Source organism: Halarchaeum nitratireducens (assembly GCF_017874695.1).
In the GTDB taxonomy this organism is placed as follows: Archaea; Halobacteriota; Halobacteria; order Halobacteriales; family Halobacteriaceae; genus Halarchaeum; species Halarchaeum nitratireducens.
Map to the genome: position 1 here is coordinate 1 of NZ_JAGIKY010000010.1, position 115,343 is coordinate 115,343.

The following is a 115,343-nucleotide window of genomic DNA, read 5'->3' on the forward strand; positions in this document are numbered from 1 at the left end:
ATCGGTAAGGATCCAAATCAGGACTGGTCGGTGAGAAGAACCACGAAGTGATGTTAATTCGATCTGAAACTGGGCTATCCTCCGAAACTGTGAACTTCCACCGTCTGGATTTAGATATAGCGACATACGATTTATTCTTGCGGCGTATTATTTTGGGCGTTTCTGTCCGGTTACCGTTTTCTCGTGTGGAAAACAGTAGAGGACAACCTATAAGTAAATCGAACGAAACGCTCTATCCACCGAAACCACCAGACTTAGAATCGCTACTGCACGGAGCACGTCCGCTCCTGCTGGCGATTTCACTCGCGCTCACACTCGAGTCTCTCACTGACCGCGACGACTACACGAACACTATGACCAAGACGACCGACACTCCACGCTACAGCACGATGGACCTCGAGGACGCCGAGGCCTTCTACCAGCACGAGATTACGCCGCAGATGCGTGCCGAGGGACTCGCTCCTGAGCACGAAACCCCCACCTATTCGTGGCTCGAATCGCACTTTCCGGGGTTCATCAAACATCTCTCGCGGCGATTCGACCTCTCACCGGGTGACTTCTACGAGAAGATCGACGTTCCGGTTGAGTCCAAGCCGGAGGAGCGACCGTTTGACTTCGTCGACGACGACGAGACGCGTGCAGCCCTCGAGGACTATCTCGTCGAGCTGCGCGATCGGCAGGGACGGGCGGAGTCGACGGTCGCCACACGCCGCTCTGCGCTCCGTCTGTACGTCCGGACGTACAAGGACGTCAATGGCACCGATGATCTGCTTGGACCGCTTCACGACGACGCTTCGCGGGCCGACGAGATGGATCGCGTCGCGGATACGTTCGACGTCCTGCGTCGCCGCGAGGATACGCTGACAACGCACGCGTCGCGACGGAAGTACGTCCAAGAAGTTCGGCAGTTTTACACCCATCAAGTCACGTTCAAGGGTGCACGTCACAACCCAACCGATCAGCTGGAACGTCGCTTTGGGTGGGATTCGACGCCTGAGTGGGACAATCAGGCTCTTGAGGCTGATCAGATACGAGCACTCTATCAGTCAGCCACCGATCCGGTCGACTGCCTCATCGTGATCGGGGTCTGCGGGTGGGGGCTTCGACCGAGCGAGGTTGCGTCGCTACGCGTTGACCAGCTGGTACTCGATCCACCAGAAGACGACACGGAGGCCGGACCGTACATCGAATTCGGGAGTGAGCGGAAGAACGGACCCGGGACGGTCGCACTCCTCACGGGTGTTGAAGATGCAACCGCACGGATCGACACTGTCGTTGAGGAGGCCGGCGACGACTGGATGGGCGCTGTGTTCCCGTCTTCGTCGGCGGAGAGCGGGCACCTGTCGACGTCGACGGTTCGACGTCGATTCAAGAACCTCGCAGAACGCGCTGGAGTGACTGTCGATGGGGAGGTCCCGACGCCGAAGATGGGGCGACGATATTGGTACACGGCATACGGAGAGGCGGTACGTCGTGTGGCCGAGCGGTTTGCAGATGTCGCTGAGGAGCAGGGGTCGAAGTCAGCGGAGGTCGTGTTGGATAACTATCTCTCAGAAGCGGAGAAGCGCCGACATCGCCGCGAGGAGATGCGAGAGGATCTTGAGGGCTTATTCACAAAAGAAACCGCTGTCCAGTGAGTAGGGTTCGGATACGCTAAGACCTGAAACAGAGGAATACGAGCTCCTTCTCTCGATTTTTGTGAATAGATCCGACGGGAGCAGTCAGTCAATCTCAAGCTCTTCTTTCAGCTGAGGGCTCTGGAGTCCGGCCCGAAAGACGGCGTTGAAGAAGTCCTTGTTCTTCGAGAGATCTTCACCGTGTGCGGCGAAATACTCGGTATCGAGTTCCTTGTACTTCACACGCATCTCCTGATAGACGCTCTCGTAGAGGTAGACGTTCACGTTGTGAAGGTCGCGAACAACAAGGCCCTTCGCGTCTGCGTCGAGTGCCATCTGCCGGACGGTCTCTCCGTCGGCTTCAACAGCGGTGTCGTCGATCTCATCTGCTGTGTCTGGTATATCTGAGGTATCTGCCATATCTTCAGCATCTTCGACATCGGACGTGGTGGATGAGGATTCGTCGTCAGAGGTATCTTCTATATCTGAAGTATCTGATGTATCTGGGACGTCTGCGTCTTCCGCAGTATTGGACGTAATGGATGCCGATTCTTCGTCGGCTGTATCTGAGGTATCTTCTGTGTCTTTCGTCTTTGTACCGCCGCCTCGAACTTCGTCCATACTCCAAACGTCGCTTTTCCGCTCCTCGAGTTCGTCGTCGCCGTCATTGCTGCTCATGCTTCCACCTCCGTAGTATGACGTTCGAGCATTTTCGCGATCTCGGTGTAGGCTTCGCGTGCGTCCTCGGTCTTCGCGTCGTCCTCGTGAAGGAAGATAGAGACACCGTTGTTCCAAGCACGCCGGATAGCGACGCGCTCAGGCACCTGGAAGACGTCGTATGGAGCGTCATTGAAGAACTCGATCATCTGCTTGGTATCGTTGTTCTGGACGCTCTCGACAGCGTTGATGACAATCCCAAGGATGTCGATGGTATCGATCTGGCCCGGGAAACTGTTTGAGAGATAGGCGATCTCTTCGTTCATCTTCTCGATCGCACGGATGGAACGTCGGGTTGGTTCAACGGGGATGAGGACTTGTTCGGCAGTGAGGAGGGCATTATCAAGGATTTGACTGAGATCAGGCGGGCAGTCAATGAGGATGAAGTCATAGTCGTGGTCAAGCTCGTCGACGGCAATTTTGAGTCGCATTTCGCTGTTTGCGACCTGAGTGACGAGCATATCTTTGAGACCGTCCATTGCTTTATTGGACGGAATGACGTCGAATTCGTCGTGATGCTCGATAATTTCATTGATCTCCTCGGTGCGTGTTGGTTCGACCATCACTTGGTGGAGAGATGGGATCTTCTGATCGTAGAGGTCACGGAAGCCCGTGCCTTCGGTGAGGGTTCCCTGCGGATCGGCATCGATGAGGAGGACATCGTGGCCTTGGTTCGCGAGCGCACCACCGAGGTTGATGGTGGTAGTGGTCTTTCCGACCCCACCTGCTTGATTTGAGATGGCGATTATCTGCGTCATATGTCCTATGTGTCTGAGGCGTCTGATATAATTGTTTGTCAGACGCACCTGCTGTATCTGACGTATCTGAGAAGATTGATCGAGGGATGAGACAGGTTGAGAAGTTCTTGGGAGGAACCTATCTGGTGTATCTGAGATATCTGACGCATTTAACACTATTCCCGTAAACACGGCATCTCACTACGGTATCTGAGATAACTGATAGCTGGTCCGTAAGTAGTGAAACTGAGATGACTGATGTATCAGACGTATCTGAGAATGAGATAGATAGCTCAATGGTGGTCGACTTCCCTTGCTGATATATCTGCCATATCTGAGATTGCTGAGGTTCCCAACGTGACGGCTCTGTGGTGACTGCGATATCTGATGTATCTGAGGAGGGAAGAATGGAGTGTGTGAATAGTAGTCGAGTTGGCAATTCCAATTGATTGGGAAATTCCACCGATGGAACAAATAGGAGAATCCCGAGTTAGCATACTCGTATGACTGAACGAGGAGAGTTGCTACAGCAGGGAATACCGTGTATGCAATAGCTCCACAAATAGGGTATAACGGCGTCTTCAGCTCGAAAGCAGCGTTCAAGTCGATATCCTCAAAGAAGTCAATACAACTAACTAAAACAAAGAGTATACACAACTATGTCGAACAGCCGAATTGAGGTCGCTCTCCAAACAGTAGGCAGTGACCGGTTTGAGCGGTTGATGCACGATTTATTGGAGCGGGAAGGATACACAGTGGATCCAACGGGGACAAGCGGTCCCGATGGCGGTCGCGACGCCTTCCTCGTGGATGGTGACCGAGACGGGATCCTTCATTGCTCCGTGCAGAAAGACAATTGGGTCGGGAAAGCCCACGACGACATCGAAACAGCTGTTGAGAACTTCGATCGTGACTTTGACTTCTACATTTTCGCCACAACACAAGACCCCAGTACGACCAAACGGGATCGGGTTGAAGAGGAGCTCCACGAGGAATGGGGAATTCCTACGACGGTTTGGGACTTCTCGAAAATCCGGAACAGCTTGGTGGGCGATCGTGAAAACAACGATCTGATCCGGGAACACCTCCGTGTCGACCCCAATCGACCGTTCGTAGACATTGAGTCAGAAGTAGATGATCTCTATGAGGATTTGCTGGATCGTGTGAAGCGCCGACAAGCTCCCGATGGGACAATTGTCGAGGACCCTGCCTTGGTTGTCGTCCATGTCATTCCTCAGGAAGCCGTTGACGACCATCACGACCGGTATGCAGGCGACCTCCCCCACCCACCTCAGTTCGAAAAACGTGATGCATACGCTGTAACACGACCGAAGGTGAAGATCACCGAAAATAATCGACGCTTCCATGATGGCACCGAGAGGGAGAGATACACTGCTATCCATCGGGACGGGTGGACTGAAGGTATCTTCACAGCTCTGTATCCCAGCGACAACCCCCAACTCCGGACGTCTATTGATCGACTCATAGCGAACTTCGTCCACACTGCTCTCGGGACGTTTGACGAAGCAGACATCTACCCGCCCTACTATGTGTACGTCAGCATACTGGGTGCCGAGGGGTACACACTTTCCCGACCAAGTGGATCAAACCGACCACCCAGCAATGTGCGACCTTTCACCAAGGACGAGATACGGTTGAATCGCGTCCAAATCGACAATCCAGATGTCGATGTCCCGGATGTGATGCGGAAGACGTTCGATCAGCTCTGGCGACATGGTGGCTGGGACCACTCAGTCAATTATCAAGCCTCCGAGACAGATGATGGTGAAACTGTCTACGAGTGGAATCCATACCGATAACAGTATCCACAGTAACAGAGCGAGTCGAGCATAATTGCTCTCCTGTAATTGGTTTCTCGATCAGTCACGGCATGGTCCCCCATCGGAATTACGCCACGATGAAACCTATTGAGGACAGCCGCTGATCCCTAGGAGTAGGACCTTGAACAGATCGATAAGCTAGCTGAAGACTCGCCTTCGTCCATCAGGATGGTTGTTATTGATGATAGAGACGCCAGAGCCAGCCGGGTGTTGAGGCAGTGATTTCGTCGATAACTGATGTCCACGGGTGGTTGCCGTGGAACGCCCGGGCATAGGGAGCCGAGATGTCCGCTGCCTCACTCACAAGGAGCAATGAGCCGAAAAGGGCGTATTCGGGGAGGAATGCAACATCACTCCACAAGTACCGCGGGCGAAGATATCCGAGAGGCCGCCACAAACGGTGAGATCGAAGCGCAGCCAGCTCCTCGTCGGTAACACCGAGTTCACGAACGGCCGTCGGTGTGATCCCGCCTCGACGCGTTCCGTGGGCAAGGACGCCCTCTAAGAGTGTCTTCGTATGCTGTCTCTCCGCGAGATGAGTCAAGAAGTCGTACTGTAGCTCAGTGGCGAAATGTGCTTGCGTACGGACTGACACTGCCTGCTCGAAACCTTCCTGCAGGTACGGGTGGTTCCACGTTGGTGAGTCGAACTGGTGCTGATACGCGTGGCACAACTCCGACGCTAAATACGTGTACGCCGTCGTCTCGGGGAGCTGCCCTGGGCTCACGCCGATTCTGCCCGTCCGGGCGGAATATCGTCCGCCGATGAACACGAGCGTCAATGAGGCCGGCAGATCGCTCGTGAGGAGTGCGAGACGCTCCCTACGCGAACAGTCGTACACAAGATGTTCACGCCACATCTCGCGGTACGGTGTGGAATCGACATCGAGAAGGTCGTCGTAAAATCGCGTGAGTTCATCGAAGCGTTCGTGAAGGTCAGCCTCGCTTGCGAGGGGGCCATCGGAACTCTGTAGGAGTGGATCGGTCAGGGGTGGTGCGTCCGGGTACTCCGCCCGGTACGCATCAACAGCGTCTGAACAGATTGACCGTAGCTGTTCGAAGAACGCCTCGTCGTGCATCTGAATGGATATAATGGTGGAGGGGAGTAACCTTCGTTCGATAGGTTGGATTGACTGTTTAAGCGTATCTATGCAGGAGCGGACTCTGCGGGTTCGACGTACTGGTACTCCCACTCGCGTCGAGCCTCAATTTCACGGCGGCCACGACGGGTGAGCGTATAGACGTTCGTTCGCCGGTCTTTTTCACCTTTCTCGACGAGTCCCTTCTCAACAAGCGTGTCGAGGTTCGGGTAGAGTCGGCCGTGATGGATCTCTTTCTCGTAGTAGTCTTCGAGTTCCTCCTTGATGGCGAGGCCGTGGGGCTCATCAAGGCCAGCAATCACGTACAGGAGGTCCCGTTGGAATCCGGTCAGGTCGTGCATCGTCCCGCTCCCTGATACGAAGTGCTATCCCATACGTCTGTTGTCCTGCAGATGGCGGTAAAACCTCTGCAAGCGCCGAATCAGATACCTGTATGTTTATACAGAGGACGGGAGAAATACCGCTGCGTATGACAGACCTGATCGTCAAATCGGCCGTGAAAGAAGCGCTCAACGACCACAACGTCTCGGCGGATTTCTACGAAGCACTGGACGACGAAGTAACTGAAGTACTCGAAGATGCAGCCCGGCGTGCCGAGGAAAACGATCGGAAAACTGTCCAGCCCCGCGACCTCTAGCTCGGTCGGAAAGTACTACCCCCATTGCTCGAATTCACCCACCTGTTTTTAAGACACTCGTGACTGGTAGATATCTCTATGAGTATGACAACGGAGTCAATTCAAGTCGAGAACGTCGTTGCCTCATCCGATATCGGTCAAGAACTCGACCTCGAAACGCTCTCTGGGGACTTAGGAGCGACCGACTACGATCCTGATAACTTCCCGGGGCTCGTCTATCGGATGCACAATCCCAAAGCTGCAGCACTCATCTTCCGCTCGGGGAAAGTGGTCTGTACGGGAGCGAACAGCGTTGATGACGTGACGACTGCGCTTAAGCACGTCTTCGACGAACTCCGCGAGTTGGGCGTCGATGTCGCAGCATCGCCAGAGATTGAAATCCAGAATATTGTCTCGAGTGGGGATCTCGACCACACACTCAATTTGAATGCGATCGCGATCGGTCTGGGCCTCGAAAGCGTCGAATACGAACCTGAACAGTTCCCGGGGCTTGTCTACCGACTCGATGACCCGGATGTAGTCGCACTCCTCTTTGGAAGTGGGAAACTCGTCATCACTGGTGGAACACAACTCGATGACGCTGAAAAAGCTCTGGTAAACATCGAAGATCGGCTTAACGATCTTGGGTTACTGGACTGAGCTGTTTAGTAATGGGCGGGGAGGACACCATCTGAGTGACGGAGGCAGATCTGTTGAACACTTTCTATTGGAGGGATTTTGACGAATGTGTTGCACCCAAGGTCCCTCTGTATAGCTTTCTCATTTCGTCGGTAATCACATACATAAGGACTGTGAGAACCTTGCATGGACAGTCAGGATATGGATGAGGATACTTCATTTGTTTCGGAGCTAACTGAAAAGGAGGTGGTTGAACTACACAAGTTACTACCCGGTTTTAAACAAGAAGTGGTGACGCGTCTGGAGATGTTAGAATCGGTCGAAAACTTGGACCCTCTAAACCAATTCCGAGTAATTGGGTGGCTTGTAGACTTCGGAGGCGATCTTGATGATAATCTCGCTATTACAAAAGGGATTGAGCTTGGTGAGTCGATAGATAAATCTAAACTAAGTTCTCAGAACCGTGGTATGTTACATTATCGGTTGGGAACGGCGTACTCCAACCGTGCGTCCATTACTACTCACGACGGTAACCAGTGGAGCTGGGCGATCCCTGATATTGAGGAGGCGATGAAACAGTACCGACGTGCAATCCAAGAGGAAGACTTTGAAATTCTTCCAGAAATGGAGCAGTGGCGAGCACTTACTAATCTTGGGAACCTCTACTCAACTGTCGGACGGTTTGTTGAGGCGTTCGACTATTGGAATGAGGCACTCATCCGACAACCATACTGGTTTCCTGCGCGGGGTCAACGCGGTATCGGGTTCTTGTATTATGCAAATCACGACTACGACGCCGGTCACAAAACAATCCTACTCAAGAAAGCATATGACGAGTTGGAATTTGCAGGATTGGACCAATATATCGGTATTTCACCAGAATCGACGACTCAACGCTTTCTCCAAATCAAGGATCGGGTCGCCGCTCAATTTGAATCTCCACCACCCTCCGATGAAATTCTTGATTTCGAGGGGTCTGACCTAGGTAATACAGAAGAGGAGAAACAATACCGGCGTTGGTGTCTCAATCATCGTCTCTTTTTGAACACGCTGAACGATGTTACTGATGACCCGGTTGCAGCCAGAGATATACTCAATTTGGGACAGATTCGGAGTGAACGAACCGAGCGAATCGTATCGTGCTTAGGTCTATGGAATCAATTAGTCGAAGAATATGTCACGGCACGGTACTTGCTCTATGAGGGTCTAAGTCCTAGTTCAGAACACTTCGCGGACAACGGCGTCCAACATATGAACACTCTTGATTATCCGATTCACTCTATCTACGGTGAGAAGCTAAAAATCGCACTTAGAACTGCGTACTCCATTTTTGATAAGATCGGCCAGTTCATCAACTACTACTTTGAGTGCGGTAGGGACCTTACTGAATTAGATTTCACTGACATTTGGTACACAGAACGGCATGGAGACGAACTCAGAGAGCAATTCCAAAATAAGCCAAATCTTCCACTTCGGGGACTCTACTGGCTAAGTAAGGACTTCGGCGAGTGGGATCTGCATATTGAAGGATCGATCGACAAAAGCGGTCGAAAACTTGCGGATATTCGAGATGCCCTTGAACATCGATACGTGAAATTGACAATGGTCCCGACACGAGAGGACAATGAGACCGAACGGTTTAACGACGAACTTGCGACGACTATTGTTCGGGATGATCTTGAAGACCAAGCGTTGGCGATGCTACGGAAGGCCCGTGCCGGTCTGATCTACTTGGCTTTGGCCGTCAATATGGAAGAAGAACTGAAGGCAGGATCTGACGAGTTGGCTATGCCTCTCCAATTCGGTCCGCTACAACCAGGTCCCCAGTAGCTTCGAGTCTATGTTTTCGACGAGCAATAAAGGTATGATGATAAATCGCATTAGGCGTCAACAGTGGACTGAGAAGTGTCACCACGACCCGTTGCGTCCTCGATGTTCTCCTTGGTGGCTTCCACGTCTGTATCGTCGGGTTCTGCAACAAGAACGGTGCGATCTGGGGTCGGGTCAGCACCCATCTGGAGGTGGTCGAAGCGAAGGGACTCCTTCTCGCAGAGCCAGCAGTCACACTTCTCGAAGGGAATATCTTCTTTGCTCGTCGGGTAGCCTTCGTCGATAATTGTGGCGGCGATGTGCTTGCCTTTCTCGAGAAGGTCCTGGACGCGCCCCGGATCGGGACCGAAGGCATCAATGCCGGCGCTCCCCGGTGGCCACGTCCGAATTTCGAGATCGGACTTCGCGAGGTACACGATCTGACCCTGAGACGCACCAAGCGCCTTCATATAGAGATAGATCTGATCTAGATGGCGCTCGATGGGTGGATTGAACCGATACCAGTTTGCTCGCGACTTGTAATCGTAGACAGTGTTGGTGCCGGGCTCGTATAGGTCGGCGTGGCCGATGATCGTGAGCCCGTCCATCTCCATCTCGATTGCGACTTCGCACTGGGTTTCGACGTCAAGGTCCGGGGTGACCTCGTTTTCCATGAACTCGTGGATGGTGGTTCCCGTGTGGAAGGTGCCAAGCGCGTCGGTATGGTCGAGAAGACCGAGTTTTGAGTTGTAGCATTGGCGGGAGCACTTCGCGAGCTGACTCGGGTGGAAGGTGTAGGGGTCGAGCTCGGTGTGGCTATGCTTGTCGTTGAGCTGGATGAGTGTGGACTGGATTGCGGACTCGAAGTCGATCATAATGAATCTCCTCTTCGAACGGCGTCGCAGCGATGGATGCGAGGCCCGTTCGTCGGTATGCGGGCGAAAAACAAGACTGATTCAATATTTTGAACTAGGATTCAAAACAGTAATGGTGCTGGAGATCCGAATACGTGTATGAGCGACTCTGGAACCACGGATCACACGGCAAAGGTCGCCCGGATTCGGGAGGTTGCGATGACAGTTCGTGAACCAAAAAATGCGGGAGAGATAGCTGAGGCTGCTGGTGTTGCCCGAAACACGGCTGAAAAGTATCTCACGCAACTGGTCGAAGCGGATAAACTCGCGACGATCCAGCGGGGTCGCGAGACCCGCTACTATCCAGATCCAGTCACCCAGTATTTCGATCAGATCCGTGACCTCGTCAACGACCATCGAAAAGACGAACTCACGGCTGAACTAGATGCAATCCGGGACGATATCGACGAGTGGAAAGAGGAGTACGATGTGGAGTCCGCTGACGAACTTCGGGCGACCGTCGGTGATGATATTCCGGCATCCGAACGCCGGCAGCGGCGCCACGACGCGGAGGATTGGGACTACTATGAGCACCAGGCGATGCTCATCAAGCAAGCAATTCAGCTCTATGATACGATCGAGGCGACCCGTGAGAGTCGTATCGCCTCCGCCAACTGACTCGGTGACAGTAAATGGGAAATCCGCCGATTTCTGGAGACACACATCTCCACCGATACGAGGTCCACAAACGAGTCGCAAATCGACTTCAACGGGAAGCTGGCGTGACGACCGTAGAAGCCAAACCGAGTCCGATGCGGCCAGTCCGTCTCGCGGCGACCCTCGATCGCGCGGTCTTTTTTGACCAGAACACGGACGCTGGCGACGCGACACTTGAATTCGAGTGGCGCCCCCATTCGAAGCGCGATGAGTTCCGCATTCAGTATAATGAACCGGGGACCCCGTGGTCATGTGGCTGGCATCAGGACAAAACCCACGAGAAGCTCGGCCCAAGTCATTTCCAAGTTGACCACGAAGCGTGGCCAGCACCACACCGTGAGTCTGCATCCTTCACAGACTCGAATCCGATGGCAATCCTCGAAACTTGCCTCACTGAGCTTCGTGACCGTGTCCCGAGTCTCCCGGACAGCGTTCGCCCGAGTCCGTAGGTCGCTACGCGATGGGTTCGGCGACGACAGTGTCGTGCTTGAGGTAGGGGATTTTGCGTTGGCCGTCGGTATCGAACTCGACGATATCGGCCTCAAAGAGAAGATTGAGGTCGCGACTGACGCCGGAGACGTCGCGATCGAGCTCATCGGCGAGGGTGCGGACGGACTTGATGTCGCCTTCACGGATGCGGGAGATGAGTTGCTGGCGCTTCTCCGTGAGGACCTTCTTGGCGGTCTCTCGGTCGGTGACGAGGACGTCCTCGAAACCGCTGGTAGCGAGGGCACGGGCCAGTCGGGATCGTAGTTCAGCGTCCCCGTCCGCGTTGGTGTGGTGGTCGGGGGCCGTCGTCTTGTGTTGTAGTCAGCCCGCAACAAAAACGGGTGTTTCGACGTACTGGATCAGTATCGCATGTCGCGCGGTCGCCGCCCGCGAAGGCGGCGCGGTGTCTTCCCCGGAGGCTTCGGGGGTGGCGTGTTTCGATCAACGTGGCTATCCCAGTGTTCAACCGCGTACCGACCGTCGTGTATCTCGTAGATGTAGCCCTCGTATTCCCGGTAGGTAGGCGAGTAGAGCGTCTCTTTTCGCGTGAACCGGAACTTCGCGTCGGCGTTCGGCTTGTCCTCTGGACCCTCGGTGATTCGCTTGACTTGGTAGGCATAGCTGTAGCCGTCTCGTTCGTGCTTGCGACACCACCCGTCGATGAACGCTTCGAGGGCATCCTCTGGGCTGTCGCCGATGAATCTGTCTCGTGGCATCAGTCTGTGTGTGGCTAGGCGGTGATCTGGTGGTCGTCGACGGGCGTCCAGGTGTCCTCGCTGGGCCCGCGGCGTTCGTGAACGACCTCGAAACCGTCGCCGGGTTCGATAGGACGAATAACGACCCGATGCTCGATATCGTTCCGGTAGCTCGCCATCGCGATCCCTCGGTCATAACGCGTTTTTACCCACGTACAGAGCGTAGTCGTGCTTCGGTGGACGAGTGGGTGAACTTCCTTGAGATCCGCGGTCTGCCAGTCGTCGCCTGCGCCAACGCGCTGCTCGTGGACGATGTCGACCTGGGGGCGGTCAGGCCATTCCCGGATGACGACGCGATGGGACTGATCGTTCGAGTCGATGGCGACGTTGGTCGCAGTGTCGACCATCGTTGACCAGTGGCAGAGGATCTTCGTTGAGGGCTGTGTGGACATAGTTCGATCGCACCGTTCGACTCGGTGTGGACGAGGAGAAACGCGAAGGGTAGTACTACCCCTGACAGAATCTTTGGACACTCACAAGGGGGGCACTCGATCAAAGGTCGTCGTAGTCGGCGTCGAGGACGGCTACGATTGCGCTCTGGAGAATATGCCAGAAGTAACCGCTGAGGATGGCTTCACGCCAATCTTCACTACCGTAGGGTGCCTCGCTGGCTTGTTCGGTTTCGTAGGCGTCCTCGAGGCTGTACATTTCGGTGAGTTGGTCGGCGAGTGCTATCTGTTCGACGAAGGAGAGCTCACGCCAGAGGTCGGCTCGGTTGGACTCGATCGTATTGTGGATCGCGTCATGGAGACTGAGACTCTCGTTCTGGAGCCGTTCTTGGGCTTCGGCGGCGAGTGACCTGATGAGGCGATCAGGGTCGACGCTGAGCCAAGAACCGCTGGCGGCCGCTGCGGGGCCGGTCTCAGTCAAAGAGAGGAAGGGCTGCGGTTCGGTTGGTTCGTCGGTGTCGTCGCCCGCGAGTGTGTCGACGATATCGGTGATTCCCCAGAGGTTGTAGACACCCGCAATGTCGATTTCGCGGTGGGAATAGACCTCGTTGTGCTTCTGGACGAGGATAAGGCACTGAACGTGGAAGTCAACGAAAGTAGGGCGGCCGGTTTCGCCGGCGCCGCGGTCAAGGAAGATGAGGCCAGTCTCGGGGTTGAAGAGGAAGAGAGCGACATTTCGGGGTGGGCCTCCGCCGACACTCTGGTAGTCGACGATGCGGCCGTCCGGCAGATTGTAGTCACGAGCGGGGTACCGGGTCGCGACTTCCGCGACGATCCCGTGCGTGAAGGTGCGAATGGGTGGGGCGGAGTCGATTTCCTCGTATTGAGGGGAGTGGAGGACGTGCTCGATGTCGAGATGGTCGGGGAGGTCATCGGGGTCAATGCTCGTAGCAGCGAGCGCAGCTGCAGTGGCTTCGGTGTCAGTAGCGAGATACCGACTCGGTGCGAGCTCGTAGGGCTCCTTGAGGCGGACAACATCGCCCCGCTCGAGGAGGGGGAACGGGATATCGTCGGGGATCGTGGGCGTTTGATTCGGTTTTACCATGCGTCTGCGCTTGTGGCGCGAAAGAAACAACCAACGAGGCAGCCGTACGAACCGCAAATAGAGGAGGCCATACTCCCACAACCGATAAGATCAAGAATAATTTTCGAGGACGAGGAACACGAACTGCTGAGCGAAGCCGGTTACGAGAACAGCTAAGCCAAGTCTTCTAATCCTGGTTGTATATTTCTCAATTTGACGGTTTATTTCTTTATCAGTCAGGTTTTTCGGATAGAAGAAGGCGGCAGTGTCGGGCACACCGGGTCCAGTCGTCCAGCCCTTGTATCCCGTAAGTTCTGTTTCCGGTAGTTCTTCAAATAGCGCTATATCCAGTGAACTCCCTACTTCAATTCGGTTTATATCATCTGCGTCCCAACCATCCTTGACAAAATATAGCCCATGTGTGTGATCACTAAGACCGTCCTGTATAAGTGGTGTAATTACCTCCAGTAGTTCAGGAAATCCGATTTCAGTCTCTTTCTGAGTGGGTGCGCTTCCTGAACGACATAGAGTAGAAAAACCACCTCTGCCCGTCCTGTCTACGGTTTCCTTTGCGTAATTCAGTCGACCACTGAATGTTTGGTGCCAAATGGCAGGAATATCAGGAACTGCAAGAATAGTAGCACCGAATATATCGATCAACAACCCCAGTAAAACACCCCAAAATGGAGGATAGTAAAACAAAACTAGGGAGTCAATTCCGATTAGGAATATAATAGATGGAAATAAAACCCATCTCGTTCTTGGAGTCTTGATTGACCGTTTTATAATCATCAGACTCAACTGGTGGTTTAAGCTTGAAAATTCAATCGATAGGTATGTAGACCGCTCTATGGCATTCTCAGATTAGAACAAGAGTGTTAAGCAAGGGGACAGCATTATCTGGATGAGGCGGATGAGTTATGCCACCGGACAGCACGCGGGAGCGGATAGAGTACGACGTCATAACACTGTTTGCGACTGCTGAGGTAGACTCAGAGCAGCGACCGGGAATTGCCGAGGCGTTACGCGAATCCCGCACACAACTATCGAGCCAGACCGGCTATCTGATGCGCTTCGGAGACGCTTCGCATCGTGAGCTGACTGTCTTCGATGTGGTTTCGCTCCCGATCAAGAGCTATCCGGTATCTGAGTCCGCGTATGCCTCCCTCCCGGATCGCGTTCGCGAGCAGCTCCAAGACGTCGGTGCCGTGCAGATCGTCGCCGATTATGATTCAGAGGCAAGCATCTTCCGCGATGTCGTGTGGCCGGGTGCGGAGTCACCAGGAGACACCGCGGACCCAGTCGAGACGATAGACGACTCGCCAGACAATGGTTCGACCGAACAGTCGGTAGGTGCGGGCGATGGAGTGGGTACGGACGCGATGGTCGAAGAGCACGGCTCGGATGATTCGGCGCAGACGTATCGCCCGATCACACGTCGCGAGTTCGAGACGTTTCTTGAGGGTGTCAGCGTCGATTTTGAGCGGAAGACGTACGGCTGGACAGATGAATGGGTGTACGAGTCGATTCTGGATGACGGGGAGAAGTGCCTGCGAGTATACTCGTCGATCGACCGCGAAGACAACGCAAGTCGTGAAGCTGGTTCAGACGCGATAAAGTCGGTCCTCCTGCTGAATGTGGCCGACGCCGGCAAGGAGCCGACGTGGCGGCCGCTACGGAAGCCAAAGCGGACGTATCGGATACAGACGTGGCCACAGAATCTTCGTGAGAAACTCGAGAACGCGGTGGCAACGCAGGACGAACTAAAGGTCTGCTCGGATTGTGGTCGGCCGATGGTACTCCAATCCCCGAAAGGGAAGAACCGCCAGTTCTGGGGGTGCTCAGGGTACTATGAGAAGACGGCAGGTAGTGACCGGGCGTGTGATAATACCGCACCCGTTCAGTAGGTCGAATCATTTGAAATTTTAATTCGAATCCTTGCTGTCAGGGATGCAGATTCGGAATTCTTCAGGGTTGGTATGATAGACAATGGATCCAGATGGAGCATTGTAGACCCGAAAAATTGCATAGAGATCTGCCCGGGACATTGAGGTGTTTACTACGAGGACGGCAAATGCGCTAAACACGAGGAGCGGTATTGGCGCGAAAAATAATGGTAGGAAGATGAGATTGAGCAAAAGAAGTGGTGCGCTCAAAGCCAGCATGGATTCTTTTCTAGATATAACTTGGTCAAACGCCCCTGCATAGAACGCATTGAGACGGTCAGCTTTCCCCCAATCAATCTCGTACCCGAGCAGGGTATACACGATACCATGGATCGATTCATGCCCGAGAATAGTCATCCCTCCTACCACAAGGAAAGTCAGCAAGAAGCGAACCAAATTATCGCGTAGAAACTCAATTCCGTGGAGCGCACCCACCACTACGAAGAGAGTAACAACCCCGAAGCCCGCCAAGAATTTAGCCTGCTTCTCAAGGACCGTAGGATAGCTGACCAAAATGCATTCAGTGTATTCTTCAGATAGCTCAATCATACTCAGCATATGCGTTTAATCTCTAATGGCTTAGGCTCTCTTGAATTCCCATCAGCGGCGTCGTAAAGGCGCCCCGTGCCGAGACCAGTAGAGGACGGTGTCCTCACTCGTTGGTCGGTCAACACCGAAGACGCTGGTAGCCAGAAAATCAGCGACACTTGGCGGGGTGGGGAAGAAGGCGGTGTCGGTGCTCATAGTTAGAGTCCGTCAAACATCACGACGAACTGGTCGAGGCGCCGGTCGAGGTCGTTGGTGTCGTGGACGTAGAGGTGGCGGTCGTAGAACTGCTCGACATCCTTCGCTCGCTCCGGAGCTTGTCCGTGGGGAGTGTCGAGAGCGAGCGTGAGTCCGCAAACAGGCGCGTACGTCTGCTGGAGCTCCTGCTGGTAGTCGTCTGCGGAGCCGGGTTTACCATCAGTGATGATGATGACGAGGGGGGAGTCGCGGCGCTGGTCAAGGAGGCGGCGGGCGAGTCCGAGAGCATCAGTGAGGGGTGTCCCGCCAGCCGTCTCGCCGCTCATCAGACTCGCTTGGACGTGATCGGTTTCGACGCTGAATGGTTTGATGAGGCGGGCGTCCCCGTGGACGAAGTCCATAATGGCGACGTTGATGCCGAGGTCCTCACAGGCGAGGGCGAACCGTGCAACAGCGTCTTCGGCAGTGTCGATGAGATTGCTCATCGAGCTGGAGCGGTCGAGGACGAGGACGAGGTCGTACTGTTTCTCGTCGCCCTGCTGGCGGACGCTGAAGGCGTCGACGTCGCCGCGGGCGAGGGCGCCAGCGCGGCGCCGGTCGAAGCTCCCGCTGGTGACACCGCTGCGGGTCTGGTCGCGGCGACTCTCTCGGAGCGCCATCCGGAGGGTGCCACCGACGGCGTCTGCACCCGCGGTCGCGGCTTGCCACCTCGCGGGAGGTGCCTGCTCACCGATCTGTGGGAGGATCGAGAGCGAGTCGAGACTCCCCTTTTCTGCGCCGGCGCCGCCACGTCGCCGTGCGGTCGTTGTGTCGGGGCTTTCGTCGGTGTCGCCGTCGTTCGCGAGATCTTCGAGGGCGGCTACGGTTTCTTCGAGGTCGCGTTCGAGCGCGTCCTGATCGGGAGTGGCGCGGTCAGCTTCCTCGTGAGCGGCGTCGTGGTCCGTGCTGAGCGCGTCGGCTCGTTCGTCGAGGGAATCATCGTACGCTGGCTCGGCGAGCGGCGCTGCGGCTTCCTCGACCAGCTTGCCGGTGTTGTCCATCTCGCCGTCTTGCACAGTGCCGTCATCGGTGGGGTCGTCGAGCGTGTCTGAGTCGATGTCCGCTTCATCCTCACTTGCCGTGCCGTTGCTTTCGTTGTCCGTGGCGTCTGTGTCGCCGCCGTCCGTGCCGCCAGCCGCGTCTCCGGCCACTCCATCGTCTCCGAATGGAACGCCGTCAGCGCGGTCGTCGGGCGCTCCTGCGCCATCTGTGTCTCCACCGGTAGTGTCGGACGTATCTGAGCCATCTGGGGTCGCCTCCTCGTCGGTACTCGCGGCCTCACCGCTGTCGCGTTCGGTGTGGTCACCGCCGAGGAATTCCGAAAGCGACGCCTGCCCGTTCGACGGGGCACTCGACGCATCGGATGCTCCGCTACTGTCTGCGGCGCCCTCGGTGGCCTCTCTGTCTCCCTGCTCCTCGATGCCGCTGTCTTCGGCCGCCGGCTCTCCGACCTCGTCGGACGTGGACTCAAGTTCGTCGCCGCTGGATGCTCCAACACCACTGTCACGTTCTCCGTCCACGGAGTCTGCACCGCCAGCACCCGTCCCCGACTCGTCCGACGGATCGTCGCTCTCGCCCTCGTCCGGGGAAGTGTCCATCGACTCGGCCTGGGGGTTAGGCTCGGCATCGGACTCCACATCGGACGCGGACTCAGACGCGGCATCGCCGTCGACATCAGTAGACTCGACGTCGTCGGGAGCGAGCTCGTCAGCGGTGTCTGCCGTCCCGATGTCCGGGTAGGCGAGGACGTCTGCGGAGTGCCCGTTCTGAGTCTGTTCGAGAGAGACGTTCTCTGGGTCGAAGTCCGCCGGCGGCTCCGCGGAAGCGTCGTCACCCGATGCCTCCGAGGAGTCGCGGTTAGCGGGCGACTCACCCTGCTCGCCGTTAGGAGTATCTCCGGACGTCTTCGGACTGTCGTCGGTTGGCGACTCCGAGACGTCACTCGGATCAGCGTCTGCGGCGCCGTCCCCACTGGGTGCATCCTCCGGCGACTCATCGGGTGCCTCTGCGTCCGTGTCGGGGTCAACGGACGGTTCGCTCGACTCGCCCTGCTCGCACTCGTCGGGCGTCGACGAGTCGGACTGAGAGGGCGACGGGGGCGTGTTCGGACTACTGCCACCCGTTGCGGCGGTGTCTTCGTCTTCTTGACCCTGCTGGTGGTTGTCCTCGTCTATCTGGTCGAGGAGCGGCTTGATAGTCTGTTCCCAGCAGTCGAGCACGGCATCTCCACGCTTCACGGAGTCGGGTTCACTGAGGACGGTCGCGAGGAGGTCATCGAGCGCGTCCTGTGTCTGCGCGAAGGCCGCCGCGTCATCCTGGGACTGGAAGGTGATCCGGAGGTCGTCCGGGTCAAGGAGGACGTCACTCTTCCCAGAGTCATAGATGCCGTAGTCGTAGAGGTAGGACTGGATCGCGTCCCGGTAGGTGAAGGTGATAGTAGCAGTGTCGGGGAGATCGCTCGCCATCTGAGTGAGACTCCGGTTGACGAGCTCGAGGCGGTCGGCGGCGAGCTGACTTTGTGCCGCTCGGAGTTGGTGTTCGATCGCGGCGTCCTCGGCGTAGTTGATGAGGCCGTGGACGAACTCCTGATACTCTTCGTCGACGCGCTCGTTGAGATGGTCGGCGACGACCGAGATGTTCGTGTAACGGATGTGGCCGAGTTCGTGTAGTGAGAGACCGAACTGCTGGGCGCGGTCGGCCGTGAGCTGGTCGTCGAGCGGGAGGTTATCGAGATTCGCCGGATTCGTGGAGATGAGGACGAGGTAGTCGCCGTCGACGGCATCGACGAGCTGCTGGGCGGCCTGCTGGTCGAAGTCGGTCGCATCGGCGTCGATTAGGCGATCGGCGTCTGTCGGGAGAACGCACGCAGTCTGGACGTGTGATGTGAGGACGACTTCGATGTTTTCGCCGGTGTGAGCCTGGATGTACTCGGTCAACCGTCGGGTTCGCTGTTGGGAGCGGCGGGCTTGCGCTGGACGGTCGGGGAGAACGGACCGTGCGGTGTCGGCGCCGCTCGACGCGGCTGTGAGTGATGGCATAACTGGAATCACCTCTGATGAAGACGGTTGGACGCGGCTACGTGCCGTCGCGCGAGAGAAACCCCTTGCTGGCGACGGCAGGCCGGGGAGTCAGGTGTCTTCGAGTTTGTCGTAGGTATCGTCGGGGTTCTGGTGGGGTTCGGCGCTCGCCTTCACGACGTGCTTGAGGGCACCGCGAACGCTCGCCCCCATATCGTACCAGTCGATGGCATCTTCGAGCTTCCGGGTGGAGAGCGTCGGCCACGTTTCGTTGTCACGGGTGGCGTTCGCGAACTCGACCATCCGACGGAGGCTGTCTCGGTCGATGCGCTGGCGACTTGTGTTGTACTTCTGATCGAGAAAGTCGATCTCGTCCTGGGGGTCCATATAGTCGAAGAAGATAGTTTGGAAGCGGTCACGAGTCGCGGCGTTCATCGGTTCGCTCCCTCGGTATTCGCGCGTTGGTGGGTTCATCGTGACGACAATCCGAGCGGCCGGGTGCGGGATGATCTCCTCGCCGGATTCCTTGACAGTGAGGACGTTCTGATTGAGAACCTTCTGGAGTGCCATCATCACACCCGCCGGCGCGGCGTTCACCTCGTTGATGACGATCGTGTAGCCGTGCTTCATCGCTTTCGTGAGAATGCCGTCGCGGAAGACGACGATGCGGTCCTCGTTGACCGTAGAGATACCGAGGAGGTCCTGGGCGAGCATCGAGGCGTCGGCGTCGACGCTGACGAGGACGCGATTTGTCTTGTAGTGGAGGTATTTGAGGAGGTAGTTCTTCCCGGCGCCGTGAGGGCCGACCAGTCGGAGGCCGCGGTTGCCGCGGGCGAGCTTCATCGCAGTCGCTTCAAGCGTGTCGAGCTGGACATCCTCCATCGTCGTCGTCTTCGGTACGATTACCTCATCGGCCCGCGTAGGCATATCGCGCTTCCGGACGATGTGTGGGTGGTCGTTGTCCTCGAGAATGGGGAGTCCGTAGAAGGTTGCCTCTTCGACCGGCATCGAGGAGTCGACAACTGCGAGCGGGTCGCCGACTTCCTGATCGACGTCAGTGATGGAGTAGACGGTCGCCGAACCGGAGGTGTCATCGCCGAGGCGTTCACGGTACCGAGTGAGGGCGTCTTCGGCGATCTTTGTCTCGACCTGGACGTGCTGACCGGCCTGTTGAACGATGAGCTGGGCTTTGCTCCCTGTGAGGGTTGGGATATCTGTGAGGTTCTCAGGGTCTGCACGGTGGAGTTCGCCGAACGTGGTGTACCCCGCGTCGATGAGGTTCTGCTCGACGCTGTCGCCGACGCCGTCCAGGATGGTGAAATCAATACTGTCGGCAGAGGCAGTGAGAGCGTCGACGTGTGCGGCGAGTTCAGTCGGGCAGTCGCCTTCTGGGGTAACGCTCGTGATGCGCTGACCGCCGTCGCTGTCGCGGTCGAGCGTGTAGATTCCGTTGCTAGCCCCGTCCTCGACGAGCCGGGTGACGGTGTCGCCATCGAGGTCGAGATAATCGCTGGCGCGGAGGTGAAGTGTCTCGATTGGGAGATCTCCGCCGGTTTCTTTGATGAGGCCGGCAGCGAGGTGGCTGAGGAACCGTTGCTGGTCGTCGGTACTCATGGACTGTGGGGCTACTTGTGACATAACTGGTCAATCGCGTTCACGGAGCGAAGTGCGGGAAAAATGTTCGACTGTGAGACCGTAACAGGATGGTGGTCGCAGTTGGCGCGCTGGTTAGTCGAAGTGGGAGATAGGATCTCGTGGGGGATAATCTCTGTAGTAGGCGACGCGGTCAGTCTTGAGAGGTGATGGAGGGTGACGGGAACGCATCTCTCAGACTACTGGTTCAGGGATTCTTGGATGGTGTTCTGGACGCGCTGGGCGTCAGTATCTGAGAGGTCGCGCTCAGAGGCGACTTCGACGCCGGGAATAGCGAATGCCTCACCGAGAGCATCACTGAGCGTCTGCTGGTCAGGCGCGATGCTCGGCTCGTCGTCATCGGCCTGCAGGTCGTGCTCGCGGGCGGCAAGCTGGATGGATTTGCCGGGTGAAAAGAGAATGTCGCGGGCAACCTCATTGTAAGCCTGGAAGGTGTCGGAGGCCCGGGCGCCCTCGAATTCACCGAGGGCGACAAGGAGCGACAACTGGAGATTCCAGAGTGTGGGATAGGAGTCAGGCATCGCGATGCGCGCAGCTCGAGTACTCGCGCTCTCGGCGTACGTGCTGGGGATACCGAGGTAGAAGTAGAAGTCGTCGACGTCGAAGGGGAGTTCCTCGAAGTCGATCGCAACCGAGCGGGCGCGAACGAGGACATCGTCGACGGTGGTCGTTCGCTCGTCGAGATCGTCGTAGATGTTTCCCCACCACTCCATAATGGGGACGCGGTCGTGAGCGCGTTCGTGCGCAGCGTTCGTGACATCGCCGACGTGTCGCCGCGAGTACCGCTGGCCGACACCGTACATAACCGTCCCCGATCCCGGGAAGAAGAGGAGGGGCTTCGCCCACATCGTCTGGGAGCCACGGAAGTCGTATCCGGTCTGGATACCACCGTAGACCGTCACAGTCGCTGTCTCGTCGTCCTCGTCGCTACCATCGCTCATCGTGGGATCGACATCGGCGAGCGCATCGTGTTCGCGAATAGCGGCCTTCGTCGAGCCATCCGACTGGCTCATATCGAGTTCGCGACGGAAGCCTGGGAGGATAACGGTGAGTTTCGCGACGCCACCCCAGTCCCGCATATCTGCCCAGCCAAACGCCTCGTCTGCGCCGTGTTTCTGGAGCGCCCCCATCAGTGGGAGGTAGGCCTCCTCGGGGTTGACGATCGAGTACGTGGAGGTCGCGATCTGCCAGCGGAACTTGACGGGGTAGCCGAGTGCTGCGAGGGCGAGGCGACGGCGGTCGATAATGTCCTGGTGATCGGTGACGTCAAGGAGACGGTCACTTGGCGCGTTCGCGGCGAGCTCCTCGATGGACTGGCCGGTCGCAGCTTCGAGGAGGTCAGCGTTGAGGCCGTCGACATCACGAATCTCTTCGGGGTCGACCGTCTCGTCCGCTGGATCAACGAATTCGTTGACCGCGTGGAGTTCTCCGCTGCTGGCCTGCGGGAGCGCCTTGATGACGACCTTCAGGGAGCGGGACTCGTTTGCGTCCGTGTTGAGAAAGCGGCGACCAGTGGGCTCGATACCGGCCGGATAGTCGGCTGTTGTCGCGTCCGCGGGGGTGAGCCCGAGGAAGGGTAGTGTCTGCTCCTTCGCGATGAGTGATCGGACGTCGATGCTCTCGTCGACTGCGAAGTCACGGTCGCTCCGTGGCGTCTCGCGGTGCTCTGAGCTGGGGTGAGTTTCAGCTGACATCATGGATGACCTCCTGGATTAGGGTCTGCGTGGGGTGGTGGCTGCCCGCCTGTGTGTGGACGGGCGTTTGCACCGCCCTCTGCCACCCGATCGGGGGGAAGAAAACTGCCTACGTCGTGCGGTGCTGTGCAGGGGGCGGGGCGGTGGGGGTTCGGTCGGTCGTGGAGCGCCTACGTCCGTTCGGGGTGGTGCTCGACGACCTCGTCGCGCTCCAGAGACCGACGAAGCACGGTGCCGTCTTCGAGGACGGCCGCGTTCGGGTTGGTGACGTCCATAATTCGGTTCTCGAGTGACTTCCGGTTCGCGAGGTTCGTCTTCCGGACACTTCCCTTTGAAGCGTCCCAGCCTCGGAAGTGCGGGTGGTCGGCTGCCAGCTCGCGGACCGCGGCTTCGCTCTCGCCTTCGATAAAGCACGCAAGCCGCGTCGCGCCTGCGCCGACGTCGGGAAATCGGACTCTATAGTACATTTTTGAATACGCCTCACCTCTCGTGGGGGAAAGAAAACCGGAGGGAAGCGTCGAGATTAGTCAGTAGGCGGTTCGGTGTTTTGTAGTCAAGATGGCAAGCCAGTCACCCGATGCTTCGATGCTCGCCGCAGCTCGTACAGCGTTGGTCAACCGAACCTGCTTGCCTCGACGAGGATGAGATTTCACCCCCGCAGTAGGGGCACTCAGCGTCGTCATCGGGCGTGCTGGGAAGGTCGTCACGACTGACGTTGTCGGCGATGGCCTGCCGGTAGAGAGTGAAGGCTTCAGCGAGGTTCCCTGCTCTCCACTCGTCCGTTGGGACGGCGAGGCCTTCGCCGAGAGAACCGTGCCAGAGGTAGATGCGACCATCAAAGCCGTAGAGATCGATGGTGAAGACACGCCATTCGGAAGTTTTCGCGAGCAGAGTGATGTAGTCCTCGTGGAGTGCATCGGCGTGGATGTCCGGGTCAAGCTGGGGATGGTTTTCGGCGAACGCCGCGACCTCGTTTTCGTCGAGTGGGAGCGGGTGCTCTGTCAGTACTGTGAAGGCCCGTGGTCTGGTGTTGGTCATACTGAGTTATCTCGTGGGTCACCTGTAATGGCCGGAGAGAAATCCGACGGAATGATGGAAAATTCTTGTCGTCGGGTTCGCTCTCGGAGCCACACACGGGGCCCGCCGAGTCACGAACGGACGTCACGGATTCGAGCGGCAAGTTCTCGACGAAGAGTGACGAGTTCGTCTCTGTGCTGGTTTCGCTCGATGGTTTTCTCTCTGAGTTCGCGGTGGAGGTCCCGCAGCGACCGGCCGGATGTCGGGGATGGGGAGGGGGCAGGTTGGTCGGACACCTCCTCGTGGTCGGAGTCGGCTTCGTACTCGGGGATGTCCGCGCCACGAGCGCGGAGTTCGTCGACGGCCTCCCAGAAATCCTTCCCGGATGGATACTCGCCGGCGGTCGTGATGATGTCTTCCTCGAGAGCGACGACCTGGAGGGCGTCGAGAACAATGAGTCCGTCCCGATAGATCCAGCCGTCATCCATCTCGGCGAGGCGGGTCCCGGAGTCCGAATTCGTCCAACAGGGGTTCCGTGATTTCGTGCCGTCACTACGAGTTTCCGTAATTGGCGAGGCAAGGCGGATTTCGGACGGTCGCGTCGTCTCGACCGCCCGGTAGACATCTTCGATATTGGTCGTGAATGTTGGCGGTGACCGTTGAGATGGAGACGGCGAGGGGGCCTCAGACAACGCTTCCGTGGGCGGCTCTGAGGCCTCAGATGAGGTATCTGCCTGTGGCTGCGGGGCCGTGAACGCATCGACAACGTCGTCGATGAATGCCTGCGCTGGCTGCGTTTCGGTAGGCGTCCCGACGAGATGTTGGCCGGACATCGCGACGAAACGGGCGGAGTCGTAGACTTCGATAGAGGGGTTCGGAAAGGTGTCATAGGTGGGAAGATCGTCGGTAACAGTCGTGACGTCATCGGGGAGCTGACCACGGCAGAGGATGTGAACGCCGGTTCCAGAGGGGGAGACATCGGCGTACGAATCTGCAGTATGCAAATGTTCGTGGACGACGGGGTGGATAGCGCCAGTTCCCGGATCACGAGCATCGTCGTAGTCGACGACGACGAGGTTTTCGTCGGGGTACTTGTCACGGTTGCGGATGACGTACGCAAGCGCGAAGCCGGCGGAGAGTTTCTCGACCCAGTCTTGGGCGGTGTCGAAGTCCGTCCAAACCGCCGGGTTCTGAGCATTGACGTACCGCTTGGGCCAGTCCGGATAGGCGTAGGGCGCTCGTGGGATCTTTCTGGCGTTGTCGGTTGGCCTCCAGGTCAACCACTGGTCGTGGTCACGACAGTCTGCTGGATAAGTGGCCGTCTCAAACGCGGGGGTTGGGGGACTCGTGAATGGCATAGTGGGATATGACGAGGGGAGGTGACGATGTTATCTGCGCGTTCTATTCCGGTCGCGCGGGAGAAATTAGTAGAGGAATCGAAGAGGGTCTACAGGGGTAACAATTCAGAGATCGCCGTCGGACACCCTAACGCGGTGGCTTAGAGGAGAAAATCAATACGTCGACAGTCGTGTGGATTAGCCTACGGGTGTATATTTTGAAATGATCAAATCTCTTGATTGTTCGGAGTCGATGTGGTCGGCTTGAAATTAGATTCAGAAGCATCCATATTCAGGGAGAACTGAACTTATTTGACCAGTATGCGATGAGGGGAACGCCGAGGAGGGTTGGCCATAACCACGCGATAATCCCCAGTTCGGACGTGAGGTTGACAGCTGAAACGGCACTAACCGTAGCAATAAACGCGCCAATCATCCGTTGGAGGTGGTTGATCATCCATTCTCCGGAGTTCTCACCATAGAAGGAACGAATATCCAGTGTTCCGAACGCAATTCCGATTCCACCGAAGACGATCATTACGACCCCGAAAGAATTCCCATCAAGAAACCAGTTGATGCCCCACAGACCAAGTCCCACACACGCAAGAACGACGCTCCCAGCAGCTCCCCAGTCGACCATATGGGCAGTGCTGGTCGGCCGTTTCCGAGAGAGTGCACGGTATCCCGAGAACGCAAGGTATCCACTAAAGATCGCGACGAGCGTGAGGATGATGCGGAACGCCACAGGGTCGATAGCTACTAGAACGAAGACTGTCGCAACGACAACGCCCATCGATACGAGAAAGACCTTCCCGACTTGTCGATGTCTCCATCCTCCCTTTTTGGTCACGAGTGCACCGAGGCCAGCGAACAGAGCGACTGTGCCTGCAGCAATGTGCAACCACAGTAACCACACCTCAACTGTCGGCATAGCTGAAATTCAGAAACTGCCTTCATAAAGATTGGTGCGTAATGCAATGTTCCTTGGTTGAGCTTACCAGTCGTCAAAATGTGGTCGCTCACGTTCGAGAGGTCAGGCTTCGACCATCGGGAAACACGTATCCTGGATGTCGTGGTAGCGGTTGCGAATCGTGACCACACTCACGTTCGCGGCCTCCGCAAGTTCGGATTGCGTACACGAGTTACTAGAAGGCGAATCTGAGTGGTGCGTGGCGACGTAGAGGGCAGCGGCGGCGATCCCGACGGGATGCTTCCCGGAATGGATGCCTGCCTCCATAACGTCCTTGAGGAGTTCTGTCGTAAACCGCTTGGTCTCCTGGCTGAGATCGAGTTCCGAACAGAGACGGGAGAGATAGTCCCGTGGATCGGGTGGCGGGACTTCGAGTTCGAGTTCACGGACGAGATACCGGTAGGTGCGCTTGATGCGGATTTTATCGTCGATTCGACTGACCTGCGTGAGGGCTTCGAGATCCTGTGGGAGACCGGCCTGCCGGATAGCGGCGTAGACGGCTGCAGTCGCGACGCCTTCGTAACTCCGACCGGGGAGGAGGTCCTGATTACTGGCCCGGCGGCAGATGACGGCGGCGATGTCGTAGTCATCGTCGGGGAGATCGAGAGCGGCGGCCATACGCTGAATTTCTGAAAGCATCGCCTTGAGGCCGCGTTCCTTCGAGTTCCCGGTCCGGGACCGTTGTTGCCACGTGCGAAGTCGGGTCAGCTGCGCTCGCCGTTGTGAGGAGATGGTGTTCCCGTGGGCATCCTTGTTGCGCCAGTCGATCTCGGTGCTGAGGCCAAAGTCGTGCTGGGTTGGCGTGAGTGGGCTCCCTGTGTGGGACTTCTGTTCGCGTTCGTCCGCAGAGAAGGCCTGCCAGTCGGGGCCGCGGTCGATAGCATTCTCCGTGACGACGAGTCCACAGTCAGCACACCGGGTTTCTCCATGAACGTGGTCGACGTGAAGATCTCCGTCGCACTCGGGACACGTAGCGGTCCTAGCGGCGACGGCGGCGTCAGTGGTCTCGGATGGTCCAGTCGTACGCTCCGAGTCGGGTATCTTGCGAGTCCGAATCCGGTTGCTATCGGGAGTAGATGAATCGTTCTCGGTCATAGTGAGGGACGGAGAGGGATCGGTGATGACTCCCGCCACCTCACGTCGGGGGCGAAAAACAGGAACCGAGAGGTAAGACGGTGGATATGGCTTTAGGATAGGGTGTACACCCCTGGTACCGAGTGAAAATCACCAGGTGCTCAGCGGGAAGTTGAGGACGAGGAGTCCGAGCGAAGGAAGGACTTGAGACGAGCGAGACGTCCACCTGAGTCGTCGGCTGTGGAGTGCTCGAGATTGCCATCGTCGTCAGCGTGGGTGTCGGCGACATATTCAACGATCGCGACGAGCGTTTGTTCATCCAGGATGTCGACGAGCGTGTCAGTGTCGAGGGCACGAACTTGGACTTCGGCGTCGTTCTTGAGGGCGTCTTCGAGTTGGGAGTTACGGACGTGGATACGCCGAAGTTTCTTTGTTCGCTCATCGAGTTCGGCTTCGAGTTCGTCTATCCGCTCCTGTCGAGCTTCGAGTTCGGCTTCAAGGCGGTCGATTTCTGCCTTGTAGAGTGATTCTGCGCCCTCGCCGCGTCGGGGAGAATCGCGGCCACGCGTCCGACCGCTGCTGTGGGATGACCCCGGGTCGGACGGTGATGAACTGCCCGTCGCCTGGGCGTCGGCGTCGCGGTCAGGGGTGTAGTCGGGGGCAGAGTCGGGAGCAGGCGACCAGTCGCTTGCCGATGGGGCGGCCTCCGACTTGTCCTCCTCGTACTCGGGGATGTGCGCGCCGCGAGCACGAAGCTCGTCGACGGCCTCCCAGAAGTCCTCCCCAGAGGGATAATCTCGTTCGTCGGTAATGATGCCTTCCTCGAGGGCGACGACTTGGAGAGCGTCGAGGCCGATGAGACCATCGCGGTACACCCAGCCTTCATCGAGCTGAGCGAGGCGCGTGCCAGACGAAGAGTTCGCCCAAGATGGATCCAGTGACTGCGTACCGTCAGCGCGCTCCTCAGTGACAGTCGAGCGGAGGCTGATGTCTCTCGGTCGGACGTGCTGGATGGCGTCGAAGACATCCTGAATGTCGCTCGTGGTCTCGACGTCTTCGATGTCCTCGCGAGTGGTATCCGGTTCAAAGGCGACTTCATCGGGGGTCGCTGCGGAGACAGTCGCATAGTCCTCGACGAGCCCATCAAGGAAGGTCCGGCAGTCGCGCGTCTCGGTGGGTGTACCGGCGATGTGTCTGCCGGTCATCGTGATGAAACGCGCGGATTCATAGACCTCGATCGACGCCTCGGGAAAGGCCTGGTGTTCGGAGAGGTCGTCAGAGATGGTCTTGACGCGCTCGGGGAGCTGACCGCGGCAGAGGATGTGAACGCCGGTTCCAGACGGAGAGACATCGGCGTAGGATTCGGCGTCAGCAAGATGATCGTGGACGAGGGGGTGGATTTCACCCGTGTCGGGATCGCGGACGTCGTCGTAGTCGATGACGACGAGGTCGGTCTCGAAGTCGTTGCGGTCGGGAATGACGTACGCAGGTTGGTGATGGGGAAGTTTATCTGCCCATTCTGCTGCGGTCTCGAAGTCCGTCCAGATGATTGGGTCCTGCGCGGAGACGTACCGATCTGGCTGATTCGAGTTGTGATAGGGTGCGCGGGGGATCTTGCGGCCGTCGTCGGCTTCCTTCCAGGTCAGCCATCGTGAGACCTTCATACGGTCCTCGGGATAGACGCCTGACTCGGTCGGTGGGGCGGGGAGATCGCTCGCCATGAGCAGTCAACTCGCCAGAACATATACAGTTCTCTGACTTTAGTCCATGGGTGGGTGTCGCGAAGAGGACGATGTAACGGTCAGGCTGCCTGCGTATCATCGAGGAGGAGTTCCGCAAGGAGGCGCGCGCCGACCTTGTCGAGCGTCTGGTTGCTCAAGGCGTCGTGAGGGTGGTGGATACAGGCCGGGCATCCCTCATCACATTCGCAGTCGGCAACGCGAGTCTGTGCGAATTCGAGGGCATCCTCGAGGTGCTGGAAGATGCTACGAGCGAGGCCGACACCACCAGGATGGTCGTCGTAGAGGACAATCGTAGGGTGACCGGTTGTGTCGAGACGCGAGATTGCGAGCCCGCGCATATCGCTGCGGTCGCAGAGGACGGTTGCTGGAAGGACGCCCAGCAGTGCGTTCGTGAGGGCGTAGAGGCTCCCCTCGAAGGACGGCGATGGCGCGTCAGGGTCATCGGCGTTGGGATGCTCCTCGGTGAAGGCATCCCGAATGGCGGGCGGGATGGTGATGACGAGACCATCCGAGGAGAGTTCGGTTTCCGGAAGGTCGGTCTCGATGGGAACAGGTCCATTCAAGCTCCCGGACTGGTGGGTGTAGTAGCTGACGACGGTTTCGCTGACGGTCAACTCGGTGAGCTGGACGGCGGGGGGTGCTGTGTCGGCGCTTGCGTCACCGCCGTCAGTCGCAACCTCAGGGTCGGCTGTGCCGGGAAGGCCGCGTGACTCGTCGGCGTCTTGGAGCGTGAGCGTGCGGTCTGTGACCGCGCTAGTCGTGTAGGTCGCGTTTGTAGGCTCGACCCACGCGATTGGCGAGGCAGAACCGGATGCTCCCGGCGGGGTTTCCGGGTTGAGATCGATGTCGATGACGCGGTATCGCTGGCCTTGATGGAAGTAGATCGCGCCGGGGTGGGCATCACGAAGACCGGAGGCGAGTGGAAGTTCACCGAGAACGTCGAGCTCGTTACTCGCGGGGATATCCGGGGGGGACTGGTCGTCCGGTGTCACAACGATACGGAGCGAGCGCGAGTTGATCGACCGGAGGGAAACGTGCTGGCTCGGCGGCGGTCCCCCGTCGGGAACGTACGTCCACGTGATATCTGTCGATGTGAGCGAGCGGTCGAGGACGCCGGCATCGGTGAGTGCTGAGACGTACTTCGGGAGGTCATCGCCAAACCAAGTGTTGTCGTCGGTGGAGAGGGGGGCTTCGGCGGCGGCTGCCGGAAGGTGTTCGGTAAGGACACGTGGGTTCTGGGGGTTGCATTCGACGGATTCGACGCTGCCGTCAAGGAGATCGTCCGGATGGTCGAGTGCGTATTGGTCGAGCGGATCAGCGCCGCCGACGAGGCCGACAATGCTCGGGTCGGTCCCCCGGCCGGCACGGCCGGCTTGCTGGAAGAGTTCCATCCGTGTTCCCGGATAGCCGTCGACGAGGACGGCGTCGAGGTTCCCGATGTTGATCCCGACCTCGAGGGCGTTCGTGCTCCAGACGACGCGGATGTCGCCGGAATGCAGCCCGGCTTCAAGTTCTTCTCGCCGCTCGTCCGAGAGTGCGGCCTGATACGCGGCCACGTCGTCGGCGAGGCTGGGATAACCGTCACGCTGGAGGCGGCGAGCGGTGACCTGAGCGTACTGTTCGGCCGCTTGTCGACTTCGCGTGAAGACGATGGTCTGGAGACCGCGTTCGACGAGCGCCGCTGCGAGACGTGCGGTCGTCCGGTGTGTCGATCGAGCTTGCCCCTGCTGGCCGCGGGGTGGTTGCCAGAAGAGCCAGTGCGTTGAGCCGCCGGCACTTGTGTCCTGGTCGACGACGTGAACGTCGGCCGGGTCGACGCCAGTCAGCTGGACAGTGTGCTGTCGGGGGTTGTCGATGGTGGCTGAGCAGGCGACGATTGTCGGGTCAGCGTCGAAGGTTTTCGCAAGCCGGCGGAGTCGTCGAAGGACGACGCCGACGTGACTACCAAAGACGCCACGGTACTGATGCTGTTCGTCGATGACGATCAGGTCCAAGTTGGAGAGGAACCAGCCCCAGAGTTTGTGGGCGAACGGGAGGATGGAGTAGTTGATCATATCAGGCGTCGTCGCGAGAACGTGCGGTTGCCGCTCGCGGACGCGACGTTTCTGGTGTCGAGAGAGTCCGCCCGTGTAGCGCCCTGCGTCAAGACTGGAGTCGACGTTCTGGAAGAAGTCGTAGAGATCGTCGGCTTGGTTGTTGATGAGAGCGCGCGTCGGTGCGATATAGAGAGTACGGGCGTCGTCGACGAGGGCGCGCTCGGCGGCGAGAATCGAATACGGGAGTGATTTCCCCGACCCGGTCGGGGTCGCGAGGGTGACGTGTTTGCGGAGTCGAGCGTGCCGAATCGCTTCCGCCTGATGGTCGTAGACTTGATCGATGCCCTTCTTGCGGATCGCCTCGGAAAGCTCCGGGCGCAGAGGGACATCCGTAGTCTGCGCTGACCGTCCAGTCATCACGCGGTGGTTCACGAGGGTTCCACCGACGGTGGCCTCGTTCTCGGCAAGCCAGTCGACAGTATTGTGGATCGAGGGGCGTTCGCCGGCTGATCCATCGAAGGCGCGTGTCCCTGTTTTGAGCTCTACGTGCTGGGAGACTGCCGCGTCGGTGCTCGGCTTGGAGCGACTCTTCGAGCCGGCACGCGATACGTTCGACTCTGACGGTGGTGACTCCTTCGTCATAACGTCCTTCACCTCCAGTGGAGGGAGAGAAATGCCGTGCGGGGATGCCGGAGATCAGTGATGGTTCTTCGGATGACGATGCCTCGACGAGCGGAGCGAGATGTTCTCAAGGCCGACTACGGAGTAGCCTCAACGAGTGCACTTGTCTCGTCGTCCGTCGGCGTCGAGCGACGTGCGCGCACCGCCGTCGGGGGAAGGAGTTCGAACGCGATATGGCGGAACTGCACGAGTCCGCACGACTCGTTCGGGCAGACGATAACGTTGGCGTCGGCGTCAATCGCGCTGCCGGGGACGGCGGGAGCGTCCTCAGGGAGGATGCTGTCTTCACCAAGGTCGCGCTCGTCGTCGTAGAGGGCGAGATCGGTGTAGTAGTAGATCCCCTTGTGCTCGCAACGGGGGCAGCTGTACGCGAGGATCTGACCAGCGGGGGCAGCAGCAGAGGGTTTCACGGGCAATCAATCGAAAGTGCGTTGCCCGGACGTTTAACCTCAGGGGTGCAGCCGGGGCCGGGCGGTAGGAGAGTGGGGATCAGGGATCGGCTTCCCAGTACTGGATGGCGAGGCGGCCGTTGCCGAGATCGTCGACATCGTAGGCAATGTCGTCGGGGATGTTGAGGTCGACGATGGCTTCACCCTCGACGAGCTGGGAATCATCGAGGCCAGTCTGTTCGGCGCTCGTTTCGAGTTCAGGATCGAGTGGTGGAGTCGAATCGGACGTCATGGATTCTGGAGACATCAGTCACTTTGAATCCGAGGGGCGAGCATCTGGGTGACAGTGGCGGCGCCGTCGGCGTACTCGTAGTTGAATTTCGCGGGGAAGTCCTCGCCGAGGAGGATTTCGACTTCGGCGTCCTTCGGGATCGCCTTGTTGAGATCCTTGAGGTAGTCCAGCGAGAAGAGCGAGTCGGCAGCGCCGATCTCGAGGTCGATGAGGTCGTCGCGACTGAGTTCGAGGTCGACATCGTCGGTATCGCCTTCGGCGTGGACGCGGAAGGCCTCGTCGTTGGGATCGACGATGAGTTCGACGTGGTCTGAGACCATATCGGCGGCCCGAACAGCACGGTCGATGTCGCGACCTTCGAGGACGACGCGTGCTGGGAGGTCGAGGTCGGGGATGTCGGGCTCTTGGCGGATCGTGTCGGGGTCGAGGAGTGCGAGCGTGTACTCGAGACCGCCGAACTCGATGATGAGCTTGCGGGTCTCCGGGTCGAGCGACATCTGGATGAGGTCGTCGTTGTCAGCCATACCGACGACGTCGGCGAGCTTGGTGAGGTCGACGCCGAGGACGCCACCATCGGCCTGATAAGACTCGAAGGCGGTTTCGGTGATGTTCGTCTCGTCCATCGCGACGTTCGCGGGATCGACAGCGGCGAGGCGAAGGCCGAGATCGTTCAGGTGGACGCGAGACTCGTCGACGAGAACGCTAAGCGTGGTGATCGTCTGGTCGAGGCGGTCAGCCTCGATGATCGCCGAGAACGCCTGGGGTGGGCGGGAGTCGGACGGCGACTCCTCATCGCTGCCGTCACTATCGGTCTCTGCGTCATCTGCTTTCTCGACTTCCGTCCCGTCAGCGTCGGGGGCTTCGGCCTCCGTGTCAGAGGCGTCAACCTCAGTATCGGCCTCGACGCCGATGTCGGGCTCTTCATTTGGGTCGGTGTCGGTACCGTTGGGTGATTCGGGTGTGGATTCTGCCATAGGTGTGATGGATTGTGATCGTTGGGATCGTCGTGATTGTCGGTAGACGCGAGTAGACTGTTCTCGAGGCTGGTGTGGGACGTCTCACTCGAGCTTACATCTCTCGTGGAGTGCGAAAAACGGCCGTACTGGACGGACCTGTGAGTCCTTGGTGGAGGCATCGTAGTCTTGACGGTCAGTCCAAGTGGAGGGTCGTCCAGAGATCGAACGCGGCGTCCTTGTAGAGGACAGTCTCGCAGTCCGCGCACTGATACTCGACGGCGCCGAGCCGGTCACCTCCGCCGAGCCGCGTGACTTTGCCGCCACGATGCCGCGCAATTTCCGTCCCGATGAAGGAGGACACGATCAGTCTCGATCCACAGTGCGGGCACGGCTGCCCCGGCTTCCAGTCCGGACGGCGACTCGTATGCACGTGATGAGCAATGCCATTCGAGCTCGGCGAAGTGACGGCGTACGGTTTGTACTCCGCGAGGGGGTCGTACTCCTCATCGGCGAGCACGGAGTTATCCGAGTGCTGGTTCGGAGACTGTCCGTCACGATTGTCGGTCATAGGAAATCCCTCACTCTCGGCAGGGGAGAACAAACTACTGCCTGTCCGATACGCGAGCGGACGGCTCTAGATGATTAGAGGTACTCGACGGAGATTGAGTAGTCCACGGTCGATTCTTTTTCGTCGACAAATGCGAGGGACTGCGCTTCGTCGATGAGCCAGTTGTTCGCGGCGTCGACAGCCGCTTCTACATCGTGACCGAGCTCGGGGTGGGTCGGGAGCGTTTGCGAAAAAATCTTGCCGGGGAGAAACCCCCCGAAGCGTGGATATGGAAGTGCGTGAGACGAGTCGAACGACGGAGGGAGAGACAGCGTCAGCGGGGAGTGCGCCGCCCTACTCGTCGTCCTCTCCTTCGTTGATCTCGCCAGCCTCGAGGTCGTCGAGAGCGTTGCTGACCATCGCCTCGTAGGCATCGATGTCAGGGTCGTAGAGGTCGACCGCCATCGCATCGTAGTTGCGCTCGTCGTCGTTCTCGGTGGGGTCGTCGGGGTCGAACGCCTCGAGCCGTGCCTTCGTCTGCTCGGCGGTTTCCGCGACCCACGCGTCCCGAGCCTCACCGTCGACAATGTTGATCGACTCGGGACGGATGGAGACGTTGACGTCACCGTCGTCGGTCTCGTAGGTGCGCGCCTTGCCGACCACTGCGACGTACGCCGGGGCTTCCGCGTTCCGTAGGACGCTGGCAGCCTCGGGCTGGTACTGCCCAGCGTAGGCGAAGAACGTCCCGGTCGGGCCCACAATGCGGGCCTGCCAGTACTCGGAGTCGTTGCCGACGTCCGTCGTCTCGGTCAGCGTTCCGACCACGAAGACGCGATTGGCTTTCTCACCCGACGGCAGCAGCGAGTACACGGGCGCACGGTCTTCGTCGGATTCGGTGAAAGTGCTCGTTGCGTTGTTGAATTCTTCTGCGAAGACGCGCTTGGCGACCTCGCGATCACCGTTCGCTGCACTGCCGGGCGAGACAGCGTCTTCGGAAAGCGTGTTCCCCTCCTCGCAGTCGTTGACCACGAGGTAGTTGCCGATGACCGGCCCGGAGACCGTGTAGGAGTGTCCGAGGATCTCCTCTTCGACGGCGTCGGCGACGACGCTCGTGTCGAGAGCGTCCATCGCCATCTGCTTGGCCTCCTCGATGGTGATGCCGGTGAGATCCTCGGTGGCTTCCTGATTGAAGAGGACGTCGTAGGCCGTCTGGCCGTCGTCGATGACCGCCTTCACTCGGAGATCGAACTCACCGTCGACCTCGCCGTGTTCGGAGCAGCGCCCGTTCTGGAGAACGCGCGTGCAGTCCTCGCCTGGACATCGCTTGACGAGGCCGCTTCCGGGTTGGACAGCCACGACTGCGCCAGCGGCCTCGATATCGGTCGAGCCGACTTCGAGGTCGGCGGCGTCCTCGTCGTCGACGGGAACGATGTCGGACGCGGAGTTGACCTGGACGCTGAGTCGGTCCTGGTACTCGTCGGAGACGACGTTTTCGAATCGGTACACGCCATCTTCCTCGATGGTCGGTGCGTCGGCGGACTCCCACACGGTCACCTTGATGGTGCCGGTCTCGTCACCGATGAGGCCGACTTGAGCGATGGAGTCGACGTCATTGTCCCAGAGCTGGACGACCTTCGCCGTGACCGAGAGCCATTCGTTCGGACCCTCAACGGTCGCGATATCGCGCTCGTCGGCCGGACCGCTAGAACCGCTCTGGCCGTCCAGATCGTCGTACTCGAGTCCGTACGCGTCGAGGAAGTAGTTCCGCGTGGTGCGGACGGCCTCGTCCTTCGGGACGCGGTATTCGTCGACGAGCATCGAGAATCGCTCGGCGATCTCTGCTTCGTCTACGTCGACATCGTCCGGGAATTGGTCAGCGAGCTCTGCCGCTTCGTCGGGAATGGAATTAGCTACTGCCATCATTGGTCACTCCGATTCGCGTTCGGGAATCGGCTGGTGGGACGTCTCGAGTCAGGTCGACGCCCTGCGCGCCTTCCTGCTCACGCCCCTGCACCCCAATCCGGGGGAAATAAACCGCCGTTGCGACGGGAACGCGGGTGGTGGGTGTCGCCACGAGCGCCGGGATTCGGCTCATTACCTGCATAGTCGTGAGTCCCCCTTCACCCCCCGCGGGGGGATAAACCGCGTGCGGTGCGTTCGGTCGTTGGTCAGAGACGATGCTCGGCCAGCCTCCGGCGAGCGGTGCGGATCGTCGAGGCGAGACGGGCGACGATCCGTGTCCTCCAAATGCGTCTGTAGGTAGGGGCGGCGGTGCCGTCATCTGTCTCCCGCGAATCGGCGTCGAGGATATCTGAGTCGTCGGGGCCAGGGTCGGCGCGGTCGGATGTGGACGACCACGAGTGGTCGTCAAGACTGGGGATCGCAGCCGCGACCTCAGCATCGGTTGCACCCGTTGGAACGCCCGTTGCCGAGTCGAGGCCAGAGTCGGGATCAGCCGGGTCCGCGGGGTCGTACTTCCGGCGGACGACAGCAGAGGCGTCCTCGAGAGGGACACTCCAGTTGGCGAGGAATTCGAGATCCTCGACGACCGCGTCACGGGTCGGCGGCGTCTCAGTCGTCCGAGCGAGATGGGTGACGAGGTACTCCGCCACTCCCTCGCGGGACGCAGTGAGGTACTGCCGAGTGGCCGTCTGTGCACGATCGACAGAGAGACCGTAGTCCGCGACGAGTCGCTGCATATGCTGGTCGATGATGTCCTCGGACGCGACGTCAGCCGGAAGGTCGTTCATCAGCTCGTTGACCGCCCGTTCGATGCGAAGCGTCCGTTCGGTCATCGATCTTCACCTGCCTTCCCAGGCCACCAGTCGTCCTCCTCGATCGTCGGTGGCTCGTAGAGTCCCGGTTCGCGGGGTGACTGACGAAAGTCCGACAGCTGTGCTTGACGCGGTCGCGATCGCTCACGGGGAGCTGCTGCACTGGACATCTGTGAAGTCACCTCACCCCCTGTTGGGAGGGACAAACTCACGTCGGTCGCCACGGGTGATGGCGTCGCCGAGCGCCCCCACGGACCACGCGGTGCTGTCGAGGTTGTGGCTGCGCGCGCAGCGACGCTCGGGTCGCGAGCACGGAGCGGTGGGCGGGGCGGTGGGTAGTGGGTGCCGGGAGCCACACACGAACCAGCCGGTTGCGATGCCTACCAGAGGACTACTCGGGGTACGCGCAAATAAAGCGACCGAGCGATGGCTTACTCGTCGTCCCGCCGTCCGAGCGTGACCTCGGTCGCCCGCTCCATATCGATGTGGTTGATCCACGCGTGCTGGTCGCTATCGGCCGACCACGGAGCGATTGTCGGATCATCCGACTGCCGCTTCCGCCGCGTCATCGGGCCGTCACCCCGGTCGAGGATGGTGAGGTCCGTATCACCGACGACTGCCAGGGTCGCATCACCCTTGTAGGCGTTGACACGCACCCGCTCCGCCCGAATCCGGTCGCCCACCGCGAGCGTCGGCTTGTCACCCGCCGCGAACCAGACCGTGAACTTCGCCGTGTCGCCGGCCTCGTCTTGCACCAATCCCACCTGGTACTGCGACCGATGCTTCGGCGTCCACAGCGTGGTCACCTCCGCCTCGACCGTCGTCTCCCACTGCTCGTAGGGATCGATCGACCCGATGGGCTGCTTGATCTCGGACATCCGCTCGAGTGTCTCCTTGACGGCGATCGTCGCGTTCATCACGTCCGACCCGTCCTGGATGTGCCGGGCGATGCACTTCCCGAACGTCGCTCTGGACATCGCTGCTTCGCCTTGGAAGTGCTCGGCCAGTCGCGCGGCACCCTTGTTCACCTGAGCGAGCGTCTCCTGGTCGAGTGACGCCCGTGGGTCAGGGGCGTCACTCACGGACGTCGTCGTGACCGGTTCGTCGTCTGCCGGGTCGACCCGCTTGACGCCGACCGTCTCTGCCGGCGGGCCCTCCCACGGGTCGTCGCTCTCTGAGACGGAGTGGCGAATCGGTTGCCGCGTCCGCATATCGTCCCGCGACCGCGCCGCCCGGTTGATGCCCGCCACCTCAGCCGCGATCGCCTTCGCGCGGTTCCGCTCATCGGCCTCGAACTCGCCACGCATTCGCTCTTCAGTCGCCAGCGTGTAGTGCTCCGGGGACACCTCCGCGAACGGCGCTTGCAGGTCGCGTCGAGGCTCGGGGACGTCCATTTCCGCGAGTGCCTGCTCCCAGTAGACACCAGTGGAGACACCACGCACCAACTCGCCGACATCGCCCTCAACGACGTCGCCCAACTGCTGGCCGTGCATCACTGCCTGAACGTCCGCGTAGGTGCCACCTGCGCGGCCGGTCATCTCGCGCCTGTGGGGGAGCCCCGTCTCGTCAGCTTGGTCGTCCTCGTCCGACGTTTCGTGCTGTGAGGCAGCCGCCCGATATTGCGCGTCCATCCGCGCCGAGCGTTCTCGCGCGTAGTTTCCGGGGACAAGTTCCTGCCCCTGGCTGTCCTGGACCGGTTCGTCGTTCGGGGTCGGGGGCCGTTTGTCGATGTCCACACCGACCACGTTATCGCCGTTCTCCAGATGGGGACTGCTGTAGAGCAGATCCATCTCGAGTTCGTCGTACTTGTCAGGCTGTCCAACCGCCGATGGGCTTTTTTGCCCTGAGTTGAAACTAGACATTGCTGTTTCACGGGGAGTGATCCCCTGTCGGGCGCGCTCCATCGCGCCCGTCTTCTGACCGCCGACCGACGGGTGTATTCGTACACCCTTCACCCCGCGGAGGGGCGAACAAACCCACCGCGGGGCGCGCCGGAGCGGCCGACGTTCCGCACGCCGACCGCCCGGCGCAGCCTGCCGACGGCCCGACGCCCTGTCACGGGCTACCTGACTCTATGATTTCAATCCCCCTCAACAGTTGGAAGGGACTGTGCGTCTTGGCCGCTGGCGCGGCCGATTTCGGGAGAAGGGACCCGCGGCGCACCGATCGGATGCGCCGCGGGTAGTGTCTGCCGGAATCGAGGCCCGCGCCCAGCGCCACAAGCTGGAAGGCGTCCGGCGGGTGCACCCCTGACGCGGGCGCGTTCGGGAGAAGGGACCCGCCGAAGGCGGGTAGTGTCTGCCGAAGGCGGCCGCGATCAGGGGAATGCACGCGCCAGAGGCATCCGGCAAGTGGTCTCCCCAAGACGTGCAGTTCATATCCGACAAGTGGGGGGATGGTTTCCTCTTAAGCGTTCCTTCCGACACGGCGAGAGGTACTGAGGCGGCCGATTCCGTGGAGAAGGGGCCCGCGCGAAGCGCGGGAAGTATCTCCGCGGAATCGCGGCCCGCGTCAGGGCCTCGAGCTTGTCGGAACGACGGCGCTCGCGCGTGTGTGATAGCGCGAGCGCCGTCGGGTACCGGCAGGGGAGCCGGCTGCCGTCGTGAGCTGGCCGATGTCAGTGGAAGGGACCCGCGCGAACGTGTGAGCGCGGGTAGGGTCCGCTGAGATCGTGCCAGGTCAGGAACGGCACGGCGGCTTCCCCCGCCCGTCCCGTGGACGCTTAAGAGGAAAGAAATTAATTTTTGCTCGGCGGCTTCTGGCGGGTGGCCCGTACCGCCAGAACGAAGCCCGGTGCGGGGCCCTGCCCGCCGAGGTACGGGAGTCGCGAACCCGGCAGATGCGGCCGATGAACAACGTGAACCAGCCGCGCACGGCCGATTCCGGGAGAAGGGACCCGCCGAAGGCGGGTAGTGTCTGCCGGAATCGAGGTCCGGGTGCGGGTCGGTGAACGCAGATGAATCGGCCGCATATGGCCGGGCTGAGTCGTGCGTCGCCGCGCGCTGAACCGGTCGATTTCGTGTGGAAGGGGCCCGCGCGAGCTTGCGAGCGTGGGAAGGTATCCGCGCGAAATCGTGACCCGGTCCGGTTCAGCGTGCTGGCGACGTATGACTCAGGCGAACGGAGTGAGCGACGCGATCTCCCGTGCCTTCGGCTCGGCAGGCCCCGTGCCCGGCTTCGCCCCGACTCACCGGGAGGCCGACAGAGGCGCCCGATTTCCGTGGAAGGGACCCGCCCCGGTGGGGGCGGGTAGGGTCCGCGGAAATCGCTGGTGGCTCCGGCGGCCCCTCCCGGTGAGTGCGCGGCGCGCGCTACTGCACGCGCCAGCGCAAGGGGGCCGACCGAGTGAGGAAACCTGGTCGTAGCACGACCCGATGTCTCCCGAGGCCGCCGAATCCGCTCGATGAGCGGTGTTACGAGACGCCGTCGCGGACTGGAAGGGACCCGCGAGCGGGTTGCGCTCGCGGGTAGGGTCCGGTTCGCGTCGGTGTCTCGTGACCGCGCAATCCGCGGACTTCGGCGGGTGAGTGGACGACATCGGCTCCCACGGACTGGCCGGTGAGGCGGCCGATTTCGGGGAAAGCTACGCGATTCCCCGAAATCGCGGCCCGCCGTCAGCGGCCAGAGCGTGTGGAGCAGGTCCCGGAAATCAGCCGCCGCTGCGACGCGGTCCTGATTCACCCACGGAGACCGTCCGACGAGCTCTGCTCGTCGCGGCGGTCTCGATCCAAAGCGCGCGCGACCCCGACGCGCGCGGCACCCTTCTCGAGACACACCGATCGGCCATACATACGCGCCAGAGCAGCGAGCCGGCGGCCATCACACCGGAACGCGGTGGCGACAGCGACCACTCGGCCGCCGAGGCCACACCGCTATGCTCTATCGACAGCCCACGGCGTCTCACGACGGCGCGATCCCCAGCCTCGAGTACTGCCGACAGCCCCTCGCGGTGTCGACGTCACCGTGCCCGGCCCTCACGTCGAGAATGAACCACGAGGCGAGAGCCGCGATACGCGGCACGTCCCTGGCTTGGTTGAGATACGTATCCTGACGTCCGCGCGCGACAGCCAGCTGACTCCAGTGTAGGCACCACCGCGATACGACCATCCACTCCCACTCGCTCATACGCAACGCCGTACGTTCGCCACGCACGCTCGATGCTACACCTCGACGCCACCCACCAGCTCCTACGTTACGACAGGCCGTGCTCTCCACGCGACACACAACGGCTATTCGCTCCCTGCTTCGGCTACCGACTTCTCTACAATCTGATACGCATCAGACACTCGTCTTCGACGACCGCCCAGGGGGCCAGACTGTACCCGCTGCCAGGGTACCCGCTCGTCGGAACACATCGGTACCCCCCTTTCACACGAATCCGCCCCCTCTATACTAGTGGGAAAGGGGGTGTTCCAGTTTCTCAATAGCCGGGGATAATCGCTAGACTGCGTAGCGTTCCAGTTTCGAGAGTGCGGAGAGCCGCTCGAAGGGTGTTCTGAGCACGGAGTTGACTATAGGCGCGAAATCGCAAGACAGCGCGGCGTTCCAGTTTATCGAGATGCTGGTGTGTGGTGGTGCGTAGATGTGTCCAGGTTTCCGGTGAAAACCGCAAGACTGCACGGTGTTCCAGTTTGCAAAAGGATCCGGTCTTTGCGGGAGTGTATGCTAATGATTGACGTTCCAGTTTACCATCCCGACGCTATATGGTGATTTTGTGAGTCCTCAGAGATTCGCGTTCCGATTTACCGTTCCAGTTTTGTATTACCGTGCCGTCCGGTGGTTTCTCCAAAATATGCTATTCAGTAATAGTTCTAGAAAATCGAGGATTAAGTGACACCGTCACAAGGGAAATTATCGGAAATATGATTTTGAGTTCATAGTATTAGACGGGAGATCGAGGCGGTAGACTGAGAGAGAAAATCAAGAGGCTACTCGCGCCACTCGAGGTGCGTATAGCACCGCGTAGGCGACCCGTCGATCCGCCGGCGTTTCCGTTCGACCGAGACGCCGAACAGCGCCGCACCCCAGATTTGGAGGAACCGTTTGAACGTCACACTCGAACCTCGGTCAGGGAGAGACTCGAATCCCCAGTCGGTGACGGTGTCGACGTATTCGTCATAGGTTTCCGAACTCGGAAGCGCTCCGTCAGGGTCGGACGTGAGCTGGTTCGCAATGAACGCCGCACCACCTGCCGACTGCTCGGGCGCTGCTTCCGTCAAGAACGACGTGTCTTCTTCTGTGGGATCAACCATCTTCACACCCAATATAACGGTTCGAGTGCTGTCTTCGTTTCCACCTGACGTTGAGACGATATTGAATCCCTCTTCGAGGGCACTGATGACGTCGCGATCGATGTCGAAGAGGTCTCCGTCGATACCGGTGTCCGTGTCGAACGCATCGAAGAGGGAATCGATCGTTTCTGCGAACTCGTCCTCTGATTCTGGTGGGACGAGGTTGTGCGTGCTCGCGAATTCCTGACAACGGTCGAAGGCGACATCCACGTCCACGACGTTGTTCGGTGCAGGACGGAGGTAAGCCGCGATGAACGCGGCGGTAGCTGCTTTCCCCTCATCCTGGAGTGGTTCGGAAGTATCGTCTGTCTCTCCCTCCTCGGACTGCGTTGAGTCAGTATCATCGCCGTCAAGCTCTTCGTCCTTGTTGTCGGATGGCTCGGGAGTGGATTCGTCTGGTGCCTCGTCCGTCGATGATGACGCGCCAGTGTCTTCCTCATCCACTTCAGAGTCTTGCGCTTCGTCGGTCGAGACTTCGTCTTCGTGAGTCCTCTCGGGTGCCGTTCCGGGGCCAGCGGACGCCGGCTTGAGTTCGCCCGTCTGAATCGCTTCGATGAGGTCCTCGACGGGCCGAAGCGTCCCCATCTCCTCGTCGCCCGAGGTCCGATGATCGAACCAGGCGATACGTGCCTGTGCATCGTCGCCGGCGCGGGGCGGCTCGTATCGGACGAGGATGGCATATGCGGTTTCCGGGTAGTCCGGGTGCCGGAATTCGATGTCGGGTACGAATGGCTTGTTGACGCGGACCCAATCCTCACGGAATCGCTCTTCCGTCTCGTACTTGTACGTCTGCTCGCTACCCGGAGTCTCGACGATATAGCGAGCTGATTCGTTTGCGCTTCCCGGGGGACATGTCGCCCGGTACGGGATGCTCGAGGGAGTGAGGTTCTGGAAGTCACCGGGAGCGATACGGAGGTGTATATCCTCGTCATCGGGATGGCCGATGTTGTCGGCGGTCGGGGCGACGAGGAGGCAGTCGTCCGAGTCGGGGTCCGGGTCGCGAACCCAGATCGACGCGCCGGCGCTCTCTGTGTCCGATCGGGGGACGACAGCGGTGACACCGCCGTCGCGGGCGCCGCCGTCGAAGTCGATTGGCGTGTTCGATTGCGAGTAGAACCGGCGACCCGACCACTGAGTGTTCATCGGATCACGGAGGATGTTCGATAATGCGGTGGCAGGTCCAAGGTCGGGGCCCCCCGCGTCTTCGTCCCACGGTGTTTCGGCGACGAAGATGGGGAGGCGACATTCGCCACTCTTCGTAGTAGTGTTAAGCGCCTTCTTGAGGTTACGGAGTTTCTTCGTGGGGTGTCGACGTGGGTCGGTCTCCTCTTCGACTGTGCATAAGATGATGTCGTCAGCGAAGCACTCCGTAGGCTCGCTGGCGAAGACTGTGAGGACGGCGTCCGGGATGTCCCCGGTGTCTTGGTCGATGATCCGGCCACTGACTCGGGTGGGGACTGCGTCTTCGAGTGCCGTCATAGCGTCCCGAAGGCCGGTATCGTGAGTATCGGTCCCAGCGGTTGCAACCCAGCCAGTCGAAAAGACGTTTTCAAGAAGGAGACGAGCACCCTCGGGAGTCAACCGAATGGCGTAGCCCTCGTCGCCGGGGACGTCGTCACGGTGCTTCGCGAGTTCGATCTCGAAGATACCGTCTGTTTCCGGGATGGGAGTGTCGCCAGCGACGCCCCGATGGGTCATAATGGTGCCTAACGCCTCGATCTCATCGGCGCACGCCTTGAGCGAGGGGAGGGCATCGCGGCGACGATTACGTTCTCCCTCGTTGAGGTCCTCTGTGGCGAGGACTTTCTCGACTTCGAGGCGAAGCCGGCGGTACATCTCGTCAAGGCGCACCCAGCGGTACGTCCCGGGTCGTGGTTCCTCTCCATCGAATGGGTCGATCCCAACAGAATTGCTCTCACTGGTCCGGCGGCGTTCGATCGCCGCGGACACACTCTCGTTACTCACAGTGGCATTTTGCTGTTCGAGAGCTGATTCGTCTGCTGGCGCAGTTTCGGACTTCGTGTCGAGACGATCACGAACCGCAGTCGGTGGCCAGTTCCCGGTATCCCGTGCGAGATCGATGAGTTCCTGAATCCGGGCCACTTCATCCTCGGTGAGGATACCTTGGTTAAGGAGAGTCGCGACGCGGCTGTTGAGCGCACGGGCTTGGATGGATTTCTCGTCTTTCCGGTACGTCGGGAGGTCGGTGTGAATCGCCCATTCCTCTGGGGAAAGTGATTTCCCCTTCTCGAGGAGGTCGGTAAGCTCCTCCCACTCGTCAGTCGTCATACTGCCCTTCAGGACGTGATGAAGACTGGACGCAGGCCCTGAGCTCTCAGCGGCCGAGGGAGGAGTCTGGCGCTCGGTATTGGATTGGGTGAGCTCGGTCTTCGCCTCATCCCACTGGTCGCGAGCCCACCCACCTGAGTCGAACAGCGTATCTGGCTGCTCGCTCGTAGTGGATGGAGAATCGTTCTCGCGACTGGCAGATACCGATTCAGCTGTGTATTCATCGGGTCCTGCATCATCCGACAGGACATCTATCGCGCTGACTTCCTCAGCCGGGGAGTCCTCTGCCGTCGAATCATTATTTGGTTCAACTGGGTCTTCGAGGTCAGGGAGCTTGCTGTCGGTGTTGGAGACGCTGTGCAGAGTTTCTTCACCGGGCCCGTTGGGTGGGTCACGAGCGACTATCCAAGTCGCCCACGCGAGGACAACCGGGAGGAGTGGGTCGTCTATTGTGAGATGGTGGGCGAGTTCGGGGATGTTGAGAATCGCCCGGTTACGGACAGCCGATTCTGACTCGTCGTCGGGGATTCCGTACTCTTCGTTCGTCTGGTCGATGACGTCGGCACGAACCTCTCGGAAGGCCCCCTCGAAATTTTCGCGAGAATCGTAGCCTTCGGGGGGTTCCTCGGCATCCTGATGCCAGTTCGGAAGGGGAATGCGGGCGATTTCGATGGTCTGAGACCGTGTTCCTTCGGAAGGTGTCGGATACTGGACGAGCCGGTGGTCGACGGGGAGATCACGGACGTGATCCATGAAGTCCTCGACCTCGAGGTCGGCCGGACAAAGCGCCTTTGCCTGCTGACGCGTGATTTCACCGGCACGCACGACGGTCGTCTGAATATTACCGATGATCTCGGCGTACGTCGGGTCGTCGCCAACACTGTTGTCGGTGTCGGCGTCGAAGAGCTGGTCGGGCGTCTGGACGGCAAGTGAGAGGGAGACAGAGTGGTTGCGGGCGACGGCGATCATCTTCGCAAGGTCATCCGGCTCGACGAGGCGGCCGGCCTCGTCGATGAAGACGCTGACGTAGTAATCGTCCGCAGTTGCCTCCTCTTTGAGGAAGGACTTGTAGAGTTCGAGTTCGTACTGCATTAGGAGTTCGTGTGTAAGGACGAAGTCACGCTGGGCATCCGGGTCAAGGTCCTCGACGTCGAAAATGAGGACGTCGTTCTGGCGGTCGCCAGAGAGGAAGTCGGCGAAGGAGAACCGCCGGGTCGTGTTATTGAAGAGGGGTGCGAGCCGGGCGTCCGTCGTAAGCGCGTTCAGACGGTTAGTGACACCGCCGAGGATCTGCTGGGCGGTGTGCTGTTGGTTGTTAAACGGCGTCTCCATATTCCGCTTGATTGCGTGCGAGCCCGGATCAGGCAGTATTTCCTTGGGGTTGATCGGGATGTCCGGGTCCATCAACCTCGTCAGTTCGGTGACCTGCTGGGTCTGCTCTTGGAGCTGCCAGAGAGGGTAGACGTACGGGCTGGCGTCGTATCCCCAGCGGAACGGCATCACAGTCGGTTGGCGCGATCTTGAATCGTCCTCATTTCCATCATTGGAGTGACTTTCGCCGTTCACGAGGTCGTCAGCAGTTGGGAGTGTGTTACTGCTGGTGTCGCTACCGTTCCGCTGGTACGCAGGCGTGCCGTCGACGCCTGTCGGGTATGTATGCGGTGAGAAACCGGCTGTTCCAAGGGCTCGAAGGACATCACGGGACACGCGGGCGTTCTGGAAGTCGCTCTCACCCATCAGAAGTTCGGCTATCTTCCGGACAGTCTGCATAACCTGTGAGCCGTGTGTCTCCCAACTGGTGTCCTTGGAAGCGATATCAGGGCGCTGGGAAGAGGTGTCGTCGGTTGCGACGCTCTCTGCGGCCTCGGGGTTGCCGTGGGCGTCGTCAGCCTGTTGGGCGGGTCGTGTGTCAAAGACCGTTAGTCCGGGGAGGACCTCGGGCATATCGAACCAGTGGACGTGCTCGCGCACCCAGTCTTCGCCGAATTCATCCAAGAGACCGCGCACAGCGAGTTCACCGACGTTTGCGCCAGGGCCGGCGTAGATGATGATGGGGCCGTTCGTGGCCTTCCGACGCTCGACGATCTCGTGAGCTTGGTCGACAGACTTCCCGGAGCCGGGGAGCCCTTGGTGGAGGATCGACCGGTCCATATAGTCCGTGCGATGTTTGACGGGACGAGCGAGGTCGCGAGCGTGGAGACGATCGAACGCATAGCCGAGCGTGGCCCCGTCAATGTCCGTACCGATGATTTCGTTGTCCTCGGCAGGAGAGAGTTCAGAGAGTGGGGCTGTGTGGGAGAGTTGGCGTTCCATATGGGCTGCGAGGTCGTCCGAGACAGCGCTGGTACTCGGGAGTGCTGTGAACGAAGGGAGTTCGTCGGCGGCGGCGAGGACGATCGGCCAGCGGCGACGGAGAGAGTAGTGTAGGCCGAATGTGGGTGCCCTACCAGCATACTCCTGAGCGCGGTGGAAACGGTACGAGTCACGGAGCTGTCCGAGCGTATGTCTCCGCCATCCAAACTGCCGTGCCCACTTTGCGAGGCGGCTGTTCTCTGGTGGTTCAGTGAGCTTGTTGAACTCGCCGTCAGCAGCAGTCGCCCACGTTTTTGCGAGCCGCCAGGCGTCGTCGCGAGCCGTAGTCCGCTGGCTGGCTGCGGCTTCGGCAAGCGTCTCGGGAGTCACTCGAAGAGTGTCACCACGACTCGCTAAGGTCTCGATGTCGGCGTCGGAACCAGATAGATCGGCAGTACTGTCTATCTCGTTGAGGTCGGGCTGTTCTTCGGTGAAGACGCCCCCGTCACTCGCCGTATTTGTCGAGGCAGAGGTGGAGTCCCCATCTGAATGGAAGAGGGGGGAGGGGACGGGGTGGGCCTCTGAGGAGGGTTCAACTGACCCTCCAGCAGTCTCTTCGAGGGCATCATTCAAGAAGGGTGTGGGTTGGGTGAAGACATCCATCGTGACTTTGAAACTCCGAGTTACACCCTTGTTCTGGAGTTCTTCGTTCCGTGTCCCTTCCGCGCTCGCGACTTCCCCACGGACCCGACTACTCTCTCGTTCTCGAGCAGCAGCCCGGTCTTCCTCGGTGGTATTCTCTCCTGAGCTTGGTGTCGCACGGCTACGCCCACGGCGATTCGTTCGTTTGTCGAACTGGGTACTTTCCTCACCCTCGATGACGTCGAGTTTCTGCCGAATGAGATCACTAAGGTCGCCTGCGGATGTAATCCGGGCACGGAGAAGTGCGGGTTCGTCGGTCTCAAGGAGGGCATCGAGAGCGGCTTCCATCGGAGGGGCTTCTTCGGCAGCGGTTTCGTCGAAGACGTTGAGTCGCTGGAGGAAGTCCCAGCGGCGGGTTCCTCGGGAGCCGAGTGGATAGCTCACGGGCGCTTCCGGGCAGACCGCAGTGAACTGATCCTCAAGATGCTCTCGGAAGTACCGTTGAGGAATCGCCTCGGCTGCAGCTGCGCGTTCGCTCGGTGTGGGCGTGTCCTCGCCGATAGTCCGCCCACCGTCTGTCGCGGCGTCCGATGATTGCGCGTTACTCCAAGGGAACGTCGCTGATGGGGGCGCATCATTCCCGAGAAGATGCTTGCACCGCCGGTACGGCCGGGCGCGGAGGAGTCGCTGGAGCGTCGTCGAGACTGGCGTGACGTCGTAGTCGGGACCACCGAAGGCTTGTCGTACCCAGTTGTGCTTCGTCCGGTCGAGCGTGCTCGTCTGGCCGTCCTCGATGAAGTGGATTAGAACCTCGATTGCGAGTCGGGTGCCATCGCCTTCAGTAGTTTGAAGCTCGCTTTCTTCTCCTCCGATCTCGGGGTCATGAGGTGCCGATCGGATGATGACTTCCAGCCCGTCAGTGAGATTGGGTAGACCTTCGATCTGTTTAGTGATTGTCTCCGGTGAGGCCGGTTGATCGGAGGCCGTAATGCGGTACCAGAGGTCGTCTCCTGGTCGCGGTGGTTCATCCTCATCGAGTTCGTACACGGCTGGTGCATCGAGAGGATCAAGGAGGCGCTTGCTCTTCGCATACGTTGTCTCCGAGACGGCGGCATCAGCTGCGCTACTGGCGCGTGCGTGAGCGGGTGGTGCGATATACGACCACGTGCTGGAGTCTTCGTCGGTGACGTAGTCTGTGATCGTACGGTCGACACGGTGAAACCCTTCGCGGATTGCCCAGCCAGTCATCGCTGCGAACGCGTGAGCATAGACGTTGAGGGTGCGACGGAATCGGAAGAATTTGATTTGTGTTCGCCGGATCGTTCCGATGCCAATAGTGTCGGCCACCCAGACGATCGCGCGGACGAATCGAGACCAGACCGCAAGCATCGCCGTCCACGTCCGCCGCATCCGCCGTGCGACTCCGAGAAGGAGGAACACGACGAGAGACGTGAAGATGACAATCCCTGCGATAATGGGATTCTTGAAGCTCCAAATGAGGAGCCCACCGATGAACTCCTGCACTCCTCTCATCCATCCACGAAATTGATTTGCGGCGTCGACGATCCCACTAAGGTACGGAGCATACCAAGCGGGGCTTGAACTCGACCCGGCGGTAGCCTCCGATTCTCCTCCGTTTGAGCCGCCTCCTACGGATGTGTTGGCTGTGGTGGTCGTGGATGATTCTGAGTCCGGCCGCCAGCCCTGATCCCACTGAACGGCGTAGTAGTTGAGGAGGGCCATCCGGAGTTCGTTCACCGTCGCGTTATGAGTTGCCGCGAATCGGACGGCTCGAGCGTCCTCCGGAAACACGGAGAGAGATTGAGTGGTCTCGTACTCGTGAACTGTTTCGTTCGTGAGTGGGTAGAGCTTGAGCTTCGGGGTTTGCTCAATCTGTTCCTCTGACGGCATCCACCAGTCGGGGTATTGCTCCGTACGATAGTATCGGAAGAGCCAATCCTCGATGGTTTCAGCCGACTCTCCGTTCTTCGCAGCTTCCCGGGCCTGTGTTGCGTCTTCTGGGAAGATCGAGAGATCCTGATCCTGCTGGTAGAGATGAACTTGAATACACGCGTAGTGTTCCGTCCATCCGTACGAGTTATTGTTCTGAGTTTGGCACGGCGAGGTTGTATTCGTGGATTGCAGCGAAGTAGAAGAGAGGTCCTGGCTCTCTGTGGTACTCGTGGAGTCAGCGGGGTGTGCTGCGAGAGCTGGGCCAGTGGCCGCCGTGAGTAGGATACCGATGACGCTCAGGGCCAACAGAACACCGTACAGGGGACGGCGATTCCTCGGGCGGCCTGAGCGAGTGGATCGAGACGTCTGGGTCGGCTCTACCGACCGCGACGAATGCGAAGTACGATCTGTCCTTGCATCGGGCGGCGACTGGGTATGGTCATCGGTGAGCGGGGCCGGCGAGAGCCAAGCTCGAGTGAAGGCTGGGAGCGTCGGCATAGCCAGTAGTGGCCTCTACAGATATTTCATCTGCTCAGCGTAAAATACTATTCGGGAGTTTGGGGCCGGTCGATTGCTCGCTCAGTCGATGCGCTGATGTCTCCTAAGCAATCGTTTTCATAGCCAGTGGGTCGAGGGACTGGAGTTCCCCCGGACAATTTTTGGGTTCAGATAGCATGATCTACGGTAAAAGATGCCCTCGAATGGCGACTCAAGCCCCTGTCCACGGTGGCGACGAGTACTATCCGAGGCTCGTTCGTCGCTTGCGTGGCTACCTTCGCCGGTCGATACGTTGGTCTGGTGGGGGTTGGGTGTATTTCTTACTGCCCCTATAGTGGCGGGCTTCAGTTATGTTCTGGTCAGATTCGTGTTTGGGGTTACATCGGCGACGGCGCTGCTCTTCGTCGGGGTGACGGTCCCGATGCTTATCGCAGTGGCACTTGGCTGGCAGATCGGTGCTGCGGTAAACCGTTACGATGAGTATAGGTTGAACCGCGAAGAGGCATCGGCGTCGACGGAATCATCGGAAAACACGGATCAAACCGCCTCGGAAGAATATGAAGTGTCCGAAGGCTTTCGGTGGGTCTCTTGGCTTCCAGATCACTTGAACAACTTCTTCGTGCTGTTCTTAGGGGGGTCTATCGTCAGTGGTGGATTCACCACTCTGGTCTGGGTGTTCTTTGTTAGACTAACGCCAGAATATCCGATGCCCTCACCGAATGTCGTCGTCAAAGGACTCTTTCCGATGCTCATCCTTGCGAGCTATTTCGGGTGTTTGGCGGTGACAGGTGCGCCGTTAATCTCGATGTTTTGGAGGGAGACGACAAGTCATCTTGAGACGCCGGAGGCGCGCCACGATCACGCTCTCCGGGTTGCGTTGGTCGTTGGTGGACTCTTTATATTAGTTGTAGCACCGTGGACGGCGCTGCCGATTCCATCTGAGCTCAGAATGCCGGTGACCTGGGCGCTCACGTTCACCTACCTGTTCTTCGCAATCACGCTCTTGCCGTTTCTGAATATGGCGCGGCCGCTCACACCTGAAGAATACGCAGCGATCGTACCAGAGGAGATCGATGCTGACCCCCACACGTCGATTTGGGTTGCCACGGTGGGGCTTCGTTCGACGGCGATGGCGGCGGGTGTCTGGCCCTTTCGCCGGGTCTTCGTTGGCGAGACCCTCCTCGAAGATGACAGTATTTCGCCAGAATCACTCCGCGCAATCCTCCACCACGAGCACGGGCATCACGTTCTTGGACATCTTCGCCTCGCTGCTGGGGCCGGATTGGTTTTCTTCGGTGGTGTCGGTGGGATACTCGCGGTTGTTTCGCCATCGATGCAGACACTCGGTGTGGTGATGGGCATTCTCGCATTCGGGTTCCGGTTCGGCCTCGTACGGTGGGTTCGCCGAGCTGAGTTGGCTGCCGACGAATACGAACGACAACGGGTGGGAAGTGAGACCGCGATAACCGCATTGCAGTCGGTTGCCGATCTCCGAGCGAGGGAGAGTTCGAAAAAGACGGAGACGTCGTCCCTTCCATGGGGGGCTCCGTTTGTTATCGAGTGGTTCCTTCGAGTGCACCCCTCAGTCGAGGACAGGATTGCGGTACTCCGAGAGCGAAAGGGGTGTGACAGCTCGCCTTAACAAGAGCGTGGTCACAGGTTGTAGTTACTGATGATGCCGAGAAGATGGGGACGGCAAGGCGGCAGTCTGCCAGCGCCAATAATCGACTCAACGCCGTTACGTGGTGGGCGCACAAGTGCCGCCGGTCGCCCACTGGATGAGGTTAGCGATAGCGCCCCAAAGAAGGATGACGCCGGCGATCGCGACCGCGCCAACCATCAGCCGGAGGCCCCGCTTTTTCCAAGACTGGTTCCAGCCGTAGAAGTAGAGGATACCTCCGAGGACGAATCCTCCGGGCACAAGCGTCCATCCAAGGAGGAAGATGAAGTCGTTGATGTTGTGGATGGACTGGATGACTTCATTTGAGCTAACCTCAGTCCCATCTGGACAGTCTGCCTGCAAGATCACACTCATCTGCCGAGTCCAAATCGGCGCGGCCTGAGCCATCAGGTCGGCTTTTATGGTCGCGAACTGTGCGCGGGCAGCCGTGAGGAGTCCAAGCCCGCGTAGGCCACCAGGGAGGGCATCCGCGATGGCAAAAGCTGCGAGCTGGACACCGAGGAGTACGCTGGTCATATCTGTCTCCCGGTTAGTTTGAACCATGCTGGTCTAACACTTAACTCCACCGGGGGTACAGGCGAAAACCCGCTCTCTCCGATTGTACTGGTGGACTACAGGGAAGGTGTGAAATGACGAGAGGCAAGGTAGACCGAGCGAGAAGAGAAGGGAAGGGTATTATTCGGAATTAGTGTCGTCAGCAGTGTCCCCAGAGGAGGATGAGCCCCCACTTCCGTCTGTGATGGGGTCAGTTGGTGGCTCACTCGTTTCGCTGGGTGTCGTACTGGAGTCAGTAGTTTCCTTCTCAGCAGCTTCTTCGCCCAAACCACCGGCAGTCTCGGCGTTCTCTTCTGGTTGGGTGGTAGTCTGTTCACTGCGGGCGGTGGCAGCCTGTTGGCGACGCTGTTCAACCAACTGAGCGGTTGCGGCGGCCGTCTCAGGTTCAGTAAGGAGATCAACCGTGAGCTCGCTCGCGTGGATTTCGAGATGTCGACGCGCGATTCCGGTGACGCTCAGGAGACATTCACTGAACTCGGACTCCTGTCCACGTGCAAAGCTCTGGATGGCCTCGACATCAGCTGGGGAGAGGTCGTAGTAGTCGATCACCTCGTCTGAAATTGATTCCTGGTAAAACAGCTGCTTGATGTCGCACTGGTCGTAGATCGCGCGTGGTGAGTGGACATCGTCGGTCTCCTGCATGAATTCTTCTGCAGTCTGGGAGATGAGCGTCAAGCCAGCGTTGAAGTGTCGGGAATGGCGGGTGAACAGGCCGATGAGCGAGCGGGCAGATTTCTGACTGAGCAGGTAGTGAACCTCCTCGAAGATGACCTCCATCCGGCGGGAGTTCTCGCGAGCCCGCTGGTAGCTCCAATCAAGCATAACGTGTTGAAGGAGAGGGGCTTGATTGGTATCCTGGAAGGCACTCATATCGAAGACGATGAGCCGCTCGTCCTCGAGGTCGACGGTCGTCTTCCCAGAGAGGTTCGCAGCGACGCCACCTGGCTGGAAGGCTTCGAGCGAGCGGAGGAGGCTGTTGGCTTCGGACTTGAGGTTGCTATCGTCCTTCGACTGAAGTCGGGAGGTGACTTCGTCGACGCGTTCATCGAGCTCGTCGCGTTCCTCACGGTGAAGTTCGGTAGCGTCTCCTTGGTAGCTGACGAATTCAAGTGGGTCCTCACCATCAGCAAGAGCCTTGAGGATGTCGAGGACGTCTTCCATAGTGGGGTTTTCGCGTTCGTGAGTGCGGGGTTCGGAAGTGATACCGTACATAAGGTATGCAAGGTGGAAGACCTGCTGAATGAGACCAGCACGTTCAGCGCTCAGGCTGTCGCCGCTCTGATCGTAGAACGTCCGCACCATCCCCGTCAAGGAACGGAGTTTGTCCTTGTAGGGGTCTTCAGCCTCACCCGTACCGCGGTGGATTTCGAGCGGGTTGATGGTGACGTCGCCACCGAAGGTGACGACATCGCCACCGAGGGTCTCGAAGAAGTCGACAAAGTCGTCACCGGTGGGGTCGAATGCAATAGCCGTGAATTCAGGGTCGATGAGGAGACGGCGCCAGAGAGAAAGTTTCGCGGCGAACGTTTTTCCGGACCCGATCTTCCCAGTGATGACTTTAGAGAAGCCGGAGAGGCTGTATCGGTCGACGATGACAGGGTTTCCAGTCTCATCGAAGCCATAGAGGACACCGTCCTCGTGAGCGATGGCGGGCTCGACGAAGCCGAAGAGGGTGGCCGCCGCGTCGTGTTCCATAAGGTCCGTGTTCTGGATGGGGTCGGAGACGACAGGTGCGATCGCGTCTTGGGATTCAAGTTGGCGAAATTCAAGGGGAACGAGTTCGACGTCGCGGTCAGCCACGAGTTGCTGGACCTTCCGAGCGGTCTCTTCGAGTTCATCGCGGGTACTGCCAGCGACTTCGATGTAGATACCGATGTCGTAGAGTCGAGTCGTCCCTTCGGTGAGGCGACGAAGGAGACGATCGAGTTCTTCCCGGCGGTTGAGGTCTTCGTGATAGTCTGTCGCGCCCTTTTCCTCCTTCCGAGAAAGGGCGATCTGGAGTTCAGTGAGACGGTCCTGGAGGGCACCACGAATCGTCGTGGGGTCGCGGGGAGTGTGATGATAGCTGACGCGGACATCAAGATTGGTCGTGGTGAGGTTGATAAGCCAGCCACCGAAGACACTCTCAGGAGCGCTTGCGGGAGTGAGGATACGGACGAATTCGCCGTTCCGGTAGAGAGTGGTTGGATCTTCGGGGACGATACTTGGTGGGGCGACGCTCGCTTGGTCGATCTGGGCTTGGCTGTCGGCGTCTTGGATGAGTCCAAGGCGGAATTCGTCGGGGTCTGCGGCCTCAAAGTCGATGAGGCGAGCAACCTGTTCACGGATGTTTGCCCGACTCGTCTCTCGGCCTTCTTGTTCGAGGATGCTGACGGCGCGGTCGAAGGTTTCGTCGTCGATTTTCTCGAGGTTGACGTTGGCTGGATCTGTTCGGGCGGAGGTACCGGCACCAGGGATAGATCCAGAACCACCGGGAAGCCAAGAGAGAAGACGATTCAGACGGCCGCTGTCGACCTCCGTCTCAGGTGCGCCGTTCGTTGCGTTTGTAGATGGATGTTGACTCGAACCGACAAGTCGGCGTGACGCAAGAATACCAAGACCGAGGAGGAGGGCGACGCCGACGGCGACGCCGATAAGAATGAATGGTGACGGGGCGTTCGGGCCGCCTTGAATCGCTCGTTGGATCGTCTGAATGATCTGTTGCACTTGCCCGGTAGCGGATGCTATTCCGAGTACCCAGGCTACTGGGACGCTACTCATGCTATCGTGGGATACGTAGTGCCTCGGTAAATGGTTTCGCCCGTTGATAGCTTTCCACAAAGTAGACGTTTCGGCAAGTGGGTTGAGGGAGGATAGCGAGTTACCCCACAAAGTGCGGAGATAATTCACTCGTGGGGTAACGCTGGCAGGTGTGATACCTCAAGCGCCGCAGGAACAGTCGAGAAGATGGAGGAAGAAATGCTGAGATGGTCGGGAATCACTACGACCGGCGAGCTGGGAGAACTTCCGCGTAGGATTTGGGAGAATACTCGTCGAGTGGTGAGTCAGCGTGGTTGTAGTAGCGGTAGAGGACGTCCAGAACGTCTGCCCGGTCGTCCATCACTTCGGTCTGAACACCGGTCCTGGGGAGTGCTTCGGCAAACTCGTGTTGCCGACTTCTAACTTCAGAAATACACTGTCGTTCGATGACGTCGTCGTCGGTATTCGAGCCGATCCGAGAACGAACTGAGGAGGTGACAGAATTGACACAGCCGACGATTCGTTGGAAGAGAGATCCCGAAACAACGTCTGTAGAGTGTCCATAGGACTGTTCTCGGACGTGCGAACTCTCGACCCTAACGGCGATGTAGAAATCACGAACTTTGACTCGCCGGGTACCGACCGACTCATTGAGCCAGTCGATGTACGTCGACCGACCAAGCTGCATAATGTCTGGCGGATCCTCGGCCTCGTAGGCTGCACGTTCGATCTCCTCGAAGTGCGTCGTCAAATCAAATTCACGAGGAAGGGCGAGCACTTGGAAGGGGTAGGAGATTCCACGGAGAACGTCAGCGTACGCGTTGATCGTAGACTGGCGTCCTTCATCGTCGAGGGAAAGCCAACTCGTCGGGGTGATGTGAACAAGGCCGACGTACGCAGGTTCCTCGTTGTCGCTCTCCGTGACTAGAATGCCGTCTTCGCGAACATACTCGAAAGCTAGTTGCGCCTGCGTTGTTGTTTCCTCCTGCGTGAGCTGGTGGTAGTACTGGCTCGGGTCACGCTGTGGGCGTTCGCGAGAGTGCATCTGCCCGCCGTCAGTTACGATTTGCTGACCGCTGTTATCATCTGAGGCGGACTGCTGGGGGCCACTCGAGGACGAGGTTTCTGGGTCCGGATCGCTGTTGTCGTCGGAGGTTTCGGAATCCTCAGAATGTAGAGTACGGATGTCGTCAAGGTGCTGTCCAGAAACGAGACCGCGTTCGACGGGTTGCCAGAGATAGCGATCCGGGCCCACGATGTGTTTTGCAGCCCCGAAGAGCCACTCGCGAGGGGTCTGACCGGCAGGTGTTCGCCAGAGAACGTACAAGCCGACGAGGAGGCCGAGAATCCCGCTTCCGATAGTAAGTAGCCCACTGAACGAGGGCTCGAAGACGTTGTTGATACCGGACGCAAGGATGATAGCGGCGAGTGGGATTACGCCGACTTCGAGATCGCTGACGCTGAGTCCGAAGAAGAGGCGATGCTCGAGTAACTGGCCGGCTACTGGGTACCGTTTCATGGGACGTCTCGTGTGAATACGTGTCGTGAATGCCTAAAAATTCTCTCCCCGATTGACATCGAGGTCGATTACTTGGAAGCAAAAAGGTCGGGAACCTTCGACTCCCAGTCGGTGAGCTGGATGAGCGGGTGGTGCGACGGCCCAACGAGAGCGCCGTACTGGCTCTGAAGCCAGCCGTCGATAGCATTGACAACTTCCGTGTCCTGTCGTTTGTCGGCGGGGCGGTCGAAAGAAATGATCTCTTCCCACGTGTCATCCTGGCGGTTGAGACCGACATAAACGGCGGTCTCCGTTCCCTCGAGGTAGCCGACGACGGTCAATTCGCCCGGATTCTCATCAGTATTTAGGCCCACGATAGGAGCACCGTACTCGATGGATGGGAACCAGTCAGATGCCGCAGTCCACATACCACCGGGTGCTGGCTCTGGTGACATCACATCGATGTAGACCTCGATCTGGATGTGATCGGTCGGAGGCTCCACGAGTAAGTCGATCTCATTCAAGTAATCCTGATTGGCGTCATCGATGAGAGTGGCGACTGGCCGATCACGAAGACCGACTTCCTCGGTCTCTTCGCCGGGGATGATGTCAGCCCATGCCTTGCGCCAGACGCCGTCGGTGTGGAGGCGGTACCCATACTCAACGACGTGACCGGACCGATCAGGGGCAGTAACCTTCATCAAAAAGGCGATGACCTTGTCGGTGTGTTCGATCTGGATGATGGGAACGGGAACCACCTCAACGAAGGACTCCTGGTAAATCCCTCCAGGAGTGAGTATCTCCCCGAGTTCACCGTGCTGGAGCGGGCGCGGGGGAAGCTGGGACACACAGGCGGCCGCGAAAGTATCATAGAACGACGGCCGGACGGTTTCCTCCTCGTAGAAGGTGGTTGCCCAAGTCGCGATACGATCATCGATAGCCTGCGAGAACTTCTCGTCGATGGAATCCTCGGTGAGGATGGTCCAGCCAGTCTCTGGTTCGAAGCCGACACCGAACCAAGTGTCTCCGGCGATGAAGCGGAAGCCAACGATGCCCTCACGGTCGACCCAGTCATCACCGATAGCGACGACGCCGCCCAGATTTTGAATGTTGGAGTTGTCGACTCGGGTGTGAATGTCGGTTCCGTCCAAGGTGGAGGTGGATTCGAAACTATCGGGTGCTTGGAGGCTGATGAAATCCGAGATCGAGAGTGGGTGCCTAGGGAGAGTCGCCAGCACGCGACGGGCGGTGGTCGTTTCGGAACCCATGTGTTTGTGTTTCTGTACTAATCTACCGCGTTCTGCTATTTAAAATATCAGCCGGGAAGCACGCCCCTCGAGCAACAGCATAGAAGGGTCAATTACTGGTTCTAATGTGGTCCTGGAGGGGACTCGGTACCAGTGGAGGGATTCAGGTTGAATCGTTATGAGTCTGTGTTGCGGGTTCTATCGACGTAGTCGTCGACGGACTCCTGGATTTGTTCCTCCGATGGTGAGGAGGAAGGCGGGGAGACATCTCGATTGATGAGGTCAGGGCGCATCGCCTCCACTTTTTGCTGGTCCTTTGCCTTCACGCGGTCGTACCAAGCTTGGACTGATTCGTTGACCGAATGCGGATTCGCGTCTTCGATGTCGGACCCGCCAGCAACCGCTTGAGCTTCCTTGGGATCGAGTGCTCTGTCTTCATACTCTGGGGTCAGAGTCTCACCCTCTGGGAGAGGCGGATCCCCCTCAGGTAGTGCCAACACTTCATTATCCGCTGTGACTTCGCTTTCCGTACTTGCACCCAGATCGTCATTCGGTGGGTTCCAATTGCCGTTCTTCGCCCGCCGATAGACGTGGCCGGGCCAATTCGCAATCGGCTCGTTGAGATTATTTTTCACGTGGCTCACACCCGCTTTTGCCTCGCGAGCACCGAGCGCCACGCCACCGCCAGCTAATCCGGCCCCAGCTCGAGCGCCCTGTCCCCACGTAGCCTGACTCATCCATTCTTTCCGTGATTTTACGCCACGGTAGGCGCGCTGCGCGTTACTCCGTGCAGTATCCCGTGCCGATGAGACACGTTGTTTCAGATTAGTTTTCGCCGAACTAGCTGCCTGTCGGGGGTGGAATTCGGGTTTTGCTGAGCCAGTCGCTCCATACGCCTTTGGGCCGGTTCCGCTACCGCCGCCGAAGTTTCGGAGGGTGTGCTGTCCGGCGCCACCGCCACCGGACGGAGTCGGTCCACCGCCACCTCCTCCACCACCACTACCTCCGGACGAAGACGGACTACCGCTGCCACCGCCGCGTAACGCACTCAGGCCACTAAACCCTAGAAGATGACCGGCGGAACTCCCACCCATCGACAGGGCCTGTATCCCGACGAAACCGGCGAGGCCGAGGCCGGAAAGCCAGCCGAGGAACCGCTTCCAAAGGACGAGCTTATTCTGCGATGGGTCAATTCCGGCAGTGAGTGCTTCCGGGCCGTGAGCCCCGCTCGCGTTAGCCACACAGATGTCCGGGGCGGACATACTACAGCCGGTCTGAAGAGCGAGCGCGATGAGCGGCCCCGCGAGGAGGAGATACGCTGTGACCTTGAAGACAAACATAGCGACGTCGTTCGCGTACCGGAGTGGTCCCCAGTCGGTGTACCACATAACAAGCAGGATCGGGAAAGCGGTGTAGACGAGATGGATCATAAAGATGCGGAGGAAGAGGATCATCACAACGAGAGCGATAGCGATGAGAGAGATTGTACCGGCGGCGAGGTAAACGAGCACAGCGGCGATAGCCGAGCCCATCAAATCGCCGATGGCGTTGTTGAGGGCGGGGCCGGCGAGGGAGACCGCGTAAGTCTCGGGCATCACGAGCTTCGTAACGCTATTCGTGAAGACGACCGCGACGTGGAGGAATGGACGGATGAGAGCGAGTGCGAAGAGGGCCTTAACAATACGGATACCCTGTCGTAAATAGGAGCCCTCTGGGGCTTCCGAAAAGAGTGCCGCGATCGTCCCGAGGACGATGACGGTCGGAAAGAGAATCAGCGAGTACTGGAGATTCTGTATAAAAGTTGCATTCGCTCCTTCCTGGTAGTACAACGGGTCGATGACGAGAAACTCCTGGACCATTCCCACGAAAACCTCGCCCAGGACGTTCGTCAAGCCGGTCGCGAGCGTGTTGACGATCCCCTCGAACCAATCCTCTGGGTCAAGGGGATTAAATAGCGGAATGATCGGGAGGGCAGCCATCGCCGCAGTGGAGGAAACGGTTTGTTGAGCTGTAGGTGCGATACCCAAGAGACGGTCTTGAATTTTGGCCGAGAGGATGCTGGATGACGTTGACGGTTCCATTGCGGAGGTTTCTGTTGAGTCCCTAGACTTTCGGTGGCGAAGACGGCAACCGACACGGTAGAGCCACCTACTAAGGGTGGTTGGAGAGCGCTCCATGTGAATCGCTGTGTCAGAATACGTTGTCCAATACCTAAAACTTCTATCCCCGAACCAATCGGAGATGGCCATTGACCGAGGACAGTGAGTCGCGCTACGATCTCATCGTCAACTGAAGTTCGTAAGGCCGGCTGAATGACGCAGAAGTGGGTGTCGTCAGTCTTGAGAGAATATTGCGAGGGATGGCTACTTGATGGTATACCAGCCGACCCCGACGAGCAAGCCTACGCTCACAGCCAGCGAGAGGAGAGCGGCCTGTACTGGCTGTAAAAAGAACGTCCAGAGATCAACAATCAGGCTCCCGTTTCCGGGAGAGATCGCGGTTGTGTGGCTGGACGAGTAGTAGATGTCGTGATTCTCTGTGTATGGGTCACCAGGGAAGCGCGCGGTGATCGTCGCACTATCGAACGTAGCGTAGGCGACACCGTTGTCGTTTGTAGTGACTGAGGATTCGACCGCCCCGGTCAAGATCAGTTTCCGATCCGGGAGTGGAGTTCCGTCTGGGCCAGTAAGACGGAGTCTGAGTTCCGGCGGCTCGTTTTCTTCCCCTTCTTCCGGCGGAATCACTGTGTAGGTGAGCGACGAATCCTCCATCGAGGTGACCTCTGTTGTCGAGACGGGTATTTCATCCCCGAAGACCGACGTTACTGAGGTGATCTGACCGGGGGCGTCCCTGATGACAATTCTCGAGGTCTGGTTGGCGGTCGCCGTAGTGAGATTCACATTTTCCGCCAGGGTCGCCCGCTTCGAGACGCCAGGAACAGTGCGCTGGCGGAGATCCGTCACCCGTCCGTAACGATACACATCCGTTTCTCCGACGGCCTCAACACTTGGGGACGGTTGTCGAGCAGTGAGTCGGAGGGCAAGTGTTGGTGGGAACTCCGTACGTTGTGGGTCTGTGTCCCAGTTCGACGTTGTTTCACCCCAGCGGTACTGACGGACACCGTAGACCTGCCAGACGTTCGTTAGGCGTTGGGCACTGGCATTCGAGTCTCCTTCTACGTTGAAGGCGGCCCAACTCCAGAGTGCCCGCTCAGAGAGATGCTCCGGGCCCTCGATAGAGAGGACGATGGAGCGGCTATCGTGTGGTTCCTCAATTACGCGCTGGGAAATCGAAACGCTATCTGGTGGGACAACGTGGACTGGCCGATCGTCGGCAACGGTGAGCTCATCATAGGTGGCATTGACCTCCGTGTGGGTGTACGTCCACGTATCGTTGTGCGGATGGTAGAAATAGTGATCAGTGGTGACTTCCGCGGTGACGTTGATCGTCGCTTGGAGCTCTAGACGTTGCCTCTCGCCATCCGAAGGGGGAGCGTTTGCGTAGTCGATATGACGGGCCTCTCGTGGCGATGTTTCTGGTGTCGTGTGTTTCGACCACGTCTGATCGCCGATGCTGAGGTTACGCTCAACCCGTTGTGAGGCGAGATCGTATGTGGTGTTAGTGCGATAGCCGCCGACGACTGCTGTCACAGAGCGATTTACGGTTAGCGGGCCACGACCGGTGGCGCTGACGGTGCGTGTGATGGTGTGACCGTCGAGCGTCTCGAACTCAACTGTCTTGGTGACAGTCTGTACGTCGTCCGACGAGTTGTCCTCCGGCGCCGGGATGTTGAGGGTAACGTCCTTTGTTTCGCGGACATAGCGGGTTGTCGTATTTGGTTCTGGGAGGGCGACGCGGTAGTCGACGTACTCAAGGACACGCCCGTCTGGCCCCATCAGATAAGTCCCGTTTGTTTCCGCTCCCGGGGCGTTCACTTCGGCAGCGCTGGTCGCACCCATATACGCGATGAAGCCGTCTTTGATGAATAGGCTATCCTCCCGGTCCGGTGCGCTCGCCGGCCACCGACTCGTTGAGTTTGTTCGTTCGACTCTCGCCAGCTGGTCAAGTCGGTACTCCTGCAGTGTCCGGGGTGAGCCATCAATACGGACGCGCGTCTCTGGATTGGTCGTAAGCGTGTAGGTGTCGACGGCACGAGAGAGATTTTCAGTCGACGCGTTGGCCTCCACAACATACTGGAGGAGGATGCCACCACGACCGCCACCCGGAATGCCGAGAGCCTCCGTATCGCGGTCACTCGCGACAAATACACGAGCATTCCCGTCAACCGGCGGTTGCGCGGTGGAGTTGGATTCGTTGGTCGCGACTACCGCAATCGTAGAGAAGCAGACACTCGAAAGGAGAAGGAAGGCGACGAAGAGGCTGGAAAACTGCCGAGGTGTAGCCCTAGAGATCGTCAATGAAGGCTCGTCGGATGGGCGGGGGTTGTCTTGATCCCCCGCGGGGGTATCAAACCGGGAGGTCATACATCACCACTCCGGGACTGGATATTAACCCGGATGATGGTAGCTGCGAGTGCTACTGGCCGCATAGGGGGCGAACTTACCTGCGGATATGTGGTCCGGCGACAAAGTGTTTTCCGCGATCGGGAGACAGTAGAGCAGCTACTCGTAGGCGTGATGAGTGAACGTCAGGGCGGTCGGACAGTGTAGTATATGAGAGCCGGAAGTCGCGTCTTCCCAAAAAGTCGTTGAGAGATTAACCCCCCGCGGGGGTATAAAATCGATAGTGAGCAGCGAGAGCTATCCTACGACTTCCTCAACATCGTCTCCGTAGGAGATGGTCTCCCAGTTGGTTGGAGTGACTTCGTGACCCTCGAAGGCGTTGTACTCGGGGAAGGCGGAGAGGACGAGGACATCGACGCGTTCGGAGAGGTAATCGACGAGGTGGTGGATGTTGGTATCGTCGAGACCGGTATGCCCGTCGAGCAGCATAACGGGAACCCGGTCAGCGACATCGAATGCTTCGTGGCCGGCAAGAGCAGCGATGATACCGAGGAGTTCCCGCTCGCCTTCACTGAGAGCGTCAAGGCTGGCTTCGCGACCTCCACGTGCGACGATGAGGTCGAAGTTGTCGGTGAGGCGTGCTGTCTCGAACCCGACGTCGAATCTCGTAAGAATGTCGGAGAGCGCCGAATCGAACGCGTCCCGGGTGTTTCGCTTCACACGCTCCTTGCGTGTTCGGAGGTCCTCGACCTCGGAGCGGAGAGATTCGAATTCCTCTTCGAGGACATCACGCTTCGAGGCTTCCGACTTGACTGTCTCAAATTCGTCACGAGCATCTTCAAGCTCGGCTTCCGTGTATTTGATCTCACTCTGTAGGTCAGTCGCGTGGTCTTGCGTCTCACTGACCTGATCTTCGAGTTCGTCAATCTGTGCTTCGAGGGAGGCTTTTCGTTCTCTGGCCGATTCAAGATTCGTCTGTGCGTCATCCAGCTGAGATTCAAGCTCTCCGATGCGGTCGCGAAGGTCGCGTTCTTTCCGCTCCGCGTCCCGTACGGTTTGTTGTTTCTCCTGAAGCTCGTTCACCTTGTTACGGAGAGTCGACTCTTGGTCGCGAAGTGAGTTAAGACGGTCAGAGATACTGTCTAACTGTGCCTCGACCTCTTCACGAGAGGTGTCGTTGCCACAGATCCAGCAGGCAAGCTGGTCAGAGAGCATATCGTAAGAGACGTCTGTGAGAAGCGAGAGATGGTCTTCTTCGAGAACGCGCTGATTTACCTCATAGATCGACTGGAGGAGTTCTTTATCCCGTTCGATTTCGTGGAGGTCAGACTGGAGATTCTCGAGTTCGTCTTCGAGATCCTCGTGCGTTGGGACATCCAACGTCTCAAGTTCCTCTTTTTTTGCTTCAAGTTCATCTTCGACGCGATCTGCGGTTGATTCGTACCGGTTGATGTCTGTCTTGGTCTTCTCGAGCTGGGCGCGGAGGTTACTCAGCTCGTCTCGAGCGTCACTATCTGAAGAAGCTTCGTTGTCGAGTTCGTCCCACTCTTCTTGGAGGTCTTCGAGTTGGGATTCGAGCGTTGTGACCTTCTCTTGGAGGCGCGGGAGGCGGTTAGCAGCGTTTTGGGCTCGATCGAGTTCGGTCTCGACCTGTTTCTGTTCGGCTTTGAGGTCGGCAATCTGCTCGTCGATGTTCTCGAAATCGAGGGGACGAGTGAGGAGGTCCTCAAGGTTTTCACCCATACGGACGGCTTGCCGGACCTCGTTGGTCTCATCGAGGAACGCGAAGAGGTCAGCACAGACGCGATCGACATCATCGGTGAGGTATGGATCGCCGGATTGTGTAATCGTGCCGTTGGTTCGGTCAAGGTCGACAGCGTAGGTGGTGTCGTCGATTTCGAGCTCAACGTGACCGTGATCTTGGCCTTCGGTGAGGCTTGTTTCAGTTCCGAAGGCTGTTTCAATTGCGGTGAGGAAGCTCGATTTTCCTTGCCAGTTGCTCGCTCGGACGGCGTTCACACCGGATTCGATCGTAGCCTCCCCTCGATGGATGCCTGCGATATTTTCGATTTCTAGATTCCAGGTCATGGTTACGCGGTGTTGAGCATACTATCTATTAGCATAGGCGATTGGGACGAGAACGAAGTGACTCCGAGGGCCAGTAGAGAGAGCAGGAGAGAGGTTTGTGATGAGGGTATAGAATTCATCGTTGTATCTGATTGGTGATGTGAATCGTCTTCGTCAGATTCGGTATTCTCTGGCGGATCTGGAGTTGAGTTGTTGGGTGGGTCTGTATTGTTTGGATCCGTCATATGGTCGTTACAGACGTACCCGCGCTTGATTGCATCTTCGATGGGGACCCGTGTGTCGCATTTGGGGCATTGTAGTCTGATTTCGACGTCGACGGTAGCTTCGTCTGCATAAGGTACAACGCCGTCTTCTGCGAGTTCTGGAAGGATGTTTTCTGTTTTTGAGGTAGCCATTCGCTTCGCCGACGCGATGGCTTTCTCTCGAGTGGTAGTGGTGGATTTGGTTGTGGACTGTGTGTCTTTTTCGACTTCAAGACAGTTTTTGAGGTGATTTCGGATTGTGCCGTGAGAGACGAGTGTTTTTTTGAGTTCGTCGATGTCCATCCCGTCGCCCTCCAGGTCCGCCGCGAGTTCGGTGCGTTGGATGTTATCTTCGTTTACAATTACATCGTATTCCCGGTCCAGATGAATGCTTACGGTTGATCTCCCGTGTTCCTCATATATCGATTTGAGAACTCGTTTGTTGAACCAGTTTGTGAGTTTTTTATACCCTTCTGAAGTGCGGCCGTCAGCCCCAGTCCACCGTTTCGCGAGGTAGTCATCTACAGAGTTATAGTCAGATCCGGGCGCTGTTAACCCATACTCTGCTATGAGATCGTCGACTTTACACATTTCTGGGTGTGTATTCTACTCCCACACCAATAAAAGCGAACTGTTCTTGCGACTGCCTAAGAGTGCCAATTAAGTGGTAGATGCTTAGAGGCGATCACGATAGTTGTGCTTCAGAATAATAAGAACCAGCCGTAGTCGGCCTATGCAGTCAACGTGTAATAGGGGATATGGAGGAGGTGTGTCTGGCATTCTTTGCAGACAATTGAGAGTTGTGGCCCCGTATTATCAGTAAAGTGGTCGAAGTCGAACTCGCCATCGGATGAGTTGTAGGTGGCTTCTCTAAGCTCCATAATCGCGAGTTCGGTGTTCTCACAGACAGGACAGGGGTCACCTCGGGACCAGTTTGGGTGGTTGGTGCTCTGCCGGGCGCAGATCTCGTCTTCGGGCGTTTGTTCGATGAGGTCAACTACTGTGTCGGGGTCGAGGTGACGATTGATATTGTGAGAATTGGTGGTCGGAGCCGTCGACTGGCTGGTCGAAACATCGATTCCTCCGTCGGTGGTAATCTTGCCGTCTTTAAGTGTGATTACGATCGTCGTCATAGGGCATCTATTATTGCGGGTGGTCGGTTGACAGAGCGGTGCTTGCGTAGTGGCGTGGGTTGCACTGGTGGTGAGCTGATGTTGTCTAGTTCGGATAGGAGGGTTAGTCGGATATCGAATCGTAATGACTGCTTAAGATATGGTATGAGTAGCAGATAGATGATTGAATTCCGGTTCATGAGATGCGCTTATGAATATAAGCGGATTGTGTGTTATACTCACCCGTGTTTACACCGTCAAAATGTATGAACATTCACAGGTTCTGGAAGGTAGAGTATTAATCGACAATTACGGGGTGAGTTTCTTATCGAACCAAGTGCAAGTTTTGATCTTAACGCTGCTGAATCCGCAATGGAATGCCTTCTTTTGACCGAGTCGTAACCCGGGGTTCGAGCTCGATTGTCTCGTTTTTCTCCCAGTCAAACTGGAATTTCTGCCCGATCGTTGCCAGCACTACTTTTGCTTCTAAGAGAGCGAACTCCCGACCGATGCAAGTTCGACGTCCACCACCAAAGGGTGCGTACGCAAAGTCGTGGAGTTCCTCCTCAAACTCATCGGTCCATCGCTCCGGACGGAACGCCATCGGTTCATCATAGAACCGTCCATCTCGATGGACGTGGATTACAGACAGGTGAATCTCGTGACCCTCAGGAATCCGATACCCGCCGATTTCGACATCGGTCATCGTCCGGCGCGGGATCGTATGAACTGGTGGGTAGAGCCGTAGCGCCTCAGTAATTATGCGATCTGTGAACTCCAACTCTTGGAGGTCGTCGTAAGTCGGCCGTTCTCCATCAAGGACCGTATCCAGTTCCTCTTGGAATTGCTCCTGGATGTCTGGTTTCGTCGCCAGCGCGTACCAGGTAAACGCAAGGGCTGCGGCGGTCGTCTCGTGCCCCGCAAAAACCATCGTGATTAGCTGATCTTCGATTTCCTCGATTGTAAGGTCTGATTCATCTGCCTTGTTACGAGCTTGTTGGAGCTGTGTGAGCAGGTCTGGAGTATTTGTGTGAGCAGGCGCCTGCTTAGGGTTCAATTGGACGTCTGACCCACTTGGCCCGTCCTCTGAGAATCCTGTTCGGTCGCTTCCTTCCTCGAGTAATCTTCTAACCTCCTGACGGAGGCGCTTTGTGGATTGATTGAATCGACGCCGTGCTGGTGTCGGGATCCACGGTGGCAGAATCCACGATGATGGTGTGAACCATTCGTTGAGTCCGTCAGCGGCATCTCGAAGTTCTTGATCCTCGCCTGGGACCAACGAACGACCGAACAGTGTGGAAAAGAGAACCTCCAGAGTGAGGTTCTTCATCTCAGGCTCCATATCTAGTGTTTCACCCTCAATCCACGTCTCGAGACGTCGTTCGGTACACGCAACCATCTGCTCTGTGTAGCCTCTTATGTGGTCTCGGTAGAAGAGCGGTTGTAACATATCACGCTGTTGTCGCCACTTCTGGCCCTCGACCGAAAGGAGGCCGTTCCCGAACGCGCGTTGATAGTCCTCGGTTTTCCCGAAGGCTTCGACATCGGACACGAGGACACGGTCAAGATAGTCCGGATGAGTGAAAACAAAGACATCGTCGACTGCCGGGAGAGCCATCCGGTAGATGTCTCCGCACTCCGACGTCGCCCGCTCTACAAACGTGAATGGATCGCGAGCGAACTGGACAGCGTTTTTGAGGACCGGATAACCGGACGGTGCCGGTGGTAGTTGGGAGCTCACGATAGTCGCTCTTTGTATCAGTATATGTAAAAAGTACCGCTGAGAGACGGGTTTCGGTTGGGTTTTGAAAGGGAAGGGTATTCGAATAAGCTCGATTCAATATCAGATTTGTGCGATATATTCATAGCGTTGGGTACGTAGTTTAGTAACGGGTGAAAACAAGTGACGCAGTCCGAGCGTGCGACCACAAATCCACTCACGGACGAACGGATTGTCGTCCGTGAATTCATTAGTGATCTTGCTGGGTCCACCTCTTTAGATATACTGCGTTCACTCGACGAGGGCGCAAAGACGGCCTCGACTATCGCAGAATCGGGAGAGATCACCCGACAGACGGCATCGAAACATCTCGTGCAACTTACCGATTGGGGCTTGACGAAAACAGCTGATGCTGGTGGATATGAACTGACGACAGGGGGGAAAATCACGCTGGAAGCGTTTGAATCGTGTCCAAATGGTCTCGATCGCGAGCCACTCACCCAGCTAACTCGGTCGAAACATACTATCCCGCTGTTACAAACGCTTGTAGAGCAACCCAGCCGTCCGAGCGAGTTGGTGGATACAACCAACGGGTCTCCGTCGCGTGCAACTGTTCGGAGAGCGTTACGGATGTTTGAGACGGAAGGATGGAGTGTAGAGAGCGACGGTGTTCACAGGCTCACGCCCGCTGGGAAGCAAACAGTAGAACGGTATGAGGAACTGGCCGAGACAATCGAGCAGGTGTTGGATAAAGCACCTTGGTTCCAACGGCTCAGTCCAATTAGAACGGATATTCCAGTTCGAGCCCTCGCTGACGCAAAGCTGTATGTCTCCTCACCCCACTCTCCAGGAATCGTCCTGGCGACAGCTCTCAAACTCTGCGATCCACGGCTTGACCACTTCCGCGTGTTGACATCGATCTTCAACCCGACGCTCTTTAGCGCGTACGATAAACTGCTCAAACTTGGTCTGAAAGGGGAGGCGATCGTCGACGCCTCGCTCTACCAGCGACTCCATGAAGAGGAGATGGAGTACTTTCTGGACGACTCAAACTACGACAACTTTCAGATTTTCTGTCTCGACGAACCACTGACGCTCGGTATTGGTATCTACGATAGGGAGCAGATCGCGATTGGTGCGTATAATAGAACCGGAGAGGGAGAACATATCGCGATGATCCTCAGTTCAAATGAAGCGGTGATCCAATGGGGTGAAGATCTCTATAATCACTATCGGAAACGGGCTCGAGACCCTGCGGAGATGTAGACGTATTGAGTGTGTCAGACACCTCTTCTCGTACTGATCGAAGTAATCGAAGTGATAGAGACAGTGTTCTATGAAATCCTCTCTAGAGGTTTCGATCGCACTGGGTCGCCCCACGGCTTGGTCCAGTGTCGATGAGGCGGCCCACCCCGGCACGGGCGACAGGGTACTCGAGCAGATGTTACACATCCACCATACTCTGAATCGCAGATAGGACAGAAAAGGTCTGCTTCGTTGGTGAATTCAGAGGGCAGGTCGTCACGATGGACGGGGACAACCAATTCATCGTTGGCTTGTGGACGATCCACGAGAACGCCGACATATGTTTTCGCGGCGTTCGTCATCCGCGACCAGCACGAATTTGCTCCCTCCATATCTCGCGGTACAACAATGTGGCACTCATCACACGACCAGCCAATCATCCGTATCGCTGGACTGTGTATCTCGTCCTGCAAATCAACGGGCACGCGGTCGGTTGACAGTGGCTGTTCGCCGTGAGTCGACGCGATATTTTCCACACACTCTGGGCACGCGCACCCAGTCTCCGCAGTCCGGTGTCGTTCCCGCAACGGTCGAGGTGTGCCAGCGTTGAATTCCGTGAGGGTCTGTTGTGGCGGCATTTTCTATAAGGAGTGGAGGCGGTCTGTTAGCGTTGTTTTGAGCTCGTCGGCCCACACCGACTGTTTTGACGTCAGTTCCTCCTTGAGGGTATCTCGTTTGTCTTCAGCTGTCTGCCGGGCTTCGCGAGCCGTTTCCAACTCGTCTTGGAGATCGTTCGGTGAGAGTGAGGCATACTCAACTGGCGGGGCACTGGGGATCTTCCCTCCATATCCAGTCGATATACCGAATACAGCCCCGATTGCTTGCTTGAGCTTCCGGATTCGCGTACGAGAAGCGTCGATCGTATCTTGAGCAGCGTAGTATTCTCTCGCCTGTTCCTTGTACGCTGAGGGAGGTGAGTGCTCTTCGAGATCGTCCAGTGCAGTGAGTACCTCATCCACGGCGATGTCGCGTTCCGTGAGAAAGTCGACCGCGTCGTCAGCGATGAAGACGCGAATCCGGTCACTCGGAATCGTCCTGAGATGGTGGCCGATCGGGAGATCGTGGGCATTCAGGGGGAGGTAGGGTGTTGCAAGTGTTGAACTCACCCAGCTGAGGATCATATCGACGAGTTCGTCGGGGTCGGGGCAGCGCTGTCCGACGTACCCGCCGTAGCTGTTCCGTGGATTCTCGATGATTTTCTCCTGCGTCGTGATGCGGAGTCCCCACCACGTGTCGGTGAGCGTTCGATACACGTCCACCTGGACGTGGAGATACGCGTAATCGAGTTCTTCCGTCTCACAGCTGGACGTCCATTCGTCGAGTTCCTCACTGGCGTCGAGTGTTGTTATCTGCTCCTCATCGAGGTTTGCCGGTGGTCCCCCAGAGCAGTCGGTAGCCGATGTATCGGTCGACGTCTCCGACTCGACTGGCGTAGAGGCGTCGTCGCTTGGAGGAGTGGGTAACGAAGTCGAGCTGTCGGAGTTGTCAGGTGACGCAGTCTGGGCAGTTGACGTTGACGAGTCGTCGTTGTCTGAACGACTGAGGGAACTAAGGGTTGATTGTTCGGATGGCATAGGTGAGTGACCACTTGAAGCGGTGGTGTGTTCGTGACTACTCCGACTGTTCGTCGGCGAGTTCGCGGGCTCGTCTCGCGAGGAGTCGTTGTATCCAAGTTCGGTTTTCGTGCTGGTTCTCGTAAGCGAGGTACTGCTGGACTGTTTCTCGGGAGTGCATACAGTGCAGGCCCGCCTTGATGAGGCGTGCGTTGGACGTGTCGAGAAATCGGTCCGGTGGGAGATCCTCGAGGATCTTGTCGTCTGAGTCAGTCACGATGTCTTCGCCTCCGTTGGATGACGCCTTACTCATAGGCAGGGGGTGAGGTGTGGATCGCCGGCGGGTCAGACCACGACTCTACTTCCTCCTGGACGGCTGTGAGGACGGCTTGCGCTTGCCTCGAATGTGAATCTTCGTTCGTCGGCGGGTCAATGAGTACCCGGAGTTCGAGGACATCCTCGAGTTCGATTCCCGGGACGGTGTGATAAAGCGTGTAGAGAACCTTGTCGCGGATGGTTTCAGGCGAGTCACCGGCTTGTGCGATCGTGTCCGGGTCGACAGTAGAGGCAGCTGTTGACATATGAAACACTTCACCTGCTTGGCGGTGGGGAGAAACCCGCGTTTCTGGGTGAATTCCCGTTCAGAGGTGATAGCGATCTCCGTAGTTACCCCACGAGGAACGTTGCGGATGCCTCGCCGTGGGGTAACTCGGGAGAGACTAATCACCGTTGACGGGCGTGAGTCCCTCCTGGTACTCAATACGCTTCCGTTCCGACTCGTTGCGGTACGCAAGCGTCCATCCGTTCTCGTACTCGACAACGATCGCATCCTCGAGCGGATCGTAGTCGGGATTCTCCGGGTCGTAGACCGGTGCATCGTCGGGAGCGAACGGACTCGGCTCTTCGTAGATGTTTCGCCCGCTCGCCGCCCAGACGGGGTCCTGTGGCTCCTTGACTGCTTCCCCGTAAACGTCGCAGGGGGTCGTCTCCGGCCAAAGATTGCGTTCCTGCCAGAAGGCACGCATCTCACGGAGACTCCGACGGACAGTTTCACGAATCCCGAGATTGTCAGCGGATTGCCAGCCATCGCGACTCCAGTACTCTCCGAGGTAGGCGACCTTCGCCGGCCCGTTCCAGTCCATCCCGACGATGTTCGCCGGCGGCGCACCTGTGAGCGTTGGCTGCGTGAGATCCTGGAGCGCCTCGTACTGGACGGGAGGACTCCCACCGAGCAGGTGAATATGGCGGCCACGCCAGTCCGCAGGGTCGCTGTAGTCGTCTGCGTGGAGGGACGAGTAGCCGAGCGGATACCCGAGGACCTGGTCGTCGTCGATGATCTCGATTGCCTCGTGGCACTTCGGGACGATAATGTACGTTGTCGACGGGTACTCTTCGCGGAGGTTGCGAGCGAGTTGGGTGTACTCGCGAGCGTCCTGCGGCGTGTCAGCGTCACCGATGACGGCTACATCGGGCTCGTACTCGCGGAACCGGTCGACGTATCGGTCGGGATCGGGGTCGTGGAACTCGTTGTCGAGCATAACCACCGGGAGGTCGACATTCCGGTAGGAGTCGACCTGGAGGCGATAGTCTTCACGGATGCCCGTGGTGAAGCCGAATTTGTAGGCGTCCGTCGCGAACGGCGCTCTGAAGAGAAAGCCGATATATGCGGGGCGGCGAGCCGCCTCAAGGGTGTCTGGTTCGGATGTCGCGTGCGGTGGTGCGAACGGACGTTGTATCTCGGTCGAAGCCGAAGCTACCTGAAGAGAACTGGAAGCCATACGCGGGAAGTGTGAAAAGCTGGTTGCGACGGTTCTTGACGAACGATACGGATGCCGTGCTGTGCAGCGGCTCAGGCCAGCTGCCGCGAAGAAAGACTCGCGAGACAGGTACTGTCCCGAGAGATGGAGGAATTCATATCTCGAGAGTTCGAGCGTTCAGGTGACGAGTTGTGGTACAGAGCGACGGTTAGGAGGTATTGCACTGATGGCGTTGCTCGCAACTCTGGCAGAGGAGCATCTGGTCGGGATCGTCCATCGCCTCGCGTTCGTGGTCTTTCAGTCGGTTATGGCCCCAGCGGTTGTACGCCTCGTCGGGTCCGTCGTCCAGGGCGGCGAACGCGCCGACGGTTGCTTCGAGACAGAGAATGCGCCGATAGACATCGGGATAGAAGAGCCGGATCATCCGGAGTTCTTTCCGTTTGGAGAACGCCCCACAGAGGCATTCTCCCGAGATTTCGAGCGTCTCCTTTACGGGTGACATCGGGAGGTCGAGGCTGCGTCGGTAGCGGCGAACATCGAGTGGAGTGAATTCGACGAGCGGAGAGATCGTCGGATGGCCAAGGAACTCCTGCTGACCGCTCGCGTCGACGTTTTCCATCCGGTTCTGCGATTCGTGCCGGGAGACACCGGAGATGAGAAGGAGGTCGTCCTCAAGCATCTTCAGGAAGCGCGAGAGCGGCTTCTCCTTGAGATTCCAGTACATATACTTGTGCGCTCCGGGGCCAGGGAAGCCAAACCGCTGGATGAGCGCCGTGTATTCCTCGTGCGGCCGACGGTACTCGTGCTCTTGGCCCGGATCGTCGCAGGGCGCTCCGACCTCGTAGTACGGGATGTCGAGCGCTTCTGCTCGCTCCTCGACAAATGCGGTCGTCTCCGGGATGCCGATCCCGGTGTTGATGTGGATGATACCATCCAGATCGAGGTAGTGAGATTGATAGACGACGTGCATCGCGGTCAATGAATCGTGGCCGCCGGAGACGAGCGCGTAGACACGGTCTGTTTCAGGGGCGGCCTTGATCACGCGACGGGCGGTGTTCGCGGCCTCGGCGTCGACGTCGTCGGGGAAACCCAGCCGGAAGTCCGACGTCGACGAGACGGCGGCAGTAGAGCTCATACTGAGGCGTCGTGGTCAAGGTTGTTTGTGAGGGCGAGCCAGAGAGCGTATGCGGCGTGGCGGTAGAGGACGGTCTCACACTCGGGACACCAGTACTCGACGGTGCCGAGTCGATCGAGGGCGGCGCTGAACGCGCTCGACCCATCGTGATGAATCGCACATTCCTCGTTCAGATGCATCTCGTGGAGGTGGGACGTCCCACACTCGGGACAAGGCTGACCCGGCTCCCAGTCGTCGCGTGCGATGGCTGTGACGGAGTACGGTTCGTCGCTTGGACGGGGCCCAGTGAGCTGGTAGGAGGTCTCGCTGCGGGCGTCGGGGGACGTGGTGGAGCCTGTCTCGGTCATATGGATCACGCAGCCCGTTCGACGGGCTTTCAGGCTCGAAGAGCGAGAAAAACACACCGAGCGAGGAGGGTGCTGTTAGAACGGTGGTTCGACGTCGATCGCTGCGACGTACTCGTTGATATTTTCCTGTGCTAACGGGGCATGAGGAGTGGGTTCGTCGTCAGTTGTTGGGATCGCACGAAGCGCCGAAGCGAAGGTGCAGTGTGGACAGTCGAACCAGTAGGTCGCGTCCTCGTTCGGGGCGGGGTCAGTGAAGATGATGATGAGCGGATCAGCTCCGCATTCGGGACAGGCGTGGGCTGAGGCGCGCTGATGGTGTTGGCGGCGAGTTGTCGTAGAGTGAGCGCGAGAGGACATAGTGTTGGGAAGGGTGGGGGACAGAGGTTAGTTCTTCTGTGAAGCGAACTGTTCGAGGGATTCCTGTTCGGTTGGGGCTGTCGAGGCGGTTGTGGAGTCGTCCTCCTGGTCGGTGGAAAGAGTGGATGGCGTTCTGGAAGTGACGCCGGGATCGCATTCGTGTCGGTTGTGGTGCTCTTCGAGGTAGTCAAGGCGCTCGGAGTGTGGGCGGTAAAGGATGGTGCCGTCGTCGGTGACGCAGTAGTTCTCGGGTCGCGCTCCGCAGGTAGGACAGTCGACGTACCAGGAGGGGTGGAGATACCAGCCCTCGCCACACCGAATACACGAGTGCTGTCCCTCGGCGTCTGAGTCGGGCACGTGGATGTCCAGGGGTGAGCGGTCGGTCGCGTGGACATCGAGTCCCGTGTTCTGTTTCATGTCGATACTGATGATCCAGTCCTGCTCGACGCAGGGATGCTCAATGACGGCGACGCGGGATCGACGATAGTCGAGGCGCTGCGGCATACAGGTCGCGGTGTGGCCGACTTGGATTATCTGGCCGCCCGCGGCGATGAGTGGATGGAGTTCCTGCTTGAGTGCTGTATCCCGGCCAGTAGTGCGGCCAGCGTAATCGGTGGTCTGCTGGAACGCCTCACTCGGGAGGTCCACGAGGACGGTGTTGAAGATGCCGGCAGCGAATTCGGCTGCGAGTTCGCGCTCGTCGAAGTGGTACGCGGCGTCGACGGATTCGTCAACGCTCGTCTGCACTAAGTGGCCGTCGTGGGAGAGTGACCGTTCGTACGTCGAGACGTCGAGGACACGTCCGGAGAGGTGGGTGGCAAGGTGGTCGGCGACGCCGTCTTGAGGCATAATCTCGGGGCTGAGGCGGATGTACTCGAGGGAGAGGGGCGTGTTCCCGTTCCCGCTGGTCGCGACACCGCCTGACGCGGTGGCTCCTGCGTTCGGAACTGCGGCGTCAGTCACGTGTACTGGGCGGGTTGCCGACGCAGTCTCGTTATCGGGTTTCTGAGCGACGGTCCCAAGCCAGTCGTGCTGGCGACCGAGGGTGTTCCAGATGGTGACCTCTTCGAGCAGATACTCCTCTCCAGGCGGCATAAGCGTCGTCGTATAGCCGAGTCGGATGACGCGACCACCGGGTTTCAGAAGGGCGTCGACCACGCTAGCGAGTTCGGTGATCGTAGGTAGTGTGTCGTCCTCGCGATCGTAAGTAGTCGTGTTCTGTTGTTCCGAGAAGGGTGGGTCGAGGACGATCATATCGAACGATTCAGCTTCGAGGATGTCAGGAAGATCGCGGACATCAACGTGATAGTCAGCATCGATCTCGGGATTGATGTCGTTCCGGACGATCCGCCCATTATGGGTGAGCTGGGTCCGTCCAGCACACGCGTTGAGGACGCGACTGTCGAGTTGCGATTCGACCCAATCACGAAGCTTCTGTGCGTTGAACGTCCAGCGGTCGGGTTGGATCGTCCAGTAGGAGAGCGAGGTGGGCATACTGATGAGTGGAGGATGGTTCGCGGAGCGGGCGCTACAGGGAGGGCGAGTGTTACTGATGGGTTACGTCGGGGACGTGGCCGGTTCGGCCGAGATTGTATCTGACGTATCTGATGTTGGTGAGGTATATGAGTTATTCAACAGAGTTGATTGAGTCTTGAGCATTCTGAGTCCTCGGAACCGATCGGACGGGAGAAATCAAACGATAGAGGCGTTAATTATTAAGTCGGGGTCTGAGAATCGGGGAATCGTATGGCAGACCTGATTGTCCAATCGAAGGTTCGAGAGCATTTCGACGAAATGAACGTCTCGGCAGACTTCTTCGATGCGCTTGACGAGGAAGTCGCTGACCTCCTTGACGATGCTGCGCGTCGTGCAGACGCGAACGACAGGAAGACTGTTCAAACTCGAGATCTCTAAGCCGATTTCGTCATCCTATTTCGTTTGATTCGCTGTTGTTATCTGCACTTTCTGTAGCCGCCGCTCTGAGACACTATACGGTGACGATGGTGTCGCAGTTCACGCATCGAAAGAGGATGGTTTCGCAGTCGGGATCATCGTAGTCGACATCGTGATCGGGGAGGACGGTTGGATCGGAGACGAGCTCGTTTCCCGTGAGGTTCTCGCCGCAGTCACAGGTGAGCGGCCAGTCGAGGGATGAGAGGAGGTCGCTATCTGGAAGTATCCCATACGATGCTTCGTCGACGTACTCGTTTTGGATAGGGTTGAGGAGGTCCTGCGAAACGGCGCTATGTTGGCCGTCGAATCCGCCGTGCCAGAAGACATCGATGGCACGATACTCGATGGTGAGCTGGGTCTTGCATCTCGCACATCTGACGTGGACGTAGTGGGTGTCGAAATTGTTCGGCACCCCTTCTTCGGTAGATTCGAACTTGGAGTTCTGACAGACTGGACACGCTGGCTGTATACTGATGTATGTCGGCTCAGCGGCTGGGTCTGCGTCCTCGTCAGTATCTTGATTCTCGGACGTTGTATCTGGTGGTTCCATAATGATGAGCTGGGTGTGGGATTACGCAGACGATTCAGACGGTGCGTCGGGAGTTTCCGTAGCCGACTCCTCGGACGGATTCTCAGGAGCGTGGTCGAACGAATTGTAGGTAAGAGTCCCATCAGGCCAAGCGACCCACTGGCCGGCAAGCAGCGGGAAACGGCACTTCTCGAATCCGACGGTCTCCACGACGAGTTGCTCCTCAAGATGGGGAGCGAGACGTTCAAGGAACTCCTCGGTGCAGTATTCTGTTCGATCGACGACACTCCCGTCTTCGTCGAAAATTGGCTTTGTGACCTCGAAGGCGACGTACCCGTAGAGTTCGAGGTACGGGTCGGCGTCCTCCTGGTCGGGTTCGACGACGCCGATGGTCAGGGAGTGGAAACTCCCGTAGAAGTCGTAATCGTCGATGATTGCTTCGATAGCCTCGACCGCATCGGGGTCGACGGTCGGATGATTCGATGCGGTGGTTGCTTGCAGGGTTGCCATAAGCGGTTCAGGCCCGTGGCCGCAAACAAAGACGCTAGGAGCCGAGGGACTGCTGAAGTGATCGAGGGGACCAATAGGGTTAGGCGGTGTCGGTTGATGAGGGTGTGAAATCTTGAAAAGTGTCCCATTCGCCGGGGTACTCGATGCCGGCGTCCTGGTGGATTGTGGTCTGGACGGCGCCGGATGACTCAACCTCAACGAGGACGTCGTCGCGACCGAATCGAGTCGCGAGGAAGTCGTGGATCTCCTCAGCCGGCGCGATGACAGCTTCGGGAGCGTTGTGTGCGGTTTCGATCGTCATAGACGGATCACTTGATGCGGCCAGTGACAAATTCACGTCGGGATTTGATAGCACCCAATCTCTTCCGATCCGCACCCGGGACATTCATCAGTGTCCGAAGAGACGTTGTCCCGCACTGGCGACACTCGACGACCATCTCTGTCTTCCCAGTGGAGAGAAACCGAGCGAGAATTGTGCGGACACTCATAAGTTGTCCTGTTCCGGCGGCTCTGAATTAATGGTTCTGGTGGGCTGTCTCCCCGAAATTCTGGTGTGGGCGGCCTGCAAGCCCGCTAAAAGCTCATTTTTGACAACATTCAAGGTTCGTGTGGAAGGAACACTATCACACGCTCCTTCCATCCCCTTTCCATGCCCGACGACACGCAGATACTCGGTCACTGCCCGGACTGTAATGAGCGTATTACTACTGCGTGGACTCTAGTTGAATACGAAAAAGATGATGGGACAGAAGGCGTGTGGGCCGAGTGTCCGGGATGCGGGGACGTTGTCGCACCGGAGTGATGCACTTTGTGCTGAACTTTGCTGAATGTCGCCTTCTGCTACTCGCGTGAGCGGTGTTGTCCGAGGCGGTCCTTGATCGCGATGATGTTATCCCGAAGGTACTGAGCTTCTTCAGGGTCGATCTGTCCGTTGTTGGCTAGTCTATTGACGGTGTTGAGGAGGCCCTGGATGTTGTCGTCGATCTGTACCGGTACCTCGAACGTATCGGCCTCTGGGTCGTAGAGAGCGGCGAAGTCGTAGCACATCCGGTAAACCTTCCCACAGACCTTGCAGACGACAGGGAGTGAAACGGTCTCGGACTGCGGATCGATGTCTGCCTCGACGTCGGGGCCGGGATCGCGAATCAGCCAGCCGCCCTCGAGGCAGTCGTGGGTTTCCCAGCAGTCCCAATGTGCCTCGCCCTCAAGGTGTATGTCGTCGTCTTTGTAGAGGTTCTTCGTTTCGCGTTCGTCAGCGAGATAGCCACAAATGGCGCAGGTTACGCTGTGGGCGTCGATCCAGCGGTCGTCGGTCGGGTCGGATTCGGACATGAGTGTGGCGTTAGTCGGGGAAGTCTATTGCGTCGGGATCGGTTGCGACGCGGCAAGCTGCCTTGTTGAGTTCGTCGGCGTTGAGGGCCAATCCGATGAACTCCTCGATGGCTTCCTCGTAGGCTGAATACGTCTCGGTTGGACTCGACGTATCCTGGAGCCGCTGGTCGAGTGCCTTGCGGAAGCGTTGCTGTGCGCGGTGTCGAGAAAGACTACCCATACGTAGATTCCTCCACCAGTAGAGGGGAGAGAGAAATTCGGTCGACGATCTATCTGAGTTACCCCACGCAGAGATGGTATCGCCCATTTCGTGGGGTAACTGACAGAGACGGCCTGCTCAATTAGCGCGTTAGAGCCGCGATTACACGCCGATCGTCGCGAGGACCTGCGGGATATAGATAGCTGCTCCTGTGGCACCGAGTCCAGCGACGAAGAGGGCGTTATTTGCCGTACTGTTCGCTGACGTCGTAAGATTCCACGTGTACTCCGTGTCGTCCACGGGGGCGAACGGTTGGATCCCCATCGGCGTTATCACGTCACCGAGGAGGTGCGTCGTGAGCCCCAGCGCGACGAGAAAGCCGACGCCAAGCGCAGGAACAACGAGAGACGGAGCGCTTGCTGTTGACAGCGTCCCGTTCACCGATTGTGTTCCCTGAAGCGCCGCGGCCCACGTCACAGCCGTTGCGATCGTGGACGCGACGATGATGAACCAGACGGTGTGCGTGATACCGCGGTGCGAAACGAAGGGGAGACGCTGGTCGATATCGGGAATCGGTGCCACGCCGGCGACGATAAGTATCCCCAAGAGGGCTTCTCCGGATGCTCGACTAACGGTAAGGAGAAACGCCAGCGGTGAGAAGGCGAGAAGAGCGAGCCCGTAATGACCGCGTCTATGCATCTCTGGAGCTGTTGCTCCATCTTCTTCGTGCAAGAAAAAGACTGTTCCGGGAAGTGAGACTGTCTCATCCTCACTGCGGAAGCGCGGTAGCTTCAAGCACCTCCTCGACTGGCGGTTTGAGGATTGGCTTGATGAGCAGGGGGGAAAGCGAGGAGGCAACAACGGTGGTCGCTCGCTCGGTCTGAGTAGCACAGCCGGGCGGGATCGAATCAGGTATGGGGACAGGTACGCTGTCGTGTTGAGCTGATGACTCGTTCTCTTTGAGCCCCTTGAGGTAGACGCGATCCTGCGTTGCGGTGAGACGCAAGTAGTCGTAATCTGTTTCGTTTGGTGCCAGCCGCTCGTAAGTAGCCGTCCTGAGGCCGTATTTGGACAGCGTCCACTCCAGGTCGTCGGTGTCAGGGAGGTGCGTTCGGATTGTGGAGGGCTCTGTATGGAGTTGGGCAACGACCGTCGCGACTGCGGTCTTGATGTCTTCAATACGTGCGTTCGTCCCTCCGGAGACGCCGTAGTCGCCGTCGTTGTTCTGGACGCTGTGGCCGCGTATCCCAGAAAGTCGCGCCTTATCGCTGGTGTCTGCCTTCCGAACCTGTGAGGGGTTCCCGTAGCCGGTCACGAGTTCGGTCATATAGTGCCACATCCCGTCGCGGTTCGCTCCGGAGTCGTTCAGATAGATACGGTGTCGGACAATCGACCCGCCTTGTCCCCATCGTTCGTCGAAGGCACGTCCCGAGGCTCGGTAGGTGATGGTCGTATCGTCGTGGTAATCGAGTTCCCACTGACCGATACGGGCTGGGGCGACTTTGAGCTCATCAGGAAGGTCAGATGTACAGAAGACGTTATGATCCGGAGTGAGCGCCATAACCTGATCGACGTTCAACAGTGCCGACGGATATGTTTCCTCGAAGACCCTGTGGACATTTTCGTAGAAATCGTTTAGCGGTGTTTCCGCTGTGGAGTGGGTCGCTTCAGACTTCTCAGTCGTCGATGTTACTGCGGGAGTATTTGTTGAGTGGCCGGATGTCGATTCTTCGGTCGTCGTGAACGCATCGAGTTGGGATTGGGAATTCGATGGCATCGTGAGAACTCCGTAATGTTACGAATGACCAACGTGAACTGGCTAGTCGTCGACGCGAGCGAGCGTGTAGTCGTCGTTCCTATCGAGGTAGCAGTGTAGTTCACATATCCGTCGATGGGTCGCAAGCTGGTTGATATCGAGTGCGCTGATAGAGTGCGTGGACGTCTCGAGCGGAGCCAACAATCGTCTTCTCAAGGACACGTCGCCCGTCACGGATGATAGGAGTGAATTGCTCGCTGGCGATCCGGAGGATTGCGTCCAGTCTCGTACAATTTTCGAAGTTGGTAGCAGGAAGATCAAGGACGAACACTTGACAGGTGACGAGCTGATCGTCTACGAAATTCCCTTGGATGTGATCGCGGGGATCCGTAGTTGGTTTTCGGGTGTGAGTCGGGTCGAAGCAGTACGCTCGATAGACCTGCGCTTCGGCGGTTTCTTCGCTGGCCTTGAGATGAGGGTATCGCTCGAGGAACCACGCACGGGTGGTCATCGGTGCGGGCCCGATCGCAGCTACGACGCCAGACTTGGTTTGTGCGAGACCCCGTGGCGGCGTCGCGTTGTCCTCGAGGGCCTGGAAGAGTTCTCGAAGGGCTTGACGCCGGTTCGCCTCGGATTGGAGAACAACGGACATTGTGGAGTGTGGAATACAGATAGTTATTCGCTGAAGGCGTCAAGCGTGACGTTCTCGATGGTATCGGGAGCATCGATCGTGACGGCGTCCTCAACGTTTCCTTCAGAGAGGTCGCTATCGTTGTTGGTGTCGTCCTGAGCGGAGCCATCGGCCTCCTCAAAGTCCGTTTTGATGGGTACGTTGTCGGGGTCAAGTTCGGTGATAACCCCGTTGGCGGTTGAGTCGGTAAGGATTCGCGTGGGATGGTTTATTCGCCAAACGTGCCACGTCTCGTAGGTGAGGGAGTTTCCGTGGACGACGTACGCGGGGATGGCGTGGAGTGCAAAGTTGATGACGGCCATATGAGCGCACGTCTTGTCGATGTCGCGTGCAACGACAACGGTGGGCGTGTTAGGTGAGATGTGACGGAGCTGCTGGACAGCGTGGAACGGGAGTCGACCACTCCCGCACGCCGGATCGCTGATCGTGATAGGGTCCTCCTGAGAGGCATCACGAATGCCTTCGGGGGTGCTGAAGAGCATATGAGCCTTCGCGATGGCGATATTCTGGGGTGTGAAGTGCTGGCCGAAGGCATCACTGTTAGCTCCGTAGTATTCGTAAATCCCACCGAGGAGTTCCGCCGAGTGCGGGTATCCCGGAACAGTCGTTTCTTCCATTGTATTGACGAGGGCTCCGAGTGCAGTCCCATAGGTCTCGAGAACATCTCTGGTGAGATCGTCGTCATCGTGGAGACGATCTGTGAGGTCGTGAACGAGTTCAAGGTAGTCGTCGTCGTTTCGACTAAGAGCGGTGACGATGAAGTTTAGCCAGTTCGTGAAGATGTCGTATGTGCGAAGGCCCGTTTTCTGGTGGACTTCATCGAGATGCTCGGTGATTGGTTCGTATGTACTCGGGTCAGCGATGGAAGCCATCGACAAATTGCCTCAGTTCAACGTGGGGAGAAAAATCCAGAGAGGGGACACCCCACCAGTTCCGTCGTAAGTCGAGGCGAAAAACACCCCAGTGGTTCCGGCGTTATCGCAATGGGGTCACCCCTGGACTTCCGTCGTAAACGAGGGACAAATCGTATGAAGTCTCCAGATCTCGGGAGGGGACACCCCACCAGTTCCGACGTTAGCGTGCGAATTTGCTCTCTTTGATGAGAGTAAGAGCGGGATGAGTGGAACCAAAAGACGGAAGAAAAGCTCCAGAACCCTCGTCAAGAATGAATACTTCAGGATACCACGGACAGATTAGAGACGAGAATTGGTCTCGGGAAAATCCTATCACTACTCGATGACGGACCCACACCCCTTCGGTTCCGACGTTAGATAGACAAGGGCAGCGCAGCTCAAGATCACGATGACGGACCCACACCCCACCAGTTCCGACGTTAGCGGCCGCGAAAAGCGGTAACTAGACTGAGAATAGCATGAGTCGTCTGTATTCTGTCCCACGATAAGAATATATAAAAGTTGAGTTATTTCACCCTAGCTTTATTACAATACAGCTTGAACAACTCCGCGGGACGAAATACTAGAAATGAAGAAGCGGAGCGACTGGTACGTTCGAGACGAAGCTCGGTAACGGGTTGGAACGTCCAGAAACACCGTAGAGACGCGTTCTATCCTCTAAACCGTGATTGTACCTATTCTTCCCGTGGGGGGTACACGTTCATCGGTAACGACGGAACCGAAGGGGTGTGTGTGTGTTGGGTTCCGTGATTGTTCGAAGATCGAGGTAGTCCTTCCAGTGAACCGCCTCGGGGTCAAGCCCCGAGGCTTCCCGTGGGTTAGCCGGACACTCCCGCGACACCATCGGTCGAATAGCCTCGAACGGTGTCGTGGGTCACGGTCGGGGCGTCCACGGCCCCCGATGCCTGCCGTCGCACCTTCCGCACTTGGGGAAGGGTGTTGAGAGTAGGCACATTCCAATCCTGATGCTTCTCGATGCCTTTCACGGCGATGTTGACGCTTGCACCACGGTCGCTGTGGTCTTGATTCCCGCACGACCGACACTTGAACCGCTTCTTGTGTCGATTCGCACGCTCCGTATGCCCGCACAGCGGACACCGCTGACTCGTCTTGTACGGGTCAATCCATCCAGTCGGAATCCCCTCGAACGCCGCCTTGTACGACGTGTAGTATTGAAGGGCGCGGAAGGGAAGGTGGTGCAAGCGTCGGTTCATCCGCGTGCCGTAGTCGATACTGTCGCGCATCTCTTTGAGGTCTTCAAAGACGATGCACGGCTTCTCGAACTGACGGCTCCACTCTACGATGTGTCGAGACACCTTGTGGAGTCGGTCACGGACAAACCGTTTCTCACGCCCTTCCAACGTGTCGTGCATACTCGACTTCCCCGCGTTCTGCACGCGCTTCCGCATCGTGAAGTAGCGGTGGCGCTCGAACTTGATCTCGGGAAAGTCGATAACCAACGAGTCCTTGACGCCATCCTCGGACAGAGCGGTCAACGCTACGTTGTCTTCGTTCACGTCCACACCGATGACCGTCCGCGAGTCGTGCTTGTCTCGAACGGTCTGTTCGGTGTCGGTGACGTTGACGTGCAACTCGGGGTTGTCGTTGTGGAACAGGGCTTCCGCCGTCCCAATCTTCCACTCGTCACTCGTGAGCGCGGTCTTGAGAACGTCGAGGTGGGCGTCGTCGCCTTCGAGAACGCCCTTAACGTGCTTGTAGGGTTTCGCGCTGATGCGGAACGTCACGTCGCCGTCGTCGGTGAGCGACAGGTTGTACCCCTCCTCGTAGTTCGCACGAAGCGGGTACACGCCGTCCTTGGTGTGGCTCGGTAGGTCGAAGTCGTCGTACTCGTAGTAGTTCTCCATCGCGCCGAGAGCCTTGGCGACGACACGTTGTGTCGTGTTTTTCACAAGGTTGGCGTCGTCGGCCACGCGGTCGGGGATCGCGTCCCAGTCCACGCCTTGTTTGGCGAGGCGGATGGTTTCGTTGTACACCGAGCGTGTTTCGAGGGTGGCGTCGTACAGCAGGCTCTCGTTGTCACTCTGGATGTCGAGTTGGAAGTCCAGCGTCTTGACGAGAGCCTGTTCGTTGGTCATTCGTCGTCTTGTTCGGTAGGTTCAGAGGTGCGGACGACTTTCACGTCAGCCCCACGCCAGCGTTTCGGGACGGTGACGTGGGCGCTGTTCCCGAACGGCTTGACCTCACCGTCGAGAACTTCCTCGCCGTCGATTTTAAATCGGTTCGCCATACTCGTGTATATCCCTCGGATATACTTATACGTGTTGGTAGATGACGTGTCCGAAGGAGGATTGTTTAGCAGGGCTTACGGCCTTCACCTCGGGGTCTAAGCCCCGAGGCACTCGGCCTGCTCCGCCTGTAGATTTACGTCGGAAGTCGAGGTGGGAATACTTTTAAGTAATCGGGTTTCGTCGGTGCCTCTATGTCAAACGGCACCTCGACTTCCGATGAAAGTCGAGATTTGGATTCTACGTCTTCAGACGGTCAAGACGACCAATCTCGCGTCCAAACATCGGAACCGAAGGGGAGTCCAGACGAGAATGGAAAACCGCCATCAAGCGACGGGGACGGTCAACAATTCAAGGTAGACGACCCGCTCTTTTCTCAACGGCAGGGAGTTTTCCAGAATAAAGAGATGGTCCGTGTCGGTTGGGTACCTGATGGGGATCGGATTGTCGGACGTGATGACTATATTTCTACTATCAGTAGCTGTCTGAACGATGCTGTCTATGGTGGCGCCCCAAATCACATCTCAATTACCGGGAAGACAGGAACGGGAAAATCTCTCGTCTCCCGATACGTCACTCGGCGAGCTGTCAATGCAGCGGTTGATGATATCCGAATAGGCCATACGTATCTAGACTGTTCGAAATCCTCAACTGAAGTCCAAGTCATCTCGACAATCGGGCAACAGCTGAACGACGAGGTTATCTATGACGAGGATGAGGACATCGTGAAAATGCCCGATACCGGGCTTCCGAAAGACAAGTTCTACAAACGGCTCTGGCAGATTCTCGATCACTACGATTCGGCTATCATCATTCTTGACGAAGTCGACCTTCTCAAGAGCGACCACGTTCTGATGAGTCTCGCGAAGGCCGTCGAATCGAATGATACGTCGTGTCAAATAGGAATTATTGCAATAAGTAATCAAATCAACTTCTTCGACGAACTGAACCCACGCACCAAGAGTGCCTTCCAGACCCAAGAACTCAACTTCGACCCATATAACGCAAATCAAATTCAAGAGATTCTTCGAGGGCGTGATGACGCATTCCGTGATGGTGTTCTAACTGGTGAGGTTATTCCCCTTGTCGCGGCTTTCTCAGCCCAGGAACACGGAGATGCACGGAAAGCAATGCGGTTATTCAGGACCGCAGGAGAGCTAGCCGATCGTGAGGGTGCTGACATGGTCGAAGAAGACCACGTGCGAAGAGCCCAAGACGCACTTGAAAAGGATCGATTCCGCGACTTCCTCCAGGGAACCCCCACTCAAATGAAAGCGGCTTGTCTCTCGATCGCTGCTAAGTCACTTTACTCGCGTGATGATTACATCATCACAGGTGAACTCTACGATGCGTACCAGCAGATCACTAACGCGATAGATATGGACACAATCGGGATACGGCGGTTCCGGGATATTCTCGATGAGATGCAACTCAGCCAGGTAATCGAAACTAAAGAGGTGAATATGGGAAAAGGCGGTGGCCGCCACAACTCTCATCGGTTACTCCACAATCCTGAGGCTATTCTTGATATCGTAATGGAGGATACTCGATTCGGAGATATCTCTAAATCCTCGCTGAAACGGTTCGCCTGACAAATTAGATGTTATACTGATGAGACGTACCTTCGTTTCGTCCACTCGTCGCGACGGGGGACAGTACGTCCTTCACGGTTCTCCCAATCAGTACTCGAGACGGTTTTGATTCGATCGAGTTCGAAGCCAGCGGCTTGGTAGCAGACGCCAGTGTTGTCGTCGACGCCGGCGATCGCGATGAGCCGCTCTCGCTCGGTATGCTCACGTGCCCAGTCTCGAAGACGCGCAAGCATCCAACTCGACGTATTCGGTGGGCGATTCGGGTGATTCGCAAGCCGTGTAACGTACAGCTCTTCACGAGCCCCGTCGTAGCTGTACGTGTACGGCTGCGCGAGCACCGCCACTGAGTACGGATGCCCCTCGTGGGTAGCGATGAATCCGGCCTTCCATTTCGCGACACCGCTGAGGCGGTGGTCGATGCGGCCGTCCGGACCACCGATAAGAAGGTGATTGACGAGTCGCCGACTCCCTCGTCCACAAACGCGGTGGACTGTGAGGTCGGTGACGTCCTCGAGAGGTGGCGGCGTGACACGGTCGGGTTCCCAATATGAGACCCTCCAGTCCGGTTTTTCATCAGGTTCGACGCCCAGTCGTGGGAAATCCGGCATTCCCGCTGGCGGGTATGTACGCCACTCGGGATCACTCGAATGGAGCGCTACGACCATCGACTCATCGGCAGGGAGCCGTTCTTGGAAGTTGACAGACAATGAACGTCCTTCCCGAGTGAGCTCAACGTTAGTGATGACGCGACGTCGGTAAACAGCCTTCACCTCGGGAATGGGGAACCGATTTCGAGAATCGATAACGGTTCGCTCGAAGATGTGGTCGCCGGCGCGGATCGTCGATGCGAGTTCGGTTGGTTTGTTGCTGGCCAGCGAGGAATGGTCAAGAGGTGCTGGTTCCGAACCGTCGCGAACGGGGAAAGCAAGTGCTGACATACTGGTGAGCCGATAGAGTGATGGCGGTTACTCGGTCTGCGGAGCGATGTGGTGGAGCGAGTTACCGTCTGGAGTAAACCACTCACAGTCGAAGGAGACTGATCGGGGGATATCCCCACAGCCGAATTCGATAACTGCTTCAACCGTCGTGTCGTCGACGATCGTGACGCGGTATAGTTCGCCATCGTAGGAATTCCAGTATCGCTCGCCGACTGCAACGTCGGTCCGTCCAGTCGTCGCAAACGCTGTTGATTTCCCGTCAGGGAGCTCCACCCGGAAGGCTATCCGATTCGGGTCGTTAAGCGTCTCGAAGAGCTGTGATTCACTCGTCATAAAGCGCTAGAAATGGACGTCGGCGGGGACGAGCCATCCCCGGGGTGTCTGCTCATCTTCTTTTGTGGCCGCTGCGGCGTCACCGTCGCCGCCGGCAGTACCCGACGAGGCGTTCTGTAGGCGATCGATGTATTCGTCGACGGCCTTCGGTGATACGAGACCGCCTCCATATTCGTTGTAGATGTACACCGACGGTCCTCGACGTTCGGCGAGCTGTCCTAAGTGGAATCGTACTCCGTCGACGTTGTTCATAACGTCCTCAACAGAGAGATCGTCGACTTTCGACTGGAATCTCGACAACGTATCTCGGAACTCCTCTGTTTGTTCCTCGAGCGCGTCATCGAGGAGTGTTTGTCCCTCCTCGCTGTCGAGTGGGAACGCTGGGGGGACTGTTGTCTCGTCGACGGTCTCAGAGCTGCCGTCATTGATGACGTTCACGACGTGCGGCTTGTAACGCGAGTCCGCCTGATCGAAGGTTCCGTAGTAGTCGTAGACACTGGCAGTATCGATGCCGACACCGACGAGTTTGTCGAGGGCGCTGTGAGCGCGGTCGAGGGCGTCGTCTTGAGTGGTACCGGGAACAAGTACGCGGATAAGTTGGTGCATCTATCGATGGAACCTCCACTCTTCGTGGAGGGTGAGAAATTCTCGGTGAGGGGTGTGTTGTACAGTGTATGGATGGTAAACTACTGTGTCCACGCTGTGAGGTTTGCTTGCCCGACGGCAGGCGGATCGGTGTCATCGCCGATTAGGCGGCAGCATAGTTGCGAGCGATCGTCAGTGCGATGTCGAGTCCGCACCCGCCGGGTGGATTTCGGATGTCGACCATCTCATCTTCGTGTGCATAGTCCCACGGGGCGAGCGCGACGGTAGCGTTCCCGCTGCCTCGCCACGCTTTGACGACAAGGTATGGATATGTTTCAGTGGTCACTTCGAGACCGTCTGCGGTCGTGCTTCCCGTAGGTCGCTGACCTTCGTGAGCACCTTCTCGATGGTAGTAGACGATCACCTCTCTGCTCTCGGCCGCCCTCGACGCTGGCGATGCGTCTGGCGAACTGCTTCTTCAGGCGGAAATAGGTCGAGGAGTAGAGATCGCGAGCCTTCCACGCGGGCCCGGTTTCGTCCATCCAGTCGGGGCCGAAGGACTCGTCGGAACCGACCGAGGCTAGGCGGAGGTCGTTTTCGTCGGTTGGGTTGCGCTTTGCGGCCCCACACCCGATGAGAGCGAGCGCCCCGTGTTCGTAGATATCCGAGAGGTCACTGAGCTGAATCCGTTCGCCCGTAGGGGAGACGGGGTCGTTGGCGGACTCGACCGATGGATGCGCCGGCGAGATACTCATCGACTCGTCCACCTAGTTGAGCGGGGATGGGAGATGGTGTGACGTTCCGGGCCGGGGAAACCGTACCGACGCACGAACGCAGAGTACGCCGTCTCGGTCGTCGTGGGTGACTGTGTAGGCATGAAACCGCTCTCGATCTCAGTAGGAGACTCAGCTTTGCACGTTAGCGTCAGCTGTTGAGTGAACGAAGAGGTGGTCGATCTCTTTCATGAGATCATCAACGCCTCGGTCATCGTTGTCCCGAACCCACGAGAGAAGGTTGTACACGGCTTCTTTCAGAGAATATTCGAGGTTCGCTCGGAGCGATGACGCTTTCGAGCGAACCGTCCCCAAGGCGCTCGAATCGGGATCAAGACGAACGAGACTGTAGGCAGCCATGAGAAGGTGCCAGTGGCGACTGGCACCTTCGTCGGTCTGCATCTCGCAGTCTCCCAAGCCGAGATCCTGCTTCGAGTCCTCGAAGAACGTCTCGATGCGCCAGCGCATCCCGTAGGAGCGAATGATGTGGGCGGTTGGTGCGTCGATCTTGTTCGTAGCGAGGTACTTGATCGGGTTCTCTTCGTCTCCGTCGGTCTCTTTCTCTGCGATGACCAGCTTCACGTCTCCCAACTGGGAGACGGGAAGCTTCTTCGTCCAGATGTGATAGGTTTCGTCGTCAATATCGCGCTCAACCGTGTCGATGCGCTCTTCCAGCGCATCGACGCGGAGCTCTTTGCCGGCGTAAGTCACCTGTCGATTGCTCCGGAGCGGGCCGATCCAGTCCTTGCCGTAGGATTCGATGTGTTCAGGAAGGCCAGAATCGTGAGCGAACCACGAGTCGAAGAGGTAGGTGTCCGCAGGCACACCTACCTCTTCTTCGAGTTCGGTGACGATCTCGCGGGCGAGGTCGTACTTGGTGTCGTGGTCTTGGTCATCCTCGTCTTGCTTTTCGTAGAGGCGGAAGGTGAGCGGGTAAGCGGTTTTGTCGTCAGCGTAGAAGGCGTAGATGAGATCTTGGCCCCAGACGGTGTCACCTTCGGCGTGATCGTAGAAGTGGCCGACGCCGGGGACTTCGTCCCCGGCTTTCTCGGTGATCGTGTCGTCGAGGATGATGTAGCCATCCGTTGACCAGCGTGTTTCGCCGTGTTTCTGAAGTTCCTCAAGGCGTTCGTGGTTGAACTCCTGTTCGTCCCAGTCGTACTCGGTGAGGAACTTGTTGAGGGCGCGTTTGCTGTTGGCTGGAAGGACTTCACGTGCGATGCCCGCCACGGTCTTGTTGCTGGCCGCAACAAGACCGGTGGCGTAGGTTTTGGCGTGATGACGTTGGGCTGGAGACAGTGACTCGAACTCGTCGAATACACGCGTACACGACAAGAAATCCGTAATCGGCATCATCCGTCCTTGCCACTGCCTACGTCACGCTCCTACTTCAACGTGCAAAGCCGAGTAGGAGAAAAAAACCGACCGACTATGTTCCGAGACTGGCTTCAACGGCTCTGTCTTAGCGTACCAGTTCCGAGAGATGTTCCAGTAGCCGTGCGAGATACAGCGCGCGTATCGGTCACAGCATAGAGAGCTCAGAGAGATATTGGTTAGCAAAATATACCTTATTCACAGAGTGGTACGGAATCATCAGGAACTTGTGACTGACCGGGAGGAGAATTTTATCAAGGAACTCTGCCCGGCTCTCCGTAACGACAAGAATGTGGGGCCATAGAAATCTGGATGTAGTCACAGGTATTAATAATCCAAAATTTGAATTATCACCCGATGGTTGACCTGGGGGCGGTAGGGTTGTATTCGATCTTGTCCGGCCTAATTCTGGTAGGTTTTCTCATCTCTATTGTCTACTTCTTCGTTAGGCCGGTCGTTGATTCTTTGTATCGTAGACATCCTGGATTCTTGTTCCCGTGGAACTCGCTACGGTTGAAGACTCTTTGGGAGGAGATCAGGTCTAGAGGCTACCGTTGGTTGTTGAAGAATTTGGTTCAGAGCAGGAAGTCGATATTGACGTACTGGAGCTTTCTTTGGGTTATTCCGCTTGGATTTATCGTCGTGTTTTCGCTGGCGTATTTGGGACTCCCAATGGCTGATTTGGTTCAGACGGGTTTAATTAGGCCAGGTTGGCAGGCTCAGTTGACGGTTGCCAGTCTCAGTTTTATTGTCTTGATTTTCTTGTTGGAGCAGATTTCCCGGACAGAGTACCGTGAAGGCGTGGTGCAGGAGTTCTTTGCATCTTCGCGGATTATGCCGGTGATATATTTCACGTTGGCTTCATCCGGGCTTATTGCATACCTCTATTTCTATCATACGCCAGAAGAGGTGGATCCATTATTTGTAGATGCGACATTTTTCAGCTTTGCAGGCACTGTGTTGGGAATTGGATATGTGTATTACCGGGTTGCGAGGTTGATCTTCTTTGACCCAATGGACGAAATGTCGGTGGAGCAGGTTCAGCGCGGTATTGATCTTCAGCTAAAGGAGGAAGACCGTCAATCCATTTCGAAAAACTTGCTTAAGGGTAGTCTGCCTGATTTTGTGAGAACGGGAACTAACAGGGATGGCCGTGTCTTCATGGCTCAAGAACTCGGTTTAGACGGGTATATCGCTGACATCGATTTGAAGAAGTTGAACGAAGTATGTCGAGAGTACGGCGATTTATTTGATGAAGCCGGGGGATCGGCGTTGGTACTCAACTTAGATCTTGGAGCAGAGCTGCAACCGGGTGTTGATGTTGTCGCGGTCGATGGGACAAACGTGAATCCTGTAGAAGTCCCCCGAGGGCTTGCTGAAGGCCTATCTGAAGCCGTTTATTGTAGTGATGATAGGCCTTGGAAGTCTGGCAATCGCTTGATGGAGAGGAATTTAGATCAGATTGGTGCGAGTACGAGAAATGCGATTAGCAATTTGAATCCCTCTGGTCTGGAGAAATACCTTGAGCTGTACGTAGACCTTCTTCAGTATGGTACCACTCTCAACCGGGAAGTGATCGAAGACTATGGGGTCACTCCTCCTCCGATTTCGGATCTGGTGGATCACATTTACCGTGAGTTCTACCAGATAATGGAGGCCGCCGGGGAGACTGGGAGCTCTGACTTGATCAACACAGTTCGAGCTGAGATTTTTCGCCTCTCGCTGGCATACCACCGCCAAGGAGAGAACTACTTGTTCGAGAAATCGATTGGTTTGTATGCCTCATATTATCGCATTCTTTTCTCCAAGCCCTCCGTTGATTACAGTCTTGTGAGTGGTCTTCTGAGTTCGATGAATAATATTTTGACTATGTTGACCGCGGCTCTTGGCCGTACCAACACAGTCGAAGAGGTTGAGCGAGTGAGTTCTGATATCGAGAGTTTCTACGAAACGTTAGAAGATATTCTTCGTCTTTCCGTTGAGGAAGGTGACTCGCAGACGTTCAATAACGTGTGGAATATGGGTGACGACGATTTTGTGATGGTCCGGCCTGAATCTGAGATCTACGAGCTGAGAAGAAGGATTGATGAATTAGAGAGAGCAGAGAATTGGGAGAATTTAGAAAATCGATTAGAGTTCTTGGAGAGGGAGCAAGACTTGGTGAAGGGATTCCAGTCCAGATATAGGGAAATACAGGGTCAGCCAGAATTGGATCGGTTAAAAAGCCGGTTAGAGATGCTGGAGATGCAGCAAGAGAAAGTGGAAGGGTTTCAGTCTGAGTTTGAGGAAACACGGTTTGTCGCTGCTGCTTGGGCCTACAGGGAGGTTCAGTCAGGTAACCTTCCTGAGTCAGTTTTCCAGGTCATGTTCAGCGAATCTATCAAGGGATACAGTTTTAACAAGTTGGCAGAGGTATATTTCCAGATATTAACCGATCCCCGCCTTGACCTATTCAGGTGGGAATCGGAGGACTCAGACGTTTTCAAGGGAGTTCAAGTGAGTCAGCCTGCTGTCTTTACGTGGTTACAGGAGTTCTTCTGTGCTATGGGTCTTCTCTTCCTAGATGCTGAAGGATATGAATTAGAAGATTTAGATGAAGGAGACAATCCGATGGCCGATATCGATATTGCGAAACCAAGCTATCCTGATTTAGGGGAAACGATTGAAAGTGTTTCCACGGAAGAATTGTCTAAAACCGGGGTTGCAGAATCGGAGATAGAGGAATTAGAGTACAAGAAGGAGGTCTTCCTGGCCCTTCATAATCAAATGCAAGAAATCCTGGAACGTAGAGAAGAAGATTACATTATTGAGTCAGATCTGGATCCTGAGAAAGTATCCAACTTCAAGGAAAGCTACATTTCTGGGTTTGAAGACCGGTTCGATCTTCGAGAGGTATTAGATGATCTTGGGTGGCTGAAAGCACGTGAATACGATGGAGAGGTAGAAGGATTTGGCACAAGGATATCTTATCCGAAAGGTGCGTTTATTCCCGATCCACCTGCGGAATTTGTCCATAATGTGGATCAACAGACACAGAATCATGTGAACTCTATTATTGAACACTGGATTGAGCAAACACAGGACAACCTATCACAAATTATGGTTCAGTCACATGAGCTACTCCCCGACGAAATTGAAGAGGTATGTTCTAGATTAGATGAGAAGGGAACGAGGCCGAAGGCGATCGTAATTAATGGGTTTAGGGCTTCTAACAGTCTTAGGAGAAGTGACTACTTTGTAGAGGAAGTCGGTGAAGATGAAGATGTGCTTGGCGGGTTCTCGTATGACGACGGCGAGTCGATTCCGATTTATCGTGGATCTACTAGAGCTTTCGATGGCTTGGTGCTAGCTGGAAATGGAGGACCTCTGGAAGTTAGTGAATACCAGCGTGACAGAAATACAGTCTTTGTTGATATTGAAGAGGTCACTCGTGACTTGTTAAAAGATGAAGACCCGCAAGGATTCGAGGAAATGACGGATGAGGAGATAAGAAACCGCCTGCAATCGGTCTGGATACAGATATGGTATTACTCTGAGATCGAGGCCTCAGCAGAATTTGGAGCATTGCTTACAGTTGATGAGTCTGATTGAAACCCCCAACTGGTGAGAGGCTCACCGACAGTACTCCATACAGTGCGCTAGTCACTCACAACTTATAGAACCTCTTTCGAAGGCTCAAAACGACTATACCCAACTAATAGCTTGCTGAATTCATCCTCTCTATGCGTCTCCTAACAAGAGACAGATAGATTGGGCCTCTTTACCGGTAAGTGAGTCCCCCTGTGTGTATTGACGGCGGTGAAAAACCATCAAATTCTGGTGATTTCATAGAGTCGGTCAGAACATATCGATACCGGCCTGTGCCGGGTCACTCTCATCGATTGTCTGAGTGGCTGTACTTTCGGCTGTCTTGGGGTTCTCTCCTGGAGTCTGTCCGGGAAGACTCGCGAGACTCCGAAGAAGCTGGTTAGAGACCTCACCGGCTGCGAACCATTCGGCGAGAAATTCTGCTGCCGTTGTCGTGGAATCGTGGAGCCAGAATGCCGTCGGGACACCGTCGGTTTCGATGTCGAGTTCATTGACGTGCTCGGTGAACCAGCGGTCGCGATCGCGCTTGAGCGCTTCGCGGAGGTCACGGGCTCTATCGCGAATTTCGTCGTCTGAGGGGAGGATCGGGAAGTTCGAGGGAAGCATCGCGTCCACTTCCTGGTCATTGCCGGCGATCCCGTCGAGGTATTGGCGGAAGGCGTACTGGTAGAGGCTGACGAACTCCGCGTTGGTGAATGCGGCGTGCGTGAGGGAGGCCGTCGAACAGAGTGCCGCGAGCTCGCCCCACGTTGCGATGGGTACACGCTCACCTGTCGGAGTGTCCTCAACGAGTGCGCGGCGTTCCTCGTGGATACCGTCCTCGAGGTTGGCGGCGCCGGCGGGGTGGTTACTCGCGACGACCGGGTCGGCGGTAACGCGATACGTCTGGATCTTGGTGAGAGTGACTGTGTCGATCTGCATAGTCAGGAGGAGTGGGGTGCTTGGGTAAGCTATCTTCGAACGTGTGAAGTCCGCGAGACATCGGGACTCACAAGCAGGCTGGTGACGGGTCGTGTGGGTGGTGGTCGGTGCCGTCGAGTGAATCGCATTCGGACGTGTCGTCTTGAGTGGAACAGGCCGGGCAGGAAGCGGGGTCGTTGTCGTGTGGGCAGCGGAGGGGGGCACCGTCTCGTTCCAAGACTGTCTGGACGGTATCGAATTGGGCGACGATGAGAGTGTCTGTCGCGACGTGGTAGTAGGCGTTGGCGTCGACAACGGTGTTGTCGAGGACCTCGACGGGGATAGCGTTGTGGAGAGCTTCAGTGAGCGTAATCGCGGGCGACCCGCGCGTAAGCCACTGCAGTTGGGGGTGGCTCCCCGAGTCTGCGATGGAGGGCGTCATCGTGATCACCGTTGCTTCCGGGGCGTGTGGGTGGCAACGACAGTCGGACTGACGAACCGGCGGGCGCGCTGCGGGATGTCAACACCGATGTCGATTGGGAGAACGTACTTGGCGTCAAGGTCCTCTTCGTGGGCGTTGGCGAGACGGGACGCAGCCGCGAGCTCGTGTTTGCACATCACCGCCCACTTGTTCGTCTGCTTGTAGGGACAGCCACAGACGACGGCGTCCGACCAGGGAAGGAACGCGTAAGTGGACACGCTGGCGAATTCCCCGACGAGGAGCGGCGCCGGGAGAGTGATCCCGTATTCGGAGGGCAGGATGTGGTTATCGAGCTGGGCTTCCCGAATGACATCGTCTACATCGAGGTCGTGTCCGTCGGCATACCCGATTGGATCGGTGTTCGCGTCGACGATGACGACTCCGTGGAAAGTGTTTGCGTGGAGGGGGAGGAGGGAGTCGGATGTTCCTTGAATAGTGTCGAGATTTTTCGGGATGAGCTCCGTGTACCACTTTCGGCGATCGGCGCGAATCTGTTCGAGCTCGCGGTAATGTGGTTCGAGCTCACCTGTGAGGAATGCAGGAGCCTCGCCCAGGAAGTTATCGAGGCCGTCGTAGGAGGGAAAGAACCGGCGTTCGCTTTCGTAAGTATCGACAAGCGTTTTCTGGATGTACTGCCGGGCGGGCGGGGTGGGAGCGTGGGTGTCGTGAGATAAGAGCCCGCCAGCCTCGATGATGTCGAGACGGATGCGGTGCTCGATCGGTTCGATCTCCGGTGGGTCACTACCCGTGGTGTTCTCATAGTCAGGGTGCGATGCGTCGAGTGCGCCTGGGGGAAGTTCGAGCGGTGGGAGGTGCTCGTCCGCCGGGGTGATCTGGTGGGTAGACATCCGTAGTTACCTCCACCTCCTGTGGGGGTGAGAAAGCAACCGGAGAGTGCTCACCACAAGTTACCCCACAATAGTTATGGATATGCCCCTCCGTGGGGTAACTAATGACGGACGACACTGAGCGCCCTTCTGGACCTAACCTTCCGGCACACGTTCGAGACGCAGTGGACGAATTATCGGTCGAGGAGCTGGAGGACTTGGCTGACTACGCACAGGCTCTCGCCGATTGGAAGCGGGAGCAACCACCTGCATCTCCAGATACTGCTCCCGAGGATGCTGTCGACGATGATGTCGTCGAAGACCTCGAGGAGCAGGGTGTTTCGATGGATCCCGACGACTACGATGATGTCCCCGCTACAGGGGCCTACATCACGGTGAAAGAGCCGAAACAGGGATACAGGTATTATTATTGGCAATGGCGGGACGGTGATACTTGGAAGAACGAGTATATCGCGCCTGTCAATCCGAAGGGGGACTGATCCTAGTGGTTAGATGACGGTGGCGTTTCCGAAGACGCCCTCGAACTCTTTGCGACCGAGGGTTGGCGATCCGCGGAGCCAGGTGTGGTGGGCGCCGCGCTGGACTTTGAGATAGGGGTGGCCGCCGTCGTTTCGGAGCATCTTGAGCTGCTTACACCATTTTCCCTTTTCGTTTGTACCGATCTCCGCGAGAAGTCCTTCTCCACCCTCTTGGTCGTCAGCCCAGTCGACGAGAACATCGAAGTTCGCGGGTGAGAATGGATCAACGGGGAGCGTATTCCGGACTTCCGTAATGATGTCGCGGAGTTCGTTGGGGTAGAAGATGACGGGAGTCGGATCGGGGTGGTCGTTGACGGTTGGATCGTATGTGGAGTCGAATTCGTAGCCGACTTCAGCGGTTTGATAGCCCGTTGCGGCCCGGCCGTACTCTGAGGGCCGATCGAGGTTTGTTGGCGTGACGATTGCGAGCGACGTGGTGCCGTCGTCGTCTCCCCAGTTCGCTTCTGCTAATGCGAAACGCATAGCCCACTCGTCGTATATCCGATATTAAAAAATACCGGTAGAATAGGTGTGAGCAGAGGGATGGCTTGGGTGAGACCGGGACGGCCGTTAGTAGAGGTTAGTGAGGCCGAGATTGGCGAAGAGGATAGCGTTATAGCTACCGTGAATGAGGATCGGGACGAAGAGTGAGTCGGTACGCTCGTAGGCGAAGCCGAGGATGAGTGATAGCGCAAAGAGTGAGAGGAGGACGTTTCGGATGCCGCTCAAAGAATCCTGCAGGGCGAAGAGATGTACGCTCGCAAAAAAGAGGCTGGCGAGGAGTATTGCTCCGATGGCCGAGAAGTACCTGCGGAGATACCCTTGAATGAGGCCGCGAAACAGGATTTCCTCGCAGGGTCCAGTGATGAGAAGGGATACGACGATGAGCCCGCCGAACATAGGGAGGGAGGCGTGTTTGATGGCCTCGATCGCGGCCGCGTTCTGTGCGGTTGGAGCGTTGAAAAACGCGAAGAGGGACGTGAGTACGTATTCGGTGACAATCATCACGAGAATGCCGCCGAGTATCCAGCGAGCGTCGCGGCGGGTCGGACGACGGAAGCGAAGGCCTGTGGGGAGGAGGTCCGCTTTCCAGTAGAGGAGACCACCGACAAAGATCGCGTATCCGAGTTCACTAAATGCGACGGAAGCGAGAAAGCGTGCCGTCTCTGACTGCTGGGCAACTGGGGAGGCCTGATCGAGAACGACGATGCCCACATAGCCGACGATGAGACTGGTAATGATCGCGCTGAATATGAATACGAGTGCGAGGACGACGGAGCGGAGCGTTCGCCAGAGGTGGATGACGTCCTCCTCGAATGTACTCTCTGTGGCCATCGCTGTTCGCGTCGTACTTACCGGTTGTTCGTGTGACCGCATTAACTATCGGGTGTAAACTTGTGTATCAGATAGTCCTGATCGACTAATATGATTTCATAGAACAATTAAAAGCTGATATTCTCCCGCCTGTTGGGTAGTCATCTCTATCGTATCAGTGTCTTAGGTTATTAGCTCATATTGTTTAGTTGATGTATTGTAAAAACCACTGTCGTTTGTGTCCTGCTTTGGACGCCAGTCTGCTTGGCTGTGAGGTTGACTCGCATTATGCGCTGAGAGATAGATCATCTGAACTTCTCTATCTCACTTACTATTGAGGTTATGATAAATAACGCAGGATATGTCTCTCCCACTAACGAATATTTAACTCATAGAACGGCAAAGTAGCATATAGCTCAAATATGTGGGATGCATTCATAAGCCACGCAGGTGAAGACAAAGAGGATTTTGCTGAACCGCTCGCTAATGAGTTAGAGAACTTGGGATTGAACGTATGGTATGATGATTTTGAACTCTCTGTCGGTGATCATATACCGAGCGAAATAGAACGCGGTTTAAACAATTCTGACTATGGTATTGTCGTACTTTCTGAAGCATTCTTTGAAAAGAGTTGGACACAAGAGGAATTAAATTCATTAATTCAACGGGATGTATCCGAATCGAATAAAGTCATACTTCCTATTTGTTATGAAATTTCACCAACGGAGGTGCAGTCACATCATACATTGTTAGGCAAACGATATCTAATCTCTGGAAACTCATCTTCTGTCTCTGAAGTTGCTGAAGAACTCTACCAAGAGATTTTAAAGAATAGTACACAACCAATCTCAAGCGATGATTTAGAGAAATTCGATCCTGAGACCCTAGACTATATCGCCGACGTCATCGGGAGAACTAAGAAAGGGACAGAAATTAAACAGCTCTTTGAGCGAATTAATTTTGAGATCGATTGGGATGATGCGAAAGAGGGTAGCATACACGAGTATATTGCAACATTTCCAGTAGAGGCTAAAGAAAGAGGGATAGACCTTGAGGGTGCAAGAAAAAATACAATATTTGAAAAGTTGAAAGAACTTAATAACGAGGACCCATCTAACATAGTGTCTGTAATTGAGAAGTTAGCCCATCCTAGGAATTATGTTGGAAGTGATGAAAACAGAGAACAAATTATAGATGAATTGAATGAATTCTTGAAATGGGAAGGTTTGAGAATAGTTGACTATGGAGAAGTGAAGCAGCTTAGATGATTGCTCTGGGCGTTGGGGGAACTTACTGACTTTAGTGGATCATATGGACACCCTCTTTTGGGTTGGGTTAGTTTGATCAACAATTGCGGTGAACGCGTCTCGGTTGTGGTTCCAGTCGAGAGCGCGGTCGTAGTCCGGCATGGGTGAGCTCGTTCCGTCGACGAGCTCCTGAAACTCGACGGTCATCTTCGCTTGACTTCCTGGTGCGTCGCGCCAGCTAACGACTGTTCCCCCAGTGTGGTCGTTGGTGTCGACGGTGACGGTACCGAAGCGGTCGTCGGGATCGTCGTGATCGAGCTTTGGGTTGCAGAACGCGGCGACTTCAGAGGCTGAGTAAAAGCCGTCGTCACGACCACGGTTCGTTTCGACGGGAAACTTGAAATCGTCCTGCTCGGTACAGCGGAAGACTCCTGAGAGTTCATACTCGTCGACGGTTTTACTCGTGGTGTATCCCGATCCGAGCACGGGAGAGTCCACTGTGCCCGTAGAAATGAGGAGGGCTGCGGTATCCGGTTCCGGGAAGGGTCGAACGTACCGATAGATGTGTTGGCAGTCGGTGTTCGTACACTGCCGGAGTTCGACGGCCTTGCCGGCCTGCTGTTCGATACGTATCGGTTCGCCACTGCGTTCTTCACACGCTGGGCAGACGCGATGGTCGCTATCGGGCGTCCAGGCGTGGAGACAGTCGAGGCGGTCTTCCTCGAGGCGGTAGACGCGGTCAAACCGCGCAAGCAAGTCACTCGGCTGCGGGGCGCGATCGTCGTCGTCTCCGGGGAGGTCGTGTGTCCACGCGATGCCGGCTATCGACGACTGCTGGTTGATGGTGCCTCCGATGAGCCGCCCTTGCGTGCCGTCTTCGCCGACGACCGAGAGCGGACTGTGGAAGATCCCGAAGTTTCGCTTGACGACCGCGTATTCGGTGCCATCGATCCAGAGAAGGTCGCCTTCGTCTGCCGCGTAGAGGTCTTCGGCTGTCTCCACGGAAGCTGTTATTCGTTCCGCAGGAGGTTGTTCGAGGACGTGCCCCTTGTAGTCGAGCTCCGTGAGCTGCGCTTGAGGAGTTCTGGTTGAGTCGGTCATAAGAGGCGCTCGCTGTCTATCGGCGACGAAAAAACTCCACCTCCCGGCAGTGCCATATGTCAGTTGTCTCCGCGAACGTGGTCACGGAACGCAGTTCGAGTCTGTCTCTTCTCGAGCATCTTCCGAGTGAACGCACGATACTCACGGCGTGCGTGGCCGAGGACTTGCGGATCGAGTGAGCCGTCCCACTTAACGAGTTCGCGGATGTCGACGCCACTACCCATCGAGAGAAATACGGCAACCATATTTTCGGGCCCCCAGAGTTCATCCCCGGCAAGGATGGCGTTCGCCTCCCAAGGGACGCCTGTAATCTTTTCGGAGAGTTCACGGGGGTTCCAGGGTATCCCGTCGTCGGCCGACGAGACGTCCGTAACCTCGGGATTCGACATCGTGCGATCCTCTTCGAGAGTGAAGAACACTCGAGCCTCATTGAAGCCCTCACACGGAAAGTAGAGACGTCGCGCGGCGCAGTCCTCGCAGTAGGTCGCAAGTGGCGTGAGCGGCCGCTTCCCGGGATGCTCACGTATTTTGGACTGCCCGACGGGATGGTCGGGATTGAGGACGCGGTCGGTAACGTACTGTGCGACACGAGGAGTGCTCGAATAGGCGACGCCAGCGGCGCAGAAGTCGCAGATGAAGCGGTCAGGATGGTCGTGCTTCGTCTCGTACGTATGGCCGTCGTAGAGGTCGAGGAGCTGTGCAACGGTCCAGTCGGGGTTGATACGGGTGTCGTGGTCGATCATCGGTTACCTCCTGATCGGGACGCCGTTGAAGCGGACGTCGAGGATACCGCGGTAGTGTCGCTCTCCGTGTTGAGTTGGTCTCCCTTTTCGACGTCGTTGACCTGTGTATCGTACCACCGGAGGTCGCCGTGGCGGCCCTCCTGTTTCCGGTGGATCCCGGTGGATTCGACGAGTCTGATACCTGCCAGATTTTCCTTGTGAACGCGACAGCGGAGGCACAAATACTCGTCTTGGAGCCGGTCCAGAATTGCGGTCGCGACGCCTATCCGTCGCGCGTTCGGTGTGACGGCGATTCGACTCAGGAACGGCATTCCGACGGTATCGACGACTGCCATTCCGAGGCGGTCACCGTCGAGAAGGGCCTCCCACGCCTCTTCCTGTTTTTCGGCGGCGGTCAGATTCGGGACATCGTGGATCTAGTCGAAGAAGCACCACACGGCGTTTGGCGAGAGCCGTGAGTATCCGACGGTAATGTCGGGATCGGTGTCGATGGATGCCATCGGTCAGGTGGTCAGATTTTGGTACGGGACGTGCGAGAGGTACGTCCGGCACTCGGGGCAGATAACCGAGAGGACGGGACCGTTCGCGTCGCCAGTCTTGACGTACTCGAACTCGCCGTGACTCGAGTTGTAAATGTCTTCGCTGACCGTCATGGCGCTCAGGGCTTCGGTCCCACAGATGGGACAGGGCTCTCCGAATCCCCAGTCCGGTTCGTGAATTGATTGCCGGATTTGGAATGCGTCGGACGGAAGCTGACGGAGGAGTTTCTGGACGTATTCGGGACCGACAGTATCATCGTCCGGCGATTTGGAGGGGATGAGGAGTGACTCAAGAACGTCTGAGGGGGATTGATCTTCGGAGTCGATTCGCTCTTCTTTGATGTTGATGACGATGACTGTCATGGAGGGCTTGAGAAGAGAGCTGCCTGGTTTGACACCCCGCGGGGCTACTAGCGGATTTGGACGTGGTGGGTTAGTCCACGTCGATAGGCGTGTCGAGACGGGCGGCGGCGACGCGATACGCGGCGACAATCTCGTCGACGGTGATGTCGTCGTCTGCCTCGCGCTCGATGGTGATCTCGATCTCGCGGCGGACGGTGTCTGCGTCGTGGCTGTATCGCCAGATACCTTGTTCGATGCGGGGGTGGGTTAGGATGTTGTTCGGAACTCCGAGGTCGTCGACGGCGCGGAGGACTTCGGCGGTTGCGTGAACCCGGTCCCCGTAGCCATCGATCCCTTCGCGGAGTGCCTCGATGGCGTCTTGGAAGGTGAGGTCACTGGCCTCTTCACTGGCGGCGATGTGTGCGGAGACGGCGTCGGACGTTTCGGTGGGAAGCTGGCGCTGGGGTTCTGAGGTCATACTCACTTTTAGTTAGTGCGAGAGGCTTTGATCGAGCGGAATACTCGTGACCTCGACGAGTTCGAGGTGGCTGTCCGCTTGTGCCTGCTTGGCCGCCTTCTCACGGTTCGTTGTGAGTGTCGGGCCGAACTGACCGAGCTTGAGGAGGATGTCTCGTTCCGTGTTGAGCACACCGTATTGGGTGATTTCGCCTTCTGCTTCGGGCTCGCCGGGGCGATCGATGACATTGATGTTGAGCGACTGCCACGGCTTCCCGGTGTACTCGACGTGGACGTCCTCGCCGTGTTGGCGGGCGATGTAGTCCCACGCTTGGACGAGTCCCTTCAGGGCATCGTGGCGTTCGCCTTGATCACGACCGAGTATGTCGACCGTGAGGGCTGTCGTCGCAAACGCCATATGGACTCCTTGTCGGTTCTTGATCTGTTGTTCGACATCGAGTCTCTCGGGGAGATCCGAGAGATCGAATTCTGACGGTGGAAGGAACGATCGCATTTTGTGCACCTCACTTCAGATGGGGTGAAAAACAACAGGTGGTGTGGCTACTCGTGCCAGATTCGCACATCGAGGAATGGGCCTTCGTGATAGATCTCGGCGTTGTCGAAGACGCGGTCGAGCTGGCGCTTGACCCGGCGGAGGCTCGGTGCGCGCTCCGGGGGACGGAATTGGAACGTGGAGTACCAGGTTGCTTGGTCTTCTTCGATACCTTTCGGGAGGAGGACGGGAGTGAGCGCATCCGACCAGAGATTCCGATCATCAAGGATGGCTTCGAGTGCATTGTGGGAGAGGGATTCACCGGAGGCATCCTCGGCGTAAACGAAGACTGTCTTTGGATATGAGCTACCGACCTTGTAGTCGCGGTTGTACTGATGATTGAGGCCACCGAGAGCGCGGTATTCAGCCCCAGTCTCGGGGTCTACCGGACCGAATTCGCCGGGCTTGCCGACAGCCTCGAAGTTGCCCGAGGGCATATAGCGTTCGTGGAGTGGGGCGTGCGTCATGTGGGCGTACGCAAGCCGGCTGAGAGTGGTGAACGGTGCGGCCGAATCGGTGTCGTCGGATGGCGTGGTGGATGCGTTGGACATAGTATCGGATCAGGTTACGACGGAAGTCCGGGGGTGTTGGTGAGTCAGGACTACTCCGGCGACGGGATGAAAGGGATAATCACGCGCTCTCTTGGTTGATGGCGGTCTCCTCGTCGGCAGGAACGAGCTCGTCGCGATCGCGGCGCTCATCGCAATTCGTACAGTAGACGCCTTCCTCTTCAACGTCACTTCCGACAACCTCACCGCGCTTCATACCGACCTCTTCGAAAGTATCGTTCTCGTACTTCTGGATGTCGCCGAACTGGACTTCTTCGATGATCCAAGAGAACGACCGGCCGCCGCACTCTGGGCAGGCCATCGGAACCGGCGTGTTCTTTTCAGACGTCATACGTCGACCTCCACGTTCTCTAGGGCCCGTTCGTACAGGGCATCAGTGATCTGCGTCTCGGTTTCAGAGATTGCCGACTCGAGTGAGCGTTCATCTAGATCGTCGATGTCTGGATCTGCGCGCTCGCCGTCGATGAGGTGTTGCGTTGCGACTGCCGTATGGGCTGCGAGAACGGTGATAGCGGCTTCAAAGGCTGGGCCACTGAGGATGTATGTTTGCATCTCTCGATAGGCAGCTTCGTAGTCTTCGGGCGAGCCGGGAGAAGGAACAATGTCGTTGAGCGAATTGGTCGTGGTGAGGTCGTACGCGATGGCGTCTTGGGAGTCGTAGCCATCGCGGAGGGCGATACCAAAGCCGGCACGTTCCAGCGTGTCGAAAAGATCAATGAGTGCGACTTGTGAGGTGTCGTCAGGGACGAGGAGCGAGGCAACGGCGTCCTCGTCTCGAGTGCTGTCTGTCATCTGTTTTTGAAACCTCTTCGCCTCTGTAACGGAGGAGAAAAAATTGGGCTCGAAATAGTAGTTACTTGGGGCGGTAAGCGGGGCCCGATTCGTGCCTCGTGACTTCGGTTACCGTGATGGCGTCGACGTCGACCCCGAGAACACCGGGATGATCAGGGGTGGCAGAGAGATCGGAGAGCGCCTCATTGAGGCGTTCTTGAAGCCAGTCGGGGTAGATGTCGGCTGGAATTGATTCGTCGAGGTCCTCTGTTGCACCAAGGGGAATCTGCACGTCGATGGTTACCGTTCGATCGTGGTGAGTGGACGAATTCATAGGTGTGGAGCTGTAGGTAATCTATCGCTGGTCTCGAATCGCGTCGAGACTAAAGTCCTCGTCAGGGTTGCGGATGGCCTCGAGCGTGTCGGTGACGAATTCGAGCGCCTCAATCTCTGACTGAAGCCGGGCGATTTCTTCCTCGCGGTCTTGGATGGCGTCGATGATGGCGGCTTCTGCCTGCTGGTAGTCAGCGTCCTCACGGACGTCGCTGTCGTCGTCCTCTTGGATTGATGTGGTGAGTGCCGATGACGGGAGTTTCCCGTCGGGGCGGGGGACCGTCTCTTCTTCAACTTCGATAGCGACACGTCGGACGTGCTTACAGCCGCCCTCTGGATCGCGATCTTGGTAATCCGGACAAGTACACGTTTCGTCGATGAGGTCGATAGTGTAGGTCTCCCCGGACTCGCCGGTTACTGAGTAGATGCCGCCCTGCTTGAGGAGCGCGACATCCATCGTTTCGTTACGAGCGCGTTCGTCACGTCGGTCAGTACTCTGAGGCAGCGTTGGGGACGAGTCGGATGCGTCCCTGGCCGATGCGGTGGAGTGTGAACTCACGATGCGATTCCTCCACCTGCTGGCAGGGGAGTGAAAAACGCCCACGTCTCTGATCGCTAATCTATGCTTGTGCTGGCTGACGATGCTCTTGAGGGCGTTCTGTAAGTCGAGAACGCTATTCGGGTGTTTCGGAGCAAGGTTCTGAAGATCGAGTTCCCGTTTCTTGGTCGTTCTTCTTGACCTGGGTGGTGAGGACTCGGTGGGTGTCGGAGTCGTGGATGCGACGCTGGCGCTCGAAACCGTCTTGAGGGTTCGGTCCTGCGAGGGCGATGACGAACCAGCCTGAGTCAGGTGCGCCACGAGTTGCGTTGAGGACTCGGTAGATACGGCCAGACTCATTATCGAGGAAGAGAACCTCCAAGGTCTCGCCCTCTGAAGAGTCTGCTCGATCAAGCGCGGTGAGGACGCACTCGTCTTCGAATTGGTCGCGGAGCTGCTCGAACGAATGTGGGCTATCCGTGTCGATCATCGGTTGTTCTGTCCTCTACTTCTCGAGGGGTCGAAAAACGCTGGTAGGGATGCTGGAAGAAGATGTTGACTACGTGCTTGAAGCCGAGGAGGGTTTCGGGATCAATCTGATCGCCGATGAGTCGCCGTTGTCACTAACGGATTTCTCAATTCGAGCTAATCGTGAATCTCTATCCACTCTTGATACTCTTCGGTAGAGAGCAACCGACCACACTGTGCGCAGTAATGTAGATCGCGTCCCCCTTGCTTTCGCTCCACAGACAATCGGGTGTCGCTCTCAATTGAAGCACAATTGTCACAGGTTTCGTTGGCCCGTTGTTCCTGCCGTCGCTGACGTGCTTCATCAAGATGCTCCATCATTTCATCAATCTCGGTGCGATTCTCCTCATCTTGCTGGATGAACTCGGCGTCCAGCACTTCCACCGTGATTATCGTTGGCTCCGTCTCGGTGTTGATATCACTAATTCTGGCGGTAAAGATACACATGTCGCCTGGAGCAATTCGTGTCTTGACCGCCTGTTCATATCTAATTTGGACCTCTTGAACGGCCTCTAAGAAATCAAGATCAAGGAACTCGGCCTGTTTATTTGGAAGGACTCTGACGGGCATTTCGCCCACCGCGCCAGTGTCAGTCACCCATCGCCAGTCCGTCATCAATTGCGTATAATGCTGGAAACTTGTTAGTAATTACCGGGCCGTGGTTGATGACCCGACTGATCTGTACGTCTGTGTTTGGTCAGAGTTTGCGAACCTGGTCGTCGAGTGAAGCTCCACACGACCAGCAATCTCCTGTCGCCCCGGCATTTGCGGTGCCACAGGCTGAACAGACGTGGAGGGGGATATCCACATCAATCCGCAGTTCTGCGGTGCCACAGTCCGGGCAGGGACCAGCGTCGCGGGGGAGCGCGCGGTCGTATCGACGACAATCTGGGTTCGTGCAGTAGCGCACCATCCCATTGTGTGATTAATTCTCATTCATCAAATAATTAAGCTCTCAAAATTGGGTGACGGTGTCCAGTACTACTTCGACGGAATCGACAGTGAGCGACACAACGTACGATCCTGCTGACTGGCCTATTTCAGCGTGGTTGTGTAGCGGATTTCACGTCCGAATTTCGAAGCGAGCGCCCCCGTCTGTGCCATTGGTGACCTCGATCGACCAACCGTGGGCCTCCACAATTCGGCTGACGATCGCGAGCCCGAAACCCGTCCCGTCTTGGTTTGTTGTGTACCCGCTCTCGAACACATCTTCGCGATCGGACGTCGAAATCCCTGGTCCTGTGTCTTCGATAAAGAAGCCATCACCATTCTCAAGGCTTCCAACACGAATCGTGACGGCCTCGCCGCCGTGGTCGATCGCGTTTCGATAGAGGTTCTCGAACATTTGGAGGAGGCGACTGCGATCAGCGTTGAGACGCAGATCCGTCTTGACGTTGAGCGTCGCAGTGTCCGTATCAACGTTTTGCCAAGCTTGCTTAGTAAGAGTATTGAGGGAGATCGTCTCTGTCTCGCCGACTGCTTCTCCCTGTCGAGCGAGTGTGAGCATATCCTTGATGAGGCGTTCCATACGGTCTAACGCGCGCTCTATAGCGTCGAGGTGTTCACTGTCATCGATGCTATCGATGAATTCGAGCCGTCCTCGGGCGACGTTCAACGGATTCCGGAGATCGTGCGAAAGGATACCGGCAAATTCCTCCAGCCGGTCACGCTCTCGCCGAATCGTCGTCTCTGCGGACAGTCGCTCGAGAGCTGTCACGACGTGAGTCGATAACATCTCCGCGACTTCCTCGTCGCGCTCGGCGAACGCGTTCGCCTCAAACGAAAACACCTGTAGTACACCATATTCTCCGAGCGGAATACTCAACAATGCGAGAGGGTCGTTGCTGACCTGTGGTTCGGGGTGTACTCCACCATCGCGGATTGGCGACGCCGTAACCCCCCGAGTCTCCCCGAGGTCGTCGACCCGGACAACCGTGTTCGATTGGTAACTCTCCCCGGCGTATCCGAAGGAGGTTGGTACCGGGTCATAACCATCTACACTACCAGGGTTTGAACTGGTGACCGGAACCAGTTGGTCACCTTCTACTACTGCGAGGTGGGCGACATCAGCATCGAATAACTTGACTGCGCCGTCAGCAGCGTGTTGACGTATCGCTGTCGTCGAGTCCGCTCTAGTGATTTCGGTAGCGAGCTCGTGGAGCTGTGTCACCTTCGAGGTGTGATTACGGAGTTGTTGCTCTGCCACTTTCCGATCTGAGACGTCCTGAATGATCCCCGTAAAGAGATGATCCCCGTCAATAGGATACTCCCCGAAGCTAATCTCGATCGGGAATTCCTCTCCGTCGGCGCGAAGGCCGTTTGCCTCGAGTCCGTTCCAGTCGAACGTTTGTTCCCCCTCTGAGAGATATTTGGCCAGCCCATTCTGATGCGATTCCCGCAACTCCTCGGGCATTAGCTTCGTTAGTGGTTCGCCAACTATTGCTGACTGTTCATATCCGAAGAGTTCGTTGACAGCGTCGTTCGCATACCGTATTGTGCTCGTCTCGTCGATAGTCACGACGCCCAACGACGAGTTCTCCGTCAATGCTCGGAACCGTGCCTCAGACTGCGCCAGCTCCCGTTCGCGCTGCTGTAAACCAGTTGCGTAGTAGCCCAGGAGGATGCCTGCTGCCATGAAAATCCCTGCTCCATTGAGGGCGAGTTGCCCCGGCTCAGCGGCTGGATTATGTTCGAGCGAGATAACGAAAATGAACCAGATAATAACCGCAACACCAGTGATCGCCCCACCACCTGTCCAGAGTGCCAGTTGACTGATTCGGGACTCTTGGTGAGTTCGTTCGAGCCAAATCCCGCCGATAAGCAAACAAATCCCGATTGTGGCTGGTAGTGCTACTTCGAGAAAGTCGACTACGGCATCGTCTCCATCGATAAGGACCCAGCCAAGCGTACAGATGAAAAGTAGAAGTCCGGAGAAGGCAATCGACCACCTCCGTATCGGACGATACAAACCTCTCATCTGCCGTCAATAATCGGAAAGAGATCCTTAATTCGTATGATTTGGAAACTGGGCGTCATTTCTCACTCTAGGTGTGGGAGGGGGTACGTACTTCTATGGCTTCCGATGCTGGGTGTTCTATGATTCGTCTGGGTTCGAAGAACCCTCGGCCGGTACTCGAATGTCGTCGGGTGTCGCGATGAGTTCTACGTTCTGAACAGTAAACCGAACCGAGACGTCTCCCTTTGATGAGGTGAGGAGCTGTAATAGTGCATCGACGTCCACCCAATCCTGTAAATTATAGTCGTCGTCTTCGAGCCCACGCCTTTCCAGTGTCTCAATAATTTCAACGAGGCGGTCACTCGTTCGGTCCGGACTGTCTGGTGGTGGGGAATGCATCGGTATGCTCTATGCTTAGGATGGAAGCAATTTAAAAGGTTATGAGTCAACTGCAGAATCTCGTCGCTTTTCTGCTTGACTTAGCGCGTTTGGGATAGCACCGGCGAAACCACAAGCGATTATGCGCTTTGATGCGGACTGGATGTCTCGAGCTGATGATCGGATTCTAGAGCATCTCTCCGAGGAGGGACCTGATACCCCGAAGAAAATGGCTGACAGTGACCGCGTTCGCTTTTCTCGCCAACACATCAACGCTCGGTGCAAAACACTCGTCACCTACGGACTTCTCCTCCACTTAGGTAATGGTGTCTACGATATCACCAGTGAGGGAGAACAGTATCTCAACGGCGATCTCGATGCACGAGACTTGGATGCAGAATAAAGGCGTCGTAGAACAGTTCACATACGTTTCTTTGCCATCCAGAGATGGTCATCAAGATATGTTTCGCAGTGTCATATTGTAATTGTCCACCAGAATTCTCTTTGGTGATGTCTGTGACTCTATTGAACAGATGAAGTTCCCCGAAGAACTGGTCGGGATCGCACTCGCGATTTCAGCGATAATTGGCGGCTTCTTCTTTATTACGGCTGGAATCGGTCTCTCACTAGTTCCTCCCTCTGTACCAATTTTCGGTTCCGCATTTCAAGTCTCCTCTGTAATCTACGCTTTCGGTGGCGGTATACTCGTGATCTTGGGCTGTATCGTAATGTATTCGATACTTCGAGAATCCCTCGGCGGTTCGCGAGGAGGTAGTAGACTTGGGCGATAATCTATCTATTGACGATCTAACTATACTCCGACGTTAATTGCTATTCCAGCCAGACTCGAAACTACTGGGAACTATACTTTCACCTTGGTTAGCGTAGCTTTTTGGATCCCCAGCAAAGTGGTCTGTCTATGGACGACAAGAGTAAGAATCAGCTCGGTGGTGGGGCCATCGGCGGTGCCATCGGGGCGGCAGCTGGCGGTCCAGCTGGTGCAGTCGTCGGTGCAACACTTGGCGGGTGGCTGTTTGGTCAAGAGAGCGATCACAACGACACTCTCCGCAAGACGTATTCGGCAGTCAAAGAAGCGACGAGTGACGAAGCGCATCTGTACGTCTCCCATATCGACCCAGACGGAGCCGCATCAACGAGTCCTCAGGGCGTAATCGACGGAGTCAACGGGGAACCCGATATCATTTCGATTGATTCCACGAGCGCGAACTTGATCGTCGAGGTTGAGACGATGGAGGCTATCGCCGAAAACGGGAGTCACGCACTGAACCAGCTACAGGATTACCGGGCGTCGGGTTTCAAACGGGTTCTTGTTGTCCCTGAAGATGAGATTGACGCTGCAATCGAGTGGGTAGAAGCATACGAAGACCAAGGTGCCTTGGAGGGGTCACTCACCGTCGCGTCTCCCGAGCGGATCGCAAATGTCCTCTAATCTCCCGAGCTACGAGGACCTGGTGCGGTTCTCAATGAATTCCTGCGCCCATTGATTGAGGAACTCTACCGTCTCTGACCGGTCCTCGACTGAGCCACCGTCCGTAAGCTGGACGAGCGACGTGTCCGCAGCATCTTCTTCGGCCCACCCGGTCACAACCCACGGCTTCTCAGCGGTTCCGACTATTTCTCCGTCAGAATTCGTAGTACAGGCGGATTGGGTGAGATTCAACCGATCCGACGTTTCGACGAGCGTCGCTGCTAACCAGTTGAACAACGGACTCCCCGGAGCGAGGAATCGGAGTGAGGGGTACTCGTCAGCTGTATCGGGGTCGAAGGTTACACCGATTCCTTGGTGCTGATTTGCGATGCTCGCAGCGAGGGTATCCTCACTTTCCTCCGCTGTAATGGGAGCGTCTCCCGGATGCTGAAGGCAGTAGATGTATTCTGCGTCTTCCGGTTCAGTGAGGTCGAATTCGAAATCCAGTTGCGACAGTGGATCAAACTGAATCCCCGCCTCGGTGAGCGTTTCGTTCTCCAAGAAGACTCCCTTGGCGGCGTCTACGGTAAAGACGGGGTCTCGGTTTTCACTCGGGTTCCCAACCTTTCCGAGATCAGGATGGGAATAGGTTTCCCAAGCGTCCAGACGCGCTTCTTGGATAACCTGTTCACGTAGTGGTCGGTCGCTGTCGACCTCTGCGAGTGAATCCTTGAGCTCTACTGGGTCGTCCTCACCTTGCTGTTCCTCGATATCTTGGTCGATATCCCGTTCGAGTTCTTCATACTCCTCGCTGTCCGCCTTCGCCCCTTCTACCATCGTCGCCTCTCGAATCTTCGACCCGACACTGGATAGAATCGGCTGCATATCGCCAACGACGTACTCAAACAGACCGATCCGGTCGTCTAGTCGGTCATAGATATCTGATTCGACGGTGTCCTCGTAGCTGTAGTTGAGGATGTAGACGTCGTCGTATTCCTGACCGATGCGGTCGATACGTCCGATCCGCTGCTCCACTCGCATCGGATTCCACGGGAGGTCATAGTTGATCATCGCACCGCATTCCTGCAGGTTCAGCCCCTCACTTGCAGAGTCCGTACATACGAGAATATCGACCTCTCCGTCGTTGTCGGAGAATTCTCGCTTGACACGTTCCTTCCCCACGTTTCGCCAGGCGTCTGCTTCTTCATCGTACATCTCGCCGCCGTCGCCCGAGTAACAGGCGATATTCTCGCCGTACTTCCACCGCAGTTGCTGGCGGACGAAGTGCATCGTGTCTTTGTACTGCGTGAAGACGATGATTCGACTCCGTCCCTTCCGATCGAGCATGTCGAGGTCCTCGTACAGCTGATCCATCTTCGGGTCGTCATCGACCTGCTTGACCTCCTGGATGAACGACTCCAGTTCCTCGATCTCCTCCTTGAGAAGATTGATCCCCTCGTCAGTAAGACTCGGTGCGAGTTCGGTGAGATCGACATTCAGCACGTCCTCGCCGGCGTCCTCCAACTCGGCGATCTCGTCTTCACTGTATTCGCTAAGTGCGTCTAGGGCCGCCTGCCGATCCTCATCCTGGTCGTCCCGAATTCGTTTTCGGCGTTCGAGCACCTTCCGCTGCGTTCGAAGTTTCTCTAACCGGGTAGAGAGACTCTGTGAAATCGCGTATACACTGCTAGTAAGCCGCTGGCGATACGTCGTCATCACGAACCCAATGGCGCGGGCTTCCGTCTCTGTTGACTGCTGTGCCTTCTTGTAGAAGGTTCGGGTGTATTCGTCGATTCGATCATACACCCGACGGGTTTGCTCGTTGAGTTCGATACGCCGTCGCTCGGGCTTTCTGGTCGGGACCGTTTCTTCGAGCAGCCCTGCTTTGCGATATTTCCTAAGGGTATCCCGGGTATTGCGGTGGATGCAGGCATCGACTGGGGTTGCCCACGAAAGTACGTCTTGGAGAACCTTCCAGCCGTCCTCGCTGAGTTCGTCGAGGGCGTCGAGACGGTCGCTTCGTGAGGAAATAATCATCTCCTCATTCAGGATTGATTCCGGATACAGCAGCCGTTTGAGCTTGGTATCTTCATCCGCTCCGAACGGATCGATTTGCTCCTCAATCGCGGCGTCCACCTTCCGTCGGTAGTCGTCGTACTCCTGCCCATACCCTCGTGCCAAGTTACACGCCTGGAGAAGCCGCTGTTTCGCGACGCCTCGACCTTGGTCCTCCAGCCCGAGTTCGTCGACGATCCCCTCGAGGACAACGTCCGCGTACTCTATCGAGGAATTGAACCGATCCTGAAATGTCCCATTGAGAGTCGCCTGTGACGGATCACTCGATGTCCGGGATGAGAGATCGGCTCCGCCTTCGATAACGGTCGACAGCGCCTGGCGGGTCTCGAAGAATTCGACAAATCGGTCGCGATCATCCCACGCCTCGGGGATATCGAGGAGGGTCAGGAGATCGTAGAGTTCGCGATGGTGGAGCTGCATCGGGGTCGCAGTGAGCAGGTAGTAGCAGTGAGTGTGATCGCGGAGCCGTTCGAGGAGATTGTAGAAGTTACTCCCACGACGTGCGTTGTGTGACTCGTCGACGACGACTGCGTCCCAGACGCCTTCACGACCGTCCGGGTTGCGTCCGCGACAGCTTGCCGGGATGTCGTCCCTCGTCCGGGCGGTTCCGTCGTCAGCTGGCGCGACTTGGTCCCACCGGCCTGTGAGTCGCGCTGTGTGCCAGGACATGATGATGACAGTCGGCGTCGGGTCATCCTTCCGAGTGTGTGCGAACCGCCACAGCGGGCTGTTCGTCCACGCCTCGTCCCGCCGATCCGCATTGATGTCCAGGTCACCCGTCCCCGGGACTGGATGCTCTTGGCCGAAGGAATCTATGAAGGCGTAATCGTAGTCACTCCCTCGATCGTACCGATAGGCGTTGATGTTGAACTTCTCCCAAAGTTCTTCTTGCCACTGGACGGCGAGACTCGCTGGTGTGAGAACGAGTGAGTTCTCGAGTTCGCCAGTCAGACCGAGGCGGGAGAGTGTTAGGCCGACCTCGATAGTTTTCCCGAGGCCGACCTCGTCGCAAAGGAGATAGGAGTTCGGATACGTGTTGACTGCCGTATCGGAGACAACTCGCTGGTGTGGCCACGGATCGATCGTGCTCGCTTCCTCGGCGAGTTGGAGGCCGCCGGGGGCTTGTGCCCCATCGGCTAGGATCCGGCCTTTGTCGCCGTCAGTTGGGGCCTCTGGTTCGCGGAGTTTCTCGACGATTTGGGAGACTTCGACGTCGTTGTCGGGGGCCTTCCAGTCGATTAGCTCCTCTTTCAGGGCCTCCGGAAGATCGTAGACGTCGACGTAGGCGTGCTCGTCTTGCCACAGCTGCTTAAACGACTCTCGGTCGCCTTCGACGTAGGGGGCTTGACCGTCGTCCCACGAGCGGTGGACTTTGAACCGCTCGTAGTTCCGCGTCCAGCCGCCGGCCGTCTCGTTGATGCTCCCTTCGAACGAGATCCAGTTCCCGTCCTCATCTCGGAAGATGCCTACTTTGGGGTGGAAGATACCCCACTCCCCGCGGCTGGGGACCGCGATCTTGAGCTCGAGTCGATCCTCCCGAAGGAGCCAGGCGAGCAGCTGGAGCTGCTGATCGAGAGTTTCGTCATCCAAGCCCGTCAGGTTCTCGTCGAGATCGTCGGCGAGTGCTTCCAGCACAGGTCGATCCTTCGGTTGAAGCTGTGCGCCAACGATGAGTCGCATTCGGCCGTCGTTTTCTACGAGTGCCTCGATTCCGTTCCCAGCAGCAGCGAGAGAACCGCTATCGAAGTAGCCTGCAATCCGGTCGTACTGGACGCTTCGTTCGAGCGCCGGGACGTAGAACTCCTTGATTAGATGAGCTGCGTCGTTGCTGGGCTGGCTTTCGTAGATAGACTGCCAGTCGTAGTCACGGAGGGACCTAGCCATCTGATATTGACGTATGCCTGCTCCACAACATAAAGAGTGGGTACATTTTGATAAAGCAGCACAGAATTTTTGCGATGCCGCTTGGAGGTGTGTTTCATGCAAACTGGGAAGAAACCCTTCAAAAACCTCGTTCCCGGTCGTGACTTGTTCTACGTGCCGAAATACCAGCGCAACTACTCGTGGGATGAGAAGCAACGCCGCGAACTCTGGGAGGACCTCCTCGAATCTCTCGACAAGACGCACTACATCGGAACGTTCCTGATCGAGGATTCGGACGAATCAGATGACGGGCTCTACGATGAAGTCGGAATCATCGACGGACAGCAACGGCTCACAACACTCCTGATTTTACTCTTCGAGCTACAGGAACAGCTCCACGCTCACGGAAGAGAGGAGTACGCGGTCGACATCCTGGATAACTACCTCGTTGCTTCTGACCAGCAGCGACTTCGGCTCCAGGAGGACGACGATGCGAAATTCTTCAAGAAGTACATCCTCGAGGACGTCATCGACACGGAAAAATCGACACAGAGCTCGAACCCCGAAGCAGAGTACACGCTCGACACACCCTCGAAACGCCGGCTGGCGAATACGAAGTCGTTCTTCCGTGAGAAACTGGAGGACGCCCCGCCGGAAAACACCGATTACGAGGACCCGGTGGAGTTCTACACCGACCTCTATTCGACGATTCAGAACCTCGACCTGCTCGCGTACGTCGTCGAATCGCGGGCCGAAGCCGCGCGGATCTTCCAGACCGTCAACGACCGGGGGAAGGGCCTCACTGACCTCGAAATCACTAAGAGCTATCTGATGCACCGGCTGGCGCTGGTCACCGATGACGGACCTCGTGACGGGGAGGACGACGAGGAACAGCGGACTGAGGGCCTCATCAACATCGTCCAAGAGAACTTCGGCGAGATATACTCGAACATCGAGCAGATCACCGACACCGATGTCGGGAGCGGCCTCGACGAAGACCAAATCCAGCGGTATCACTTCATCCTCTGGGATGCGAACTGGACGACGAGTTACGATAAACGGTACTACCAGAATCACCTCGAGCACGTCAAGAAGGCGTTTGCCACGGACAACGGCGACCTCGCCGAGGAGATCATCGACTATACGAACGATCTGAAGCGATCCTTCCAGCGGCTTCGGGAACTGGTTACGCTGGACGGAATCGACAGTACCCGTATCGAGACACGATTGGAGAATCTCTACGCCGTAGGCCGTCTCGGGAATTTCTACCCCCTTCTCATCACCGCCTACGACCAGTACACCCGCGACCTCATTTCGGAATCAGACTTCGTCCGTCTCCTCAAGAAGATCGAGACGTTCATCGTTCGAACGTATCTGATCGAGCAGAAAGCCGCTGATACGGGGCGAACAAGAGCCTATCCCCTGGCCCGACAGCTCTACTACAACGAACCGGGCAAGCAGGCAGAGGACATCAGTCCGAGTTCCGTCGACGACGTCATTGACAAGCTCGCTGACCACGTCCACAACTACTGCGACGATGAAACCCTGATGGACACGCTCTACGACGCCGACGTCTATTCCTACTACAGCGACTCCAACCGGAAGAACGAGCTTCGATACCTGCTCTATGCGTATGAACTCTCGCTAGAACGCGAACGGGAGAACATCCCCTTCGAGGTGCAGAAGGTCGTCGACAACGAGGACGACCGTTTCACGATCGAGCACGTCTGGCCACAGACCGTTTCAGACGAGTTCCCCGAGCACCTCCACGAGACCATCAACGAGAACAGCGACCGGCTGGGCAATTTGGCGCTGATGACTATCGAGGATAACGCCGGGAATCAGAACGACCCCTTCGAGAAGAAGAAAGCTGCCTTCGATGAGTCCAAGTTCCGGATGCTCAACGAGATCTTCGAGAACAAGGAGTGGAACGAAGCAACGATTGACGAACGGGAGAGACGAATCTTGAACGTGATTCAGGAACGATGGCCGGATGAGGTCGCACGCCGGAAAGAGGAATCCCCTCTTTCAGCGTTCCAAGAGGATTAGAAGTCGTTTAGACTTCCCTGCCGATCTTCATCATCCTCATCGTTGGTAAATATTGACGAGTCTAAATCAAGATCCAGCATTTCACCTGTTTCGCCAGCTTCGAGGTCTCTTGCTAGTTTCCAGTCGTCGTGGTCGTGGGGAAGCACCCGCAGGAGTCCTTCGAGAGTTGCCTTGAATGAGGGGTCTGACCCACAATTCCGATCATTCATCCAGTTCCACGCTTCTGTTGCTCCTTTCGCTTCATAGATGTGCATCGCGGCGTGTACTTTGTCTAAGGCGGTCGAGAACGAAAGGCTATCAGGGTCTACCGGTTTTCGACCCGAGCGATTTTCTGGTGCCTTGTTCACGTCCTGGACGCGATCACCGTGCGGCCGAAGGACTATGTCTCCACTTTTTGTCCGCCACATACGGTTCTCCTTTTTCAGGCTATCAACGTTTTCTCCCACTCCAACAGCCAACCGTCT

At 57.3% G+C, this 115,343-nt stretch carries 100 protein-coding genes and 1 pseudogene (1 of these 101 running past the window's edge); 19 read left to right on the plus strand and 82 right to left on the minus strand.

Annotated features, from left to right (window positions below; all coding sequences use genetic code 11):
• Positions 1-389 precede the first annotated feature (389 nt).
• Positions 390-1,637, plus strand: a complete 1,248-nt coding sequence (locus J2754_RS10375; RefSeq protein ID WP_245332982.1) for a tyrosine-type recombinase/integrase — start codon at positions 390-392, stop codon at positions 1,635-1,637.
• Between the two features lie 84 nt (positions 1,638-1,721).
• On the opposite strand, the gene J2754_RS10380 is transcribed toward J2754_RS10375, so the two are convergent.
• On the minus strand, positions 1,722-2,294 hold the full coding sequence (locus J2754_RS10380) for a DUF8160 family protein (RefSeq protein ID WP_211087371.1): 573 nt from the start codon (positions 2,292-2,294) through the stop codon (positions 1,722-1,724).
• On the minus strand, positions 2,291-3,091 hold the full coding sequence (locus tag J2754_RS10385; RefSeq protein WP_123538933.1) for a ParA family protein: 801 nt from the start codon (positions 3,089-3,091) through the stop codon (positions 2,291-2,293). The genes J2754_RS10380 and J2754_RS10385 overlap by 4 nt, the downstream gene beginning before the upstream one ends.
• Positions 3,092-3,729: 638 nt before the next feature.
• Here J2754_RS10385 and J2754_RS10390 point away from each other — a divergent pair.
• Positions 3,730-4,890, plus strand: coding sequence for a restriction endonuclease (locus J2754_RS10390; RefSeq protein ID WP_049984642.1), 1,161 nt, complete (start codon positions 3,730-3,732; stop codon positions 4,888-4,890).
• 196 nt (positions 4,891-5,086) lie between these two features.
• Here the strand turns inward: J2754_RS10390 and J2754_RS10395 are convergent, their stop codons facing one another.
• Both J2754_RS10395 and J2754_RS10400 read right to left on the minus strand, forming a co-directional pair.
• Positions 5,087-5,989, minus strand: a complete 903-nt coding sequence (locus tag J2754_RS10395) for a hypothetical protein (protein WP_211087372.1) — start codon at positions 5,987-5,989, stop codon at positions 5,087-5,089.
• Positions 5,990-6,057: 68 nt separating this feature from the next.
• Positions 6,058-6,351, minus strand: coding sequence for a PadR family transcriptional regulator (locus tag J2754_RS10400; RefSeq protein WP_089768627.1), 294 nt, complete (start codon positions 6,349-6,351; stop codon positions 6,058-6,060).
• 128 nt (positions 6,352-6,479) lie between these two features.
• Between J2754_RS10400 and J2754_RS10405 the strand changes: the two genes are divergently transcribed.
• The 3 genes from J2754_RS10405 to J2754_RS10415 all read left to right on the plus strand — a co-directional run bounded on the left by J2754_RS10405 (position 6,480) and on the right by J2754_RS10415 (position 9,095).
• Positions 6,480-6,647: a DUF1931 domain-containing protein gene (locus J2754_RS10405; protein ID WP_123538936.1), complete on the plus strand. Its 168-nt coding sequence runs from the start codon at positions 6,480-6,482 to the stop codon at positions 6,645-6,647.
• A 78-nt stretch (positions 6,648-6,725) separates the two neighbouring features.
• Entirely contained in the window at positions 6,726-7,286 is a 561-nt protein-coding gene (locus tag J2754_RS10410; RefSeq protein WP_211087373.1) for a TATA-box-binding protein, read from the plus strand.
• A gap of 165 nt (positions 7,287-7,451) precedes the next feature.
• Entirely contained in the window at positions 7,452-9,095 is a 1,644-nt protein-coding gene (locus J2754_RS10415; RefSeq protein ID WP_245332983.1) for an LA2681 family HEPN domain-containing protein, read from the plus strand.
• 50 nt (positions 9,096-9,145) lie between these two features.
• Here the strand turns inward: J2754_RS10415 and J2754_RS10420 are convergent, their stop codons facing one another.
• The gene (locus tag J2754_RS10420; RefSeq protein WP_211087374.1) at positions 9,146-9,949 is read right to left on the minus strand and encodes a PD-(D/E)XK nuclease family protein; all 804 of its coding nucleotides are present in this window, start codon (positions 9,947-9,949) and stop codon (positions 9,146-9,148) included.
• Positions 9,950-10,087: 138 nt separating this feature from the next.
• Between J2754_RS10420 and J2754_RS10425 the strand changes: the two genes are divergently transcribed.
• Positions 10,088-10,606, plus strand: coding sequence for an ArsR/SmtB family transcription factor (locus J2754_RS10425; RefSeq protein WP_089768623.1), 519 nt, complete (start codon positions 10,088-10,090; stop codon positions 10,604-10,606).
• A 492-nt stretch (positions 10,607-11,098) separates the two neighbouring features.
• Here the strand turns inward: J2754_RS10425 and J2754_RS16840 are convergent, their stop codons facing one another.
• The 5 genes from J2754_RS16840 to J2754_RS10450 form a co-directional block, all read right to left on the minus strand.
• Positions 11,099-11,386, minus strand: a complete 288-nt coding sequence (locus tag J2754_RS16840) for an HVO_A0114 family putative DNA-binding protein (RefSeq protein ID WP_483420144.1) — start codon at positions 11,384-11,386, stop codon at positions 11,099-11,101.
• A 107-nt stretch (positions 11,387-11,493) separates the two neighbouring features.
• Positions 11,494-11,850 (minus strand): hypothetical protein, encoded by a 357-nt coding sequence (locus tag J2754_RS10435; protein ID WP_211087376.1) that lies wholly within the window; start codon positions 11,848-11,850, stop codon positions 11,494-11,496.
• A 14-nt stretch (positions 11,851-11,864) separates the two neighbouring features.
• Positions 11,865-12,236: a hypothetical protein gene (locus tag J2754_RS10440; protein WP_211087377.1), complete on the minus strand. Its 372-nt coding sequence runs from the start codon at positions 12,234-12,236 to the stop codon at positions 11,865-11,867.
• A gap of 145 nt (positions 12,237-12,381) precedes the next feature.
• Positions 12,382-13,383: a hypothetical protein gene (locus tag J2754_RS10445; protein WP_211087378.1), complete on the minus strand. Its 1,002-nt coding sequence runs from the start codon at positions 13,381-13,383 to the stop codon at positions 12,382-12,384.
• 90 nt (positions 13,384-13,473) lie between these two features.
• Positions 13,474-14,154 carry a hypothetical protein gene (locus J2754_RS10450; protein ID WP_211087379.1) on the minus strand — a complete coding sequence of 227 codons (681 nt, stop codon included), beginning with the start codon at positions 14,152-14,154 and terminating at the stop codon, positions 13,474-13,476.
• A gap of 128 nt (positions 14,155-14,282) precedes the next feature.
• Between J2754_RS10450 and J2754_RS10455 the strand changes: the two genes are divergently transcribed.
• Complete coding sequence (locus J2754_RS10455; protein WP_211087380.1) at positions 14,283-15,269, plus strand: zinc ribbon domain-containing protein; 987 nt, start codon at positions 14,283-14,285, stop codon at positions 15,267-15,269.
• A gap of 18 nt (positions 15,270-15,287) precedes the next feature.
• On the opposite strand, the gene J2754_RS10460 is transcribed toward J2754_RS10455, so the two are convergent.
• From J2754_RS10460 to J2754_RS10550, 20 genes and pseudogenes are all read right to left on the minus strand, one after another.
• The gene (locus J2754_RS10460) at positions 15,288-15,857 is read right to left on the minus strand and encodes a metalloprotease family protein (RefSeq protein ID WP_211087381.1); all 570 of its coding nucleotides are present in this window, start codon (positions 15,855-15,857) and stop codon (positions 15,288-15,290) included.
• Between the two features lie 197 nt (positions 15,858-16,054).
• Positions 16,055-19,129 carry a VWA domain-containing protein gene (locus J2754_RS10465; protein ID WP_211087382.1) on the minus strand — a complete coding sequence of 1,025 codons (3,075 nt, stop codon included), beginning with the start codon at positions 19,127-19,129 and terminating at the stop codon, positions 16,055-16,057.
• Between the two features lie 90 nt (positions 19,130-19,219).
• A complete protein-coding gene (locus J2754_RS10470) occupies positions 19,220-20,722 on the minus strand; it encodes an AAA family ATPase (RefSeq protein WP_245332984.1) in 1,503 nt (500 codons plus the stop codon).
• A gap of 218 nt (positions 20,723-20,940) precedes the next feature.
• Complete coding sequence (locus J2754_RS10475; RefSeq protein ID WP_245332985.1) at positions 20,941-22,455, minus strand: hypothetical protein; 1,515 nt, start codon at positions 22,453-22,455, stop codon at positions 20,941-20,943.
• Between the two features lie 570 nt (positions 22,456-23,025).
• A complete protein-coding gene (locus J2754_RS10480) occupies positions 23,026-23,493 on the minus strand; it encodes a hypothetical protein (RefSeq protein ID WP_089768593.1) in 468 nt (155 codons plus the stop codon).
• 110 nt (positions 23,494-23,603) lie between these two features.
• On the minus strand, positions 23,604-24,830 hold the full coding sequence (locus J2754_RS10485) for a hypothetical protein (RefSeq protein ID WP_211087384.1): 1,227 nt from the start codon (positions 24,828-24,830) through the stop codon (positions 23,604-23,606).
• 271 nt (positions 24,831-25,101) lie between these two features.
• Positions 25,102-25,740: a hypothetical protein gene (locus tag J2754_RS10490; RefSeq protein ID WP_139175828.1), complete on the minus strand. Its 639-nt coding sequence runs from the start codon at positions 25,738-25,740 to the stop codon at positions 25,102-25,104.
• A gap of 102 nt (positions 25,741-25,842) precedes the next feature.
• Positions 25,843-26,874: a transcription initiation factor IIB gene (locus J2754_RS16470; protein WP_089768587.1), complete on the minus strand. Its 1,032-nt coding sequence runs from the start codon at positions 26,872-26,874 to the stop codon at positions 25,843-25,845.
• 140 nt (positions 26,875-27,014) lie between these two features.
• Positions 27,015-28,517, minus strand: a complete 1,503-nt coding sequence (locus tag J2754_RS10500; protein ID WP_211087385.1) for a hypothetical protein — start codon at positions 28,515-28,517, stop codon at positions 27,015-27,017.
• 137 nt (positions 28,518-28,654) lie between these two features.
• Positions 28,655-31,273 (minus strand): DEAD/DEAH box helicase, encoded by a 2,619-nt coding sequence (locus J2754_RS10505; protein ID WP_089768583.1) that lies wholly within the window; start codon positions 31,271-31,273, stop codon positions 28,655-28,657.
• 116 nt (positions 31,274-31,389) lie between these two features.
• Positions 31,390-31,728, minus strand: a complete 339-nt coding sequence (locus J2754_RS10510) for a hypothetical protein (protein ID WP_211087387.1) — start codon at positions 31,726-31,728, stop codon at positions 31,390-31,392.
• A 73-nt stretch (positions 31,729-31,801) separates the two neighbouring features.
• Positions 31,802-31,993: a hypothetical protein gene (locus J2754_RS10515; protein WP_089768579.1), complete on the minus strand. Its 192-nt coding sequence runs from the start codon at positions 31,991-31,993 to the stop codon at positions 31,802-31,804.
• A 14-nt stretch (positions 31,994-32,007) separates the two neighbouring features.
• A complete protein-coding gene (locus J2754_RS10520; RefSeq protein WP_235853665.1) occupies positions 32,008-32,739 on the minus strand; it encodes a DNA polymerase sliding clamp in 732 nt (243 codons plus the stop codon).
• 403 nt (positions 32,740-33,142) lie between these two features.
• The gene (locus J2754_RS10525) at positions 33,143-33,310 is read right to left on the minus strand and encodes a hypothetical protein (protein WP_211087388.1); all 168 of its coding nucleotides are present in this window, start codon (positions 33,308-33,310) and stop codon (positions 33,143-33,145) included.
• 540 nt (positions 33,311-33,850) lie between these two features.
• Positions 33,851-34,525, minus strand: coding sequence for an RPA family protein (locus tag J2754_RS16605; RefSeq protein WP_235853667.1), 675 nt, complete (start codon positions 34,523-34,525; stop codon positions 33,851-33,853).
• A pseudogene (locus J2754_RS16185) lies at positions 34,505-35,416 on the minus strand (replication factor A); the annotation flags it as partial. The pseudogene J2754_RS16185 and the gene J2754_RS16605, both read right to left, overlap by 21 nt.
• A gap of 248 nt (positions 35,417-35,664) precedes the next feature.
• The gene (locus J2754_RS10535; protein WP_089768572.1) at positions 35,665-36,291 is read right to left on the minus strand and encodes a hypothetical protein; all 627 of its coding nucleotides are present in this window, start codon (positions 36,289-36,291) and stop codon (positions 35,665-35,667) included.
• 410 nt (positions 36,292-36,701) lie between these two features.
• Positions 36,702-38,060, minus strand: a complete 1,359-nt coding sequence (locus J2754_RS10540) for a hypothetical protein (RefSeq protein WP_089768570.1) — start codon at positions 38,058-38,060, stop codon at positions 36,702-36,704.
• Between the two features lie 2,110 nt (positions 38,061-40,170).
• Positions 40,171-40,395 (minus strand): hypothetical protein, encoded by a 225-nt coding sequence (locus J2754_RS10545; RefSeq protein WP_089768568.1) that lies wholly within the window; start codon positions 40,393-40,395, stop codon positions 40,171-40,173.
• Positions 40,396-41,198: 803 nt separating this feature from the next.
• Positions 41,199-48,695: a P-loop NTPase family protein gene (locus J2754_RS10550; RefSeq protein ID WP_211087390.1), complete on the minus strand. Its 7,497-nt coding sequence runs from the start codon at positions 48,693-48,695 to the stop codon at positions 41,199-41,201.
• Between the two features lie 874 nt (positions 48,696-49,569).
• On the opposite strand from J2754_RS10550, the gene J2754_RS16610 reads away from it, so the two are divergent.
• Entirely contained in the window at positions 49,570-50,877 is a 1,308-nt protein-coding gene (locus J2754_RS16610) for a M48 family metallopeptidase (protein ID WP_175454668.1), read from the plus strand.
• A 96-nt stretch (positions 50,878-50,973) separates the two neighbouring features.
• On the opposite strand, the gene J2754_RS10560 is transcribed toward J2754_RS16610, so the two are convergent.
• The 10 genes from J2754_RS10560 to J2754_RS10605 form a co-directional block, all read right to left on the minus strand.
• A complete protein-coding gene (locus J2754_RS10560; protein WP_089768562.1) occupies positions 50,974-51,432 on the minus strand; it encodes a hypothetical protein in 459 nt (152 codons plus the stop codon).
• 159 nt (positions 51,433-51,591) lie between these two features.
• Complete coding sequence (locus tag J2754_RS10565; RefSeq protein WP_211087391.1) at positions 51,592-54,231, minus strand: VirB4 family type IV secretion system protein; 2,640 nt, start codon at positions 54,229-54,231, stop codon at positions 51,592-51,594.
• A 220-nt stretch (positions 54,232-54,451) separates the two neighbouring features.
• Positions 54,452-55,729, minus strand: coding sequence for a TraC-like domain-containing protein (locus tag J2754_RS10570; RefSeq protein WP_089768557.1), 1,278 nt, complete (start codon positions 55,727-55,729; stop codon positions 54,452-54,454).
• A gap of 68 nt (positions 55,730-55,797) precedes the next feature.
• Entirely contained in the window at positions 55,798-56,859 is a 1,062-nt protein-coding gene (locus J2754_RS10575) for a hypothetical protein (RefSeq protein ID WP_139175813.1), read from the minus strand.
• Between the two features lie 272 nt (positions 56,860-57,131).
• Positions 57,132-58,934 carry a TrbL/VirB6 family protein gene (locus J2754_RS10580; protein ID WP_139175811.1) on the minus strand — a complete coding sequence of 601 codons (1,803 nt, stop codon included), beginning with the start codon at positions 58,932-58,934 and terminating at the stop codon, positions 57,132-57,134.
• A 384-nt stretch (positions 58,935-59,318) separates the two neighbouring features.
• A complete protein-coding gene (locus J2754_RS10585) occupies positions 59,319-61,439 on the minus strand; it encodes a DUF8186 domain-containing protein (RefSeq protein ID WP_211087392.1) in 2,121 nt (706 codons plus the stop codon).
• A gap of 276 nt (positions 61,440-61,715) precedes the next feature.
• Positions 61,716-63,506 (minus strand): archaea-specific SMC-related protein, encoded by a 1,791-nt coding sequence (locus J2754_RS10590; RefSeq protein WP_211087393.1) that lies wholly within the window; start codon positions 63,504-63,506, stop codon positions 61,716-61,718.
• Positions 63,507-63,508: 2 nt separating this feature from the next.
• Positions 63,509-64,339: a rod-determining factor RdfA gene (rdfA, locus tag J2754_RS10595; protein ID WP_211087394.1), complete on the minus strand. Its 831-nt coding sequence runs from the start codon at positions 64,337-64,339 to the stop codon at positions 63,509-63,511.
• A 140-nt stretch (positions 64,340-64,479) separates the two neighbouring features.
• Entirely contained in the window at positions 64,480-64,881 is a 402-nt protein-coding gene (locus J2754_RS10600; RefSeq protein WP_211087395.1) for a hypothetical protein, read from the minus strand.
• 331 nt (positions 64,882-65,212) lie between these two features.
• Positions 65,213-66,601, minus strand: a complete 1,389-nt coding sequence (locus tag J2754_RS10605) for a cytochrome P450 (protein WP_211087396.1) — start codon at positions 66,599-66,601, stop codon at positions 65,213-65,215.
• A gap of 162 nt (positions 66,602-66,763) precedes the next feature.
• Here J2754_RS10605 and J2754_RS16615 point away from each other — a divergent pair, with 162 nt between their 5' ends.
• Positions 66,764-67,846 (plus strand): transcriptional regulator FilR1 domain-containing protein, encoded by a 1,083-nt coding sequence (locus J2754_RS16615; protein WP_211087397.1) that lies wholly within the window; start codon positions 66,764-66,766, stop codon positions 67,844-67,846.
• A gap of 620 nt (positions 67,847-68,466) precedes the next feature.
• On the opposite strand, the gene J2754_RS10615 is transcribed toward J2754_RS16615, so the two are convergent.
• The 7 genes from J2754_RS10615 to J2754_RS10645 all read right to left on the minus strand — a co-directional run bounded on the left by J2754_RS10615 (position 68,467) and on the right by J2754_RS10645 (position 74,528).
• Positions 68,467-69,459: a hypothetical protein gene (locus tag J2754_RS10615; protein WP_211087398.1), complete on the minus strand. Its 993-nt coding sequence runs from the start codon at positions 69,457-69,459 to the stop codon at positions 68,467-68,469.
• Positions 69,460-69,496: 37 nt separating this feature from the next.
• A complete protein-coding gene (locus J2754_RS10620; RefSeq protein ID WP_211087399.1) occupies positions 69,497-69,715 on the minus strand; it encodes a DUF8129 domain-containing protein in 219 nt (72 codons plus the stop codon).
• A 28-nt stretch (positions 69,716-69,743) separates the two neighbouring features.
• A complete protein-coding gene (locus J2754_RS10625) occupies positions 69,744-70,019 on the minus strand; it encodes a hypothetical protein (RefSeq protein WP_211087400.1) in 276 nt (91 codons plus the stop codon).
• 138 nt (positions 70,020-70,157) lie between these two features.
• Positions 70,158-71,174, minus strand: coding sequence for a DUF6610 family protein (locus J2754_RS10630; RefSeq protein WP_211087455.1), 1,017 nt, complete (start codon positions 71,172-71,174; stop codon positions 70,158-70,160).
• Positions 71,175-71,403: 229 nt separating this feature from the next.
• Complete coding sequence (locus J2754_RS10635; protein ID WP_211087401.1) at positions 71,404-72,330, minus strand: phosphoadenosine phosphosulfate reductase domain-containing protein; 927 nt, start codon at positions 72,328-72,330, stop codon at positions 71,404-71,406.
• Positions 72,327-72,677, minus strand: coding sequence for a hypothetical protein (locus J2754_RS10640; protein WP_211087402.1), 351 nt, complete (start codon positions 72,675-72,677; stop codon positions 72,327-72,329). The genes J2754_RS10635 and J2754_RS10640 overlap by 4 nt, the downstream gene beginning before the upstream one ends.
• A 384-nt stretch (positions 72,678-73,061) precedes the next feature.
• On the minus strand, positions 73,062-74,528 hold the full coding sequence (locus tag J2754_RS10645; RefSeq protein WP_211087403.1) for a TRM11 family methyltransferase: 1,467 nt from the start codon (positions 74,526-74,528) through the stop codon (positions 73,062-73,064).
• Between the two features lie 252 nt (positions 74,529-74,780).
• On the opposite strand from J2754_RS10645, the gene J2754_RS10650 reads away from it, so the two are divergent.
• Positions 74,781-74,948: a DUF1931 domain-containing protein gene (locus J2754_RS10650; protein ID WP_211087404.1), complete on the plus strand. Its 168-nt coding sequence runs from the start codon at positions 74,781-74,783 to the stop codon at positions 74,946-74,948.
• A gap of 73 nt (positions 74,949-75,021) precedes the next feature.
• On the opposite strand, the gene J2754_RS10655 is transcribed toward J2754_RS10650, so the two are convergent.
• The 3 genes from J2754_RS10655 to J2754_RS10665 form a co-directional block, all read right to left on the minus strand.
• Positions 75,022-75,537 (minus strand): hypothetical protein, encoded by a 516-nt coding sequence (locus tag J2754_RS10655; RefSeq protein ID WP_156105791.1) that lies wholly within the window; start codon positions 75,535-75,537, stop codon positions 75,022-75,024.
• Between the two features lie 21 nt (positions 75,538-75,558).
• Complete coding sequence (locus J2754_RS10660) at positions 75,559-76,026, minus strand: hypothetical protein (protein WP_123622964.1); 468 nt, start codon at positions 76,024-76,026, stop codon at positions 75,559-75,561.
• 79 nt (positions 76,027-76,105) lie between these two features.
• Positions 76,106-76,327: a hypothetical protein gene (locus tag J2754_RS10665; RefSeq protein ID WP_089768525.1), complete on the minus strand. Its 222-nt coding sequence runs from the start codon at positions 76,325-76,327 to the stop codon at positions 76,106-76,108.
• A gap of 348 nt (positions 76,328-76,675) precedes the next feature.
• Between J2754_RS10665 and J2754_RS16620 the strand changes: the two genes are divergently transcribed.
• Positions 76,676-76,828 carry a DUF7837 family putative zinc-binding protein gene (locus J2754_RS16620; RefSeq protein ID WP_164471136.1) on the plus strand — a complete coding sequence of 51 codons (153 nt, stop codon included), beginning with the start codon at positions 76,676-76,678 and terminating at the stop codon, positions 76,826-76,828.
• 38 nt (positions 76,829-76,866) lie between these two features.
• Here the strand turns inward: J2754_RS16620 and J2754_RS10670 are convergent, their stop codons facing one another.
• The 7 genes from J2754_RS10670 to J2754_RS10700 form a co-directional block, all read right to left on the minus strand.
• Entirely contained in the window at positions 76,867-77,358 is a 492-nt protein-coding gene (locus J2754_RS10670; RefSeq protein WP_089768523.1) for a hypothetical protein, read from the minus strand.
• Between the two features lie 10 nt (positions 77,359-77,368).
• The gene (locus J2754_RS10675) at positions 77,369-77,578 is read right to left on the minus strand and encodes a hypothetical protein (RefSeq protein ID WP_089768651.1); all 210 of its coding nucleotides are present in this window, start codon (positions 77,576-77,578) and stop codon (positions 77,369-77,371) included.
• 141 nt (positions 77,579-77,719) lie between these two features.
• A complete protein-coding gene (locus tag J2754_RS10680; protein ID WP_123622962.1) occupies positions 77,720-78,352 on the minus strand; it encodes a metal-dependent hydrolase in 633 nt (210 codons plus the stop codon).
• On the minus strand, positions 78,327-79,334 hold the full coding sequence (locus J2754_RS10685) for a hypothetical protein (protein WP_211087405.1): 1,008 nt from the start codon (positions 79,332-79,334) through the stop codon (positions 78,327-78,329). The genes J2754_RS10680 and J2754_RS10685 overlap by 26 nt, the downstream gene beginning before the upstream one ends.
• Positions 79,335-79,988: 654 nt before the next feature.
• Positions 79,989-80,876 carry an N-6 DNA methylase gene (locus J2754_RS10690; protein WP_211087406.1) on the minus strand — a complete coding sequence of 296 codons (888 nt, stop codon included), beginning with the start codon at positions 80,874-80,876 and terminating at the stop codon, positions 79,989-79,991.
• A gap of 860 nt (positions 80,877-81,736) precedes the next feature.
• On the minus strand, positions 81,737-83,014 hold the full coding sequence (locus tag J2754_RS10695; RefSeq protein ID WP_211087407.1) for an RNA-guided endonuclease InsQ/TnpB family protein: 1,278 nt from the start codon (positions 83,012-83,014) through the stop codon (positions 81,737-81,739).
• Positions 83,011-83,166 (minus strand): DUF2080 family transposase-associated protein, encoded by a 156-nt coding sequence (locus tag J2754_RS10700; protein ID WP_211087408.1) that lies wholly within the window; start codon positions 83,164-83,166, stop codon positions 83,011-83,013. Before J2754_RS10700 ends, J2754_RS10695 begins: the two co-directional genes overlap by 4 nt.
• A gap of 192 nt (positions 83,167-83,358) precedes the next feature.
• Here J2754_RS10700 and J2754_RS10705 point away from each other — a divergent pair, with 192 nt between their 5' ends.
• Positions 83,359-84,756 carry a Cdc6/Cdc18 family protein gene (locus tag J2754_RS10705; RefSeq protein WP_211087409.1) on the plus strand — a complete coding sequence of 466 codons (1,398 nt, stop codon included), beginning with the start codon at positions 83,359-83,361 and terminating at the stop codon, positions 84,754-84,756.
• An 11-nt stretch (positions 84,757-84,767) separates the two neighbouring features.
• Here J2754_RS10705 and J2754_RS10710 read toward each other — a convergent pair whose 3' ends face one another.
• The 5 genes from J2754_RS10710 to J2754_RS10730 all read right to left on the minus strand — a co-directional run bounded on the left by J2754_RS10710 (position 84,768) and on the right by J2754_RS10730 (position 88,741).
• Positions 84,768-85,694 carry a hypothetical protein gene (locus J2754_RS10710; RefSeq protein WP_211087410.1) on the minus strand — a complete coding sequence of 309 codons (927 nt, stop codon included), beginning with the start codon at positions 85,692-85,694 and terminating at the stop codon, positions 84,768-84,770.
• Positions 85,695-85,721: 27 nt separating this feature from the next.
• A complete protein-coding gene (locus J2754_RS10715) occupies positions 85,722-86,027 on the minus strand; it encodes a hypothetical protein (protein ID WP_211087411.1) in 306 nt (101 codons plus the stop codon).
• 6 nt (positions 86,028-86,033) lie between these two features.
• Positions 86,034-86,633 carry a DUF7995 family protein gene (locus J2754_RS10720; protein ID WP_211087412.1) on the minus strand — a complete coding sequence of 200 codons (600 nt, stop codon included), beginning with the start codon at positions 86,631-86,633 and terminating at the stop codon, positions 86,034-86,036.
• 314 nt (positions 86,634-86,947) lie between these two features.
• Positions 86,948-87,367, minus strand: a complete 420-nt coding sequence (locus J2754_RS10725) for a hypothetical protein (RefSeq protein WP_211087413.1) — start codon at positions 87,365-87,367, stop codon at positions 86,948-86,950.
• Between the two features lie 150 nt (positions 87,368-87,517).
• The gene (locus J2754_RS10730) at positions 87,518-88,741 is read right to left on the minus strand and encodes an IS701 family transposase (RefSeq protein WP_211087414.1); all 1,224 of its coding nucleotides are present in this window, start codon (positions 88,739-88,741) and stop codon (positions 87,518-87,520) included.
• 375 nt (positions 88,742-89,116) lie between these two features.
• On the opposite strand from J2754_RS10730, the gene J2754_RS10735 reads away from it, so the two are divergent.
• Entirely contained in the window at positions 89,117-92,350 is a 3,234-nt protein-coding gene (locus J2754_RS10735; RefSeq protein WP_211087415.1) for a hypothetical protein, read from the plus strand.
• Positions 92,351-92,596: 246 nt separating this feature from the next.
• Here J2754_RS10735 and J2754_RS10740 read toward each other — a convergent pair whose 3' ends face one another.
• The 3 genes from J2754_RS10740 to J2754_RS10745 form a co-directional block, all read right to left on the minus strand.
• Positions 92,597-93,268 carry a hypothetical protein gene (locus tag J2754_RS10740; RefSeq protein ID WP_211087416.1) on the minus strand — a complete coding sequence of 224 codons (672 nt, stop codon included), beginning with the start codon at positions 93,266-93,268 and terminating at the stop codon, positions 92,597-92,599.
• Between the two features lie 67 nt (positions 93,269-93,335).
• Positions 93,336-93,689, minus strand: a complete 354-nt coding sequence (locus J2754_RS16845; protein WP_483420145.1) for a hypothetical protein — start codon at positions 93,687-93,689, stop codon at positions 93,336-93,338.
• Between the two features lie 5 nt (positions 93,690-93,694).
• Positions 93,695-94,576: a hypothetical protein gene (locus J2754_RS10745; RefSeq protein WP_211087417.1), complete on the minus strand. Its 882-nt coding sequence runs from the start codon at positions 94,574-94,576 to the stop codon at positions 93,695-93,697.
• Positions 94,577-94,680: 104 nt separating this feature from the next.
• Here J2754_RS10745 and J2754_RS10750 point away from each other — a divergent pair, with 104 nt between their 5' ends.
• Positions 94,681-95,055 carry a hypothetical protein gene (locus J2754_RS10750; protein WP_211087418.1) on the plus strand — a complete coding sequence of 125 codons (375 nt, stop codon included), beginning with the start codon at positions 94,681-94,683 and terminating at the stop codon, positions 95,053-95,055.
• A gap of 9 nt (positions 95,056-95,064) precedes the next feature.
• On the opposite strand, the gene J2754_RS10755 is transcribed toward J2754_RS10750, so the two are convergent.
• Positions 95,065-95,577: a hypothetical protein gene (locus J2754_RS10755; protein WP_211087419.1), complete on the minus strand. Its 513-nt coding sequence runs from the start codon at positions 95,575-95,577 to the stop codon at positions 95,065-95,067.
• Positions 95,578-95,664: 87 nt separating this feature from the next.
• Entirely contained in the window at positions 95,665-96,429 is a 765-nt protein-coding gene (locus tag J2754_RS10760) for a CPBP family intramembrane glutamic endopeptidase (RefSeq protein WP_211087420.1), read from the minus strand.
• Positions 96,430-96,830: 401 nt separating this feature from the next.
• Between J2754_RS10760 and J2754_RS10765 the strand changes: the two genes are divergently transcribed.
• The gene (locus J2754_RS10765; protein WP_211087421.1) at positions 96,831-97,676 is read left to right on the plus strand and encodes a toll/interleukin-1 receptor domain-containing protein; all 846 of its coding nucleotides are present in this window, start codon (positions 96,831-96,833) and stop codon (positions 97,674-97,676) included.
• A 39-nt stretch (positions 97,677-97,715) separates the two neighbouring features.
• Here J2754_RS10765 and J2754_RS10770 read toward each other — a convergent pair whose 3' ends face one another.
• From J2754_RS10770 to J2754_RS10810, 9 genes are all read right to left on the minus strand, one after another.
• On the minus strand, positions 97,716-98,756 hold the full coding sequence (locus tag J2754_RS10770; protein WP_211087422.1) for a hypothetical protein: 1,041 nt from the start codon (positions 98,754-98,756) through the stop codon (positions 97,716-97,718).
• 59 nt (positions 98,757-98,815) lie between these two features.
• Positions 98,816-99,499: a hypothetical protein gene (locus J2754_RS10775; protein ID WP_211087423.1), complete on the minus strand. Its 684-nt coding sequence runs from the start codon at positions 99,497-99,499 to the stop codon at positions 98,816-98,818.
• Complete coding sequence (locus J2754_RS16730; protein WP_211087456.1) at positions 99,496-99,834, minus strand: N-acetyltransferase; 339 nt, start codon at positions 99,832-99,834, stop codon at positions 99,496-99,498. The genes J2754_RS10775 and J2754_RS16730 overlap by 4 nt, the downstream gene beginning before the upstream one ends.
• Before the next feature lie 168 nt (positions 99,835-100,002).
• Positions 100,003-100,401, minus strand: coding sequence for a hypothetical protein (locus J2754_RS10785; protein ID WP_211087424.1), 399 nt, complete (start codon positions 100,399-100,401; stop codon positions 100,003-100,005).
• A gap of 70 nt (positions 100,402-100,471) precedes the next feature.
• The gene (locus J2754_RS10790; protein ID WP_245332989.1) at positions 100,472-100,858 is read right to left on the minus strand and encodes a hypothetical protein; all 387 of its coding nucleotides are present in this window, start codon (positions 100,856-100,858) and stop codon (positions 100,472-100,474) included.
• Between the two features lie 12 nt (positions 100,859-100,870).
• The gene (locus J2754_RS10795) at positions 100,871-101,254 is read right to left on the minus strand and encodes a hypothetical protein (RefSeq protein WP_211087426.1); all 384 of its coding nucleotides are present in this window, start codon (positions 101,252-101,254) and stop codon (positions 100,871-100,873) included.
• Between the two features lie 143 nt (positions 101,255-101,397).
• Entirely contained in the window at positions 101,398-101,940 is a 543-nt protein-coding gene (locus J2754_RS10800) for a hypothetical protein (RefSeq protein ID WP_211087427.1), read from the minus strand.
• A gap of 79 nt (positions 101,941-102,019) precedes the next feature.
• Positions 102,020-102,289 carry a hypothetical protein gene (locus J2754_RS10805; protein ID WP_211087428.1) on the minus strand — a complete coding sequence of 90 codons (270 nt, stop codon included), beginning with the start codon at positions 102,287-102,289 and terminating at the stop codon, positions 102,020-102,022.
• The gene (locus J2754_RS10810; RefSeq protein ID WP_211087429.1) at positions 102,286-102,750 is read right to left on the minus strand and encodes a hypothetical protein; all 465 of its coding nucleotides are present in this window, start codon (positions 102,748-102,750) and stop codon (positions 102,286-102,288) included. The genes J2754_RS10805 and J2754_RS10810 overlap by 4 nt, the downstream gene beginning before the upstream one ends.
• Positions 102,751-102,841: 91 nt before the next feature.
• Between J2754_RS10810 and J2754_RS10815 the strand changes: the two genes are divergently transcribed.
• Positions 102,842-102,982, plus strand: a complete 141-nt coding sequence (locus J2754_RS10815; RefSeq protein ID WP_211087430.1) for a hypothetical protein — start codon at positions 102,842-102,844, stop codon at positions 102,980-102,982.
• A gap of 102 nt (positions 102,983-103,084) precedes the next feature.
• Here the strand turns inward: J2754_RS10815 and J2754_RS10820 are convergent, their stop codons facing one another.
• The 4 genes from J2754_RS10820 to J2754_RS10835 form a co-directional block, all read right to left on the minus strand.
• Positions 103,085-103,519, minus strand: a complete 435-nt coding sequence (locus J2754_RS10820; protein WP_211087431.1) for a hypothetical protein — start codon at positions 103,517-103,519, stop codon at positions 103,085-103,087.
• Positions 103,520-103,736: 217 nt separating this feature from the next.
• Positions 103,737-104,090, minus strand: coding sequence for a hypothetical protein (locus tag J2754_RS10825; protein ID WP_211087432.1), 354 nt, complete (start codon positions 104,088-104,090; stop codon positions 103,737-103,739).
• 155 nt (positions 104,091-104,245) lie between these two features.
• A complete protein-coding gene (locus tag J2754_RS10830; RefSeq protein ID WP_211087433.1) occupies positions 104,246-104,725 on the minus strand; it encodes a hypothetical protein in 480 nt (159 codons plus the stop codon).
• Positions 104,726-105,191: 466 nt separating this feature from the next.
• Positions 105,192-106,763: a PAS domain S-box protein gene (locus J2754_RS10835; RefSeq protein ID WP_211087434.1), complete on the minus strand. Its 1,572-nt coding sequence runs from the start codon at positions 106,761-106,763 to the stop codon at positions 105,192-105,194.
• A gap of 841 nt (positions 106,764-107,604) precedes the next feature.
• Here J2754_RS10835 and J2754_RS16735 point away from each other — a divergent pair.
• The gene (locus J2754_RS16735; protein ID WP_425350990.1) at positions 107,605-107,865 is read left to right on the plus strand and encodes a MarR family transcriptional regulator; all 261 of its coding nucleotides are present in this window, start codon (positions 107,605-107,607) and stop codon (positions 107,863-107,865) included.
• A 516-nt stretch (positions 107,866-108,381) separates the two neighbouring features.
• A complete protein-coding gene (locus tag J2754_RS10845; protein WP_211087436.1) occupies positions 108,382-108,912 on the plus strand; it encodes a hypothetical protein in 531 nt (176 codons plus the stop codon).
• A 9-nt stretch (positions 108,913-108,921) separates the two neighbouring features.
• On the opposite strand, the gene J2754_RS10850 is transcribed toward J2754_RS10845, so the two are convergent.
• Positions 108,922-112,851, minus strand: a complete 3,930-nt coding sequence (locus J2754_RS10850) for a helicase-related protein (protein WP_211087437.1) — start codon at positions 112,849-112,851, stop codon at positions 108,922-108,924.
• Between the two features lie 96 nt (positions 112,852-112,947).
• Here J2754_RS10850 and J2754_RS10855 point away from each other — a divergent pair, with 96 nt between their 5' ends.
• The gene (locus J2754_RS10855) at positions 112,948-114,879 is read left to right on the plus strand and encodes a DUF262 domain-containing protein (protein WP_211087438.1); all 1,932 of its coding nucleotides are present in this window, start codon (positions 112,948-112,950) and stop codon (positions 114,877-114,879) included.
• Here J2754_RS10855 and J2754_RS16210 read toward each other — a convergent pair.
• A protein-coding gene (locus tag J2754_RS16210) for a DUF1156 domain-containing protein (RefSeq protein ID WP_245332990.1) crosses the window boundary here: on the minus strand, positions 114,876-115,343 show its 3' portion. 2,382 nt of this gene lie beyond the right edge of the window; 468 of the gene's 2,850 nt are visible here — the last part of the coding sequence; its start codon lies off the right edge, out of view; the stop codon is at positions 114,876-114,878. The two genes, J2754_RS10855 and J2754_RS16210, sit on opposite strands and share 4 nt — an antisense overlap.

Excerpts from the sequence above, each read along its gene's own strand:
- J2754_RS10375 (WP_245332982.1), top strand. The coding sequence starts at position 390 with ATGGACCTCGAGGACGCCGAGGCCTTCTACCAGCACGAGATTACGCCG.
- J2754_RS10380 (WP_211087371.1), bottom strand. The coding sequence starts at position 2,294 with ATGAGCAGCAATGACGGCGACGACGAACTCGAGGAGCGGAAAAGCGAC.
- J2754_RS10385 (WP_123538933.1), bottom strand. The coding sequence starts at position 3,091 with ATGACGCAGATAATCGCCATCTCAAATCAAGCAGGTGGGGTCGGAAAG.
- J2754_RS10390 (WP_049984642.1), top strand. The coding sequence starts at position 3,730 with ATGTCGAACAGCCGAATTGAGGTCGCTCTCCAAACAGTAGGCAGTGAC.
- J2754_RS10395 (WP_211087372.1), bottom strand. The coding sequence starts at position 5,989 with ATGCACGACGAGGCGTTCTTCGAACAGCTACGGTCAATCTGTTCAGAC.
- J2754_RS10400 (WP_089768627.1), bottom strand. The coding sequence starts at position 6,351 with ATGCACGACCTGACCGGATTCCAACGGGACCTCCTGTACGTGATTGCT.
- J2754_RS10405 (WP_123538936.1), top strand. The coding sequence starts at position 6,480 with ATGACAGACCTGATCGTCAAATCGGCCGTGAAAGAAGCGCTCAACGAC.
- J2754_RS10410 (WP_211087373.1), top strand. The coding sequence starts at position 6,726 with ATGAGTATGACAACGGAGTCAATTCAAGTCGAGAACGTCGTTGCCTCA.
- J2754_RS10415 (WP_245332983.1), top strand. The coding sequence starts at position 7,452 with ATGGACAGTCAGGATATGGATGAGGATACTTCATTTGTTTCGGAGCTA.
- J2754_RS10420 (WP_211087374.1), bottom strand. The coding sequence starts at position 9,949 with ATGATCGACTTCGAGTCCGCAATCCAGTCCACACTCATCCAGCTCAAC.
- J2754_RS10425 (WP_089768623.1), top strand. The coding sequence starts at position 10,088 with ATGAGCGACTCTGGAACCACGGATCACACGGCAAAGGTCGCCCGGATT.
- J2754_RS10435 (WP_211087376.1), bottom strand. The coding sequence starts at position 11,850 with ATGCCACGAGACAGATTCATCGGCGACAGCCCAGAGGATGCCCTCGAA.
- J2754_RS10440 (WP_211087377.1), bottom strand. The coding sequence starts at position 12,236 with ATGGTCGACACTGCGACCAACGTCGCCATCGACTCGAACGATCAGTCC.
- J2754_RS10445 (WP_211087378.1), bottom strand. The coding sequence starts at position 13,383 with ATGGTAAAACCGAATCAAACGCCCACGATCCCCGACGATATCCCGTTC.
- J2754_RS10450 (WP_211087379.1), bottom strand. The coding sequence starts at position 14,154 with ATGATTATAAAACGGTCAATCAAGACTCCAAGAACGAGATGGGTTTTA.
- J2754_RS10455 (WP_211087380.1), top strand. The coding sequence starts at position 14,283 with ATGCCACCGGACAGCACGCGGGAGCGGATAGAGTACGACGTCATAACA.
- J2754_RS10460 (WP_211087381.1), bottom strand. The coding sequence starts at position 15,857 with ATGATTGAGCTATCTGAAGAATACACTGAATGCATTTTGGTCAGCTAT.
- J2754_RS10465 (WP_211087382.1), bottom strand. The coding sequence starts at position 19,129 with ATGCCATCACTCACAGCCGCGTCGAGCGGCGCCGACACCGCACGGTCC.
- J2754_RS10470 (WP_245332984.1), bottom strand. The coding sequence starts at position 20,722 with ATGAGTACCGACGACCAGCAACGGTTCCTCAGCCACCTCGCTGCCGGC.
- J2754_RS10475 (WP_245332985.1), bottom strand. The coding sequence starts at position 22,455 with ATGTCAGCTGAAACTCACCCCAGCTCAGAGCACCGCGAGACGCCACGG.
- J2754_RS10480 (WP_089768593.1), bottom strand. The coding sequence starts at position 23,493 with ATGACCAACACCAGACCACGGGCCTTCACAGTACTGACAGAGCACCCG.
- J2754_RS10485 (WP_211087384.1), bottom strand. The coding sequence starts at position 24,830 with ATGCCATTCACGAGTCCCCCAACCCCCGCGTTTGAGACGGCCACTTAT.
- J2754_RS10490 (WP_139175828.1), bottom strand. The coding sequence starts at position 25,740 with ATGCCGACAGTTGAGGTGTGGTTACTGTGGTTGCACATTGCTGCAGGC.
- J2754_RS16470 (WP_089768587.1), bottom strand. The coding sequence starts at position 26,874 with ATGACCGAGAACGATTCATCTACTCCCGATAGCAACCGGATTCGGACT.
- J2754_RS10500 (WP_211087385.1), bottom strand. The coding sequence starts at position 28,517 with ATGAAGGTCTCACGATGGCTGACCTGGAAGGAAGCCGACGACGGCCGC.
- J2754_RS10505 (WP_089768583.1), bottom strand. The coding sequence starts at position 31,273 with ATGACGAAGGAGTCACCACCGTCAGAGTCGAACGTATCGCGTGCCGGC.
- J2754_RS10515 (WP_089768579.1), bottom strand. The coding sequence starts at position 31,993 with ATGACGTCCGATTCGACTCCACCACTCGATCCTGAACTCGAAACGAGC.
- J2754_RS10535 (WP_089768572.1), bottom strand. The coding sequence starts at position 36,291 with ATGACCGAACGGACGCTTCGCATCGAACGGGCGGTCAACGAGCTGATG.
- J2754_RS10540 (WP_089768570.1), bottom strand. The coding sequence starts at position 38,060 with ATGGATCTGCTCTACAGCAGTCCCCATCTGGAGAACGGCGATAACGTG.
- J2754_RS10545 (WP_089768568.1), bottom strand. The coding sequence starts at position 40,395 with ATGAGCGAGTGGGAGTGGATGGTCGTATCGCGGTGGTGCCTACACTGG.
- J2754_RS10550 (WP_211087390.1), bottom strand. The coding sequence starts at position 48,695 with ATGCCGTCAGAGGAACAGATTGAGCAAACCCCGAAGCTCAAGCTCTAC.
- J2754_RS10560 (WP_089768562.1), bottom strand. The coding sequence starts at position 51,432 with ATGACCAGCGTACTCCTCGGTGTCCAGCTCGCAGCTTTTGCCATCGCG.
- J2754_RS10565 (WP_211087391.1), bottom strand. The coding sequence starts at position 54,231 with ATGAGTAGCGTCCCAGTAGCCTGGGTACTCGGAATAGCATCCGCTACC.
- J2754_RS10570 (WP_089768557.1), bottom strand. The coding sequence starts at position 55,729 with ATGAAACGGTACCCAGTAGCCGGCCAGTTACTCGAGCATCGCCTCTTC.
- J2754_RS10580 (WP_139175811.1), bottom strand. The coding sequence starts at position 58,934 with ATGGCTGCCCTCCCGATCATTCCGCTATTTAATCCCCTTGACCCAGAG.
- J2754_RS10585 (WP_211087392.1), bottom strand. The coding sequence starts at position 61,439 with ATGACCTCCCGGTTTGATACCCCCGCGGGGGATCAAGACAACCCCCGC.
- J2754_RS10590 (WP_211087393.1), bottom strand. The coding sequence starts at position 63,506 with ATGACCTGGAATCTAGAAATCGAAAATATCGCAGGCATCCATCGAGGG.
- rdfA (WP_211087394.1), bottom strand. The coding sequence starts at position 64,339 with ATGTGTAAAGTCGACGATCTCATAGCAGAGTATGGGTTAACAGCGCCC.
- J2754_RS10600 (WP_211087395.1), bottom strand. The coding sequence starts at position 64,881 with ATGACGACGATCGTAATCACACTTAAAGACGGCAAGATTACCACCGAC.
- J2754_RS10615 (WP_211087398.1), bottom strand. The coding sequence starts at position 69,459 with ATGCCATCCGAACAATCAACCCTTAGTTCCCTCAGTCGTTCAGACAAC.
- J2754_RS10625 (WP_211087400.1), bottom strand. The coding sequence starts at position 70,019 with ATGTCAACAGCTGCCTCTACTGTCGACCCGGACACGATCGCACAAGCC.
- J2754_RS10635 (WP_211087401.1), bottom strand. The coding sequence starts at position 72,330 with ATGAGCTCTACTGCCGCCGTCTCGTCGACGTCGGACTTCCGGCTGGGT.
- J2754_RS10640 (WP_211087402.1), bottom strand. The coding sequence starts at position 72,677 with ATGACCGAGACAGGCTCCACCACGTCCCCCGACGCCCGCAGCGAGACC.
- J2754_RS10645 (WP_211087403.1), bottom strand. The coding sequence starts at position 74,528 with ATGCCCACCTCGCTCTCCTACTGGACGATCCAACCCGACCGCTGGACG.
- J2754_RS10650 (WP_211087404.1), top strand. The coding sequence starts at position 74,781 with ATGGCAGACCTGATTGTCCAATCGAAGGTTCGAGAGCATTTCGACGAA.
- J2754_RS10655 (WP_156105791.1), bottom strand. The coding sequence starts at position 75,537 with ATGGAACCACCAGATACAACGTCCGAGAATCAAGATACTGACGAGGAC.
- J2754_RS10660 (WP_123622964.1), bottom strand. The coding sequence starts at position 76,026 with ATGGCAACCCTGCAAGCAACCACCGCATCGAATCATCCGACCGTCGAC.
- J2754_RS10665 (WP_089768525.1), bottom strand. The coding sequence starts at position 76,327 with ATGACGATCGAAACCGCACACAACGCTCCCGAAGCTGTCATCGCGCCG.
- J2754_RS16620 (WP_164471136.1), top strand. The coding sequence starts at position 76,676 with ATGCCCGACGACACGCAGATACTCGGTCACTGCCCGGACTGTAATGAG.
- J2754_RS10670 (WP_089768523.1), bottom strand. The coding sequence starts at position 77,358 with ATGTCCGAATCCGACCCGACCGACGACCGCTGGATCGACGCCCACAGC.
- J2754_RS10675 (WP_089768651.1), bottom strand. The coding sequence starts at position 77,578 with ATGGGTAGTCTTTCTCGACACCGCGCACAGCAACGCTTCCGCAAGGCA.
- J2754_RS10685 (WP_211087405.1), bottom strand. The coding sequence starts at position 79,334 with ATGCCATCGAATTCCCAATCCCAACTCGATGCGTTCACGACGACCGAA.
- J2754_RS10690 (WP_211087406.1), bottom strand. The coding sequence starts at position 80,876 with ATGGCTTCCATCGCTGACCCGAGTACATACGAACCAATCACCGAGCAT.
- J2754_RS10695 (WP_211087407.1), bottom strand. The coding sequence starts at position 83,014 with ATGACCAACGAACAGGCTCTCGTCAAGACGCTGGACTTCCAACTCGAC.
- J2754_RS10700 (WP_211087408.1), bottom strand. The coding sequence starts at position 83,166 with ATGGCGAACCGATTTAAAATCGACGGCGAGGAAGTTCTCGACGGTGAG.
- J2754_RS10705 (WP_211087409.1), top strand. The coding sequence starts at position 83,359 with ATGTCAAACGGCACCTCGACTTCCGATGAAAGTCGAGATTTGGATTCT.
- J2754_RS10710 (WP_211087410.1), bottom strand. The coding sequence starts at position 85,694 with ATGTCAGCACTTGCTTTCCCCGTTCGCGACGGTTCGGAACCAGCACCT.
- J2754_RS10715 (WP_211087411.1), bottom strand. The coding sequence starts at position 86,027 with ATGACGAGTGAATCACAGCTCTTCGAGACGCTTAACGACCCGAATCGG.
- J2754_RS10720 (WP_211087412.1), bottom strand. The coding sequence starts at position 86,633 with ATGCACCAACTTATCCGCGTACTTGTTCCCGGTACCACTCAAGACGAC.
- J2754_RS10725 (WP_211087413.1), bottom strand. The coding sequence starts at position 87,367 with ATGAGTATCTCGCCGGCGCATCCATCGGTCGAGTCCGCCAACGACCCC.
- J2754_RS10730 (WP_211087414.1), bottom strand. The coding sequence starts at position 88,741 with ATGATGCCGATTACGGATTTCTTGTCGTGTACGCGTGTATTCGACGAG.
- J2754_RS10735 (WP_211087415.1), top strand. The coding sequence starts at position 89,117 with ATGGTTGACCTGGGGGCGGTAGGGTTGTATTCGATCTTGTCCGGCCTA.
- J2754_RS10740 (WP_211087416.1), bottom strand. The coding sequence starts at position 93,268 with ATGCAGATCGACACAGTCACTCTCACCAAGATCCAGACGTATCGCGTT.
- J2754_RS16845 (WP_483420145.1), bottom strand. The coding sequence starts at position 93,689 with ATGACGCCCTCCATCGCAGACTCGGGGAGCCACCCCCAACTGCAGTGG.
- J2754_RS10745 (WP_211087417.1), bottom strand. The coding sequence starts at position 94,576 with ATGTCTACCCACCAGATCACCCCGGCGGACGAGCACCTCCCACCGCTC.
- J2754_RS10750 (WP_211087418.1), top strand. The coding sequence starts at position 94,681 with ATGACGGACGACACTGAGCGCCCTTCTGGACCTAACCTTCCGGCACAC.
- J2754_RS10755 (WP_211087419.1), bottom strand. The coding sequence starts at position 95,577 with ATGCGTTTCGCATTAGCAGAAGCGAACTGGGGAGACGACGACGGCACC.
- J2754_RS10760 (WP_211087420.1), bottom strand. The coding sequence starts at position 96,429 with ATGGCCACAGAGAGTACATTCGAGGAGGACGTCATCCACCTCTGGCGA.
- J2754_RS10765 (WP_211087421.1), top strand. The coding sequence starts at position 96,831 with ATGTGGGATGCATTCATAAGCCACGCAGGTGAAGACAAAGAGGATTTT.
- J2754_RS10770 (WP_211087422.1), bottom strand. The coding sequence starts at position 98,756 with ATGACCGACTCAACCAGAACTCCTCAAGCGCAGCTCACGGAGCTCGAC.
- J2754_RS10775 (WP_211087423.1), bottom strand. The coding sequence starts at position 99,499 with ATGATCGACCACGACACCCGTATCAACCCCGACTGGACCGTTGCACAG.
- J2754_RS16730 (WP_211087456.1), bottom strand. The coding sequence starts at position 99,834 with ATGGCAGTCGTCGATACCGTCGGAATGCCGTTCCTGAGTCGAATCGCC.
- J2754_RS10785 (WP_211087424.1), bottom strand. The coding sequence starts at position 100,401 with ATGACAGTCATCGTCATCAACATCAAAGAAGAGCGAATCGACTCCGAA.
- J2754_RS10790 (WP_245332989.1), bottom strand. The coding sequence starts at position 100,858 with ATGACCTCAGAACCCCAGCGCCAGCTTCCCACCGAAACGTCCGACGCC.
- J2754_RS10795 (WP_211087426.1), bottom strand. The coding sequence starts at position 101,254 with ATGGCGTTTGCGACGACAGCCCTCACGGTCGACATACTCGGTCGTGAT.
- J2754_RS10800 (WP_211087427.1), bottom strand. The coding sequence starts at position 101,940 with ATGTCCAACGCATCCACCACGCCATCCGACGACACCGATTCGGCCGCA.
- J2754_RS10805 (WP_211087428.1), bottom strand. The coding sequence starts at position 102,289 with ATGACGTCTGAAAAGAACACGCCGGTTCCGATGGCCTGCCCAGAGTGC.
- J2754_RS10810 (WP_211087429.1), bottom strand. The coding sequence starts at position 102,750 with ATGACAGACAGCACTCGAGACGAGGACGCCGTTGCCTCGCTCCTCGTC.
- J2754_RS10820 (WP_211087431.1), bottom strand. The coding sequence starts at position 103,519 with ATGGATGTCGCGCTCCTCAAGCAGGGCGGCATCTACTCAGTAACCGGC.
- J2754_RS10825 (WP_211087432.1), bottom strand. The coding sequence starts at position 104,090 with ATGATCGACACGGATAGCCCACATTCGTTCGAGCAGCTCCGCGACCAA.
- J2754_RS10835 (WP_211087434.1), bottom strand. The coding sequence starts at position 106,763 with ATGGCAGCAGGCATCCTCCTGGGCTACTACGCAACTGGTTTACAGCAG.
- J2754_RS16735 (WP_425350990.1), top strand. The coding sequence starts at position 107,605 with ATGCGCTTTGATGCGGACTGGATGTCTCGAGCTGATGATCGGATTCTA.
- J2754_RS10845 (WP_211087436.1), top strand. The coding sequence starts at position 108,382 with ATGGACGACAAGAGTAAGAATCAGCTCGGTGGTGGGGCCATCGGCGGT.
- J2754_RS10850 (WP_211087437.1), bottom strand. The coding sequence starts at position 112,851 with ATGGCTAGGTCCCTCCGTGACTACGACTGGCAGTCTATCTACGAAAGC.
- J2754_RS10855 (WP_211087438.1), top strand. The coding sequence starts at position 112,948 with ATGCAAACTGGGAAGAAACCCTTCAAAAACCTCGTTCCCGGTCGTGAC.